Raw genomic sequence first — 108,216 nt, forward strand, 5'->3', positions numbered from 1 at the left:
CTTAGCTTTCTCAATTTTTCCAATTCTTTCCTGGACTCTCTATCTACAGCAGACCGGTTCGTCTGTTGATTACGCAGCAAATTCCAGAAATACAACCCAATCACAACCGCAAAGAAAACTTGAATTACCATAAGAATAATACTTAAACTCATTTGTCATACCTCCTAAGAGCTTTGCTTTAGCAAACTGTCATCGTAAGCATATGCTTAGATTTCGTAAGAAAACTGCTTCGTAAGCTGTCATGCTAACTTCGTCAAACAGCTCAGTTTTTTGTCATAGCTTCCATTATTCCCGTGAAAAAGAAGGTTAATCCAATTCATGCAAACTTTTGCGTGACGTATGATAGCCCCCTTACAGAAGAAGGATAAGAGTAGATATTCATGCAAAAGGAAGTGGTTCGCTTGAAGAAAAACTTGATGATTCTACTTGTTTTCCTCTGTCTTTGTAAAACGTCAGATGCATCCGCTTTGGCTAATGATCCCCTACTGCCTAATGCAGATATTATTATCGACGTAGGGCACGGGGGCATAGATAGCGGTGCTTTACACGGTAAATACCAAGAAAAAGATATGAATTTAGCCATATCCAAAAAAACATACAAGTTACTTAAGAAAAGGGGCTATCGCGTTATCATCAACAGGACTGAGGACTACGCTTTAAGTGAAGATAACAAGTGGTCCTTCGGTGGAAGACACCGCAAGGATTTAGCTCAACGTTCCGGACTCGCCAACACAATTAAGCCCAAAATGATGCTAAGCATGCATATCAATTGGTCAGGTAAATCCGATCGTAGAGGACCACTTGTAATTTATCAAAATCAATCAGACAGCATTTTGCTTGCTCAACTTTTGCAAGAATCTCTGAATCGTCTTTATGGCACGGAAGAACTGCCTGTTCTCGGTAAAAAGTATTATGTGCTCAAGCACACGAAAAGCCCTGCTGTTATCGTCGAACTAGGATTTATTTCCAACAAATCAGACCGCAAGCTGTTGAATGATTCTCATCATCAAGCCAAGTTAGCAAAAGCCATTTCTCAAGCGGTAGATCAATACTTTGCTATGATTCATCCTAATTAGCATTTAGCTTCATAGTTTGCGAAATCGGAACAAAGGTAGCTTCCTTTTGAATGATCGGAATGGCCTCTTTGATCACTTGGGCTGTTTTTTTCCCTGGTGGACCCACATGTCCGATCGCGATGACCATATCCCGTTGATGGATTAATTTTTTAAACTTCACCATTTGCTTGCTGATGTGACTGTACGTGTAAAGATCATCGAAGAAGAGTTGATTCTCTGAAAATGGAACTCCATTTTGCCCCGCTAGCTTGCCGATTAGGCTTTTTGGAGAAGTACGGCTATCTAATAAAATGAGATTTTTCTCTTTGCAGAGTTCAACGAGAATTTTCATTACTCTCTCATCCGCAGTAGCCTTGGATCCCATATGATTATTAATTCCTATTACATAGGGAATATCTTCGATTGCCGCTACGATCCGTTTGTGAATCTCATCATTCGATAAGTCCGTAGTAATGGCTCCTGGACCCAACCAGCTCTTCTTGCCCCGCACAGGCTCCATAGGTAGGTGTAGAATGACTTCATGCCCCCTATCGTGTGCTAATTGAGCATCTTGTTTGGAGGAGGGCAGGAAAGGCATGACAGCGACAGTGAAAGGGATAGGTAGATCCAACATCTCTTTAGTGCCGTCCATATTATTGCCAAAGTCATCAATGACAATGGCCACCTTCTTCGACTTGATCTCGGCTGCTTGCTGTGAAGGCATTCCCACATCTGAAGCACCCGTATGCCAAGGTAAAAGAAGCAAAAAGATCCCTACGATTACTGTAAGGGTAATGTGACGAGCAGTCCTATACTTGCTTAGCAAATTCATATCATTCTCCTTGTTTGCATGTAATCGTTAGAAAAACTTACTTCAAATGAACAAGCTTTCCAGTTTTACTCATTATGCTTCTCTTGCGCTACAAATATGCGTACAAGGAATTAAATGGCATTAGGGGAGCTGGTTCAGAAGTAAGTGCTGGTGGGAGTGGGATTGCAAGGGCGGGTGCGGCTGTGGGCGGGGATTTAGAGTGTGGGGCGGGCGGGAGTGCAAGGGCGGCTGTGGGCGTGGATTTAGAGTGTGGGACGGGTGGGAGTGCAAGGGCGGGTCCCGGGCGCGGCTACAGGCGTGGAATTAGAGTGTGGGACGGGTAGGAGTACAAGGGCAGGTTCCGGGTCGGATGGGAGAGCTGATGCAGGTGGTTGCGAAACGAGGGAATAAGTGAGAGAGAACAATGCCGATAAAAAAGTTCTCAAAGGGAACTACGATTCGTTATTTGAGCCAAAAACGTTCAAATACATGAGTATGAGGAACTACAGTTCGCTATTTCGTTGTTTTCCTTAGAAAACCTCTCTTTTTTTAGAAATAAAGCATCCATGTTCCGCTAATTCAAATTTCTAGTGCATTTTCCCAAAATAGAGCACTGTAGTTCCCTTTAAAAAAGGATTTATGGTTATATACCTGCTTATCCGTCCATAACTGGGGATCTGTAACAATTCCTTACAATCACGAGCTCATTGTCTCCGAGACACAAAGAAAGCCGTTAAAAGCACCTCATCCTAGGCACATTTAACGGCTATCTTTTTTAAATATATGCTATTAGTGCTTACGTCCTGGGATAACACCAGTTTTTTCATAAGAATCTACGATGATATCAATTTCTTTCTTTAATTCATCGAGCAGTTCAGCTTCAGGAACCTTGCGAATCATTTCTCCATAACGGAACAGCATTCCCTCGCCACGAGCTCCTGCAATCCCAATATCAGCTTCACGCGCTTCTCCTGGACCATTTACTGCACAGCCAAGTACAGATACCTTAATTGGCACTTTGATCTTTGCAATATAATCCTCAACCTCGTTAGCGATCGAGAACAAATCGATATCCAAGCGGCCACAGGTAGGACAGGAAACAAGAGTTGCAGCGTTAGTAATCAATCCGAACGTTTTGAGCAGCTCACGAGCTACTTTAATCTCTTCAACAGGATCCGCGCTAAGTGAAATACGGAGTGTGTTACCGAGTCCCATATTGAGCAGCGTTCCGATACCTGCCGCACTCTTTACAGCACCTGTAAAGAGCGTTCCAGCCTCAGTAATCCCAAGGTGAAGTGGGTAGTTGAATGCTTTAGCCGCTTGAGAATAAGCTGCAATCGCCATAGGAACATCGGAAGCTTTGAGTGAAACGATAATATCATGGAAATCAAGCTCTTCCAGAATGTTAATGTGGAATAAGGCACTTTCTACCATAGCCTCAGGCGTTGGGTATCCATACTTTTCGAGAAGATGATTCTCAAGTGAGCCGGCATTGACCCCAATACGAATTGGAATGCCACGTTCCTTACAAGCTTTAACAACCGCTTCTACCTTCTCGCGGCGGCCGATATTACCTGGATTGATACGCACTTTATCGATGCCATTCTCAATAGCAGCAAGCGCTAAGCGATGGTCAAAATGAATATCTGCCACAAGTGGAATATGAATTTGCTTCTTGATTTCTTTGATGGCCTCTGCAGCTTCCTTGTTGTTCACGGTGACACGAACGATTTGGCAGCCTGCTTCTTCCAAACGAAGGATTTCTGCTACTGTCGCCTTCACATCCGCTGTCTTCGTTGTACACATACTTTGCATGATGACTTCATTACTGCCACCGATCGTCAAATCGCCTACACGAACGGCCCGCGTATCTTTTCTATGGAACATTATGGTTTCTCTCCCCATGACACCAAACATCCTCCGCTCCAATCCCATTAACAGGGGATCGGATTGGAGGCTGTGTGTAATTTGTGAAATTATGGGTTACGCGCTTTCTTCTTTCTTCTTACCAGTCGCCTGCGCGCCATCTTTGGTCGTCAAAACAGGAGTGATCTTGTTTTGAACCGTTTCCTTAGATACCACACATGTTGTAACGTCTGTTCTCGAAGGGACTTCGAACATCACATCAAGCATTATGCTTTCAATGATGGCTCTCAGACCGCGCGCGCCAGTATTACGTTTGATTGCTTCTTTAGCAATGGCATCAAGCGCCTCTGCATCAAATTCGAGTGAGACGTTATCCATCTCGAGCATCTTCTGGTATTGTTTCACGAGTGCATTCTTAGGCTCCGAAAGAATACGCACAAGAGCTGGTTCATCCAGCGGCTCTAGTGTAGAGATGACCGGTAAACGACCAACGAATTCCGGGATTAAACCGAATCGCAAGAGATCTTCCGGAAGCACCATGGATAAGTACTCGCCTGGTTTCAAATCAACTTTAGCTCCATCTGTGCTAAAGCCAATTACTTTTTTACCGATTCTGCGTTTGATAATTTGCTCAAGGCCATCAAAAGCTCCGCCGCAAATAAACAGAATGTTGGTTGTATCAATTTGAATGAATTCTTGATGCGGATGCTTACGTCCACCTTGTGGAGGAACAGAGGCAACCGTACCTTCAAGAATTTTGAGCAAAGCTTGTTGAACACCTTCTCCGGAAACGTCTCTTGTAATGGATGGGTTCTCGGATTTACGTGCCACTTTATCGATCTCATCAATATAGATAATGCCGCGTTCGGCTTTTTCTACATCATAATCTGCAGCTTGAATCAGTTTGAGCAAAATATTCTCAACGTCTTCGCCCACATAACCAGCTTCTGTTAATGAAGTGGCGTCCGCGATTGCAAAAGGAACATTCAGAATTTTGGCAAGTGTTTGCGCTAGCAACGTTTTACCACTTCCTGTAGGTCCTAGAAGCACGATGTTACTTTTTTGAAGCTCAACATCTTCCAATTTGTTTTGCGAATTAATACGCTTATAGTGGTTATAAACCGCTACAGCCAGCGATTTTTTCGCTTGATCCTGCCCGATCACGTACTGATCCAAAATATTGCGAATTTCTTTTGGTTTCGGAACATCTTTCAGATCAAGCTCTTCTTCATGCCCTAATTCTTCTTCCACAATCTCCGTGCAAAGCTCTATACATTCATCACAAATGTAAACTCCCGGACCTGCAACAAGTTTGCGAACTTGGTCTTGGGATTTTCCACAAAAGGAACATTTGAGTTGGCCTTTTTCATCGTTAAATTTAAACATGGGATCACTCCTTTATTTCAAGTCGTTTCGAGTGATAACCTCGTCGATTAACCCGTATGCCTTCGCTTCATCAGCGCTCATAAAGTTATCCCGGTCGGTGTCTCTTTCGATCTTTTCAAGCGGCTGTCCCGTACGGTCCACATAGATCTGGTTGAGTTTTTGTTTCGTTTTGATAATCCAATCCGCGTGGATTTTGATATCGGTTGCTTGACCTCTTACACCGCCGAGCGGTTGGTGTATCATTACTTCTGCATTCGGCAGCGCGTATCGCTTACCTTTGGCACCTGCTGTTAATAACAGAGAGCCCATACTTGCAGCCATACCTACACAAATCGTAGATACATCTGGTTTAATAAACTGCATGGTATCGAAGATACCCATTCCAGCTGTTACAGATCCACCTGGTGAATTGATATATAAGTGGATATCCTTATCGGGATCCTGTGCTGATAAAAAGAGCAGCTGGGCAATGACCAAATTAGCCACATCGTCATCAATAGCGCTCCCAATGAAGATAATGCGGTCCTTTAATAAACGCGAGTAGATATCGTAAGAACGTTCCCCACGAGCCTCTTGTTCAACAACCATAGGAATAAGACTCATTGTACCAACTCCTTTTGCGGCAATAGCCAAGTTCTCTCAATTGAGATTCAGATACAGTTTAACACGTTTGAACAGCAAAGTCATTTTTTCAGAGAACTGCTATGTATGAGGGTATTTCTTATAGTCTTGGGCAGTTTGGAGGCTAAAATAGGGTAAAAGAAAGGCACGTTGCTTACGTACGTGCCTTTACTAACCTTATTTATACTGCTGCGGAAACATGCTTGCTATTTTCAAGCAAGAAGTCAACCGTTTTTCTCATCACAAGATCGTTGCTCAGACCTTCTAAGCTGCCGTTAGAAGCAAACAGTTCACGAAGTTCTGCCGTTGTTTTTTGGTAGGATTGTGCATATTTCTCAAGTTCCGTGTCAACTTCTTCATCGGAAACTGTGATTTTTTCTGCAGCTGCGATGGCTTCAAGAACAAGGTTGTTACGAACACGCTTGTCAGCATCTTCTCTCATTTGTTCTTTCAGCACGCTCTCGTTTTGACCGGAGAACTGGAAGTAGATCTCAAGCGTCATGCCTTGGGAGCGAAGACGTCTTTCGAATTCCTTCACCATAACGTCTAGCTCTGCTTCTACCATAGAAGCTGGAATTTCAACTTCAGCATTAGCTGCAGCTTTTTCAACAACAGCTGTTTCCAGAGCAGCCTCTGAATCTTTTTCTTTGCGCTCTTGAAGACGTTTTTTCAGTTCTTCTTTGTACTCTACAAGTGTATCGTACTCGCTCACATCTTTAGCAAACTCATCATCAAGCTCTGGCAAGTTTTTGCGTTTAATGTCGTGAATTTTCACTTTAAACACAGCTGCTTTGCCTTTCAAATCTTCGGAATGGTAGTTTTCAGGGAAGCTAACGTTAACTTCTTTCTCTTCGCCTTTACCAAGACCTACGAGTTGCTCTTCGAAACCTGGAATGAAAGAGTTGGAACCAAGCTCAAGGGAGTATTTCTCCGCTTTACCGCCTTCGAACGCTTCTCCATCAACAAATCCTTCGAAATCGAGGACAACGACGTCACCATTTGCTGCTTGTCCTTCTTCAAGAACAACCAATTCAGCATGACGTTGTTGCAAACGTGTAAGCTCTTCAGTCAATTCTTCATCCGTAACTTCTGCGCTTACCGCTTCAACTTCGATACCTTTGTATTCGCCAAGAGTTACTTCAGGCTTAACAGTTACTTTAGCTTTGAACTTCAGTACTTGTCCTTTGCCGAATTGCTCAACGTCTACTTCAGGACGATCAACAGGCTCGATTTTAACTTCTTCAATCGCTTCCACATAAACTTCTGGCAAAATGATATCTAAAGCATCTTGATACAAGCTTTCTACACCAAATTTAGCTTCAAAGATAGAACGAGGTACTTTCCCTTTACGGAATCCTGGAACATTCACTTTCGCGGATACCTTTTTAAATGCTTTATCCAAAGCATCTGCTACGCGCTCTGCGCCAACTTCCACTTCAAGAACGCCTACGTTCTTCTCTATTTTTTCCCAACTTGCTTTCATTTTATGCTTTCCCCTCCAAAAATGTACGATGACATATTTTCACGTTACGCTCTTTACAACCATTCTATTATACCATATAAGATTTTCATTTCAAGGCAGCCTTTCTTGCCTTATGATGGGTCCGGATTAAACTGCTTCACAAACGCTTGCAGCACAAGGTTAGCTCGTTTCCACTGAAGCTTCATGGAATCAACAATCCCGTAATTATCTAGTAATTCTTCACGATTCACCGAGCCAAACAATTTCTCTTGAAGAATCGCATGAAGTGCAGATGCCCACACATCAACAGCACCTTCTTCCGCTTTCTGCAGATCGGTATAGATCGATGTCCCATACGCATAGGCTAGAAATTCCTGCCAGGTCTGCTTGGCAAAATAGACAAAATCAGGTTGGCTTATTTCACTAATGTCCCCGACTCTGCGAATCATATCACGAATGCGTGATGGAAAATCCTCCGGGCACAGCGGTGTCTCTTCGATCTCGACAAGGATCTTTTCCCCATTCTTAGGAAACTCAATAAATCCTCGCTCACCCATCTGTTTAAGCGCCTGCAAAGCTTTAAACTGAATGTGAGGGTGCCGCGGCTTCTCACATAGCCACTCCTTTACACGGTCGCTCACGTCAGATTGATCAATGAACGCTAATTGTTCAAGGGCATTGACTTGCTGCTCCAACGTACCTTCTCTTAGCATATTCAGAAGTTTAAGCGCAAAGGCGCCATCATCGGCTGTCTTATCTTGTATGTACTGCCGTAATAGATCCGTTTCTTCTTCTGGATCATCTTCCAATGGAGACGTCATAGGGAACATGGTTTCTGGATACATGGTATACAGCCAATTCCTCAAAGCTTCCCATTGTTCAGTTTTGTGTTGGTCTACTGTCGGAAATTGCAGTAGAAAGGTAAGCAATTGGAGCGCATCACTATACTGCTCTGTTTTTAGGAACCGAGTAAGCTCCTCTTCGTAATATTGCTCTGTTTTCGGAAAAAGAATTAAGTTATTGATGGATGGGTCCGTTATGATGATCACCTCAGAAATCTTCTCGCTGGTGACAGTTTACTTGATTGTCCAAGTGATTGCAAAATAAATATATAAAATAGGGTTGACTTCACTTTAAACTATATGATAATATAACTCTTGCTTCGCTAAACGGATCAAATCCGCAAGGTAAGAAGAGGTTTATGTCTCAGTAGCTCAGCTGGATAGAGCACACGCCTTCTAAGCGTGCGGTCGGGGGTTCGAATCCCTCCTGGGACGTTCATGCACGGCAAAGGATCGCGAGAAATCGCGATCTTTTTTTGTTTATCTACATTTGCTAAAAAATAAAATTTCACTATGCTACGAATCTTTCATATTGTGTTATACTCTTTTCAATTACATATTTTTTCGAATAAATGAGGTGCCTTTGCGTAGCAAGCAAGGGGTAACAGGGAATCGGGTGCAAATCCCGAGCGGTCCCGCCACTGTATTCGGGGAGTTTCTTTCTATCATGTCACTTGATGAAAATTCAGGGAAGGCTGAAAGAATACGATGATCCGAGAGCCAGGAGACCTACCTTCATTTATGCACCCAGAAACCTTCGCGGAAAGGAGCGGTGTACGTCAAGTCTTTCGACATCTAGCTTATATTTGTCGTTTATTCGTACGTACCCACGGCCAATCCATCAGGATTGGTCTTTTTTGTTCGTTACACAAACTTTAATTAGGAGGAATTAAAAAACATGCAAACTAAGGCACAAAAGAACAAGGTCACTAGCTTCTTACTAGTGGTTATAGGGTTAGCCCTCTATCTATTCATTAATGAACCGCAAACCGTTTACGGCATGCACATTATGGAAGGATTTCTCCCTGTAGGTTGGGCTATATTTTGGTGGGCAGCCTTCCTTCCGTTCTTCTTTCTAGGTGTCCGAGCACTTATCAAAATTACGAAAGAACATCCAGAGCTCAAAATTATGCTTGGCCTTGCTGGCGCATTCACCTTCGTACTGTCGGCATTGAAGATCCCTTCTGTAACCGGAAGCAGTTCTCACCCAACAGGTACAGGCTTAGGAGCCGTAATGTTCGGACCGCTCCCTATGAGCGTCCTAGGATCGATTGTTTTGTTATTTCAAGCGGTTTTACTTGCTCATGGAGGACTTACGACACTCGGGGCAAATGCTTTCTCCATGGCCCTCTCCGGTCCAGTAGTTGGTTACTTCATATATAAGTCCATGATGAAAACAACCGGCAAACAAAAATGGTCGATATTTTTGGCGGCTGCTCTTGCCGACTTATCCACATACATTGTTACTTCTGTCCAATTAGCTCTTGCATTCCCAGCTGAACAAGGTGGATTTATAGCATCCTTTTTGAAATTCGGCGGTATTTTTGCCATTACACAAATTCCTCTTGCTATTAGTGAAGGTATTTTAACCGTATTAATATGGAATTGGTTACAATCTTACAGCCCAAAAGAGCTATCCATTCTACAACATAAAATGAAAGGAGCTTCTGAGCTATGAAAACTCGTACTGTGAATACCTTGATGTTAATTGCCGTTGTATTATTGGCAGTCTTACCCCTTATTTTCGCAACAGGCGAATTTGGTGGATCTGATGATGCCGCTGAACAATTAATCCAAAGTATTGAGCCCTCCTATACGCCATGGTTCTCTTCATTATTTGAGCTCCCAGCTGAGACGGAAAGTATGCTGTTCGCCTTACAAGCTGCCATCGGGGCTGGCTTCATCGGGTATGCCTTTGGCTATTTCAAAGGGAAAGTATCTAAGTCCAAAAACCAATGATGAAATTAATCGACTCGCTCTCCTATAAAAATGCCTTACGCCCTCTATCACCGATGTGGAAGTGCGGTTTTGCAGTTACCATGCTGATGTTTTCTTATCTAACGCATCCAGCGGTCCAGGTAATTATAGCGATTTGGATGGCCGTATGGACGGTAGTCTATGCTCGTATTCCAATCAAATATTATGTAACTATCATCGGTGCTGCATGCCTATTTTTTGTAGGTAGTGTACCCGCAATAGTGGTAGAGGTCCGTCCTTTGCAAGAAGCCTTGCCTGATATCCATGAGGTGGCGGCCTTTACATTCATGGACTGGAAGTTGTCCGTTACTTCAACAGCTCTTTTGCTAATTGGCAAATTATTCGTTCGTATTATAGCAAGTCTAAGTTGCGTGTCCTTTATTATGTTCAGCACTCCTTTTTCCGAAATGATGCAAGTCTTACAAAAAGTTCGTGTTCCCAAGCTAGTTCTGGAAATTATGCTTATTATGTATCGATTTCTGTTCATCCTATTTGAAATTGCCAATAACATGTATGTGGCTCAGCAATCTAGAGGCGGTCAGACTGGTTTCCATAATAGACTAAAGGATACAGCCATTATTATTGTTCAAATGTTTATTAAAACGATGCAGCGGTATAAATCATTGTCAAATGGCCTTGTCTCCCGAGGTTTTACGGATGACATTCACATGGCCCCCTACCGAGCTAACCCTGTACCTTTTCGATATAAATTGGAAAGTTATGTAGGACTCACGCTCTTACTGCTGCTCGAAATTTGGCTGCGTTGGAATTGGAGGAGTATCCGATGAGCACGATTCTAGAAACCTTAGAAGTTAGTTTTAGCTATCCCGCTTCTCAGAACATGGCTTTAAACAAATTAAAGCTCCGCATCCCCGAGGGAAAAAAAACAGCTATTTGCGGTCATAACGGTTCTGGCAAATCAACTTTATTTCTTCAAGCTATTGGCATTCATTCACCTTCATCAGGCCAAGTTGTATGGAAGAACGAAGCTTTAACTTATACCCGCAAAGAACTCAAGCAATTACGTCAAGACGTTGGACTTGTCTTTCAAGATCCGGAACAGCAGCTCATTCTGAATACTCCTTATGAGGATGTCACCTACGGTCTGCGGAATGCTGCCATTCCTGAGCCTGAGATTAACCGCCGAGCAGAAGCTATATTAAGAACGATGGGGCTCGAGCACTTAGCACACACACCCATTCACCACTTGAGCCTCGGCCAAAAGAAACGTGTAGCCTTAGCCGGTGTGCTTGTGCTTGAACCGAAGCTGCTGCTTCTAGATGAACCAACGGCCTATCTGGATCGCATATCGGAACAACAGCTTGTCGAGGAACTTGATCGTATACATAATCGCGGCATCACCTTAGTCATGGCTACCCATGATATGAACCTAGCCTACTCATGGGCTGATTGGATTCTCGTGATGGATCAAGGACAGTGCGTCATGGAAGGCACGCCAGATGACATATTCAAAGATAGCAAGGCTATTATTGGTCTTGGTCTTGATAGGCCCATGCTGCTAGATTTGTGGGAAGCATTGCCCGAAGCTAGTCGTCAGGGAGTCTCGGCACCTAAGAATGTGAGTGATTTTAAAACATTATTACAAAAGGTCTATTTATAATTATCATTAACGAAAATAAATAGAGTTAAGAAGAGGCTGTCCCAACTGTGATTAGAGGGATAGCCTCTTTTGTATACATGCATGCAGCTCGCCGAGTCGATAGAGTCTGAGAAGTCGAAAATCGACTTCTCAGTAGGTCATCCTGCGCGTCCGTGCTGAATAAGCGAGGAAAACGCGCTTATCCTGGAGCACCCGAACGAATAAGCGCGAAAAACGCGCTTTCTGTGAGAGCTCGCCGAGCCGACAGAGTCTGAGAAGTCGAAAATCAACTTCCCGGTAGGCTATCCTGCGCGTCAGCGCTGAATAAGCAAGGAAATGTGCTTATTCTGGAGCACCCGAATAGGTAAGGGGTAGGCTTTGCTTTCCCCTTACCTAAAACATATTAATTCTGACCAAAAAGGACCTCCACCTATTGGCGGAAGTCCTTATGGATACGAACTAAAAGGTAGATATCCCAAAAGGTTATAAACCTTTTGGGATAAGCCCCTTTAAACTTTCATTATCCGGTTATTTATTTTGAACGCGACTAATGCCCTTATTTCCTTTTCCGGTTGGCACAAAGCGTTCCTCAAAGCTATAAATCATATGTTCTTGGAGTGGTTTACCCTCTAGTAAATGCTCTCGAACAAGCCTTCTCCCAGTCTCTGGTGTCATTTCCTTGTACCAAATCCCTTGCGGATACACCGTAACAACACCTGCATCCTGACAGCGGCCATTACATCTAGTCCGAGTTGTATGTATAAGATGCTCGGCTCCGTGCTTCGAAATTTCATCTCGGATGGCTAGCGTTGTTTCATCTCCTGAATTTTTCAGGCAAGATCCCCCGTTACAGATAAGCACATGATGTTGGACTGTTGATAGATCCCACGTACTCATAAGAACACCTCCCTATCTCCCGTAGGTATATAACTGTGCTGCTGAAATAGGCAGGTCTCCTGGCTTCAGGATCTACATCAAACGTCAGCCTTCCCAATCGGTCGATCAGTGGCATAGAGACGTTGACTCCTCTGTTACAGTGGCGGGACCGCGTCGGCTTCTAACCGATCTTCCCTTTTAAGCTTACTCTGCGCTTGGAAAGCGGATGGTAAGCACCTATTTCGAATATGAAATTGTTCGAGCTTATTCAAATCTTTTAAACTCAATCATCATACCTCATAAGTCTATCTATGTACAAGGAAAAAGCCCCAACCAAATGGTAGGGACTTCATCGAAGCTGTATTTACGATTTCAAATCACTCGTTTAAACGGAAGGACGATTCGGTTGGTGATGACCAGGCTCTGTTGAGTCCAGATTGGACTGTATGCGAGAAGATTGCTTCGAATGATCGATTGTGCTCTGTATCCTCTGATCCATACTTTTACTTTTCTTTTTGCTCATGATGGGAATCCTCCTATGAGTTGAAATAATGATCACTTGATTAGTATGGTGTGATACAACCTCAAATATGCTGTATAAAATACCCATAAAGGACGAAGGCAAATGGATAATAAAAGCAAAAGCCTGTAAGGAAATCTCCCTACAGGCTCTTGATGGTGCCATTAGACTTTAGTGCTTCTTGTGCGGCAAATTACTGCCTGGCTGACCGTCACCTTGGGTCCTGAAATTCTTCGCGGCTTTCCTCTGCTTGTCGTGCAGCTTGCTAATGAAATGACTATCCATGAGCATTCGCCTCCTGAAGAAAGAATGGCACTACCTCTTTAGAATGTCACACAAGCTCTAAATTTAAACGCATGGCAAGATTAAGAATCGCGCCTCTTGCTTCTGCATCTGTTTTGACTTTTTCGTACAATTCCTCAAAATTAGTGCGGTTTTGAATAAATTCCGGCTCTGTTTTAATAGCTGTTTGTGTCCAATTAATCAAAACATTCTCTGCTTGGGTAAGTTCGTTGTAAGCACGATGCAACCCGACACGCTCAATAATTTCTTCCATTTCTGCTTGCCCTACTTCTTTACCTTCTTCTTTTAATTCCGCAATTCGTTTATCCGCTTGGTTACTGATTTGCAAAAAATGTTCTCTTGAAGCCAGATAATCAATTTGTGCTTTAGAGTGTTTCTTTTTCATTGTCATCACCTTTGTCCTTTAGTAAGTAAGAATTGGGTTTATTGTATCAGGCCTGTCAACAAAACACAAAATCCGTCCGGTTGACTGCGCCCATCCACTTCTGGACAGACATTATCTACCTTCTGTTTGCATACCTTTTATCATCATGCTCTCTTTATAAAGAAAGGAAGGAACGTCTATGTGCGGAATAACGGGTTGGATAGATTGGCGGAAAGACTTGACCGGGTACCCGTCCATTCTAGAAAATATGACGGAAACGCTCCATTTGCGTGGACCTGATGCTTCTGGTACATGGATTTCACAGCATTGTGCCCTCGGCCATCGACGTCTTAGTGTAATGGATCCGGAAAACGGCGCTCAGCCCATGGTACGGAAACAAGGAGACTACACGTATACGATCGTATATAATGGCGAACTCTATAACGCCCCTGAACTCAAAAAGGAGCTCGAACTTCGTGGACATCATTTCCGCACGACCTGTGATACAGAGGTGCTGCTCGTTGCCTTTATTGAGTGGGGGAGAGCTTGTGTAGATCGACTGAATGGCATTTTCGCTTTCGCGGCCTGGAATGATCAAGAACAATCCCTCTATTTGGTCAGAGATCGGCTTGGCGTAAAGCCGCTTTTTTATTCTCATCAAAATAGTGTGCTTCTATTCGGCTCTGAGCCGAAAGCCATACTCGCGCACCCCGACTTTCAAGCAGAGGTTGGTGCTGAAGGCTTGGCCGAAATTTTCGCAGTAGGTCCAGCTCGCACACCTGGTCATGGCATTTATCGCAACATGTCAGAGCTTAAACCAGGACAATGCGCAGTATTTGACCGCAATGGCTTATCCATCCGTACGTACTGGAAGCTCGAAAGCCACCAGCATTCGGACGATATTGCTGCTACGGCATTGCAAGTTCAACAACTGCTTAGAGACACATCCCAACGTCAACTTGTGTCTGATGTACCCATTTGTACCCTTCTATCTGGTGGACTGGATTCTAGTGCACTTACTGCACTTGCCTCTGCTCATTACAAAGAAAGCGGGCAAGGCGCTCTGCATACCTTTTCCGTTGATTACAAAGATAATGACAAGCATTTTAAAGCCAACATATTTCAGCCAAATTCAGATGCACCTTGGATTAAACGGATGACAGAGCACCTAGGAACCGAGCATCACTATATTGAATTCGACACACCCGAGCTTGTGGAATCTCTGAAAACAGCAGTATTTGCCCGTGATACACCAGGGATGGCTGATGTTGATGGGTCTCTTTATTTATTTTGCCGTGAGATCAAAAAAGAAGCGACGGTTGCCATTTCCGGCGAAGCAGCTGACGAAATATTCGGTGGATACCCTTGGTTCCACAACGAAGAAGCTTTGGCAGCAAATACGTTCCCTTGGTCTTTAAAACTTAACAATCGCGTCGACCTGCTGGCTCCAGATCTTGTGGATTGGATCAAACCAGTCGAGTATGTCAATAATCGATACCAGCAAGCGCTCAGCGAAGTGCCGCGGTTAGCTGGGGAAACGCAGCAGCAAAACCGTATGCGAGAAATGTCTTACTTAAATATTACCCGGTTCATGCCGACACTTCTAGATCGAAAAGACCGTATGAGTATGGCCGTCGGACTTGAAGTCCGCGTCCCTTTTTGCGATCACCGTCTTGTTGAGTATGTCTGGAATATTCCCTGGGAAATCAAAACATCGGGTGATCGGGAGAAAGGCATTTTGCGTAAAGCGCTCAAAGGTGTTCTTCCTGAGGATGTACTAACTCGCAAGAAAAGTCCGTATCCCAAAACACACAATCCTAACTACTTAGCAGCAGTAAGAAAATGGGTTCTGGAAATTCTGGATGACCCCAGCTCACCGTTACTCCCCTTCATTGATGTTAAGAAAATCCGCGCACTTGCCAGCTCAGAGACGAATGATTTCGATCTCCCATGGTTTGGTCAATTGATGACAGGTCCTCAACTATTCGCCTATTTGGCTCAAGTAGATACTTGGTTACGTTCCTATAAAATATCCATCCGATAAATGAAAAACCTGCTACCCACCTATAAAGTGGAAGCAGGTTTTCTTCATGAAATTACCCGTTCTGATCAGGGAGTCTATCCAAGAACATACGCAAAGCTTTGGCTCGATGGCTTATCTCATTCTTCTCTTCCACCGTTAATTCAGCCATTGTTCTCCCAAGAGCAGGGATATAAAACAACGGATCATAGCCGAAGCCGCTTTCGCCACGTTCTTCCCCAATGATGTAACCGCGGCAAGAGTCCTCCGCTTCAATCACTTCATTCGCTACAGGATCGATGAGTGTAAGCGCACAAACATAGGATGCTTCGCTAAGAAGCTTTGGGTGCTCTGCACCATCAGGCAATCCTTCTACCGAGTCTGCCTCGCGTAATGCTTGCAGCAACTTAGCATTATTGTCCGCATCCGTAGCATCCTCTCCAGCATACCTGGCAGAATAAACACCCGGTTCGCCATTCAAAGCCGCTACACATAAGCCTGAATCATCGGCAAGAACCGGCACATGGAGATGTGCCGAAATAATCTGCGCTTTTATCCGTGCATTTTCTACAAACGTCGTTCCGCTCTCCACGATTTCCGGAAGATCCGTATAGTCCGTTAAGCTGCGAACTTTATAGCCTTTTGCTCCAAAAAGCTTCGCAAACTCTTTGACTTTGCCCTCGTTACGTGTCGCAATAACGACGAAATTACTTTGTAGCAGCATGATGTACACCTCGAATGCGATCAGCGATCGGGCCTAATACTTTAGATTGCTCTTCAATCATCGTATGGATGCCTGTTTCAGCAAGAGCGAGCAATTCATCCAGTTCCTTACGGGAAAAAGGAGCATCCTCGCCTGTTCCTTGGATTTCTACGAATTGACCCTGCCCCGTCATCACGACGTTCATATCTACTTTAGCATGTGAATCTTCTTCATAATTCAGATCCAGCCGCGGTGTTTGGCCGATAACACCAACACTCACAGAAGCCAGAAAGTCGTTAATCGGGAATTTGGCTAATTTTTTGTCTGTCGCCAACTTGTCCATGGCAAATGCCATAGCAACAAAAGCACCGGTAATTGACGTTGTACGAGTACCGCCGTCCGCTTGAATAACATCGCAATCCAGAGTTATGGATCTTTCGCCTAATGCTTCCAAATTCACCACGGAACGAAGCGCACGGCCGATAAGACGCTGAATCTCCATCGTACGTCCACCCAGCTTACCTTTGGCAGCTTCACGCTGATTTCTAACCTGCGTAGCCCGAGGCAGCATCGAATATTCGGCTGTTACCCAACCTTTCCCTTGACCTTTCATAAAAGGAGGTACGCGTTCTTCAATCGTCGCTGTACAAATCACTTTGGTATCCCCGACCTCAATAAGCACCGAGCCTTCCGCGTGTTTTATATAATGAGGGGTTATTTTCATAGGTCGCAGTTCTTGATTCGTTCTTCCGCCAATTCTCATAAATGTTGTTCTCCTCCTGTTGCTTCCATCAGAAGCTTTGTTCCTACGCCCCATTGTAGCAAAGTAGCCAGCGAAAAGCACCCCAAGCCATAAACAATGATGTCGAACATGATTATAATGCTGAGAAAACCCCTATGCAAGCGCTTTGTCAAAGTCAGCGCTTTTGCATAGAGGTCGTTAGAACCGGGCAACCTTCTTAAAGCTTAGCCGGATTAATATGAGCAGTTTTAGTTACAGGTTTCACTGCGCCATCCACTTTAATTTGGACTTGTTTAAAGCTTGTGTTCTCCGTCAATGAAAGAATAACAGACTGCATTGCCTCTGCGGATGCTTTCTGATCGGCGCCAAGGAATTTGTTGGAGAAGTCAACCGTTATAACGCCATCTGCCGGCTTAATGCTCTTCACTTCCGTTGTAGCATTCAGAACAGCAGCCAGACCTTTCTTCTGGTCAGGCCCTTTGATCAATTGTTCAACGACCGCTTTCGCGACATCATCTGTCCTTTTGACGAGCCTTGTAACAGGTACATAATATTTGTAATTTTGATCATTTTGATTCAAGAAATAGAGTGTAACCGGTGTGGACTGACCAAATTCAGCGTCCTCAGCCTTCTCAATGTTGATCCCCATAGAGCGTGCAAGAGGTGTATCCAGCGGTGTCTTCCCTTTCGGCATCTCCTTGAGATCTTTCCCATCTACACGCAGCTGTACTTTCTCTACGGTTGGGAAGCTCGTCAGGTTCCAAGTGATGGCCTCCAAAATCTTTCTCTCATTCGGCCCATCGTAATTGAGGAACTCCTTAGAGAAATCAACAATGGCACGCTTGTCTGATGTAACATTCAAACTAACAACCTTCGTACCTTTAGGCAGCAGTGCTTGGAAACCCGATGGAAGCAAACTTGCTACCGGTCCTCCGTCCACCATATACTCGAGAGTCGTTTTGGCGACAGAAACCGTTTTTGGTAATCCAAGACTAAGTGGAGCAACGAATCCTTTAGCATCTTTCACATAAACCGTCATCTGTGATGAATTGTCCTCGATCATATCGATCGTAACGGCCGCTGATGTCGTCTTCGCGTCAGCTTCCGCACCCGTTGTCGGAGGTGCATCGATGTCACTTTTCTTTCCAGTGCCCAGAACCGAACATCCCGTGGTCAGCAAGGCAATTACCCCCGCGATAGCGGCTGAACGAATCCAATGTTGATGTTTCATTAGCTTATTTCCTCCTCCAAGTTTTCGCAGAAGCTTTCTGAAGCATCTGCCCTGTATTTTCTTTGCATGGCCTGTACATTGCTTTTTCGTATTATTATTTATACGGGGCTTTGTCCGATTTATAACTACTTTTTGTCCTCAATTGAAAAAAAGTCATGCACTAGGATTTAACCCCTGCGCCTGTATAACAAAGCAACAAGTAAAATTCTGGGGGTCACCTTCCTTCGGCATTTTTTAAAGATATGCTATACTCAAAAATAAAGAATTAACCTAATTCGGAGGCGCTTCAATGAGAACATTCCTTAAAGAAAAAGCAAACATTTTCAACGAATTCCGTGAAGAGGTTTTCAGTCACTATTCCCAAGCTGACATCGAAGAAGCTGTTGCTCGCTTACTCGTCGAAATCAAAGGAATTAAGAAAATTCCCTATGAAACGATCACAACAACCTTGCTAGGTGTATTAAGCAAAACAGAAACCTATAACGTTATGTCCACGCTCATGGAGCTCCAAAAGAAGGTCAAACATGATTCCGAGCTCCTAGCTAGTATGAAGGACCCCTCATATAATGTTCATCGCACCATTGCTATGTCTATCTGTGGCCTATATGGCAGCGGCGCGATTTCTCTTTTTGGATTTATGGATTGTAAATTCCGATTCTTTTTTCCGACCAAACGTCCTAAATCTTTCATTTCCAAAGGGATCTGCGCCATTGTTGCCTCAACGGCCAGTTCAATCATTTCTGAAAATGTGAAAGAGGACTATACCGAACGTAACCTGGCTTTGTTCGCATCGAGAGGAGTGGCTTTGGAGGATATGGTGGACATTCTGGATCAGCTTCAACGTCCTTACAATCCGGATATGGAGCGCAGCCTTTGTGAAGAGCATGTTCTTGGCGTATTACGAAAACAGCAAACTTTCCACGCCCTCCAATTGGCGATCAAAATTGATACAGCCGTCGAAGCCGAAGAATTTAATCCCCAGTACAATCATATTGTTGGAGAAGACGAAGGGCTTTTCGGGGTTGATGAAAGCATCGCAACAGCCGTCCCACTCATGTATGGAACCATTGCGCTCACGAATTTCGGATACCTCGACAAAGAGAAAATCGGGATTATTAAAGACCTCGATAGCGATCATTCCGAAGGTAAATGCAATACGTTTATCGATGATATGGTATGCGGCATCGTAGCTGCCGCCTGTGGACGATTGGCGCATAATAATATTCCTACTTATAGTAAGCCTTTGAAGTAGTTAAGTTGAAGATGTTGGTTATTGAAGAATTGCCATAGAGTGGTGAGTTGTAGGGTGAATTGAGTAAAGTGTTGTAGGTAATCGAGTGATTGCTTGAGGAATAGCCCTAAAATGTAGGGGAATGGACAATGCACTTCCCTTGAAAATAATAAAGCCTCCAAACCCACATAACGGGTCTTGGAGGCTTCTGTATTTATTTCGATATCGCTACATATTGAATAAGCTCAGCGGCGGGGTCTACCTGTTGGATGCGGCCTTCTGATTCCAGCAGAATGAGGTGAGCGATCGTCTCTGACAGCGCGAACCTCATCTGGTGTATGCTCAGCCGGTCGCCGAATGTCGCGCGGCACACCTCATAAGCGCTAAGCGGCGCGCTTAGCTGTCCCTCCATGAGCGCAAGCCGCTCATGATGATGGCGCACAAGCTCCTCTGCGCGTGCGCCAAAGCCGGACCATGGCTCCCGGTGCCCCGGGTAAGCCATCTTTACAGGCAGCCTGCCGATCTCCTGCAGGCTGCTGAGGTACGCGCCGAGCGGGTTTTCTTCCACCTGCGGGAGGAAGGAAACGTTCGGCGATATTTGCGGCAGGACATGGTCGCCGCAAAAGATCACCTCCGCCGCGGCGTCGTAGAAGATCAGATGACCCGCGGCATGGCCGGGGGTCTCGATGGCTTCGTACACGCGGTCCCCGAGGCGCACAGGCCCTTCAGGCAGCACCGTCACCTGTGGCTGCGGCGACACCAGCGAGACGAAGCTCGCCATGTGCTTCGTCATCTCGATCAGCCCGGCTTCCGGGAAGCCGTGCCGGGCAAAGAGCGTCAGGAGCAGCGCCGACATTGGCTGCTCCGGGCCCCACAGGAGCTGCACCTGCGCTAAGCCGGTCTCCGAGAGGAGAACCGGCGCGCCCGTGCGCTCCTGGAACCAACCCGCCATCCCGTAATGATCGGGATGGTGGTGGGTGAGCACGATTTGCTCCACGTGCTCGAAACCGATCCCGCGCTCCTGCAGCACCTGCTGCCAGAGCGCTTCCGCATCCGGGGTGTGGAGCCCCGGATCAATCACGGTATATCCGTTGCTACCTCGTACGAGGTAAGCATTCACCCATCGCAGAGGAAAAGGCAGCGGAACTTTCACTTGCGTGATCTCATCCGTATGTTCAGTCACGATGTTCATTTCCAAGTACTCATCCTTCCTTATGCCCTACAAAAATCAACCGGCTAGATGCTTCAGCATTATAAGCCTGTCCATCATATTCACCGTAAACATGATCAATATGTAAACCCGCTTTTAACAGCATAGCTTCAAACGCCGTTCGATCATACAACTTAACCTGCTCCAGATAATGCCGATCCGCAGTACCCTTTTGCGAAATCACGATCCGTTTACGCACACAGCCATCTTCAATGGTTCTTACTTCACGAATTAATAAATCTTTTTCCGATCGCTCCGATTGAAGAACGAGATTCGACTGAACATAAACCGGATTCAAGAAATCGATGATGAAACGGCCGCCCTCTTTTAGTAGCCGACGAATTTCATGAAGCACCTTCTCATTCTGTTCATCCTCATCAAAATAGCCAAACGAAGTAAACAAATTCACTACAGCATCGTACTGCCGATCGAGCGGTACTTCACGCATATCTCCGCGCAGCCATGTTACTTGCTTACCATCGTCTAACTTAACCGCCTCATTCAAAAGCACCTCGGATAAATCCACGCCTGTTACATCGTAACCAAAATCAGCCAGCGCCATAGAATGACGGCCCATGCCGCAGCATAAATCAAGCACTTCGGCCCCTTGCTTTAGCCCCAGCCAATCGATCATCTTCTTCACTTCATGATAAGCACCTTGCAAATCTCTGTGTTTATAAACAATTAAATAATCATTTCCAAAACTTTCCCGATACCAAGCCATTTCTTTACACCTTCAATTTCTACGATTTATAAATGTTAGGAAGTTCAAATGATTGCAATTTCTGCTTCACAATACGCAAACCATCAAACGCTTCTTCTTTGCTAAAATTGCCTGCTTGCAGGAGTTCTTCTTCCATATCCATTAATTTTTCGTAAAAGCTTACCCCTTGTTCGAGTATGACCGATCGATCCGGATGATCTTCCATATAATGAAATAAAACATCCTCTACTTTGGCATAATTGCCCTGTTTCTCATAATGCGCGAAAAGCAGCCTCTTGATCTCCTCCGGGATGATCCATCCTTGAAGACGTTCCAAGCTCTGGTTCAATCGGGACGTGATCTCATCGTTCACTTCATCCCTAGGTTCAACTTCCGGTGAGAGTGACAGGTGAAGCAGCAAATCAACGGATTTCAGATAAGCGTGATAAGCCTCATCAGTCTGTTCATGCCGCTGAAGCAGGTCGCCTTGTCCTACAAACATATCGCTAAGCACCAGGGCTTTGGCGGTATCCACGCTGCCATGATAGGACAATAAATCAAGGATATCCTTACTCGATAATGCCTGCAAAGAGCGAATATTCAGCCCCAATAGATGGCGACTTGCCTCATCCAGCTGCTGCTGGGCATCTTCAAATGGGATATGTTCCTTATTAAAAAGTATGCGATGCAGCACCACGGTCATTTGCTCAATCTGCCGCATAAAATAATCACGCTTGAACATCATTTGAGCCTCCTTTGTTCAAAAGAAATGCTTCATTTTAGCTTACCACGCCTCGGTAGGAAACTCAAAAGGGGATATCGCCTATTTTTATGCATATACCGCACCATTGACAACAGCCCTTCATAAACTAATTTTGACTGTATCCCTAAACCTTGTATTTCCCAATACCCGAGCAAGGAGGGGTGACACACATCCATGGGCAGCGACCACAAAAACAAATTTCTACTTACTAACCGCGAAAGAGAAGTATTCGAACTCTTAGTACAAGACAAAACCACGAAAGATATCGCGCAGCAGCTTTTCATAAGCGAAAAGACTGTGAGGAATCACATTTCTAACGTCATGCAAAAGCTGAACGTAAAGGGTCGTTCACAAGCGGTTGTAGAACTGATCAAGCTTGGGGAATTAAAGATCTGATTCCGTCAACAGACGGATCCATGTAAGCCTTTGAGCCTCCCTGTGGAGGATTCAAGGGCTTTTATGTTTGGCAGGATGATTAGAAATCATCCAAATATTGAAAGTTTTGTTAACCCGATGTTTCGACAACAAGTGACTTGGGGCATGTACTATGATACATATATAATTCAATATTAGGAGGTTATTATGTTAAATGGTTGAAGCAACCAATGATCAAAAAAACATTTTTTCACTTTCAACGCTTCTGAATATAGAACCCAAAATTCTGCTTAAACTCTGCCATTATATTGAATCTAGAGGATATTTCTTTACGAAATCAGAAGAGGGTACCCTTCAATTTAATGATAGAGATATTGCTGTTATCCTGGCCCATTACTGAAGGGCTTTTTTCTTTGTGCTTCCATTTAAAAAAATTATCGTAATCTAATTGGTCCTTCATGAGGGCTGATTAGATTAGCAATATATAGAATGATCATTCAATCTAACAGAGCTTGTAGTACGAGCTTAAGCACTCGTCGACAGAGTCTGAGAATTCAGAAAACAGCTTCTCAGCAGATCGTCACGCGTACGTTTTGAATAAGCGCCGAAAACGCGCTTATTCAGGAGCGACCGAACAAATAAGCGCGAAAACCGCGCTTACAACGAGAGCTCTGCGAGCCGAAGCTCGTTGACAGAGTCTGAGAAGCCGGAAATCGACTTCTCAGCAGATCGTCATGCGCGTCTGCGCTGAATGAGCGCCGAAAACGCGCTTAATCTGGAGCGCCCGAACAAATAAGCGCGAAAACGCGCTTATTCTGGAGCACACGAATAAAAAAGTAGCTGTCCAAAAAGCCGCCAAAGATGCCTGTGAGATAAACAGTGCACGCAGAGTTTGCCGACCTGTGACGCAATGATGAAAAGTATCGTTACAGCATTAAAGTGATGATTGTGCTCCCTTGTAACAATGTAAAACATCGTTCCATCAACCTTTTATGAACAGTTATTAGCACAATCTCCCTCCTAACGATGTAAAACATCGTTGCAGCAATCGCAATGCTGCCTCAACTCGAATCTAACGATGAAATACATCCTTGCAGCAAAAGTGACCGTGCAAAAAGTCACCGAAGACGACTGTGAGTTAAGCTTTACGGCAAAACAAAACCAAAAAAAGAAGCCCCCCATAAATCTGAGTGGGCTTCTTTTCGCATATTATTTGATTGTGATGGAGGTTACGAGCCTATTAACACCTTTAAGCTGTATAAGATTTCCTTCTTTGAATAAGGCTAGGTTGCCAGAAAGCGTGACACCAGAGGATACCTGATAGATCGTTGTTTGTTCCACACCATTAATGGTTTGAGTGATGGAAATCGTTGCAAGTTCACCTTGGGCATTGAGGGTAGTTCCTTTTAACTTTCCTAAAAGATCGAATGGTAAATTCGCATCAATCATTTTGGTGACTTCAATGTAAATGACTTTATTATCAGAGGTACGAATATCGACTTCATCGCCTACTTTTAAATCAACAGCTCTGACCTTCACGCCATTTCGATAGACAACGACGTTCGGATGAAGTGTGAATACAGTTGTAACTCCCGACTTCATGAGCTTCAATTCATTGTTGCTTACCACAGCGATTACTGTACCGTTGTTTGTAATGGGTTGAACCATTTTGGTTACTTCAATATAAATGACTTTATTTTCGGAAGTGCGAATATTGACTTCATCTCCAACTTTCAGATCTGATGCATTGGCTTTCAACCCATTGCGATAGACGATAACATCCGCGTGAAGTGTTAACTCAAAAGTAACACCTGACTTCTGAAGCTTAAGTACGTTATTGCTAACGACTGCGCTAACTGTCCCGCTATTCGTAATGGCTTGTGCCGTTTGAGTTACTTCAATGAAAATGACTTTGTTGTCGGATGTGCGAACATTCACTTCATCGCCAACCAGCAAGGAGGCAGCAGTGACTTTCACGCCATTCCGATAAATGACCACATCTGGATGCAGAGTGTATGAAGTTGTAACTCCTGCTTTCGTAAGCTTAAGCACATTGTTACTAACGGTCGCGCTAACTGTCCCGCTGCTTGAAATAGGTACAATCGATTTGGTGACTTCGATGTAGATGATCTTATTATCCGAAGTGCGAATGTTAACTTCATCACCAACTTTTAGGTCAGATGCACTCACTTTTATGCCGTTGCGATAAACGACAACATCCGGATGAAGCGGTAATGTAGAGGTAGCTCCTGCCTTCGTTAGCGTCAATGTATTATTCGTAACTGCCGCACTGACGGTACCGCTGTAGATAATCGATTGTACGGCATTGGTCACTTCGATGAAGACAATTTGACCATTAAATGTGCGTACTTTCACTACGTCCCCTACCTGTAAAGCAGATGCGTTTACTTTGGCCCCGTTCCGATAAATGAAAACGTCTGGATGCAAAGGATAGGTTGATGTTGTGCCTGAACTCGTAATACTAAGCGTATTGTTGGTCACAACACTACTTACAGTTCCATTTATCGTGTTATTCCCTTGGTCTGGCAATTGACCGCCCGTACGATCGAGTAAAGCTGCGAGCTGAGCCCGAGTTACCGGTTGATTAGGCCTAAACGTATTATCTTCGAAACCATCGATCAAACCTTTCTCGATGGCAACAGCTACATAACCCACAGCGCCTGCAGGAATTTGTTTCGCATCTTTAAATGGCAGCGTTGTGTTCATTTTCGCTTTCGCTTGAGCATCCAGCTTCAAAGCTTTAACTAAAAGTGTCGTCGCCCAAAGCCGGTCGCCTTCTTTTTGAGGCTGAACCATATCGTCATTTTCCGAGAACAAATCATTTTCTAATGCTACGGCTACATAACCGACAGCCCAAGAAGGAACTTTATCCGCATCTTTAAAATTCAAATGAGTGCTCATTTCTGCTGCTGATTCTGCTTGGCTGCGAAGTCCCATCAAACGAACGGCAGCCGTAATCGCTTCGATTCGGGAAACCGTATTATGAGGCTTAAAGGTACCATCTTCATACCCTTCAAACACACGTTTCGATGCTAAGCTCGCGATATAGCGTATCGCCCATTCTGCCGATTGCAAATCGTCAAAGGTGAGATGTATCTCAACCTTACTGTCATCTTTTTTATTTCCATTGTCTTTGGCTAATACTGCTGTGCCGCTTCCCATGATCATAACGAAAGCAAGTCCTGTCGCGATTACTTTTTTGAACGTCACGCTTTACACACTCTCCTTCTTTATTTGAATACTACATGTATCAGAAGAATTCGTTTGATTGGTTATTTTTAGGAGGGTAACCTTTTATTTTCCATTGAAAATTATTCCTTCATCCATCCAACAAAGTTATCAAGTACATCTTTAACCACTTTAGCATACGAGATATAAATAAACTGTCATATTCTGTCCCGCTGGCGATGACCCTCACAATATGCTATGTTGGAAGAAATTGTGAGCAAGGGAGCGAAGGCAATGACGGAAATAGCGCTGGATCTATCTCATTTTCATCCCGTTCTGAGGGCTTGGTTTGCTTCTCGTTTCGGTGAACCTACAGATGTTCAGAAGCAGGCATGGAAACAAATACGTTCTGGCACGCACACTCTCATCTCTTCCCCCACAGGCTCAGGTAAAACATTGGCAGCCTTACTGCCTTGTTTGGACGGAGTTCTTAAAAAGAAACAGGAACTTGAGGACATTTACACAGCCGGTGTTCGCGTGCTTGTCGTGACACCACTTAAAGCGCTGAATAACGATATTCATGATCATTTGATTCATTTTATGGCAGAAATTGAGGAGACCGCTTCCTCTTTCGAAAAGGAAAAGAAAACCGCCTGGCGGGGACTCACGATTGGGGTTCGTACCGGCGATACCAAACAAAGTACTCGGGCATCGATGCTGAAGCAGCCGCCAGATCTGCTGGTGACCACGCCAGAATCGTTGTATTTGCTGCTGACTTCTCCGCGCGCGAGAGAAATGCTAAAGAGCGTGGAACAAATCGTCGTCGACGAAATCCACGATCTGGCGGCGGACAAGCGCGGTATGCACTTGTCGCTCACGCTGGAACGGCTCAATGCGTGGTGCGGGCGATCCGTCCAGCGGATCGGCGTGTCAGCCACACAAAAGCCTATCGAGCGGGTCGCTCGTTATCTTGGCGGCTGGGAAGCTGACCAGCCTCGCAATGTTGCTATTATCGAGAGCAAAGCCGAGAAGCAGTATGCTCTTCAGGTGACGATGCCAGAACCTGCGCGGGCTGGGGCTGATAAAGAGGCGATATGGACGCCTCTTGTCGAACGTCTGCTGCAGCTCATGGAAGGCTGCAGTACAGTGCTGATCTTCGCAAATAGCCGCAGGCTTTGCGAACGATTGACCTTGCGACTCAATGACCATTTCGGTCATGAGATCGCGAGTAGCCACCACGGCAGCGTCGCCCGCGAGAAGCGGCTCGAAGTCGAGCGCTTGCTCAAGGCCGGCGAGCTTCGCTGCCTGGTTGCCACGTCGTCGCTGGAGCTCGGCATCGACGTCGGCCATGTCGATCTGGTGATCCAGATCGACTCGCCTTTCACCGCTGCCGCAGGCATCCAGCGGATCGGCCGCGCCGGCCACGCCGTCGGCAGTGTAAGCCGCGGCGTGCTGCTTGCACGCAGTCGCAGCCTGCTGCCGGAGCTGGCCGTGCTCAGCCGGCGGATCGCGGCGCGCGACATCGAGGCCATCCGCATCCCGCGAGGCAGTCTGGATGTCCTCGCGCAGCAGCTCGTCGCCATGGCAGCCATGGGCGACGAGCTGGATGTGCCGCGCCTAGAGCGCCTGCTCTCGCAGAGCGACTCCTTCCGCGAGCTGCCGCGTGAACGCTGGCTCGCGATGCTCGAGGTGCTCGCAGGGCTGTACCCCTTCGTGCGTCCGCTTATCGCATGGGATCGTGAAACCGACCGCTTAGAGCGGTTGGCAGCCACGCAGATGGCCGCGCTCACCGGCGCGGGCACAATCCCTCAGAGCACGGCATACCCCGTGCATCACAATGAAACCGGGCTTCACCTCGGTGAGCTGGATGAAGAGTTCATCCACGAATCGTCTGTTGGGGACGTATTTCAATTGGGTACGGCATCCTGGCGTATCGTCCGCAAACGCCCAGAGCGCATTTATGTCCAGGAAGCCGACAACCGTTACAGCGAAGTCCCCTTCTGGCGCGGGGAAACCGGCGGAAAGTCGTATGAGCTCGGCGTTCAAACGGGTCAATTATGGCGAGAACTGCGAGATCGTTTGCAGCCGCTTCCTCACACTCAAGCCGATCTCGACGTCCAAGACTGGCTGTTGGAGCATTTTCACTTTGATTCGGATGCTAGCCATGCGCTCATCAGTCTCGTTCGCAATCAGATTGCTGTAAATACGGTGCCGACAGATACAACCGTTGTCATCGAAACTTTCACTGATGAAAATAATCAAACCCATTATATTTTGCACAGCCTATTTGGTCGCACGCTCAACCGAACTTGGTTAATGGCTATCGAAAGGCATCTCAAACAAATAGGGCATACCGCCCTCTATACCAATGCGAAAGACAATGGCATCGAGTTCATTTTCCCTAGCTTCCATGAGTCGATTCTACATGCCATTATGTCCATCTCTTCTATAGAAGCAGAACAGTTCGTCATTGAGGCTGTGGCTGAATCCGGTATGTTCGGAGCCGCTTTCCAGCGACTCGCAGAAACGTCCTTGCTTCTTTCCCGCAGCTTCACACGTATGCCTGCTTGGATTAAGCGGCTGCGCGGACAAGAGCTCATGAAAGAGGCTCTGCCCTTTAAAGAACGTTTTCCTTTGTTTCAGGAAGCCATGCGAGAATGCCTGGAAGAGCATGTTGATATTCAGCATCTTCAGCGCATTTTGGAAGCCATTCATTCAGGAAATATCCAATTTGCCGTTCATCGCAACCATTTCCCATCGCCGCTCGCTGCGCAATTTAAATTCGACTACGTGTCGCAGAAATTATATGAATCCGATGCGTTAACGCAGGATTTGCAGGTTGAATTACTTGGCTTTAGCCGTCAAATGGCAGCCGACATTTTCGGGTCTGAGGCGATCCACAGCGCCGTTAGCCCTCAGGTCATCGAGGCAGAGGAACATAAACTCGCCCTTACGGATGAACCTTTAGCCTCTGCACGAGAGGTGTTTCGTTATTTGAAAGAACGAGGCGATTCCTCTTTGGCTGAACTCGTCCTAGCTAGTTCAGCATCCGAAGTAACTGTCACAGCATGGATCAATGATCTCCTTGGGCAAGGTAAGGCAGCAACAGCCTTTTTTTCGAAAGAGACCCGCTATATCTGTAGTGATGAATTAGAGTTCTATTCTTCACTTTCGGATTCTATGGTTGCCAGATCGTTTGTGTTTCAAAGATTTGCCGACGGGAAGCTCTCTTTCACTACGGCAGAATTGGCAGCCCGTTTTGAGGTAGATTCTGCCATTGCAGCTGATTGGGTTCAGAGCGCCGTTCAAGATGGTATGTTATCTGTTGCACCTTTTGCCGATCCGGAAATCGAGGAGCTGTGGACAAGCAGCAAGGTTGCTTCACGATTAATTCGTCTGTCCCTTCAGTCCTATCGACGTGGTGGCGAGGCCGTATCCCCGCTGACCTATATGACGCATATGCCGCTAAGGCGAAAACTCGCAGATAGAATTGACGTGCCTGGAATGGACCATCTCCGCGAGATTATTGAAGATTTGCAAGGCTTCTTCCTGCCTGTCTCACTTTGGGAGACTGTCTTATTTCCTACGCGTCAGCTATCGTACCGCAAACAGGACCTAGACACCTTGTGCTCGTCAGGTCAAATTGTCTGGATAGGCCGCAAAGAGCCCGACGAAAAGGAAGGCCTCATCGCCTTCTTTCTTGCAGAAAGCAGTTCGCTATATGAGCCCTGCCTCACTTTAGCCAACCAAAGACCAGCCTCACACCCTGAGCTCCTTAGCCTTTTGCAGAAAAAAGGGGCCATCTTTCTTAGCAAGCTGAGTATTGAAACAGGGCGAGCTCCTTCTTCCTTGTTAGAGGAGCTGCTGCAATTAGTGTGGGATGGACAGGCTGCTAACGACCAATTCGCTCCGCTTCGATTACATGCCGCAGCAGCTTCTAAGAAACCGGATAAATTCCAGTCAGGTCTTGGTCGATGGTATCCTCTCGATTCCTTGCTTAGCCCTGCTTTCGATAAGCAATCGTCAGCCATGCAGTGGACGCATCATCTGCTGGAGCGTTTTGGCATCATCACCAAAGATCTCATCTCTGCTCACTGCCCGTTTCCATGGGAAGCCATTCAGACAGCGCTTCGTCAGTTGGAAGAATGGGGTCTTGTCGTCAGAGGGCTATTCATTTCCGATTTACATGCTCTGCAGTTCGCATCCAAAGAATTCATCACTCGCCTGTACCAACATGCAGGTAACACTTCCGAGAGTCAACAAAAATTCACGCTTTTAAGTGCTATTGATCCGGCTAATCCCTTTGGACTGATTGTCCCATGGCCCGAGGTTTCAAACATTTCATTTTCACGTAAAAGTGGAAATTACTTAGCCCTCAAAGGCAGTAAGTGGTTGTATTGGATCGAGAATAATGGCAAGCGGATTTATCAAATTGCACCAGAAACGAACCAAAACGATGATCAGATGACCATCGTCCTTGAGCTAAAAAGTATGTTTCGGCAGTTTCTTAAACAACATCAATTACGTAAAATCGTTATCGAAGCTTGGAACGGCGTTCGTATCGCAGAAGCACCCGAACAGGAATATTTAAAACTTCTAGGCGCAGAAAAAGACCGCACCAGTCTAGTTCTTTGGCCAAGCCAGCTAAGCTGAGTGCGGCCTGCTCTTACCTTCTGCTTTAACCGCGGATGTAGAAGCACATGGATATCGGTTACCTTCCGGTCAGCTGGACATGACACGATAATTGAAAATATGATCAAAAGTCAATTCTCGGTTGACCATTCACATGGTATTATATGAAGTAACCTTCTATCGCTGAAGGGTTACAACGGCAAATTATCCATATGCATATAAGTTTAAAAGAAGATGTCAGGGGGAATAAATCGTGTTCAGAAGTAAGCGCTTCCGAGACAATTGGATTTTAATTCTGATCATCTCCAGTATTCCCGGACTTATCTTCGGCGGCGTGATTTATTGGCTTGCCGGCGAGCGTCTTGAGAACGAGCTGCTTCAGATGCACAACAAGCAGATTCAACTTAGAGCTGCCAATATTGACGAGCAGTTCTCTTACTTGGAGACGTCGGTTATGCATTGGGCATTCGATCCAAGCTTCAGTTACTCATTAGCGAGTTTAAAACTATCGCGTGATTTCGAGATTGCTCGCAACATGACACAGACACTAGCCAATATGAAAGGCGCCAATCCACTGGCTACGGAAACAGAATTGTTCTTGGAAGGGGCTGCGCCCGTGCGGTTTCATCCCCAATACGAGGCATTAACTAGCGCTGTACAGATCGAAGGATACAGGAATTTGCTCGCGAATGATAAGAAGGTTTTCTGGTCCCAGCATACTTCGGAGTCCGGACTTCCGCGTGATCATTCATTGTCTTTAATGGTAAAAATACCTGAAACTAACGAGAACCCGTATGGGGTCATTGCGGTTCGGATCGACACCGCGAAGGTTGCCAAACTGCTGCAAACGTTAGCCCCTTATAACGATGGGAGTACGTTTCTGCTGGAGGAAAATGGCGATCAATTACTGTCTAGCTCAGGGAAAGAACCAGCATCGCAGCTAGATGAAGCTATTAAGAGAGAGGTACTTACCAATAAGGCGAAATCAGGCTCATTCCTGTTTGATTGGAACCAAACGACGTACACTGTAGCCTTCGGCACCATGTCGCGTGTCGGTGCCGATTGGACTTATGTCACTGCGTCGCCGATTAGCACAATTACCAAGCCTGTCGTTTTTATTTCTCAATTGGTCTTGACGCTAAGCATCGCGATGCTGCTGCTCGCGTTCGTTTTATCTTGGCTGGCTTCACGGCGCATCTATTCACCTATCGCACAGTTAGTTAACTTGTTAACTGGAAAGACAGGTTTAGCAGCGCTCCGGAAAGAACAAAATGATGATTTTAAAATCATTGAGAAAGAATGGCTGCATTTGACTAGAGAAAGTATAACGCTTCAGAATAAGCTGGAGGAGCAGCTCCCTCATCTCAAGGAAGGCTTCCTGCTTCAACTTGTCCAAGGGTATTTATACTCATACTCCGAGCAATCTCTTCTGGAGAGAATGCGCAATTTCGGCTGGTCAGTGGACCATAAGCAATATGCTATGCTGTATATTCAATTAAGCGGATTTGAAAACTTGGAGGGGCGCTTCTCGTCAGGTGATGAGGGACTTGTCACTTTCGCTGCTGCCAATATTACGAAAGAGCTTGCATCGAGTCGTTTCGATCAAGCGGAAGTGTTGAACTTTCACGATTTGTCGATCGGTATTCTCATCATCCTTTCGGAAGAAATTGAAAAGCCGGAGATAATCAAAACGTTCAGTCAAGAACTGGCTCAAGGGATTCATCATACGCTGAAAATGTACGTATCGGTCACGATCGGCAATCTTGCTATGTCTATCGTACATGTGCCCTCTCGCTTCGAGGAAGCGATGCAGGCATCAAGCAGGCGCCGCTTCGAAAGCCGGAACCAAATTATCGACCTGGAATCTCTGGATGAACTCGAGAAAGAGAACCACGAAATTCATTATCCTTTCGCACTCGAAAGAGCGATTATTCAGGCTATTCGAATGGGCCAGAATGAAGAAGCGAAGCAGCTTATTCAGGCTTTCATGGAAGAACTGCTCGAACGCGGAGCCAAGGTGATCGACATTCAGCAAGGTAATCTTCAATTACTCGGCAGTATCTTGCATGCTATTCGACTTGCGAATTTGGATCCAAACCGAATATTTAAATCGGCTAATTTATATGAACAACTTATGCAAATCGGGGACCCGCAGAAAATGATCGCTTGGTTCCATGATAAAGTAGTGAGTCCATGCATGGTGGAGCTGGAATCGCGATCCGATGCCGAAGTGAAAAAGACTGTGGAAACTGCGATGATTTATCTTCAGAACAATTACATGAAGGAAATATCTCTGGATAGCTGCGCCGACTACGCAGGCACGAATACGGTTGCGTTAAGCAAAGCGTTCAAACAGGTCAGCGGTAAAAATTTTATTGACTATTTAACCGAGCTGCGTATTGAAAAAGCGAAGGAGCTTTTGCGCGACACGGATATGAAAATCAACGATATTGCCGAAAAGGCTGGTTATCAGCCAAGCTATTTTAATCGAATCTTTAAGAAACAAGAAGATATAACACCAAGCCGATATCGGGAGTTAAACAGAAATGAATAGCTTCAACCCGTAAACCGCCTGCAATGGCGGTTTGTTTTTTTGGTTTGGAAAAAAAGTCTTAATCCCGCAAAAAAGTGAAATGTCCCGTCATGTAGGGAGTTAGAAAGTGTAGTTGATGGAAATTCCCCCAGATACTAATCTTGAACCAAGGCACGAAACAAATTCGGAGAGGGGTAAAGATAACATGGGAGAAAAAAAGCAACTCCGCGTGCATTGGTTGGAGGAAGAACTTCCAAACTCTTGCGGTGTTACATGGGGAGTACCTTGGCATATAGGTGAATTAAATCGGTCGAAAGCTGGCACTTTCACCCTTAATGATCCGTCAGGAAATCCGCTCGCGCTTCAAAGCTGGCCAACTGCTTATTGGCCTGACGGCAGCGTAAAATGGACCGCCCACGCCGCATCGTTCGATAAACCTGTTAGTGAAGGCTATACACTACAAGTCGCCGATGAACAGTCTATTGCGATCCATGTAAGATCCCGTATGAAGGTTACTCAATCGGCTGATGAAGTGACCGTCGATACCGGAGTCATCCGGTGTATCGTTGGAAAACAAGGAAAGTCATTCATCCGCGCTTTATATCACGGGGAGAAGCTAATCAGCTCGAATGGTTCACTTGTCAGTATTCGCGAAGAACGACGAACGACTTCGAGCGGGCGTCTTTATCAGGAAGAATCGTTTCGTGGCGAGATCACATCCGTAACCATCGAACAGGAGGGTCCCTTACGGGTCGTACTTATGGTAGAGGGCGAGCATATCTCCAAGAAAGCCGATCGTTCTTGGCTCCCCTTCCGGCTGCGTCTCTATTTCTATGCCAACCAAGCATCGATTCGGATTGTCCACACCTCATTGTTCAAAGGAGATCCACAGGAGGACTTCGTGAAAGGGCTTGGCATCTCTTTTGCTTTGCCGCTGAAAGCCCCCCTTTATAATAGGTATGTTCGTTTTGCGGGCGATACAGGCTTTTTCAGTGAATCGCCCAGACATTTGTCGACATGGCGGACGAAAGGCGTCTACATGGACATGTTCTGGCGTCAGCAAGCTGGAGAAGCCATTGCATTTGATCATGAGAAAGATGCGAAATTCAAAGCGCTGCTTGATGATTCCGCTGCCTGGGACAGCTTTAAGTTGACGCAGCTTTCCGCCGACTCCTATTCTGTCGTCAAGCAAACATACGAAGAATGCAGCCCAGTGAAGGCTGTCAGCGGTAACCGTGCGAAAGGGCTCGTATATGCCGGAGACACTCACGGCGGGCTTGCAGCAGGGCTTCGCAATTTTTGGCAGAAGCATCCATCATCTTTGGAAGTAACCGGTATGACGACAGATGAAGCCAAGCTAACACTCTGGTTCTGGTCGCCGGATGCAGCAGCTATGGATATGCGTCATTACGATACGAAAACGTATGTAGAATCCGCCTATGAGGGATCGGAAGAGCTGCGCAGTACACCATATGGAATCGGAAATACGAACGAGCTTATGCTGTGGTGCTGCGATGGGACACCCGCTGCGACCGACCTTGCAAACATGACTAGCCATATTCAATCCCCGCCTCAGCTCTTATGTGAGCCAGCACGTTATCATGATACAAACGTATTCGGTATCTGGAGCCTGCCTGATCGCAGTACGCCTGCTAAAGCTTGGATTGAAGAGCAACTCGACGCTTGTTTGAGCTTCTATAAGCAAGAGATCGAGGGGCGGCGGTGGTACGGTTTCTGGGATTATGGAGATTTCATGCATACGTACGATCCCGTACGGCACGAATGGCGATACGACGTAGGCGGGTTTGCCTGGCAGAATACCGAGCTTGTGCCGAACATCTGGCTTTGGCTCTCGTTCTTGCGCTCGGGACGTGCAGATTTGTTCCGCATGGCGGAGGCCATGACACGTCATACGAGTGAAGTGGATGTCTATCATTCCGGAGAATATGCAGGACTCGGGTCTCGGCATAATGTCGTTCACTGGGGTTGCGGATGCAAGGAAGCGCGCATAGCAATGGCGGGTTTGCATCGTTACTATTACTTCTTGACTGCAGATGAACGAATTGGAGATATTTTGGCGGAAGTGGCCGATGCAGATTTCGCCACCGTCGGAATCGATCCGATGAGAGCTTATTTCCCGAAGGACGAGCATCCTACCCATGTGAGGAGCGGTCCGGACTGGGCAGCCTTTAGCTCAAATTGGATGTCGCAATGGGAACGCTTTGAGAATCCGAAATACAGAGATAAGATCCTGCAAGGGATTAAGAATTTGAAGGCCGCACCGTTCCGGCTCTTATCAGGCACGACATTCGGATACGATCCGAATACCGGTATTCTTACCCATATCGGCGACGGCAACTACGGATATCATATGGTCATTTCCTTCGGCGCGCCGCAAGTGTGGATAGAGCTTTCGCAACTGCTCTCCGATCCTGAATGGGATGACATGCTCGTAGAATTTGGGGAATTTTATTACCTAGAACCTGAGGAAAAGTTAGCCCGAACGAATGGAGTCATCGATCATAATAAATTCAGCTGGCCGATGTTTGCGGCATCGATGGCGGCTTACGCAGCCAACCGACGCAGTAATACTGCTCTGGCTGCGTTAACATGGCGGATCATGCTGGAGAATCGTCTGCCGGGGGGCAGCGAGGACGCGACGCGAACCTATCAAGTGCCGGAGCACGCGTATGTTCGACCTATTCAAGAACTGCCGAGCATCACGACAAATGTAACGTCGCAATGGTCCTTAAATGCGATCATGTGCCTGGAGCTAATCGGGAACGAACTGCCGACGGAGTTGAATGCTGAATATCTAAGCGCTTCCTATGCCGTGGATCAGAAGAATTAATCGATGCAGTCTAAGATTGTAAATTTCAATGTTCGAGGAGGAACTGTTTTGAAATACGTAACGGTCAATGAAACGGATATTAAACAAGCCATCGACAGGCTCGTAAGCAGAACGTTTCAGATGGATATGACATGGGACTGGCCTGCCGGAGTTGCTTTCTACGGCGTAGGCCAAGCTTATCTGGCTACTGGTGAATCAACGTATTTGGATCAATTGCAAGCGTGGATCGATGAGCAGTTGGAGGACGGCCTTCCTAAGTTAACGGTCAACGCTGTATCCATTGGTCATACATTGCTTACACTGTACGATCAAACCAAATCGGAACGTTATCTGGATATTGCGGTCCAAATGGCGGAGTTCTTAAGAACGGATGCAGTACGATTCGCGGATGGCGTGTTTCAGCACACCGTATCGCAAAATTACGATTTCCCGCAACAGGCTTGGGTCGATACGATGTTTATGGCAGGATATTTTCTCATCCGTATTGGCACTTTACTTAAAAGAAACGATTGGCTCGAGGATGGCTTACTTCAGTACCACACACACGAGCGCTTCTTGCAGGATCGCGAAACAAATCTTTATGTTCACGGTTGGGATCATATCGCCCACAACAACATGTCCGCTGTCTATTGGGCGCGTGGCAATTCATGGGCAGCTTATACGATGTCGGAAGCGCTGCATATCGTAGAAGTCACACATCCGTCCTATATGAAAATATACGATTCGCTGCGTGATCAACTTAGCAGCATCGTCCGGCTCCAATCTGATCATGGGCTCTGGCACACCGTGCTGAATGATCCGACCTCTTATGAGGAAACATCGGGTTCTGCGGGTCTTGCCGCCGGATTGATTCGATATAACGAAGCCATCGGCGCTCCTATGTACAATAAGTATATTCAGAAGGCCGTGCCTGCCGTATTATCGAAAATTTCGAATAACGGTACAGTATTGGATGTTTCGGCTGGAACGGCTGTTATGAAAGACGCCGACGGCTACAAAGGCGTCGCCCATGAACGGATTCAAGGCTGGGGACAGGGGTTGACCTTAGTATTCCTCTCTTCGCTTCTAACGTACAAATGGTTGAAAGACAATTCACAAACCGAGTAAAAGAATGTTCAAGCCATTCATACTTCTAATGAAACCGGCTGCCGTGGCATCCGGTTTTCTACTTCCTCCATCCCCCTCATGATGATAATACTTTTTTTCTAACTTCATACTTTTTTGAGAAAACGGTTTCAAAATAGTGTTGTTGTCAGAAATATTTGAATCTTATAGTGTTTAACTTACAAAGCCACAAGCTAAAGTTTCAATTCAATTTGCGAAGGAGTGAGAACATGATCAAAGCATCGGGTGCTGAAGAGCACATAGCGCCTGTCACATCCGCAAGAAATTCCAAGCGCAATACGCTAATTGGCAAAGTTCTAAGAGATAAATATCTATTGCTGCTGTTGCTGCCGGGATTGGCCTACTTTATTGTTTTTAAATATGTTCCGATGTGGGGGGTCCTCCTTGCCTTCAAGAACTATCAGCCTTACGTCGGTTTTTTTAAAAGCGAGTGGGTTGGACTAGATAATTTTAAGCAATTTTTTCAAGATCCCGTATTTTTTAGATTGATACGCAATACGCTTTTGCTTGGTTTGTACGATATGGTGTTTTTCTTCCCGGCGCCAATCATACTGGCGGTATTGTTAAACGAAGTCCGCAAATCTTTTTACAAACGCTTTATCCAATCACTAATTTATATCCCGCATTTTATTTCGATGGTTATTGTTGCAAGTATTTCCTATCTTCTTTTGACGACAGAAGGTGGAGTCATCAATGAACTGATGCTTAAGCTATTCGGGTATAAAATGGACTTTCTGACAAGTGAAAACTGGTTTCGTCCCATGATTATCACACAGAGTATTTGGAAAGAGATGGGTTGGGGAACGATCATCTTCCTCGCAGCGCTTGCGGGGGTGGATCAAGAGCAGTATGAAGCGGCCATCGTCGATGGAGCAAACCGTTTCCGCCAACTGTGGCACATTACGCTGCCAGCCATTCAAGGAACGATCATTATCGTGCTGATTCTGCGAATGGGTCACTTTATGGATCGTGGATTTGAACAAGTCTTATTAATGATCAACCCGCTAAACCGGCCTGTGGCCGAAGTATTTGACACTTATGTTTATACGGCGGGGATCGTACAGGGCGCTTTCAGCTACAGTGCGGCAGTAGGGTTATTTAAAGCCATTATCGGCGTCATTCTCGTCTTTTCAACGAATTATTTAGCCAAAAGGGCTGGACATTCCGGTATATTCTGATGCTTACGAAGAAAGTTTTGCTATCGCAAAACTCAGCACATGCTTACGAAGAAAGTTTTGCTATCGCAAAACTCTTAGGAGGAGAGCACTATGAACACGTGTCATTCGTCAGTAGGCGAAAAATTGTTTGATATCGCCAATTATCTCTTTCTTGCTCTCGTTGCCCTTACTATGATCCTTCCGGTTATGTATATCGTGGCGGGGTCGTTCGCAAGCGATCTTGAGATTGGAAGCAGATCCTTTTTTCTAATTCCCAAAGAAATTACATTTGATGCTTACAAGTTCGTTTTTAAAGATAATACGTTGCCGCGAAGTTTATTCGTATCCGTATTTATAACCGTAGGAGGAACTCTTGTAAACCTATTGTTTACCTTTACGATGGCCTATGCTTTATCACGGCGGCACATGATTGGCCGAAATGTCGTCTTGAACCTAATCATCTTCACGATGGTGTTTAGCGGCGGGATTATTCCTACTTATCTGGTTGTCAAAGGCTTAGGACTATTGAACACCTACTGGGCGGTCATGCTGCCTGTCGCTATCAACGCCTTTAACTTGATTGTCGTGAAATCATTTTTCCAGGAAATTCCGGGCGAATTAATTGAATCGGCCCGAATAGACGGATGTAATGATATAGGTGTACTTTGGCGAATTGTTTTACCGCTCTCCAAACCGGTTATCGCAACATTCGCTCTTTTCTACGCCGTTGCCCATTGGAATGATTTCTTTAATGCTTTGATCTATCTATCTGACGCTAAAAAGTGGCCGATGCAGGTTCTATTGCGGCAAATTGTCCTTTTGGCAACTGGTTCGCTAGACATGGGGACATACGATCCCACCTATGTGAAACCGCCGGATCAATCAATTAAAATGGCAATCATCGTTGTGGGTACATTACCGATATTGATGGTTTATCCGTTTATTCAAAAGTATTTTGCCAAAGGGGTTTTAATTGGCGCGGTAAAAGGGTGAATGTTTTATAGCGGCAGGTGACTATTTTAGGATTGTCGCAGCATCGGTCCAAGTCCAGTAAAGTATTGACGACAGGTGCATGCTTCATCATAAACAAGTATATTTTTGATAAGAAAAAGGGAGGAACATGAATATGAATTGGGAAAAAAAGAAAAAACCATTGCTTGCCACTACTAGCATCATAGTAGCAGTCACAGTTATAGCGGGGTGCAGCTCGAGTACCAATGAGTCTAAAGCGACAGACACATCCAAAGCAACGGCAGGAGCGACGACCGCAGCCAAAGAAAAGCCATTCCCCGTCAGTATCATGTTAAAGAGCTACTACAATGATACAGCTACCCCGGAAAGTAAAGTATGGAAAAAAGTTGAAGAATATACGAACACGAAGCTGGATTTCCAATTTGTTCCTGATGCAAGCTATAACGACAAACTGAACATTACGCTTGCTTCCGGCTCTATTCCTTCTCTTCTATTTGTTAATAATGCGAAATTGCCTGCTGTTGCCAACGCCATCAAAGGAGGCGCATTCTGGGAAATAGGCCCTTATCTCAAAGATTATCCGAATCTTAAACAAGCGAACCCCACTGTTCTTAACAATACGTCGGTAAACGGTAAATTCTATGGCCTTTATGTATCCCGCCCGATCGGACGAATGGGAATCAGCTACCGTAAGGACTGGCTTGATAATTTAGGCATGAAGGAACCGAAGACGATCGATGAATTTTACGCGATGTTAAAGGCATTCGCCACCAATGATCCTGATAAAAACGGCAAAAATGATACGTATGGCATGGTCATAACCAAATATGCGGGACCCTTTGATATCATGCAAACTTGGTTCGGTGCTCCGAATAAATGGGCTGAGAAAGACGGTAAGCTGGTTCCTGCTCATTTGACTTCGGAATACATGGATGCGCTCAAATTTTTCAAAAAACTTTATGATGAGAAGTTAATCAACCAAGATTTTGCGGTGTATGATTCGGCCAAATGGAATGATCCGATTATTAACGGACAAGCGGGTGTAGCGGTTGACGTCACAGAACGTTCCTATCAGATTGAAGAGAAAATGAAACAAGTCAATCCGAAGGGCAGTATAGATTTAATTGGCGCTGTAAGCGGCCCTACCGGTCTTCATAATCAACCGACAGCTGGACACAACGGCATGTTCCTCATCTCCAAATCTAGCGTTAAAACAGAAGCCGACCTGAAGAAAGTGCTTACTTTCTTGGATAAAACCAACGATAAAGATATGCAAGCGTTACTCAACTTTGGTATTGAAGGTGTTCATTATAAAGTTGAAGACGGCAAACAAGTTATTCTTATTGTTCCAACTGATCCGATGGCCCCTGATATTAATAACAAGAATATGAACCAGATCTTATCTTCGATCCCGTACATTATAAATGACATGTTCAAACCGTCTACACCGCTTCGCACGAAGTCAATTGAAGTACAAAAAGCAAATGAAAAAATTATTGTTACAAATCCCGGAGAACCATTTACAACGGCAACCTATACGCAAAAAGGCGCGCAGTTGGATCAAATGGTGGAAGACGCACGAATTAAATTTATTGTCGGCAAAATTGATGAAGCCGGCTTTAAAGCCGACATGGATTTGTGGAAAAAGAGTGGCGGTGACGACTATACAAAAGAAATCACCGAAGCCTACGCTGCAAGTAAGGCTAAGTAAGTTAAGCGAATAGAAGTACTCTTTGATGATAAGGTCCAGTCGCTCAGTAGGACTGGACTTTATTTCGAAAGGGTTCCGGGTGGAACGAATAACGTTATAACCAAAGGAGCAGAAACGATGACAATGACAAGAGCTAGAAGCGGAAAAGGATCCGTTTGGCCTTCGGAAAGGCGTTGTTTTACAGATCTGATAACAGGCGTAACCGTAACTCAGTTAACGAATCACTGCTCTCACAGTCACCATATTTATTTTACGAATAACGGCTTCTATGGAGATGGGAAGTTGATCTTTGGATCGGATCGCGAGAATGTTACCAATCTATACAGCATCGATATGCACGATGGCGTGATTACCCAATTAACGGATTTGGAACGCGGCCGTGAATCACGGATTCAAGGGACCTTTCTTCATCCTGATGGACATGAGGCCTATTTCTACTATGACAACTCGATTATGGCAATTGACCTGGGAACGATGGAAGAACGTATTCTCTATTCGATTCCCGAAACATATAAATTCGGCAGCTTGAGCTGCACCCCAGACGGGCAGTGGTTATGCTTCGGTCTGAATGAGGATTTAACGGACCGTATCGCGATGGATACCAAGAACGGTTACTTGGGTTTTGAGGAGTATTTCCGTGCGAAGCCGCACAGTATGATTATGGCGGTTTCCCCTGTCAACGGGAAAGTGATTAAGCTTCATGAGGACCAGCTTTGGATCGGCCACGTCAATACGTCACCAACGCAAGCACATCTGCTGACATTTTGCCATGAAGGGCCTTGGGAGCAGATCGATCATCGGATCTGGGTGTTGGATATCGCAACCGGCCAATATTGGAAGGTAAAGGATAAGCAGCCTAATGAATATGTCGGCCACGAATATTGGCTGGCAGACGGCATTCATATCGGCTACCACGGTTTTACCAATTCTCTTGAGGATCACACCGGGAAAATAATTGGGGCTGTCCTTTTTGATAACAGTCAGGCCCAGCAGTACGAATTTCCTTTTCAAAATATGCATGTACATTCAAATGATCTATCACTTGTTATCGGTGACGGTCAGCAAACGAGCGCTTATCATGGACAGCAATTCCAGGATACGCTGCAGGTATGGCGGAATGACGGATCCGGGTTTAATGGTCCACGTATTCTATGTAAGCATCGTGGAAGTTTCCATTCGCAAATTCTTCACGTTCATCCGAGGCTAAGCCCGGACGGTAAGCATGTGCTATTTACGAGTGATATGTCGGGATATGGAAACTTGTACATGGTCGACATGCCGGAATTCGAATCTTTACCCAAGATGCCAGTTACATGAAGACACAACCGAATCTGCTTCTCATCTTTACGGACCAGCAGCGATGGGATACGTTGGGGGTTTACGGAAATACAACGATTCAGACGCCGCATTTGGATCGGTTGGCGCGCGAAGGTGCAGTATTCGAAAATGCGATTACCCCGTACCCTCTCTGTGCTCCTGCCAGAGCCTGCACGATGACGGGGTTTGCTGCGGGAAAGACGCATGTGTTCAATAACGAATCAGCCTCTGCTATTGCCACCGATGAGTCGATAGCGGCTTATTTGTCCAAAGCAGGATATCACAATCAGGCGATCGGAAAGATGCATTTTACACCAGATGAGCAAACGTATGGCATGGATCATCTCATTTTATCGGAAGAAATGAGGGGCGTACGTACAGCTGAACGGATACAGGATATCCGCTTTGATGATTATGACCGATACCTGATGGAGCATGATGCCTGGGGGTGGGAGAAACCTCCAGAGATCGGTTATAACGAACTAAAGCCGCTTGTGAACGGCCTACCCAAAGAGCTTCATATCACACAATGGTGCGGGGATCGAACGGTAGAGTGGCTAAAAACGGAAAGACCCTCAGACAAACCTTTTTTCTTATGGACGTCGTTCGTCAAGCCTCATGCTCCTTTCGATTGTCCTTCACACTTGACGGATCTATATGCTCCGGAAGAAATGCCGAGGCCTTGGGTTTCCGATAAGGATGGAACTTCGAAAAATCCTTATTTGAAATCGCATCGTCAAGCCATGGAAGCCGATTTGTACTCGGAGTACGCTAATCTCACAAACAGGGCATATTATTATGCCAACATTACGTTTATCGATGAACAAATAGGTCGGATCATGCAAACGCTAGAGGAAGAGGGGCTGGCGGATCATACACTCGTTATTTTCACATCGGATCATGGAGAATTGCTCGGCGACCACCGATTATGGTTTAAAAACTTAGGGCACGAGGGCAGTTTGCACATCCCGATGTTAGCATGGTGGCCTGGCGTTATTCATCCGGGTACCCGCTGTGATGAATTGACTACCCTCCTCGATATTTTCCCTACTCTGGTTAATCGGACCAGTGAAAATTGCAATTACGACGGAAGGTCGGGTTTGGATCTATTGGAACTGCTCACGGAACCTTCCTCGGTACGCCGAGATGTCGTCTGTTCTGAATTCTATGTGGCACCCAACTATATGCTCCATGTCCGCAGCAAAGAGTGGAAATACCTCTTTTATCAGAATGGCGGTTACGAAGAGCTGTACAATCTTCTTAGTGATCCGCATGAGCTTATTGATTTAGCGGAAGATCCAGACTTTCAGCATGTAAAAAAAGAGCATCAGACGGCAGCCGTTGGTTGGGTCAAAAACTATGGAAATCCTGAAATTGCTCTCGATGAAACAGGCTATAAGTTGAAAGTAATTCCTTTTCAGCCTCAAGAAGCCAAAATGAACCCAAGGCCGTTCTCGCGAATGCCTTGGGATTCCAGAGTTCCGCCTTCGATGCTTCCTGAACAGCAGCGCTCCTGGTTTTGGAAGGCGTTGGGCGGAGATTGGAGCAGCCTTATAACCTTGTTTGGATCAAAAGATAAGTAGTACACCAATCGTTGAGTGAGGATGACGTACAACATGGATTGGAACGAAATATTTATGCTAGATGAGCTTTTATATCAAAATCCTTTAGCCATGGAAAGTGATGTGTTTGATTTCAAATTGGAAGGGCAGGCCGCTGCCAGTTTTCCACTGAATCGAATGCGGCTGGAAAATAAGCTTGACCCAAAGCTTGAGCAAAAATCGAATTTTGTTTATTGGTGTCCGATTGAATTTCCAGACAACATCGCGATCACTTGGGATTTTTGGCCGATTCATGAGCCGGGGCTTTGCATTTTGTTTTTTGCCGTAAAAGGGATCCGTGGTGAGGATTTGTTTGACAGCCGGCTTTCGGTAAGATCAGGTGCGTACGACCAATATCACCATGGAGATATCGATGCTTTCCATGTATCCTACTTCAGACGCAAGGAAGAAGAGGAGCGGAGTTTTCATACGTGCAATCTGCGTAAAAGCTATGGCTTTCATCTGGTTTCGCAGGGCGGAGATCCGATCCCGTCTGTAACCGATGCCAAAGGTCCATACCGAATGAAATTGTTTAAATGGGGAAGTGAAATTTTATTCGCCATCAATGATCTGACTGTCATTCATTGGACCGATGACGGAAAAACATTTGGGAAACCCCTTACCGGAGGGAAAATCGGCTTTCGCCAGATGGCTCCTCTTATCGCCGAATATGCCAATCTTACTGTATATTCGATTTCAAAAAAGCATGCTTTGTAAGCTCATACCTCTCTATACCCACAGAAAAAGACCGCATCAACTTAGTTTTTTGGCCAAGCCAACTAAGCTGAGTGCGGTCTACTCGACACGCTCCACTTTTACTGCGCATATTTTAAACTCGGGCATCCGACTCGTGGGATCCAGCGCATCATTCGTTAATTGATTAATCGAATGCTCATCGCCCCAATGAAAGGGCACAAAAACCGTACGAGGCTGAATACCTTCCGTCACTTTGACTTCGAAAACCAAGGATCCACGGCGGCTTGTAATGCGGATCTTGTTATCCATACTCAGTCCGATTCTCTTAGCAAGCCACGGATGAATCTCGGCAACGGGAACGGGAGCCTTCTTATTAAGAGCTTCCGTTCGACGTGTTTGTGCGCCGCTTAAATAATGATTCGCCAGCCTCCCCGTTGTTAACACAATGGGGTAATCTGAATCGATTGGTTCTGCCGGCATTTTCGGCTTAATACCGAACAATCTGGCTTTGCCGTCGGAATGATTAAAATGATTCTCGAATAATAGCGGTGTTCCCGGGTGGTCTGGAGCTGGGCACGGCCAGAATATGCCTTTCTCCTCCTGAAGCCGCCCATACGTAATGCCACTGTAATCCGCTTTCCCTCCAGCCGTAGCAGCTGCTAACTCGCGAAACACATCTTCAATACCCGCATATTGAAAATAGGCTCCCCTACCCAACGCTTCCGCTAGCTGACAAATAATATGGAAATCAAGTCTGCTGTTTCCTGGAAGCTCCATCGCTTTCTGGCGGTGAAACACACGTCCTTCCAGATTGGTCATCGTACCTTCTGCTTCCGCAAAGGATGACCCTGGTAATAAATAATGAGCGTAACGCGCCGTTTCCGTTTCGAACATGTCAACGACAACAAGCAACTCCAGCTTCTGCAGAGCCCGCTCCACCATCCGATTATTAGGGCTGGATACCAGCGGATTCGATCCGAGAACGATCAAGGCTTTGATTTCACCTTCATCTATCTTTTGCAGCAGCTCGTAAGCAGAAACCCCTTTGCCAGGCAGCTCACTCGGATCGATTCCCCATACCTTGGCAACATGCTCACGTGCAGCTGGGTCCTCAATCAAACGATAGCCCGGCAGTTGGTCCGCCTTTTGCCCATGCTCGCGTCCGCCTTGCCCGTTCGCTTGACCTGTTACGGCGCCATAGCCGCAGCCTTTGCGCCCTATTTTACCGGTGATCAAGGCTAAATTAATGTAATTCAGCGTGTTCTCTACACCATTTACTTGCTGTTCCAAACCGCGTGCTGTAAGCACAATCCCCGTCTCCGCCTTGGCGAATCCACGAGCAATCGTACGAATTACAGCTTCTAGAACGCCGGTTAGCTCCTCCACTCTCGCTGGAGTGAAAGGCTTAACAGCCTCCTTCAATTGCTCAAACCCAACCGTACGTTCTTCTATGAATCGATGATGAACGAGCTTCTCTTCTATCATGACATGCAGGAGTCCGTTTATAAAAACAGAATCGAATCCCGGTTGTAGTCGAACATGGATATCCGCTACCTTCGAAGTCATGGTATTACGCGGATCAATCGTAACGATCACTGCGCCTTTTTTCTTTGCTTCAAGCAAATAAGGCATCATCGTCGGCTGGCATTCCGCAATATTCGTTCCTGCAAGAATGATATATTTGGCATTTGGAATTTCGGTTAGAGGCATTGTCATCCCGCGATCAAGACCGAAAGCCTGATTGCTGGCTGCGGCCGCCGAGGACATACAGTATCTTCCGTTATAATCAATGTATTTGGACCTGAGTGCTACTCGGGTGAACTTACCAAGTAAGTAACTAACTTCATTAGTAAGCGAGCCTCCGCCATAAACGCCAATGGCATCTCGGCCATGCGCTGCTTGAATTCCTTGAATCTGTTCAGCAATGTCTGCAAACGCATGGTCCCAAGAGACCGTTCGCCACCGCCGTGGCTCACCATTCTCCCTCGTCAATGGCTCAAGAATCCGATCGGCATGAAGCACATGATCCAGTGCATTCAATCCTTTCTGACAAAGACGGCTAGTCGCCACAGGAAAGTTAGGGCTTGGTTTAATCGTGAGACCTGACGTCTTTTCACTCGGCGTAATCTCCAATCCGCACTGCATGCTGCAAAAGCAGCAATGGGAGGAGGGTTGTTCTTTAGGTAATGTCAATAGTGCTGATTTCAACGCACTCCACCCCCGATGATAAAGCTCTCTATGAAATCTCAATGTATTTAAATGGGCTACGCGGTCAACAAAGTATTAGCAGGCTAATTCTTTGTTTATCGGAAATCCAATAAATACCGTACCATCATGAACTTTCGTTGAATACGTTTGTACACAACCCGTATCCGGCGCTTGAACGAGACCGGAAGGAAGATGAATCTTGCGATCATGCATCGGGCAGAAGACGTGGTCATCACATACAATTCCTTCTGCAAGGACGCCCTCTTTATGCGGACAACGGTTCTGGATGGCTTGAAGCTTACCGCTTTTCAGTTTGAAAAGTGCTACCTCTTCTCCTTGATACCGAATCGTTTTTCCTGTGTTAACAGCTAACTCATCATAAGAAACGGCCTGCACCCAAATCATTTGCTCTTCTTGTGTTTTCATAGTCTGCTCCTCCCGACTTCCTCTTTTTCTAGTTAAGCTCTACGACTTCATAAAGGTCACGTTGAATTTTTTTGCTATCAATTGCTTGTTTCCAAGGGTCATTCGTCACAGAAAGCGCTAGATCCATTCGAGCACACAATTGTTTACGCTCTTCCTCATTCTCCACCACATCACGAATATGCTCGATACCAAGTCGGTGTACCCACTCACTTGTTCGCTCACCATATTTACCCGTTTCGCGATAGTACTGCAGATAAGCTTCTGTATATTCGATAATCTCTTGCTCCGTCTTGACTGTAGTTAATAGGTCACCAACACGTACTTTCACACCGCCATTTCCTCCGGCATAAAGCTCCCAACCGCCATCAACCGAAACGACGCCTAAATCTTTGATTCCTGATTCCGCACAATTTCGAGGACATCCAGATACAGCCAGCTTCACTTTGGCAGGTGTGTTCAAGCGTTCAAAACGTTTCTCCAGCTCGATACCTACCCCCATCGCGTCTCCCGTGCCGAATCGGCAGAAGGTTTCACCTACGCACGTTTTTACAGTTCTTAAGGCTTTACCGTAAGCATAACCGGAAGGCATATCCAAGGCTTCCCACATTGCGGTTAGATCTTCTTTCTTCACACCAAGCAAATCAAGACGCTGTCCACCTGTAAACTTCACAGTAGGGACTTTGAACTGCTCAGCTACTTCTGCAATACGCTTCAATTCCGTTGGATTAGTTACTCCGCCATATATCCGTGGAACTACGGAATACGTTCCATCTTTTTGAATGTTAGCGTGCATACGCTCATTTACGAAACGTGAAGTACTGTCGTCTTTATACGTATCTGGACTTACCATACCCAGGTAATAATTAAGTGCAGGACGGCATTTCGAGCAGCCTTCTTCATTTTTCCAGCCAAGGACGTTCATCACTTCCCGCACATGGGATAACCCTTTATCACGAATCGCTGCAACGACTTCATCCCGTGTATGGTCTGTACAAGAGCAAATCGTCTCTTTCGCAGCGTTCTTATCATAGGAAGCACCTAGTGTAAATGCCAACAAATCACTAACCAGTGGTTTACAACCGCCGCAAGAACGAGAAGCTGTCGTGCAATTTTTCACTTCATCAACTGTCGTTAACCCTTGATCCTTGATCGCTGAACAAATTGTTCCTTTTGTAACGCCGTTACAACCGCATATGATGGCATCGTCTTTCATGTCAGCAACACCTGATGCCGCTCCGCCCCCGGATGAATCCGTCAAAATGGCCGTTTTTTCCAAGCCGCTAACATCTGTTTCTTCCCGAATCATTTGCATAAGTCGCGTACCATCCGCCGTATCTCCGAAGAGAACCGCGCCGATGATTTTATTGTCTTTAATCACAACTTTCTTATAAACACCGGTGAACTCATCATGAATACGAATGGCTTTCGTGTCTTCCGCATCGCCGAACTGTCCGCCAGAGAATACATCAACACCAGAAACTTTAAGCTTCGTATAAAGGAGAGATCCTTCATAAGGACCAGTTTCCACGCCGGCCAAATGTTTAGCAAGCACAGCACCTTGCTCGTAGAGCGGCGCTACCAATCCATAAGCAATCCCGCGATGCATCGCGCATTCCCCAACCGCATAGACGTTTGGAACACTCGTTTGCAAATAGTCATTCACAATGATGCCAGGATTGCACTCAACGCCAGCCTTTTTCGCAAGTTCAACATTGGGACGAATCCCTACAGCCATAACGATAAGATCGGCTTCAGCAACGGTACCATCCTTGAATTTCAAGCCGGTTACCCGCTTATCGCCTACGATTTCCGCGGACTGCTTCTCGAGCAGGAAGTTGATGCCTTGCTCTTCAAGCGCTGCTTGCAGCATTTTGGACGCCGTTCGATCAAGCTGACGCTCCATAATTGTATCTACAATATGAACAACATCAACCTTCATACCTAAGTTTAGGAAACCTCTCGCCGCTTCTAATCCTAATAAGCCGCCACCGATCACGATCGCTTTTTTATACTTTTTAGCGGACTCGATCATAATTTCACAATCACGAATGGTTCTGTACGCCATAACCCCTTCTTTATCAGCGCCAGGCATTGGAATCATAAAGGGGTTAGACCCTGTAGCCAAAATCAATTTATCATAAGAAACCGTCAGTCCCTTATCACTCGTTACGGTTTGAGCTGCTGTATCAATGTCTGTTATCGTTTGGTTGGTATGCAAGGTGATGTGGTTATTCGCATACCATTCATAGGGATGAATGACGATATCCTCTACTTTGGAATCTCCGGCAAGTACATAGGACAACAAGATTCTGTTATAGTTCGGATGCGGTTCACTTCCGAAAATCGTAACTTCATATTTGTCAGGTGTAAGTTTAAGCAAATGTTCAACAGCGTTAACACCCGCCATTCCATTTCCTACTAATACCAATTTTTCTTTTTGAGTCATTGCCATCTTCCTCTCTAATATATCTATCTCTATATCCCATTTTTCTTTTCCACATCCGATTAAAAAGGGCCATTCGGGAGCTCACGCTCCCAAATGGCAAAATTGGGATATGGAGCTTGAGAAGTTCGATTTGAACTTCCAAAGACGGTAAGTCGTAAACGTCTTTGCGCATGCAGCCTGAACACTCAAGCTGCATGCGCAAAAACATTTAATTATATGCCGCTGGCCATACGACCAGCGGCTTGAACCTATTACTTATGCATGCACACTATCCATAGAAGCAGGAGCTGCCTTCACTTTGCCGCCTTCGCCGATCCAAGATTTTTTCCATTTGCCTTGTACAACAACAATAATCAGGATACAGGCAATAGCAATGGCACTTAGAATTAGGAAACCAGGGGTAAAGGATCCTGTTGAAAGCTTCAAGTTACCAAGAATTTTCGGCAAGAAGTATCCGCCTAGACCTCCGGCTGCTCCAACGATCCCTGTAATCATACCAACCTCATTCGAGAAGCGTTGCGGAACAAGCTGGAACACTGCTCCATTTCCCATCCCCATACACATCATACCGATGAAGAGAAGGGTCGTCGTTATCCATAAGCTTGGAAGTGACGATACAATGGCAAGCATGATTCCAATCACACCGTACAGAGTCATTAGCATGCGTATACCGCCCATTTTATCTGACAGCCATCCGCCTACTGGTCTGAAAAAACTGCCGGCAATAATACAAATCGTTGCAAAGTCAGCAGCCATTACCGGACTAAGCTTATATTGGGTATTGAAGAAAATCGTTAAATAGTTGGCCATACCGGAAAAACCGCCGAATGTGACCATATATAGGAGACAGAACACCCAGGTATCTTTTTGTTTGAGAACACGCCCATAGTCGGCAAGTTTAGCTGGCGCCGGCTGAGTGGGACTGTCTTTAGCTGTAAAAATAAAGATAAGGAATACCAGAATAAGTGGTAATAATGCTAATCCGAAGACCACGTGCCAGTTCCCAAAGTGCTGTGCCAGTCGGTTTGCGAATAATGTTGCAAAGATCGTTCCACTATTCCCTGCACCGGCGATGCCAAGCGCTAATCCTTGATACTCAGGTGGATACCAGCGACTTGCCAATGGTAATGCGGCAGCGAAGCTGGCCCCTGCAATACCCAGCATTAGTGCTACAAAATACATGTCACTAAGTGAATCTGCAACTTTCCAAGCGAATACCAGAGGAACTACCGTTAATATCATACCGATAATAGCTGTTTTTTTGGGACCAATTCGATCTGTAAGATAGCCAAGTACGAGTCTTAGAACAGCGCCCCCAAGTGCTGGCAGAGCCACCAGATTCGCCTTTTGAGCAGCATCTAGAGAGAAATCCTTCGCAATAAGCACCGACAGCGGTCCAAGCATAACCCAAATCATAAAGCTCATGTCAAAATACAAGAAAGCACTAAATAATGAACCTTTGTGACCGCTTTGCAAAAAACTCTTCCGATCGACCATGATACCCTCTCCTTTGTATGAGGCTTTGAGCGCCTTCTTCTGTTTCTTACTTCCCATCCTTTAATTGCTGATGACTGTTCTTGACAGAAAAAGCCGACAAACATACCCCAGCATGCGCGGGATGTTTATCGGCTTCTTTGCCACTGCTGCCACTTCATCGTGAACAGCATGTTAGATGATTTGCAATTAAAAGAACATAAATAGCCTATCCGGTTACGTATTTGTAAGGGGATAGGCGCCATTGCCTTCGTTAGTGGCACATCATTGTGCCGATTTCTAATTTGATTATAGTATGACATTCCCTTCGTGTCAATAAACATAACACAAAAAAATTTTATGTGAGATTTCTAATACATATCGACAAATTTTAGATACTTATGCTATAGTAATGCCGTATAATAAATCATTTTACCCATAAAACCTAACATGAAGTTGCCATCTGAACAGAAGCTATCCACGATAGGAGGTATTCAAATGTTACAATCATTTATTCTGATCGACGAGTTTAAACAAACTCGCTCAGCTACCTCCTTTTCGTCGTCGACTACCAATATGAATGTTACGGATAATGAAAAGGAATCCTTGCCTGAAGCGATGCTGAAGGATTTGGGATTTCGTATATATGTAGCATCTAATGAAAAAGAAATTTCATTTATGATTCCCAAGGTCGATGCCGTATTATTATCAGTAGGCCCTGATCAAGTAGAGCCATGGCGCTCCCGCGTGTTGGCTCATCGCAGCCTTCCCCTTTTCTGGTGGTGTGATGCCCGCACTTTTCCTTCTAATGAATGTAGAATGGACGCAGGTATTGATGGTTTGATCGGTTCTGCGATGAGTCCTCTAGAAATTCACTGTGCACTGCTCCTTGGTATGAACCATTACTTCCAACGAACCGAATGGCAGCAAGAGCGCGAACAGCTTCTCTCCAAACTGGAGGAGCGCAAATGGGTCGATCAGGCTAAGCGAATCTTATGTGAAATCAAGGGTATCTCCGAAGCAGAAGCTTATGATTTTTTACGCAAACAAGCCATGAATGAACGTAAACGCATGGTAGACGTTGCTACCTCCATCGTCAAGGTGTATCAAATACTAAAGGATCAGAAACAAGGAGGCCGCAAACGATGATATCCTTATTAAAAGAAGTAGGCCGCGGAAAGCGCGGAGCCAGAGACCTTTCCTATGAAGAGGCTTCCCATGCAGCAGAGCTCATTCTAACCGGAGCCGCTACACAGGCTCAAATGGGCGCATTTCTCGTTGCAGAACGCATCAAAATGGAATCTCCCGAAGAGTTAAAGGCCTTCATCGATGCCTTGCGCCAGCGTATCCATACCTATCCAATAGCCGGCAGCATGGATTGCGCCGGACCTTATGATGGACGCTCACGCACGTTCATTGCGACTTTACCGACCGCGTTCGTTCTCGCGGCCTGCGGACTTCCCACTACGCTGCACGGCAGTCCAAGCATGCCGCCCAAATGGGGCATCACGCTGTCCGATGTGCTAGCGGCACTTGATGTACCCGCGCTTGACGCATCACGTGAAGCGCTCATATCAGCTGCAGCGCGAACAGGCTTCTTGTTCGCACCAACAGAGAGCTGGTGTGCACCGCTCGGCGAGCTGCGCGAACTGCGCAAGGAACTCGGTCTTCGGACCGTGTTCAACACAGCAGAGAAACTGCTGCGCTTTACGGAAGCACCCTTCATGGCTATCGGTGTATTTCACGGCACTGTGTTCGAGAAAATTACCAATTTATTAATCGAACTGGGCGTCTCCCGCGGTATTGTTGTGCAAGGTATGGAAGGCTCCGAAGACCTTTCCGTTGACAAACGCACACGGACATACCTTATTCAAGAAGGCGCCAGTGAATTATTCATTGTTGATCCTGAGATTTACGAATTAATGGTCGAGGTGCCGGAGGTTGAATGGACTGCTCAACTGCAAGGAGAAACGGCTCTATCCGTTCTTCGCGGAGATGCCGAGCTCCCCTACTTGAATATGGTTTTACTGAACAGCGCTGTGCGTCTGTGGGTTTCCCAAAAGGCTGGATCCATTGAAGAAGGTATTTATTTGGCCCGACATGCGATTGAGCAAGGGGCTGCCCTACAAAAATTCACCGAGTGGACGGAAGCGATTAAGCCGGTATCTGCCACTTAATTTTTATACTTATGAAAAAAGAGCCCCAAAGGGCTCTTTTTTCATTTTCATTTTCCGATAAACTGCTGGGTAAACATTTTACCACACGGACCGCCGTTTACGATGCCGATCCCAATATGGGTGTAATCTTTGCTGAGTATATTTGCTTTGTGTCCTGGAGAATTCATCAGCGCCTCATGAGCTGCTTGTACACCTTGATTGCAAGCAATATTCTCTCCTGCCGCGTTATACGTAATACCGAATTTCTCCATCATATCGAATGGCGAGCCATACGTCGGTGAGTCGTGGGAGAAGTATTTGTTATCGACCATATCTTGGCTTTTTAGTCTAGCCGTTTTGGTAAGCGCCGGATCGACCGCTAGCGGGGAAAGCCCCACAGCAGCACGCTCCTTGTTAACCAAGTCCAGCATTTGCTGCTCCTCCACCGTTAATTCCGTAGTCGATGGGACTTGCGGTTTAGGTGTAGGCATAGGTGCAGCTGGTGGAGGGGCTGGTGTTGGTGTCTGCTTCTTGGCAATTTTTAAATTACCGTAAGCCCACAGGATGGATTGCAGTGTTTGATCATCTACATTCCCAGTCGCAGGAAGGCCATATCTGCTTTGAAACGCTTTAACACCCGATTGAGTTTGATTACCATAGTAGCCCGTAATAGGTCCGCTATAGTAACCAAGTGACTTCAGCATCCCTTGCACCGCATAGACATCAGGTCCCTTAGCCCCTTTACCATAGGCAAAAGCGGTGGTTGTGGATGAGCAGAACAATGCGATACAGATTAGAATAATCCAGACATGCTTTTTTTTACCCTGTAACATGCGTTTACGTTCACTCCCCGTCGTCTTCAGTATCATTCGTCGCACAGTGGGCGATAGCATTAGAATGACCAAATTCACGACTATTATCCATAATAATGAAATACGGGTTGGCTACCGTATCGAGGTAATAGGAGAGCTGGTGCTAAACTAAACCTCTTACGTAGTACAACTTTCGGCCAAGCTAATCCGCGTCTTCCTCAGAAGCCCCCTAATAAGATTGGAGTCATCAATATGCAATAAGGTACAATATTGGTGAGGGGGGAATGAGACGTAGCAAAACATTGTTATTTAGCGAATGATTATGCATATCCATAATATCACTTAGCCCAGCAATCTCTATATTTGCAGGCATTGGGTGCAAGCATTGGCATAGGAAGAAGAGCCGACTGATCAGCACACCGGTAATAGCAATTTCACTTTAGCCCTTTTGGACAAGATTTTTTTATCCCGCTCATTGACTTTACCCTGAGTATCCGATAAAGTATATTTATGCTTATTTTTAGTACCTAGTACTAATATCTGATACTAATAAAGGAGTGAATCATTGATGTCCATCTCTCCCCCATTACAAGCTCGAATCACTGCAATCGGCAGCTACGTACCCCATCACATACTAAGCAACGCGGATCTTCAGGGAATGGTCGATACGAATGATGAATGGATCGTTCAGCGCACAGGAATTCGGGAACGTAGAATTGCAGCAGCGAATGAATTCACAAGTCATTTATGTATAGCAGCCGTACAAAATATGCTCACTAGATATCCGACATCACTGAGCGATGTTGATTTAATAATCGTCGCTACCCATACACCGGATCTGCCTTCCACCCCTGTCGCTTGCCTGATTCAAGCTCATTTCGGCATCCCTGAAACGGGTGCCTACGACCTCAATGCCACCTGCTCCGGGTTCGCTTATGCCCTGCATACAGCAAGCAGCCTTGTTGCTGCTGGGGTACACCGCAAGGTTCTCGTCGTCGGTGGGGATTCCTTATCCAAAATTACAGACTACACGGACCGTTCCACCTGCATTCTTTTCGGTGATGGTGCCGGAGCCGTGATGGTTGAAAGAGAAGAAGAGAATCCTGCTTTCCTTGCTCACCATCTTGGATCGGACGGTACAGGCGGCAAGCATGTATACCGAACCGGACTTGCCTCAGAATTGAACGGAACGCCACTAACAGGTGAAGGCAAGCTCGTCCAGAACGGCCGCGAGGTGTACAAATATGCCGTAACGACTGTCCCGCAAGGAATCGAGAAGCTGCTCGCAAAAGGCCGTTTACCTCATACTGCAATTGATTGGTTCATTCCTCATAGCGCTAACCTTCGGATTATTGAATCCATCTGTGAAAAGAGCGGTATTCCATTCGAAAAAGCGCTGTACAGCCTTGAATACTATGGCAATACATCCGCGGCTTCCATTCCTCTTGCTTTGGACCTAGGCATACAAGAGGGTAAGGTCACGGCCGGTGATACGCTGCTTCTTTTTGGTTTTGGCGGGGGTCTTACTCATGCGGGATTAATCATGCGCTGGGGATGACCCGCGAGCGACATCCTTGCTAATCCAAGGCTTGCCGGGCGTTCCTAACTGGCGTTGACGTGGACTTTGTTTCGTTAATTTCTGAATCATCGAACGCTGGTATTCACTTATCGTCTTGAGATTCTCAGCCATATAGACAGCAAGCTGCTCGGAGACCGCTACTTGATCCGCGATCGTCTCTATGATTCGGCATAAGGCTCGCTGGCTTCTAGCCAGCGAGGTTAGCATATGCAATTCAATTCTCTCACGATTCGATGCTTTCATTATTTCCCATCCTCACCAAACGAAAATAAGTTCCCCATTCCGTTCGAACCGTCTCCCTCCGCTCCTGCTCCCGATTCATTTTGTCTAAGAAGAGCCTGCATATGTCGGTTTAAGGAGTTCTCCATCTTCGTCAAGCCATCGATGAGCTCAATCACATACTCATGAATCTCTCCGGATTGTTTCATCTGATGTTCATGCCCCTCTAAATTCGTTGAGTTAATATGATGGCAAATCCAGTTGCGCGATTTCTCTGCTTCTACAACTCTAGCTTCCAACATCAAAGCTATTTCTTGCTGCAGCTTTGCTGTAGCATCCAACATTTTCAAATACAGATCATTTCTATTCAAGGCATATCCCTCTATTCTTCATCTTCAGGATCTTTCATTTCTTTCATGACAATTTCCGTTTGCTGCGCGATTGCCTCTTCCAAATTAGCTAAGCTATTTAAATAAGCCGTTATATTCTTAGTTAGTTGTAATGCTTGCTCCTGCAGCATGCCTATGCCATCGAAATTAGGATGCGAGTCAGGTATATCGTTGGCAATGGTGGCCATTTGTGTCGAAACACTTCGGTGTGTCGCCAAGATTCTAGACATCTCACGATGCGATGCTGCAATGTGGGAAATAATCTTTGTCACTCGCTGTTCCAATCTCTTTCGCCTCCAACTCCACTTTTTCACTCTAAGTTATGCAGCAATGCAGAGAACGGTTACTCCAGCAGCTTCACGCCCGGCCTTATATGAAGCTGTGGGGGTCAACGCCCCATTTATCAATAAACTTCTGGCGATTTTGCTGCAGCAGCCCTTGCACAGCCTCTTGACCCGTTTTGCTAAAGCTTGCACTGCCATGATGGAAGATGAAGCAATCCCCTGTTATCAGCAATCGATATCCAGCAAGCCGAGCCCGATAGCATAAATCATCGTCTTCGAAGTGCCCCGGGGAGAATCTTTCGTCCATAAAGCCGACTTTATCTAACAATTCCCTTTTGAAAAGTAAGCAAATCCCGACCAAGCGTTCTGTTTCCTGCCATAAAGAAGTATTCATATTGTTATATTTCGCTGCCATGTCGGCTATGTTCGTAAATGGTTCCTGAATCTGCTGTTTACCGCTCGCATAGTTCGTCACAGGACCTACCATACCTATGTCCTCACTACTGTATAAACAGCTCAGCAAGTTATCCAACCAATTCGGAGTCACGATGGTATCGTTATTGAGCAGCATCAAAGCATTTCCAGTCGCAATGTGAAGGCCATAATTACAAGCAGCGGGGAAACCGCGATTCGTAGGAATTGAAACCAGCTTCAACCTCTCTCTATAGCAGTACTCCAGGGTTCCATCCTTTGATCCATTATCCACCACAATAATTTCAAATGGGACTGAAGTATGGCTGCGAATTGAAGCTACACACTCTTTCAGTAAAGTAAGGCCATTGAAAGTAGGAATAACGATACTGGTTACCTGCATGGTCCCTCACCTCTCCAGAAACTCCCTTTTTCTAATGATATCAGGAAACACGATTCGCTCACCTTTCATCTTCATCGCAAGCTCCAGCGCCTCTACATGATCGCCAATAATCATGCGGGCGACCGGGTTGTCTTCCCCTTTATTGTGACTTCGGATTTTGTTCATAGATATGACGTTAACACTTGTTGGAGCTGTAATTCGTAACCCAGTCAGAATCGCGTTTACCTGTGCTTTGGGCGGAACCATTAACTCGGAACATCCGATATGCTCCAGCGCCTTCCTCGATAGAGCATGCGGAATGGCCGTGAGCGAGTTCGCATTCAATTCCGGTCTTTTCAACGTTATGTTAAGAAACCGTTTCATCACGGTTACGGAATCCCAGAGTGAAAATGTAGGTAAATACGGTGTTATGTTGTTTAGAGCAATATCGGAGCCGCGTTCAACCTCATAGATAAAAGGAATAAGTTTCTCGGCCTCCACGACAAAATCTCCATCCAAAAAGAGCAAAATATCCGATTGCGACAGTTTGGCACCTATCGATCTCCCGACATCATGGCCCAACGGATCGGGGTAATGAATAATGAGAGCATGCGAGTGCGCTCTTACCTTCTCTAAGGTGCGATCACTTGACCCATTCACTATAATGATGATTTCATCCAAAGGTAGTCGATTCAACTGCTCCATTACTTTTACAATGGTATGCTCTTCATTCATCACACTCACTATCGCGCCAACGGAACGCGCTGTAGGGATAAGCATCCAATCGGGGACATTCAATTTAGCAGCTTTACAGTAACCTTTCACATACCCTTTCGACGCTGCTTCATAGCTTAACGAGTTGGTAGCAAGTAACCGGGAATTAGCCCAGTGTACCCAAAGGTTATTGAGTGCTTTCTTTTGGTAAGGCTCCTTCGTAATATTGTGCGCGAGCGCATCTTGTTGACCCGCTCGTTTCCCCCAATTTCTCCAATATAACTGGGTTCTTGTTAGGGAAGGAGTGTGCATAGCGGGGGAACGAAGCACGGATTTCTTAAGCCGGATTCGTTTTTTTTTTACTACCGCAGACAGGGGTTGAGGGTTTCGTTTCTTGATGCTCAGCTTCATGTGATCACCTCATCATTTCTCTAATACGCAATTGGTCATGTAAACTCGCTCTTTCATCAGAGGATTGGATCAGCCACCAAATGGCTTCCAAATGATCACCGATAATCAGATCACCTACAGGATCTACATCTTTGGCCCTTCTTCGGATGCGATTTCTGATTCCGACTTGGATAAGCTGCGCTGCCTTGACTTGAAGTCCGCGTTGTACAGCTATTACTTGAGCCAAAGGTGGAACTGCTAGGTTCTCAGCTCCTATGGTGTCGAGCGCTTTGCGACTAATTGCGTGTGGGATCGTCGTCATGGAGGCGCCTTGTAAGTCTGGTCGGCCCAGTATCGCATTAAGCGCGTGTTTGGCTAGAACGACCTTATGAACATTCGCTTTCGTTATGATTCCGTTATATTTATTTAATGCTACATCCACGCCTTGCTGCACTGCTCGGATCAGTGGGATCGTTTCCTTGGCAGATACAACAAAATCGGCATCAAGGAATAGTAGGATATCCCCTTTAGCTTCCATAGCACCTATGCTTCTCCCAACATCATGTCCTAGCCGTTGACTAAACGAGATAACCCTCGCCCCTAATTTCGTCGCTACACGTTTACTACCATCCGTAGAACCATTATCAACAACAATAACTTCTGTTTGTGGATGCACGCGGAAAGCTTCCCGAATGACTTTGGCCAAGGTACGAACTTCGTTGCAAACCGGAATGATGACCGATACTTTAGGCTGATGCTGAGACAAGGTGACGCAGGAGATTGGCTGCTTCCGTTTCCGCTGAATACGCTGGTTTCTCAATTCGTTCTCAACTCCTGTCCATGGCGGAATACCTGCTTTATATATTCTATGATTGCAAAAGAAAGGAGACAGGGCAGAAGCCGTACAAGTAGAAAACAGGCATTTGTACAGCCTATCCTGTCACATTAAACATGGATCTGGACATATGTCTTGTACCGCTTTCTCCTCCTCCACGTAAGATAACGAAGATCCATGCAGAAGAGAGGAAACCAGGATGAAAGCTGTCGTTACCGGAGGTGCAGGCTTTATCGGCTCGCACCTTGTGGAAGAGCTCCTTGCCGAGCAATTTGAGGTCCATATCATCGATAATCTGATTTCAGGTAAACAGAAACATGTAAATCCCCAAGCCATCTTCCATTTGGCAGACATCAGCAGCGAACAAATAAAACCCCTCATCGTAGATATCCGTCCTGATGTTGTTTTCCACCTTGCGGCTCAAGCAGATGTCCAGCGCTCCATTCAAAATCCTGGGTACGATGCCATTGTGAATCTAGTGGCAACGATCTATCTACTTGAGGCATGCCGTGACGCAGCTGTTAGCAAATTCATCTTCGCCTCCACTTCCGCCGTATACGGAAACTTGCAGAAAGAGCAGATCGTCGAAACAGACCCGACCTGTCCTATTTCCTACTACGGCATTTCGAAATATTCCGCCGAATCCTACATTCGTGTGTTCCACCATCTATACGGTCTGCCCTACACCATTCTTCGTTATGGAAATGTATATGGGCCCAGACAAACGCCCAAAGGAGAAGGCGGCGTCGTTGCCGTTTTTATGGAACGCATTCAAAAAGGAACACCGCTGACGATTCATGGCGACGGTGAGCAAACCCGCGATTTCGTCTATGTCAAGGACGTAGTACGTGCAAACGTAGCTGCTATGAAACGCGGCGAACAGGAGATCATTCATGTCAGCACTGCGAATCGAACATCCATCAATGATTTGGCGCGGCTGCTGACGGAATTTCACGGGACAGATCTACCCATTATTCATTCCTTGGCTAGAGAAGGGGATATTAAACACAGTTGTCTTGACTCTCGAAAGGGGCTTGAATACCTGGAGTGGCAGGCAAGGTATGAGATTCGCGAAGGCTTAGAAGAAACTTACCGATTTTATATGAACGATGTATGAAAAAGAAAAAAAAAGAAATGGGCTTAAAAAAACCGATAGTCCTAATAAAAGGGATTATCGGTTTTTTTCGTTATATAAGCAAACCTTTAACGTTTTTAGCACAATTTAGAATCAAAGAGAAGTCGCGATATTTAATGCAACGCTATTGAAAAATAATGAATTCGGAAAACCTATACTTAAAGAAACTTGTGAACTTATTCAGGAAGAAAGAATTCGTCATGGTTTAGGTCTGGACCCCATGTTACCTAATCTTTAATCCGCCTTTAGGGCTTACCACTGAGAAATTCTTGCACTATTTCTGTGGGGCAGCTGTTCGAAACATAGTTGACCCTTTGTGTATTGTTAAATGAAAGGCGCTATATGTCCGACGCTATTTTTTGAGATCATAACTTCATGATGTCAAAGATCGAGTTGCTTATTTTATGACAAGCGTTAGTGCGCGACGACGGACGAAAAACGCAGCGAACTCTATAGTTGGATAGGAGTGAAAAAACATATGCCGATTTAACCCGCTGTCTATTTTTCAATCGTTGGGACATCTATAAGTTTCGGCCGCGTTAATAGAGTCATATAGTATATGCAGAAGCTAATCTAACATTGAAATACGGCAGGCGGTGATCATTATGGATGATGAAACCAAAAAACAGGAAAGTATGTACGCTACTTCGAAGCAGTATGCGCTCATCGATCATCACAACCGTTATGAGTTTGCCTTAAGCTTCGTTGCGAAGGACAATGTTGTTCTGGATGCAGCTTGCGGGTGCGGTTATGGTATCGGTTTCATGGCTGCAAACTCACCTGCAAGTAAGATTGTCGGAGTGGATCGTTCCGATCATGCGCTGCAGTAGGCACATAAATACTTTCCCCATCATAAGGCGGTCTACATCAAAGCAGATATGGTGTTGGAATTCCAAAGCGCTCTACCAATCAAGCAATATGACGTCATCACTTGTTTCGAGACGGTGGAGCATATACAAAAAGACGGCCTATTTATATCCAGGCTGTTTGCGCTTTTGAAGCCGGCTGGCGTCCTGTTCATTTCCGCTCCAACGAAAACGTTTATCCGCATTTAAATAATCCTATTTTCCCAGGGCGTGTGAATCCCCTTCACTATTGTCATTACCGCCCGTTTGAATTGGAGCAGTTAATGACGAAACAAGGGTTTCAAGTGCATGGACGATATACGCAGCGTCTTCAAGGGCAACAGGTTGTAACAGGCAATGACGGCTTCGTCAAAGTACTGGTCTATCGAAAGAAGCAGAACTAGGGAGGGATTAGGTTGCAAAAAGGCGTTACTGTATGGTTCACCGGTCTATCGGGGGCTGGCAAAACAACGATTTGCCGGCAGTTGGAAAACCAGTTGCAGGATTCCGATTTGAAGCTTGAGCTTCTGGACGGAGATGAAATTCGGCGCCATTTTTCATCTAATGTAGGCTTTTCCAAAGAGGACCGGATGACTCATATTCAAAGAATGGCTTATATATCCAAATTGCTAACCCGCAATGGTGTGCTTGTGCTTGCTTCGTTTATAACGCCTTATAAGGAAATGCGCGATTACTTAAGAACCGAGATCGGGTCATTTCTCGAGGTTTATGTGAAATGCCCGCTGGATGAATGCATACAAAGGGACGTGAAGGGTTTGTATGCGAAGGCATTGAATGGTGATATCAAGCAGTTCACAGGAATTTCCGACCCGTATGAGGAGCCCGAGAGTCCGGATCTTATTATCGAGACGGATAAAGAAACGGTGAAAGAGAGCGCCATGAGAGTCATAGCTTTCTTAAAGAATCTCGGTTATATCAGCAATTAAGTGCGCGACCCTATGTAACGAAACCTGCTCAGCCTATCGAACAGGTTTCTTATGTTCGTTTCCGTACTGGAGAAGGAACCTGCAGCCACGGGGAAGCCGGAGTCTTGGACTTCACCTTTGCGGCAGGCATGATCCCGGTAATCTTCTTGGTTAGCGATTCGGATGGAGTTTCCAGCGCGGTCATTCATAATCAAGCAGGTAAAATATTACTATTCATGAAATATTAAACATACAGTAAGTGAAGCCCGGGATTTAATGTACAACACTCAGCTTCACGAGCATATCCGTCACGACTCATTTCAACCCATTTTATTACGCCGTCCGCTTTATTCGAATAATTAAAGACGGCTAAATCTTCGCTCAAGAAAGAACCTCTATTCCCAACATTAGGAGAAGGAGGTTCTTTTGGCATGAGAAAACCGGTATCGGGAAACATTCCGGCTCTCTCATGTTATTGGTATCAGACGCTAAGATAACAAACTCTGCTCCTGTTTGTACTTTTGCAATTCCATTTTCTCCTTGGCCGTAAGGGAACTTAGCTTTTGAGCAAGGAGCTGTTTAGCATAATCATACAGTTCTAAATCCAATTCGTTATATTTTTTAATTAAATTAATGACAGGAGCCGGGACTTCTTCTTTGGAAAGGCGCTTCTTTGTAATATTTTGTTTCGTATAGTGGATATTTTCCCAACCGTACTCCTTTTTCAGCAAAAAGAGCGTTTCGTTAAACATTTCCGTGGTTCCGACAACAGTAAATGTTTTTAAGATTTCCTTCGCTTTCTTAAGGTCTGGATGATGAGGTATACCGGATGTCATGACTGTCTGAAAGTTGTAAGCTTCGGCTTCCTTCATCACAAATTCTTCAAGCATCATGGATCTCACTCTCTCGAATCCCGGGTACGTCTGTAAAAAGTAGTATAAGGAAATGACTCGGTCTACCGGATCACGCAGCATGGTAAAGTATTGAAAGTGTTTCGGAAAATACTGATGTATACCGTAAAGGTAGTGACCTGCAACTGCCTTGATTTGTTTTTGCACCTCTTGATTTAATTGACCACACTTCATAATCTTGCCTTGATAAGTGTCATGATCAAATATTTCATTAATATTGAATTGTTCTCCAAAAATCTTATTCAAAGTTGTCCCGCCGGTTTTGGGTATATGCATAAAAATTGTTATTTTATCATGAAGCATGAAAATTCCTCCATTCCTGCTATTTGAACAAGTTCATGCTAAAGCCCATCATAACTTTTTCATGTATTCCATAAGCTATGGGTGATAATAGTTTTCAAGAATAGAAATCTCCCTGTTCATTTCTTCTTGACATTTTCTTGTGCCCTTCTTATCATGTCTCCTAAATTTGGTGAGTACTTCGTCTAAATAATACATTTTGCATCCGTTTACCAGTAATCGAAGCCAAATCTCATAATCGTGTGTAAACCAAAAATACGCATTGAAGTAACCTATTTGGTCAAATAAATTTTTATTTACAACCACTGTGCTGTCATTAACAGCGTTATAAATTCAACTATTCACCGGAAGCTGCGCGAATCCCATGATTTAATGCTGTAGCAGTCCTCCGTTCACTTTCCTTAAATAACGGATTTTACTGTGATATGGCGTTACCTTTTCGTTAAAAGCCGTTGAACCGTCATCTACAAGTATAACCTCTATATTCTTGTAGGTTTGATTTAACGCACTTTGAATGGACTGATTAACATATGGGCAATTGTAATACGGAATAATGATGGAGACTTTCGGTCCATTGCTTTCCCTCCCGAGAATGCACTATTTTGTATTCCAAATTAATGTATTGTAGATTAAGTGGAATCCATATTATCCTCAACCATTAAGGCCTGTAGTGATTCCATTCTCGATCCGGTTAATGGCAACAGTGTTGCGGTGAATTGAATGCGAAGATTCGGGCCTGCACCTGCCGTGACGATTCCTAATGTTCCGAATAGTGAAGTAGAGAAACAGGAATGGAGATTGCACCACTGAAACCAATATTCTGTGATGTTTGTGCATCCAAAAATATACCCATAATGTCCACCTCTTTTCTAGGATGTACTCTATCATATGAATACGATTCTATTTATGTATAGACTCTAACGAAGGGAGATTGGCAGATGAGAATACTGCTCGCCACTTATTGGGTGGTCCCGCATATGGGTGGTGTATGGAACTATATGCTGCAAATAAAGCTGGAGTCGCTTGGACACGAGGTAGATTTATTAGGTTACGGTGGTGATGAGAGAAATCGGATTCATATCGTAAATGAAAACCGGAAAATAGAGTAAAAAAACTGCTTCCTTTACTTAGCGCAAAACAAAACCAACTAAACCAATCGTCTCATTATATAGATCCAGTGGTCAAATATTACGAGCTTGGTCGATATTTTTATGAGCTAGAAGCTGCTCGTTTAGGATTGAATAAATATGATTAAATCATACTAGGATTGCACCCTTATCCATTATTTGATGGAGTACGAATCGTATAGGAAAAGTCTGGATTCCAGTGCTTAAAAATAGGGCCTGAAGCAATGGTCCCTTGATCATGCGGTTAACGATGTGGTGAATGTATACCAAAGCGCGATAGCTAAAAAGCGTGCTCTTACTGAATAATGAAACATGGATAAGTCAACTAATCGAGTAGGCCCATGCGCAAATGCAAAGGCCTCTCACAGATCCGGAAGTGCGGGTCATCGCATCCGGCTCTCCAGTCACTTTCCCCGTTGGGGATGGAGTTCTTTGTAAATTGCAAGTAACTATTTAGTCCGATTTCTTCAAACCATTTATTCGGCATCGCATACTGGGCGTAGGTCGAGTGGGAACTTCTCCATGCTGTCATTCTTGGCTACTTCTTCCTCCATATCTCCCCCTTCAACGATGCTTAAATTGATCTAAGAACTGAATCATTATAGGATCAGGCATTGTATAAGTTTCCGGCAAATTATTTTTAATTTGGTTCCATAGTTTATACTCTACTAGAAAATCCGGATTTGATACCTGAACCGAGAATAAGGAATTATACAAATCTCCGATAACATAAAATGAATCCATATTTATCTCCCCTTCTGAGCCAAAGCTTCTTGATATACGTTTAAAAACTGCGAGATCATTTTGTCTAACGCCCAGTGTTTCCGCGCCCACAGCTGTGCATTTCGGCCCATTTGCTTTCGAAAAGCTTCATTTTCCAGAAGTAGATTCAAATGGTTGCTTATCGCTTGAATATCACCTACTGGTAAAATAAAACCCGTTTCTCCGTCACGAACCATTTCAGGCACTCCGGTAGCGTCGGAAACAATTGACGGCACTCCCGCAAGCTGCGCTTCGATCAAAGAAAACGGTTGATTATCAAGCATGCTGGGATGAACGTAAATATCGGCATTTGCCAGAAGGAACGGCACGTCATCACGCCGCCCATAAAAGTGAACATGCTGCTGCAAACCTAAGTCGAAGCTTAAACGGCGAAATTCATCTTCCTGATCCCCATCTCCTACCATCCAACAAACCCAATCGCTTCTTACCCCCTTTAGTTTTGTTAAAGCATTAAGAAGAATTCGAGGTCCTTTCAGCTCCACCATGCGAGACGTATAAATAATTACCTTTTCACCTTTGGTGGGGCGAGGCAAAGGACTCCATAAAGCGGCTTGCCGCTCAAAGGCCTCAATATCGTAACCATACGGAAATACCTTAATGTGTCTGCTTGGGACAGAGAATTCATTTACCATACAGTTCTTCATCCACTGTGAAGAAGCAATCGTCACATCGCTGGAGACGGCGCCGAGATGCTCCCTCATAATAAGATATTTCCATAGATAGGAATCAGGACTCTGTATTAGGAACTTATGCTTAATTTCATAGGCTGCGGATCCGTGAATGCTAGCGATAAGAACCGTTTTGGGAGATTTTGCTCTACTGAAAGCTCTAGTTGAAAAAATATCGTGCGTATGGATAACATCGTACTTGTCTAACCCGAAATATGCGGCTGCTAATTCCATGCACAAGCATTCCATCTCGTAGTAATTAATCAAAGTGTCAAAATGGAGCGTCGGAAAGAGGGTCGCTGGCATTTTAACATCCAGCAGCTGCCTAAGCTTTCTTTTATCAACACGATTATGCGTATTCGGCATATGGATCATGAGATTGCCCTCGCTATTCCCGAATAGATCAACTCGGTGCCCCATCAGTTCCAAGCGTTCCTTGATTTGATTCATCAAGGTCCAGATGCCGCCAAGATGAGGAATTTGCCAGTAAGTCGCCAGTAAAATGTTCAAGCTCGCCCTCCCCCAAACAAATCTTATCGCTTTCTCGACAACATTTGATTATATACGTGAAATAACCGCTGGAGCATCGTATCCGGGGACCAATGCTCTAATGCCCAAACTTCTGCATTTCGACCCAATTTGTGTCGATAATTTTCATTATCCAGCAAGGTGCACAGATGCTTAAATAGCATATCGATATCTCCGACAGGGTAAACAAGCCCAGTATGGCCATGGACTACCATCTCTGGTACGCCTCCGGCATCTGATACGACGGACGGCTTGCCTGCGAGCTGTGCTTCTATAAGTGACAGCGGCTGATTATCAATCAAGCTCGGCAGCACATAAATATCAGACATTCGGAGTAAAGCCGGAACATCATTCCTCCTTCCGAAAAACTGGACGTGCTCCTGCAGCCCATGGTTTATCGCTTGTTGTTGCAACTCCGCCTGATCTTCTCCTTCTCCAATTATCCAACAAACCCAATCCTTTCGAGCTAACTTCAAATGATATAGAACCGTTACAAGATCGTGGATTCCTTTCAAATAAGTAAGACGAGACGCACAGATGATCACTTTTTTGTCTTGAGGACGCTGCAGCGGCGTAGATTCCTGCATTCTCCTTTGAAACGATTCGATATCATAACCGTAGGGGAACTCCGTAAAATGATGGTCAGGTACGTCAAACTCCTTAACCAGCAGATTTCTCAGCCAGTGAGAGTGAGTAATGGTTATATCAGCGATGCTGGCACCTACTTTTTCAATAAAAGAATAATAGTTCATTACCATAGAGTCCGGCCCTTCCACTTGGTGTCTGTAAGGCCAGGTTAAATAAACCTCTTTGGTTACCGAGCCGTGAAGCGAGACAAGTAACGGTGTTGATTTCGGCTTTACACGATTTAGCGCTACGGCCGAAATGACATCTTGAGCGTAGATGAAATCGTATTGCTGCAAGCCGAAATAAGCTGCACCCAGTTCCATGCAATATCGGTCCATTTCGATGTTAAAGAACCATTCGTGTTGATTTAGAACTGCAGGAAACACGTTTCCCACACTCATTTTCGTACAAAGAAGCGGTAGTAATTGTTCTTTTCGTATTACAATCCCCTTGTTCATCATGTGAAAGGTTTCATTAGCTCCTTTACCAAAAATATCGACTTCATGCCCCCATCGTTCTAATCTAACTTTTAACTGTTCCATAAACGTGCAAACTCCTCCCAGATGAGGAAGTAGCCAGGAGGTCGCCAGTAAAATTTTCATTTTTGTTCCTCATTTCAATAACTAAGATAGACGCTGCTATACAATATATGGTGACTGCTTCAGGATTGTATAGGTTGCTTCCTAATATCCAAAAAATATGTAGTTGTCCAAACCATTTTTCTCTTAATTTCATATACTAGATGTATTCCCACTCACTGGTAAGGAAGGTGTAGCCTTGTCTATATTCCGATTGGAATCGTTCGAATACGGCCCTATCGATTCCCGATATATTCAATCCGTCGATGTTATTATGCAAAATCTCGGTCCCAAAACGTTTGATGCACTAATCCAAGGATTTCATGCGTCGGGTTTGTTTCATTTATCTCTATATGCTCTGCAAAAGTTTCCGGAGCCAGGGTCCACGATAACGATTAACAACATTCTCACGCATAACATCCCCTTTAGTCTGCAAATTGTGACGAATACCAACACTACCGCTTATACAGCCATAACCGTTTATGCCAAAAATAATGGAGTCCTTGTTGCTATGTTCTCACAAAACGAATTCTTACTATTTGACCCGAATTAAAAGCAGAGGGGGAACACATTACAGTGAAATTTTTGTTCGTATTTTATGTGCCAACCGGGGGGATGGATGCCGTAAATCGCCACCGCTGCCGGGCTTTAAAGCAATTCGGCCATGAACCCCATTGTCTATACCTATATCCCGGTTCAGGCCAGCAAAACGTTACCGACATACCGACTTTTGTCACTAATGACGACAGGGATATCAAAACCATTCTAACAACTTACAAATACGATGCTATTGTAGTTACGACGATGTATGAAACATTTCCTAGATTTCGCGGACTCGGTTATAAAGGAATACTGATTTGGGAAATCCAAGGCTACGGTCCGATTACAATGGCACGAGCTGAGATCATCAACTCAGTGCCATACGTTAAAAAATACTGCTCGGCGATCCTATATCCAGACACCCCCCATATCGGAACTCTGTTGAACGAGATATACATGAACATGAATGTCCCCTTTTTCAGCTTCAACAATGCTTTCGATGTAAGTTCATTTTGTTACAAACCCCTGCCCCAGTGGGGAGTCCCGATCATCGCGTGGGTAGGCCGATTCGAGGACAATAAGAATTGGCGAGAATTATTGCTGATCGCTCACCAACTGATGGCCTATTATCCGCACCTTCATCTGTGGATGTTTGAAGACCCTAATTTGGCAGTACCGCAGGAACGGGCGGAATTTGATTTGCTAGTTCAACAGCTCGGCTTGCTCCATTGCCTCACAATTCATAGCAATATTCCGCATGCCCTGATGCAGGAGTATTATTCGATCATTGGCGATTCGGGCGGGTTCTTATGTTCCACATCGAAAATGGAAGGTGCGCCCCATTCCGTCGTAGAAGCGATGAGTTGCCTCTGCCCGGTACTGACCAGCGATAAAGACGGTGTTTGGAGCGCGATTATTCCAAATCAAACGGGTAAGATGTATCCGCTTGGTAACATCACTGCCGCCGTCATAGAGGGGCAGCAGTTGATTAGCAATCCGTATGCCAGGGAATATATCCGAACTAATGCCAAAATCCACGTCAGCATGGCATTCAGCCTGGAGAGATATGCTTGTCATTTCATGCAAATGATGAATGTGCTGTATGGAAAATAAGACACTTCGAACAATAGTCCTCTTTGCCCTTTATTAAAAGAGCAAAGAGGACTTTTTTACATGTTTCACTATTTCAGTTGCTGTTCCAATTGAACAATGTAACCGGCTAACCGTTGGATATACATTTCTCGAATGCAGGCAATCTCCCTGTGCATTTCCGGTTGAAATCGCTGGCTCCCCATTTGTTCGTGAATTCTGTATTTCAGCAGCGGCTCATCGAGATAGAAAAAATCGAACCCCGATAAAATGACCCGCAGCCACATCTCCAAATCTTGCGTATATCTGAAAGATTCATTAAATAATCCGACATACGAAAATAACTCTTTTCTCATTACCACCGTACAACCGTTCACGGGATAATCGTTTAGAAACATCCTGTACAAGTCAAGTTTATTGGTGAGACGAGGCCCGAGGAACGAGATGATCGTGTGATTGTACTCATTGATATAATCAAAGTTTGCACAGCTGATCCAGGCGCCATTCTGTATCATAAACGGAATTTGCTTGGACAGTTTCTCCGGAATAAACATATCGTCAGAGCTGAGCCAAGCGATATAGTCCCCGGATGCCATCGTAATCCCGTGGTTCAGAGCGCTGGCGGTTCCGCCGTTCGCCTTGCCCAAATAGTGAACGCGGTCTAAATAGGGCCGGATTCTATCAGAATGTACCGTAGATCCGTCATCGACCACGATGATTTCCACATTCGGATACGTCTGCGAGAGCGCGCTGGCAATTGCGTTTTCGACATATGCACAGTTATAGAACGGGATGATTATACTAACCTTCGGAAGCATGGTGACCTCTCCTTTATCTACTTGATTCGACGATCAACTGTTGCAGTGCCGGACGATATTTTTGCTGGATGAATTCCACTTCCAGTTCGATGGCGGGACGGTGCTTCATCGTTCCCATCTGTCCGTGCCACCGATACATGAGAAGAGGTTCATATAAATAGTGAAAGTAGATTCTCCCCAATATTACCCGTATCCACAATTCATAATCGTGGGTATAGGGAAGGCTCTCGTCGAAAAATCCAATGTAGTTCAAAATCTCCTTTTTCATCATCACCGTACAGCCGTTAACCGGATCGCAGGTCAAGAACGAATGATAAAAATCAATCACATTAGCGAACTGCGGTCCTAACATTCGACCCGTGATATTATTATAGGCATCGATTTGGTTGAATGCCGTAAAGCTGATGGAAGAATGATGAGCCATCATGAACCGTAGTTGTCTTTCAATTTTATCAGGATAGAACAGGTCATCCGAACTCAGCCATGCAATATACTGGCCAGATGCTATACGAATTCCGTGGTTCAACGCACTGGCCGTGCCTCCGTTGGCTTTGCCTAAATAATGAATACGGGTGAGAAACGGTTGAATTTTGTCCGCATACATCGTGGAGCCGTCGTCCACGACAATGATCTCAATGTTGGGATATGTTTGCCCGAGAGCGCTCACGATCGCTTGATCGATATAGGGGCAGTTATAAAACGGGATTATGATCGAAACTTTGGGATACATGTATTTCACCTCCTACTGGCTTGACCCATGGCGAGTTTTAAAATAATGGAAGGCATCAAGTAACGATTGTTGAAGAGGAATTAAAGGTTTCCATCCCAATTCCGTTATAGACCTTATATCGACGGGCTGAGGTGGAATGTAATGCTGAATTTGCCCGACATCCAAAGGCAAATCGCGGTCGATCATCGATTGATAAGCATTCGCGATATCGCCCAACGAATGATTACGGCCGGAGCCTAATGAATAAACAGTCCCTATCTTGCCGTGCAACAGGATAGTTTCATAAGCCCGAACGGCATCACGTACATCCAAATAGTCCCTTTGTTCAATCAAAGATGATAACCGAAACGGGGTGGAGTCGTTCTCTATTTCTATTTCCACAACTTTTTTGGCCAAAAGTCCACATATGCCGTTCGAGTTGCCGGGGCCGATTAAATTGGTCGGCCGAGCCATCATGACTTTTAAACCGAATAAATGCCACCAGCACTGTGCTGCTACAACCTGCAACGTTTTGCTTAAGCTGTATGGATTTTGCGGTTCAGGGTCATCCTTCATCTCAAAATGCATGACGGAGCCCACAATCACCGTCCGGCAGTGCGGCAAATTTCTCAGAGCGTGCAGCAGGTAAAATGTAGACATCACATTCGATTCGATATAAGCTACGGGTTCTTTCCACGATTCCGATACGGAATTACGACCTGCTAAATGAAGAACGTAATCCGGCTGGACCTCTTCAATCAATTTCTCAACTTGCGCACAATCTGTAAGATCGCAACATAGGACGTGATCGCTTGAATCCTTTTTGAGACGCATAACCTTAATCACTTCCATACCCAATTGGGCAAAATGTTCGCAGGCATGCCTTCCAGAAAATCCATTTGCTCCTGTAATCAATATTTTGGCGGTCATCAAGATCACATCCAGTTGCGTAATTCTTTAAGCATGGCCTCATATCCCGGAACTTTGTAATTGAAATTCCTTCTCGTATTGAGTAAAGTTCGATTCAACTTGACCTTATCATCAGCGCGTATAAGGACATTTGTTTTCATAAACGTTTGTTGAAATAACATAAGCAGATCGTATTTACTTATGTCCTCAGGTGCTCTTACATGCAGAAGCCCCTCCAAAGGCTCTTCTTCCAAGATATATTGTATACATTTAGCCAGCTCTAATGTGGTGATTCCATTCCAAATCGCTTGACGGTACCCGGCCACTTCCCCTTCTTGTTTCATAAACCACTGCAATAGCCCAATGCCATTTTCACGTATTTCTGGACCGATAATCGAAGTTCGAATTGTTAGATGGGGACTATCCGTTACCTCTCCAAGCGCTTTCGATCTCGCGTACACGGAAGTGCCGTCCGGCACATCATCTTCTTTGTGATTGCCGTTATTACCGGTGAAGACGCAATCGCTGCTGATATGAATCAGCTTATAACCTAAACCATTCGCAGCTTCCTTCAACCGATGGGGTAAGATCCCGTTGAGCCAATAAGCTTCGACGGGATTTTTTTCGGCAGCCTCATTTAACAGACCAATACAGTTAATAACTACATCAGGAGACACGGCTTTCAAAACCTTTTCTGTCAGATCCCAGTCGCGGACATCCACATAAAGTCCATATGGGTCCTTCGATTGCCTGACGGTATAATATACGGAATGATCGCTGCATCGGCGGAAATATTGCACCAGCATATGACCTGCCATTCCGTGACCGCCCATAATTAACAGCTTCATGACAGAAAGCCTCCTTTAACGAGCATATCTTTGATTTTCTCCTTATTCATAAGCGACTGACTGGAGCAAAAGGAGCTGATTTCTACCTTTGGATAATGAGAATAATGTGCTTTCAATCCAGGAATGTCTTGAGAAGGTAAAATGACCAAATATTTATCGTCATACATCACCGTGCTTTTGCTTTCATATTCCGTAAGCAAAATTTCGTGAATTTTTTCTCCAGGCCGAATTCCCAGCTCAACAATTTCCACCTTCTTATTACCCAGTGACTCGATTAGCACTTCAGCTAAATCCAAAATTTTGCAGGTTGGCATAGTCATAACAAAAATTTCTCCACCTTGGCCTACTTCAGTAGCTCTTAACAAAAGCCCTATTGCTTCCCGTTGTGTTAAGAAAAAGCGAGTCATTTCTCTGTCGGTTATGCCGATTTGCTCCTTTTCCTTGATTTGTTTCATAAATAAATGAATGACACTTCCGTTCGTTCCGAGCACATTGCCTCCCCGGACACATACAAATTTGGTACCCGAATTCAGAAGGTTTGCATTAACAATTAACTTTTCTCCGATCGATTTGGTCATCCCGTAAAAGTTGGACGGATTCGCCGCTTTATCAGTGGAAATATTTATAACCTTCTTCACTTTGTTTTCGATGGCGGCTTCAATCACGTTCTGTGTTCCGTTAACATTTGTTTTTAATGCTTCATAGGGTTGATCTTCGCAGACGGGAACATGCTTGAGTGCCGCCAAATGGAACAAATAATCAACTTTTTCACAAGCTTTCATCAGCGCATCTCTATCTCTCACATCTCCGATACAGAAGCTGAGTCTGGGATCATCAAACGCTCGCTTCATCGCAACCTGTGTGGATTCATTGCGGGAGAATACAATGATTTTCTTTGGATTTTCCGGAAGCAGTTGTTCGATGAGCTCGTAGCCCCAGGATCCCGTTCCACCTGTGACTAAAATTGTCGTGTTAGTAAACATGCTCTTTACCTCCTAATAAATATTGAACGACTTTTTGGGAAACATTCGTATCCAAATAGCCATCCGGACAACGCCACTCAGCTGGGAAATTGACCATAACCCGAACCGCATTCAATATTTGCTCGGCGCGAAGGCCAGATACGACATTACTGCCGCAGTCTACGGTCTCAGGCCGTTCGGTGGTCGTTCGTATCGTCACCGTTGGCACATGGAAAATGCAGCATTCCTCTTGAACGGTGCCGCTGTCAGTCAAGACACAGAAAGCATGCTTCTCCAGATGCACAAAATCAAAAAAACCAAATGGCTCATGAAATTGAACCAGTGGATGCATCGTGACCATGCCATCCTTCTCGAGTCGTGATTTGGTACGGGGATGAATGCTGCAAATGACTTTATGTCCAAAGGTTTCAGCAACCAGATTAAGTCCTTTGAGAATTTGCTGGAGTCGTTCAGGATGATCCACATTTTCAGCACGATGCGTCGTAACCAGAAAGTAGGGCTCGCCTTTTAAATCTAACTTTTCCAGAATGCCGCTTTGCTCAATGCGTGTCTCATAATGAGTCAGCACTTCATAAATGGGATTCCCTGTGACGATAATGCGATGACTTGGTACGCCCTCCCTGAGCAGATTATCTCGGCTGTAACGGGTGTATGGCATATTAATGCTAGAAATCGCATCGATCACTTTCCGGTTCTTCTCTTCCGGTACAGCGAGATCGAAACAGCGGTTACCCGCTTCCATGTGAATCACGGGAATACCCATGCGCTCAGCAAGGATGCTGCTGAGTGCACTGTTCGTATCACCCAGAACAAGCACTTTATCCGGGCGTTCAAGGGTAAATATGCGTTCTAGCTCTGCGAAAAGGACCGAGAGCTGCCCTCCTAATGTACGCTGCTGATTCTGCAGCATATAATCGGGTTGGCGCAGCCCCAGCTCCTCGAAAAACACGTCGCTAAGCGTAGAAGTGAAATTCTGTCCTGTGTGAATGAGCACGTGTTGGTCAGCCAGCTCATCCAGCTTCTGAATAATGAGACTCAGCCGGATAATCTCAGGGCGAGTCCCCAAAACAGTCGCGATTTTCATCTTTTTCCTCCTACTTTCACGATGCCTTTATGCCCTAGTTTCCGTTTTGTATTTGCCCTTTTCGCACGAAGGCTCTTCCGCCTGCGCACCCTCGTCGGCTTTTTCTTCGCGCTCGCCTTCCGAGCAGCTGCTTTTCGTTTGCGCGCTTTGATTCCGCCCTTGGCAAACCTGTTTGTACCTTTTCTAAGCTTTGTTCCTTGTTTTAGCTTTTTTCGACTTTTCAGCTTTTTCCTTATGATCAGCTTAGCTTTACGCTTGCTTCTTAGCTCCTTTTTCGCCTTCTCCTCCCCGCCAACAATAGGCAGACCAAGCGTATAAGTCGCTATAACGCTCTCTGGCAGTAAGACAACTTGTGATGGGCTGTACCCATGACCCCTAAGCGCTCCTTCTGTGGCAAAGGGATACCTCCCCCCATGCTGCATGAGGTAGACTGTTGGTCCCTGTCCTTTCGCTACATAGATGGCTGGGGCATATTCCAAAAAAGGCTCTTTGGCCCGAATCGGAATGCCTGTCGGAATCATCGCGAGCTGTTGATCGCCTACGATCCCAACTCGGTGCCAATCATATTTATAGAAATGGAAATCCTCACCCGTATAAATATGGCGCTTCATCCCTTGCTCAATGAGAAATACAGTATGTGAGGATTCGCCTTTTAGCAGCAAATAATCGGGAAATCTAGGTGCACGCTGCTTCTCTAACGATCTTGCTTCCAAGTGAGGCGAAAGAAGAGAAAGAAATTGTCCCAATCGGGAACGGTAAGCATCAATTCCAAATACTTGATGAATCGTTTGACTATTCCGACTGCCTATTTCCTGACGGATTCGGTGATCCGATAGTAGATACTGAACCTTGTTTGTGAGATCCTGAACATCTCCTTTTTGTGCCAGAAGGTGTTCATTTCCCGTAGAAGTCAATATTTCGATCAATCCGCCAGAGCGATAGGCAACAACGGGTTTACCAAAGATTAGACCTTCCAGTGCAGTTAATCCAAAACCCTCATTTAATAGACTAGGGACAACAACGACATCCATTGCAGGGTAAACCGATTGAATATCAGGCTCAAAAGAGAGGAGGGAGAATTGAGATGAATAGCCGGAATGCAAGATCATTTTTAAACAGGAATCCATATAAACGGGGTCAGTTGGTTTACCTGTAATCATAAAATGGGCCATAGGATTCGTTTTGCAAATGCATATTCCCATCTGAATAAAATGGTCCAGCCCTTTATTCGCATAGATGTCCGAAGAAATGTAACCAATGACAGGACGTTCATCATGGATGCCGATTTCTGCACGTTTGTTTTGTCTTTTAATCGGCCATTGGCCAGGGTCATAATGCTCTGTATGCCATGAAGGAGGAAGTACGAACATTTTATGATCACTCACAAATCCTTGAAGCGGCTGCAGCGTTGCATCGGATATGCCCACGATCCAGTCCGCATATTGATCCATAAGTCTTGCACTGAGAGGCGTGAATTCATTCATTTGAATGGTCTCCGCCACAATCCATGTGACAGGAATCCCTAATTTTTTAGCAGCAGCTGCCGGTGCAAGGTTGACGCAAGTATTCGTGATAACAAGGTCCGGTTCGTGGATGAGAAGAAGGTCAAGTAAACTGGGCATTCCTGAATGGACAAGCAGGTCCTGTAACAGTTGAGGTATTGCGGCTGTTGGATGATACATGTCATATAAAAGAGGGAACGATTGAACGACAGTTTCAATGCCATGGCGTCTAGCCTCTGCAGCTAATAGTCCTTCTTTCGGTACCACCAATGTACAGGCATAATGACGTCCCAGCTCCAAAGTCACAAAGAGCAGCATTTTTTCCGCCCCGGTAATATGATCTGGACTACAAAAATGGGAAAATAATAGGACTTTTGGTTTTTGTGGAGTCGACATGTGTAACATACCCGTTACGACAACCAGGTATGGAATTCACCTCCTTTTTTGAATACACTGGCGATAGCTCACGACTAAACCACCGGATGCTCTTGCTCCAAAGCATATCCTTGCGCAAAGCCAAATTTGTAGCCCTCATTGTAGGCTTTATCGAAGGCCTTATTGTATGCACGGACCTCATGCTTTTTCCTGCGTTTCTTGATTAATCTACGTCTTAGTTTATGTCTGGTCGATTTTGTCAGTCGACTGGGGCGAGGTTTTTTTTTGATAATCAGCTTCTTCTTTAATCGAGATTTGGTCTGCGTAGCGGGTTTCTTTTTTTGAATATTTATCTTAGACCCAAGCTTTCGAAGCTTTATCTTTTTGACCAATGCCATGCACCTCAGCTTCCTTACCGGTAGGACTATCGGTCTTAACCTTTTGTCCAAAAATAATCGCGAGCATGTTAGACAGCCTATTCGCATAGGTGTGATCTCGCATCGTACGATACAATCCTCGCATAGCTATTTGTTTACGTTCCTCTTCATGCGTCAAGTAATAGTTCATTTTCTCTATCAGTTCTTCTGGTGAGGCATAGGTCACAATATCGTAATCCGGTGTATAGAAGTTAACCAGGTCATCGCGTATATCTGTTATTTGAAGCGTGCCGCAGCCAGAAATCTCAAAAGTTCGCGGATTGGGTGAGGCCCCTATTATGCGTCGGCTATTATAGTTAAAAACCTGGTCATCGAACGCTCTATGCATATTAATGACTAGTTTGGCTCCGTTATAGGCATTCGCTGTATGCTCCGGATGCATCCAATTAGGGTGAATTTGTCGCGCCAGCAGCTTAAAGTGCTTCAGACGCTCCCACCATATGCCAGAAATGAAGATTCGCTTGTTTGCTAAATAGGGAGCAAGCTTATCGAACATCGCCACCCGGTTCCAATAAGCCGACCCGATGAAACAAATATCTCGCTGCAATCCGATTGGAGCAGGTTTTGGCCGAAACATTTCCGGATTAAATCCAAGGGGTAGGTAGTGAACCTGAGCACAACCCATTTCCTGATAGAAAGAAACGCAATTCACTTCCAACGTGAACATGAAATCGTAGTGGGGCGCGTAAGAGGCAGTATGGTCCGTGTAATAGGGATCATCGGCAAGCCATATGGCTGTGCGGATGCCCCTACTACGAATGCGATCTACCACATCTAGAGATAAATTCATTCCATATAGAACGATCATCAGGTTAGGTTTATAGACAGCAGCAAGCGTTTCAAGGTTTGCCTCCGGTCTCCCGATGCGGATCGGATCATCATCGCAGTTTCCTATAATCAATTCGCGAACCAATGGACGCAAACTGCCAATAATTGCATGATCCAAGGGCTCGTAAGGATAGCCTTTACCCGACGTAACGTACAACACGCGCACATCCCATACGGGATTTGGTACCCGATCCTGAATCGCTTTTTGAATAACGGCTTCACATTGACCCAACCGGACTCCGTTGGTATAGCCCACTTCATAACCGTTCTTATATCCCCGTTTCCTGGCACGGCGCTTATCGACTGAAGCCATCTATTCGACTCCTTTCTAGGCAAATACAATTTCCAACAGCTTTACTAATCGATTAGCGAATGTATGTTCGTTAATCGTTCTTCTCAAGCCTCTTATCGCAATTCGCAGCCTATCCTCTTCATGACTCAAGTAATGCTTCATCTTCTGGATAAGCTCAGCCGAATTAAGAAAGGTCTCGATATCTTGACCTGGTGTGTAATATAGATCCAAGTCGTGACGGTAGTCCGTTATTTGCAGCGTTCCGCATGCAGCAATCTCATACGTTCTAGGATTAATCGAATGACCAGGAATGTTCCTGCTATTTTTGTTGTACGTTTTGTGATAGGTTAGGCGATGTACGTTAATGACAATTTTAGCGCCGCTATAATATTTAACAGACTCCTCGATAGGAATCCAATGCAGCTTAATCCCTTGCTTTAAGAGTTCATACTGACTTAACTGGTTCCATAAAGCACCGGCCAGCAGCACCTTTTTATTCACTAAGAAGGGCGTTAACTGGTTGAATAAGTCGATTCGGTTGGGGAAGCCGTTTCCAATGAAGCAAATATCGCTGCAATACGCGGGATCAACCTGTAAGGGTTTAAATACCTTCGTATTGACCGCTAAGGGTAAGTAATGGACCTGAGTGCAACCAACTTCCCGATATAACGCTACACAGCTCATTTCATGGGTAAACACGTAATCATAGTGAGGAGCAAGAGAGGCCGTAAGATCGGTAAAATAGGGATCATCTGCAAACCAAATCGCTGTTCGTATGCCCATTTGTCTCACTTGATCGACATGGTCCGTATGATCAGCCGGAAAGACATGTAGACCATTCATGACTAGAACGAGGTTCGGTTGAAGCTCTCTCGCCAAACGAAGCAGATCCGCAGCAGATCCGACAATCACTTCTTGAACCGTCTCATTTAGCCCTTGAATAATCCCTTGATCGATCGCATCGAAGCCTTGAACAATAAATAACACTCTTGCTTCTCTGAGCGGTATAAGGGCAGGTGTTACCGTATCAAGAACAGACTTGCACCTCCCCATCCGGAGTCCTTGCTCAAGCCCTGCTCGGAATCCTCGTTTTCTTCCCATTTCCGAACTGGCAGCATTCCTCTTACTCATATCACACCTTCTTATCTACTACGGCTGGATAATCATGGTCAACTTGCAGAAAAAAGTTCAAAGCCGATTTCCAATCTCTCATAGGGGTAAACCCATTGTCTGAAATCGCTTTGTGATGAAAGGCCGAATACATCGGTCTTACAGCGGGCATTGGAAATAGATCCGAAGGAACAGGAATTAATGGAACATGCTCCATTTGCATGACTTTCAAAATGTGTGTGGCGAATTCATATCTAGAGCAAACCCCTTGATTCGAAGCGTGATAGATCCCGTACCTGTCCGTTTCAATGAGTTCTCTAAGAAAGATCGCCAGATCCAAGCAATAAGTAGGGGAACCGAATTGATCATCCACGATAGAAAGCGGCTCTCCTGATCTAGCCTTTTCTAATACCTTCGTAACAAAGTTAGCTCCCTTGGTTCCGTATAACCAGGAAGTTCGCACGACAAAATGCTTCGAGCAGGTCATTCTGACGAATTTCTCTCCAAGAAGCTTGGAATGGCCATACACATTGTTTGGATTGGTGATATCCCGTTCATCGTAAGGTGTTCCCTTCGTACCATCGAACACATAGTCTGTACTGACGTAGACAAGCTTAGCTCCTATTTGTTCGCAAGCCTTGGCTATATGCAGGGGACCGAGTGCATTCACTTGATAAGCAAGCTCCGTCTCCACTTCCGCCTTATCTACGTTCGTGTAAGCAGCCGCATGAATCACAACATCAGGGTGCTCCTGAAGAAGAATATCCATGACTCTCTTCTCATCACTGACATCTAATTGGTCTCTTCGCCAAGCTGTTATATCATGAACAGGTCGAAAAACGCGGTTGAGATCATACCCTAGCTGTCCTCCGGCACCGGTAATTAATATTTTCATGTGAGACCAGCTTCTTTGATTTGACGATAAGATCCGTTTGCAATACTTGCGAACCACTCGTTTTCCTGCACGTACCAATCAATCGTTTTTTTGAGTCCCGTTTCAAATGAATAAGACGGTTCCCAACCTAGCTGGCAACGAATTTTAGTACTATCAATCGCATATCGCCGATCATGTCCAAGTCGATCCGCTACGAATTGGATCAAATCCTCTGATTTGTTTAGCTCTTTCAATATGCTCTTTACGACATTCAGATTGGAGCGTTCGTTTTGTCCGCCGATATTGTAAACCTCCCCAGGGACACCATCCATGATCACCCGCTCAATCGCGCTGCAATGATCATCCACATACAACCAATCTCGTATATTCCTGCCATCGCCGTAGATCGGAATAGACTCATTGCGAAGGGCACGGGTAATCGTCATCGGAATGAGCTTTTCAGGAAACTGCCTTGGACCATAGTTATTAGAACAGCGAGTAATCACAGCCGGAAAACCGTAGGTTTCATAGTAGGCTCTAACTAGCAGATCTGAACCAGCCTTACTTGCGGAATAAGGAGAATTAGGGGCTAGCGGCGTCGTTTCAGTGAAAGCACCTTCCTCACCTAGTGATCCGTAAACTTCATCCGTCGAAATATGAATAAATTTCTTGACTTGGTGCTTTCTTGCCGCCTCCAATAAGCACTGCGTTCCCACTACATTCGTAACCACGAAACCGCGAGGGCTATGGATGCTTCGATCTACATGGGATTCGGCTGCAAAATGTACAACCACATCGACCCCTCGCTTCATTAGCTCGTTTATGAAGGCTTCATTTCCAATATCGCCGTATACAAACTGATAACCAACTTGCCCTTCTAATGCAGCGACGTTGTCCTTATTTCCCGCATAAGTAAGTAAATCTACATTTATCATATGATCTTGCGGATGCTGCTTTTTCCAGTAATGAATAAAATTACTTCCAATAAATCCCATGCCGCCAGTAACTAAAATCACTGCCATTAGCTATCCCCCATTCTGATAAAAAGAGTGGCTTGAAAGAGAGATTCATGTGTCCCGGCATCAATCCACCATCCTGTAAAGAACCCATGAGTAAGCGTGCCAGCAGCTGCGTACACATTGTTCACATCGGTGATTTCTAACTCGCCTCTTTTGGAAGGCCTTTGTTTTTTTATAATGTTAAACACGGTAGAATCAAATAAATAAATACCCGTAACCGCATAAGATGAGCTCGGATGATCCGGCTTTTCTTCAATCTGTTCAATGATGCCATCCTTCATCTTTGCCACACCATATCTTCTAGGATCATCCACTTTCTTTAGAATGACCATCGCTCCCTCTTCCTGCTTCTCGAAGGTATTGATAATCGGAACTAATGAATCTTCAAACAGATTATCACCAAGCAGAACGACGAATTTCTCTCCTTCCAGCACGAACTCCTCCGCAAGCGCCAATGCCTGAGCGATCCCGCCGGCTTTCTCTTGAAGCTTGTAAGTAAGACGGACACCAAACGTTTCACCGCTGCCCAAGTACTCTACATACAAACCTGCGGATTGTTTCCCCGTTATTAATAAAATATCTTGAATGCCAGCTTTGCTTAATTTCTCAATGGCATATTGAATCATGGGCAATTCACCAACTGGAAGTAAATGTTTATTGATGATGTTCGTTAGAGGACGCAAGCGGCTTCCTGTTCCTCCCGCCAGTACAACACCCTTCACAAGACATACCCCCTTCCAAGCGTTATAATATGCGTAGTCACATCCACTTCTTTAATCATATGCTTTCGTGATATATGGAAATTGGACGAATACCCCTGAATCAAAAATTGGTCATTCAACCACACGAAAAGTGGTGCCGCTAAACAACAAAAAACGGCTAGCTCGCAGAATCTGCGACACAAGCCGTTTTTTTATCGACTGAACCCTCATCATTTACAACTTCTTGCCGATAGCAATCCAATTTACGATACCCTCTTGATCCGGTGAAAACTTGGCACGTATAACCGATATTACCGCGTTTTCCATCGATTTAAATTTCACTGATACATAGCAGGCCTGATGATTCGTCATCGCTGTCAACACATAATTCTCATCCGCAAACTTCTCATCGAAGTGTACGTCCACTTCAATTATTTCATCCTGAATTTTCATTTCGAAAGGAACGAGCCCGAACTGCTGCGTAATATTTTTTTGCGTGCTTGGCGTCTGCAGAACATTTTCCGTTAACTTCGTTACGGAAAGCGTTCCATCTGCAATGTGCTCACTGCTTACAGCATTTGGTTTCAGCTTTGATCCGTCAATGCTGCCGCTCTTAATGTGAAAGTTGCTAATAGCTGCATAAGCCAGTTTGCTGCCATCAATACTGCCAACCGTAAGCTTCGAACCGTCCAACGCACCGTCTGCCAGATGGCTGCTATTCACTGCGCCAGCAACCAACTTGCTGCCATCAACGCTGCCAGCTGTCAGCTTCGATCCGTCTACGGAACCGGGGGCCAGATGACTGCTGTCCACGGCTCCAAACGCCAACTTACTGCTATCTACACTTCCTACTGCAAGCTTCGCTGCATCCACAGCGCCATCCATCAGGTGCTCATTCCTTACCGCACCCTCTACCAATTTACTGCTATCCACACTGCCTGCCGTCAGCTTGTGACCATCTACCGCGGCGTCAGCCAGATGCTCCTTAGTTACTGCGCCAACCATAATCTTACTGCCATCTACACTTCCTGGGGCCAACTTCGAACCTGATACAGCTTTATCGACAAGGTGTTCACCACTCACCGAGCCGCTGGCCAATTTACTACCGTTCACACTGCCGCCAGCCAGCTTCGCCTCATCCACTGCACCATCCGCCAGATGTCCATTCGTAATAGCGCCTGCGATGATCTTACTTCCATCCACGCTGCCAATGGTCAAATGATAGTTGCTAATGATGCCAGAGGCCAACTTGCTGCCATCAATACTTCCCGCAGCTAGCTTCGCGCCATACAATGCGCCATCAGCGAGATGATCGCCGCTAACAGCACCTGCGGTCAACTTACTGCCATCAACACTTCCTGCTGCCAGCTTAGCCCCATCAACAGCACCGTCGATAAGGTGAGCGTTGTTGACAGATGCAGCTGTCAGCTTGCTGCCATCTACACTTCCTGCGGCTAGCTTCGTATTATCCACTGCACCTTCTGCGATATGAAAACCACTAACTGCGCCAGATACCAGCCTGCTGCCATCCACACTGAACGGTGCCAACTTGCCGCTTGTGATGATTCCGTCTCCCAAATGCTCATTCGTAATCGCACCTGCCACTAGCTTGCTGCTGTCCACACTGTTTGGAGCCAACTTTGATGCATTAATGGATCCAGTAGCAATGTGATCGCTGTTCACGGCCCCAGTGACTAACTTACTGCTGTCAACCGTACCTGCTGCCAGCTTCGCACTCGTAACGGAGCCATCAATGAGGTGACCGCTGCCAACCGTTCCTTGAGCTAATTTACTACTTCCTACACTGCTGTCAGCGAGCTTTGACCCATCCACGATGCCATTCGCTAAGTGCTCATTATTTACAGCGCCTGCCGCCAGCTTCGATCCATCTACAACGCTATCAATGAGATGTTCCCGATGAACCGAACCCGCCATTAACTTCGTCGCATCCACACAACCTGCTGCCAACTTCACAGCATCTACAACACCATCTGACAGATGCTCATTCCTTATCAAGCCCGTTGTCAACTTACTGCCGTCAACGCTGCCTGTCGCCAGCTTCGCTCCATACACCGCGTTATCCGCTAGATGATAGTTACTAACAGCGCCAAGTATTAATTTGCTTCCGTCTACCGAATTCGCAGCAAGCTTATCATTATCAACAGCACCGATAGCCAGATGTTCGGTGTCAACAACCCCAAATCCTAGCTTTGTACCATCCACAGCGCCATCAGACAGATGTTTGCTCGTAACTGATCCTAGAGACAGCTTTGTACCGTCTACGCTGCCCATTGCCAGCTTCGAACTGCTTACAACACCATCCACTAAGTGCTCACTATTTACAGCAAGCGCTGAAATTTTGGAACTCGTGACAGCACCGTCTGCCAAATGTCTTCCGCTTAGTGCCCCGCTCACTAACTTGCTGCCATGAATACTTTCATTAGCCAGTTTAGCTGCTGTAATTGCCCCGTCAGCGATATGTTCACTATTAACAGCTTTCACAGTGATTTTGCGACTTGTCACACTCGCATCAGCTAAATTGGCTTCCATCACCGCTTGATCATCCAGTTTCCTTGTTGTGACTGCTCGATCCTGGAGTATTTTGGACGATACGGATTCAGCTTGCAGATGCTGCGTTCCAACCGCTCCGTTTGCCAGCTTCTCTTCTGTAACAGCTCCTTGAGCAAGTGTTTCAGACGTGATCGATCGTTCGACAAGTTTGGTTCCTTCCAGACTTCGGTCAGCGAAAATACCAATATTAATTGAACCTTGGGCTAAATGTTCGGACGTTATTGCACCTGGTTTAATGTGCATCCCTTTAATAATTTTCTCTTGCAAATGGCGGGTTTCAACAGACATTGAGGCCATTTTGCTGCTCGTTACAGCTTCTTCCGCGATTTTACTCGTTGTAATTGTTTCATCTTGCATATGAAGGGTTGTAATGGCCTCTTCAGCTATGTGTTCGCGCTGAACCGCTAACCACGCAATTTGTTTCCCGCCGATGGCTTGCTCGGCGACATGCTCCGAACGAATCACATTTAACCCGATCTTATCCCCGGTAACAATCCCATTCTGAAGGTGCTCTTTCCCAATTGCCTGATGGGTAATGTGTTGACCGAGTACGGCTACATCCTTCAAATGGATACTACTAATGATGCCTTCTTGCAAATGTCCTGTTTTGATGGAACTCGGAGAGATTTTATCTGAAGTTACACTTTCTTCCTTCAACTTCGAAGTATCTACACTGCCCTCTGATAATTTCTCATTCGTCACAGAACCCGCTTCAAGCTTAGCAGTAGAAATGATATGATCAGCCAAATGTGTATTCTGTATGGATTGTGTTTTAATATGTCTTCCTTCAACCGAGCCTTCGGCTAATTTAGAAGAGGTGATCGTTCCATCTTGAAGCTTTGAAGGCGTTATTTCACCATCAATCAAATGCCTATTACCAATCGTTTGACTGCGAATGTGCTTTCCTTCAACAAGGTCTTCTACCAATTTAGCTGATGTAATGGACCCATCTTTCAGTTTCGAGTTCGAAATGATAGCATCCGCAAGATGCTGGCTTTGAATGGCATTAGGATGAATGTGATTATCCATAATGAGGTTTTCTGCCAACTTATCCGATGTAATGCTTCCATCTGAAAGCAAGCTTCCATATAAAGCACCACTCGCAATATGCTCCGCATGAATCGAGCTTGCAGCAATATGACGACTGGTGATTGCTTCTTCGGTTATATGTTCACCATAGATGGAGGATTCCTGCAAATGTTTCGTCTCAATCGCAAGTGGAGCAATCTTCACGCTCGATACAGCCATATCCGCAATCTGATCGTGATTTACGGCATCCCACGCCAGCTTCTCTGTTGTGATCGACTCATTTTTCAAATGAAAGTTCTCAATCGCAAGATCAGCAATATGCGTTGTTTCGATTTGACGCGGAGCAATATTATGACTTAGAACACTGCCATTAGCCAAGTGCTCTCCATAAATGCTTTGTGGTTGAAAATGAACGGAGGTAATGCTCGCATTGGCGATTTTCTCTTCGGTCACAGCCTGATCTCTTAACTTATCCGTTGTAACGGAAGCATCCGTCAGCTTGGCGGTATCAATAATATAATTGGACAAATGCTTTGCTTGCACGGCGCCACTATGAATTTTCTCTCCAGTTATCGCTTGATTATCAATGAGTTCGCTCGTAATGATCAGCTCAGATAAATGTTGTGGAAGAATGGAACCGTGAGCTATTTTTAAGGAATCAATGGTTTGATCGGCAAGTTTATCGGCTGTGATACTATTGTCCAACAGTTTACTGCCTGGAATGGATTCATCCTGAATTTTATCACCCAAGATACTATGCGGGGCAATATGTTCATCGTTGATCGCTTGATGAGCGATCTTATCTCTTGTTACACTTCCCGGAGCAAGCTTCGAGTTTTCGATAGCAAAATCCTTCAGAGCCTTAGTACCGATACTGAGTGGTTTGATTTTACTCTCATCAACAGAGCGATTTGCAATTTTCTCCCAAGTAATCGCTTCTTCCACAATATCATCTGTATAGACGACAGGGTTTGCAAATTTCCCCGTTTTCCTTTCAGAGAGCAATAACAGCGGTGGTGCGGGAGCGGTAGAAGTAGTGGAAACCTTCATAAGATTGGTTTGCTTGTTAATTTTGGACGTTTCTACTGGGGATTTCACATTTCCTTTGACTGGCGGAAGTGGATCACTCGGTACCGTCTTCTGAACGGGTTCGACTTTCTCTATTTTCTCTGCTTTCTCTGCTTTTTCTTGCTTCACTGGAGCTGATACTGGTTCAATCTCATCTATCCAATCCAGTTCGTTCACCCTGCTGGAGTTCACTTTTTGCACAAATGGTCTTACTCTGCTGCTCTTACGCTTAGTCATAGACTCCTCTCCATTCTCCAAGAATTAGTCACTTGTAACATATTCAGTCTCCGCCCGATAGGTACGCTAGCCCGAGAAAATGTGCGCTAACCTAGATAAATGGTCGAATTCACCAACTACTCTCTATACATATGCGGATTAAAAGGCGAAGCTTGGGCATTTGTTCTATTTCCTCTTGGAAAGTATAAGCATCCGTACAAACAAGCACCCCTGCTTTTCCATAAACTAAGGAGAGTCTCCATTTCATAAAAGCCCTCTGAAGAAGAAGGAGTGAAGTAGATGGCAAATCCCTATGTGGGTATTTTAGTCAACGATTCCTTATACGCAGGCATTCCCCTAGGGAACACGCAGTATGAAGCTATTCCATATTATGATGAAGCTGGCAAGCATTACGGTGTAACTCCTTGTTATTTCCGCCTCCAGGATGTCCAAATCGATAAGATGAAAGTACACGCTTATGTACAAGAAGGTCGTTGCTTTGAGCTAAAATGGTTGGATCTTCCCAAGGTTATCCACAATCGAGCGATTTATTTGGACCATGCTTCTTATCAGAAACTGGAGGAATGGACCAAACGAGGCGTCATCTTGTTTAACAGATGGAATCGCTATAGCAAACTTCGAATTCACGATCTTTTGATGAAAAATGATAGTATTCGCCCCCATCTGCCAGGGACTTATCCAGCTACCTTGAAAAATATGAAAATCATGATGTCAACCTACGACTCTCTCATTATTAAACCAACCAATTCTAGCATCGGACGTGGTGTGATGAAAATGGATCGCCGTGTCAGGAGCTGGACGCTCATTTACCCGGCAAGCATGAAGATCAGCAACCGAATCTGGCGGACAGTAAGCTTCCGTCATTACCTTCCCTTGACCTTACGTCGCAAAATCCAAAGCAAAACCTACATGATTCAGCAGCGTCTGCCCCTGGCTACATTTGATGGCCGCCCCTTCGATCTTCGCATATCTGTTCAACGCGGGGCATCAGGAGAATGGGGGATAACAGGTATGGTTGCGAAAGTCGCGTCACGCGAACTCTTTCTCACCAACGTAGCGCAGGGTGGAGAATTGCAAACTTTACCCCATATTCTAACCACCGAATACCCTCACCTTAATCAAGAAGACGTATTACACCAAATTACCGACTTCTCCCTGCGTATAGCCCGGCATCTCAGTACAGAACTGCCCTACTTAGCTGATATCGGGCTTGATGTAGGGATCACATGCTACGGATTTCCATTATTTATTGAATGTAATGGAAAAGATCAACGCTACAGCTTCCTTAATGCCAACATGCAGGAGATATGGAAAGCTACTTATTTTAACCCTATCGCCTATGCCAAATTCTTGTTAGATGGCGGCATCCCCCCACTATAAACCAAGGATAAACGACTCCGTCGTCCTTCTGGGACGAGCGCGTTTGTATCAAGACTGATGACGCGAAGTGTAATAAAACTTATACTTTCTTATCTACGCGCAAAAAAAAAAACACCGTGCTGCGAATAAATCCGCAGGAACGGTGTTATTTGTTTGCATTTGTTCCTAATACGCTTTGAACCTCAGCGTTCAGTTTCTTCGTATCAGGGACTTTAATCGGACGATCATTTAGTTGGTATTTTTGTTTCACCTTCGTGACTTGACGAACACTTTGGTTGATTGTTTCCATCGGTATTCGCCCGGATTGAACGGCTTTTCGCAGTGCCTCTATGACCGTTACGACCCTCTCATACTCATGTCCGACCATAATGACATTTGCCCCCGCAAGAACAGACTTTACGGCGGCCTCACCCTGATCATAGTTCTTGATGATGGCCCCCATCGTCATATCATCGGTCATGATGAGTCCCTCAAACCCCATTTCCTTGCGCAAAAGATCTGTCATAATCTTTTTCGACATCGAAGCAGGATTCTGAGCATCCACTTTAGGCAGCAGAATATGAGCGACCATGACCGCATCAGCCTGATGCTTGAAAGCTTCTGCGAACGGAACCAGCTCAAGCTTACGTAAGCGTGCGAGGTCATTTTGGACGATCGGCAGTCCCACATGCGAATCTACCGAAGTATCACCATGCCCTGGAAAATGCTTTACAACAGGGACAACCTGCTGTTTCTGCAGTCCATTCATCATTTGAACACCAAAGCTGCTCACGATAGAAGCGTTAGATCCGAAGGAACGATCGCCAATGACCGGATTATTAGGGTTACTATTGACATCCAAATCGGGTGCGAAATCCATATTTAAGCCATAAGCATTTAGTTCTTTTCCAAGAAGTTGGCCGATATTATATGCCAGCGCAGGACGGCCCGTCTTACCGATGTCTTTGCTGGTCGGTGTTTTCGTAATCTCATCCGGCAACCTTGTCACTCTGCCGCCTTCTTCATCTACACCCAACCAAAGCGGAAGCTTATTCACGGCATTCGTCAGTTTCAATTCATTAACTAGATCTACCAACTGAGTCGTATTTTTCACATTAGGCTTGTATAATATAATCCCGCCAACGTGATAAGTTTCAATCAGTGCACGTGCATGTACATTCATACTGTACTCATCGATTCCCGCTATAATCATTTGTCCTATCTTTTCTTCCAGCGTCATCGCCACAGCATCGCTTGTTGCGACTGGTGTTGGTATTGGAGTCGGTGTTGGTGTAGTTTCCACTCTCGGCGGTGTCGCGGCGGGTGCTGAGGAAGATGGACTGACTCCCGGTCCCGGGTGAGACGACGAACAGCCTGTTAAGAGCAGTGAGAACGCAGCTGCGAACCAAGCACCCCTGATCAATAATGGTAAATCTCGTTTCATCTTCATCTACCTTCCCTTTTGAACCTAATCTTCTTAACGATCCTCAACCTGAAATTGTTGCATGACCGATTATTCACTTCTAAGCTCTTTCAGCGTCCATCTCAGTAACGTGTAAATCCCATAACACCCCAAGTAAGCTCCGCTTAACAGGAATAGCTCATTTTGAAAAATGCCGTGAATATTCGTCATAAATACCGTCTCATCTCTTAAAATCTCATATATAGCGAGCACGCTGATGATACCAAACACATAGGCACACCCCACTGCCAGCACATGATATACAATTCGGCACATTGTGAACAGCCAAGCACTGATTAACATGCAAATCGGAATCAGAATACTAAGTACCACGATTATTATGGGCATGTTGTTATTTCACCTCATCAACAGCATTGACGGTTTCCTTTCCGGAAATACCAAAGGCATATTAATCCATTTTGTGATATGATTGATAGTGATAGTAAAGCGTTTACATGAAGGCTTCTCCTGCTAGGATCCGGCTCGTATCCATCACAAGGAAAAGAGGTCTATTAATGAAAAAGAATATCGTCTTACAGTATTCGCTGCCCTTAGATGCTTCCTTTGAGCTAATCGCAAGCTGCAAGTCCTGTACGAGTATTTCTGATCATTCATCTCGAACCCCTGTCCAATGTATCAAGTTCGCCGGCTCCTCGGTTCCCATCTCCGTTAACCTCGCTACCTGCTATACCTGCGGGGATTATAAGCAAAGCTAGCATATTCCACCTCAAACAGCCATTAGGCTGTTTTTTTCTTGCACTTACCTTGCATTCCTTCCTCATTCGACAATTGATTCTTTTACCTTTCTGTGGCAAGATTAGCGAAGAACAATATATAGGGATCTTTGATCTTGATCAAAGTCTCTCCGCACGAAGGAAGCATTGATCCGTGATCGATCAAAGTCTCTCCTAAACACGAATGAACAGGAGTTTTTCAATCTATGTCTAAACCATTTTTTCGATTGCTAACGGAGCTGTCTTCACGCAAATGGGTGTCCCAAGTGACAGGTGCTTTTGCCAGATCCAAAGCAAGCCGGATCTTCATTCCTCGCTTTGCCCAAACCTACGGAATACGCATCGAAGATGCTGAGAAGCATTTACAGGATTATAAATCTTTGAATGATTTCTTCACACGCAGATTAAAGCCAGGGTTACGCCCTATTCACGAAGACCTAACTCGCGTTGTGAGTCCTGTTGATGCCATGATTACGGGTATCGGCGACATTAAAAAAGGCTTGATTGTGAATGTCAAAGGTCAAGACTACACCATCGAAGAGCTGCTTAATCGTTCCCCTCGTACGGTCAACTATAAGAATGGCTTTTATTTTGTTCTGTACCTAAGTCCTACCGACTACCACCGCATTCATTCGCCGATTTCAGGTGATGTGCTTGAGAGCGAGCATGTCCTTGGGAAAGTATATCCTGTGAATGAGTTTGGCCTTCGTCATATGAAGAGAGTACTAAGTCGTAACGAACGGTTAATCACATTTATCCAGCACAATGCCGGTGAAGTTGCTGTGGTAAAGGTTGGGGCCCTTAACGTAAGTTCTATTCAATATGTGAAGCCTCTTCCCAAAACGCTTGAGCGAGGTCAAGAACTAGCCTACTTCGAGTTTGGTTCAACGGTCGTTCTCCTTTTTGAAGATGATATGTTTGAGCCTCGCCCAGATCTGCAGCTCGGTTCTAAAGTTAAAATGGGAGAAGACCTCGGCCGTTTCCTAGAAAAATAAAGGGAATATGTGATTGGAGAGGAGAGAACCATGGCGTCCATTACAGCATCATCTCCCGAACAAAGCTCCAAGAGCTTACATGGTACCGGAGACGTCAAACCTACCGTATATCGTATTTTATTCGCAATTGGTCTTGTCCATTTACTCAACGATTCGATTCAATCTGTCATTCCTGCTATCTTTCCCATTCTAAAAAGCGAGATGGGACTTAGCTATGCACAGATTGGTTGGGTGCAGTTCGCCATTAACTTCACGGCTTCCATCATGCAGCCAGTTGTCGGCTTATACACAGATCGCAAACCTTCACCCTATATGCTGCCGATTGGCATGGCCTCCACCCTAACGGGTATGCTGCTGCTCGCATTCGCACATTCGTATTGGGTCGTGTTATTGTCTGTTTGCTTTGTAGGACTTGGTTCAGCCGCCTTCCACCCGGAAGGGTCTCGTGTCTCACACATGGCCGCGGGAGGTCGCAAAGGACTGGCTCAGTCCATTTTCCAAGTTGGCGGTAACGCCGGTCAATCTTTGGCCCCCATGATGACCAAATGGATTTTCATTCCACTTGGATTATTCGGTTCCATATGGTTCACAGGTGTAGCAGCTGTAGCTATCGCCGTGCAATTATATATCGCTCGCTGGTATAAATCCGTGCTGCTTGCCACACCGGTTAAAGCTAAGACAATCGTACAACGCACCGTCAACCCACAGCGGCGCAAGCAAGTCACGTTTGCGATTTGCCTACTTGTTTTTCTTGTATTCGTCCGTTCTTGGTATGGAGCAGCCATGAGCGGCTACTTCGCCTTTTTCTTGCAGGATACATACGGCATGTCAATCGACCGCGCACAAGACTTTATCTTCTTATTCCTAGCGGCTGGAGCGGTTGGAACATTTTTTGGCGGTCCACTTGCTGACCGCTTCGGTAAGCGTAATCTCATTTTCTTTTCCATGCTTGGTTCAGCGCCTTTTGCTTTGCTGTTACCGCATGTGTCAATAACTTGGGCTTACATTTTACTTGTCATTATCGGTATCATCCTATTATCCAGCTTTTCCGTTACCGTTGTGTATGCTCAAATGCTATTCCCTGGGAAAGTCGGGACAGTTTCTGGCTTAATTACAGGCTTAGCCTTCGGAATGGGCGGTATCGGGAGTGTCGTCCTTGGCAATCTCTGCGACACCTTAGGCACGACGCGTGTTATGGAAATGTGTGCATTTCTACCGCTCCTTGGTATCCTGACCTTCCTTCTCCCTTCGGATCGCAAGTTAAGACAATGGACTGAAGAATCTAACTAGCAAAAAGACCTTGTTAGGCAAGCTGAAATGCATCAGCTGCTGAAACAAGGTTTTTTTCGGCCCTTTCTAGTTGCGAGTCGCGGCAACCAGGCACTTCCTTAGCGGAGCAGACCCCCTTCCTCCAGTCGTAGCCACCTCTTTCCTCCGGCACACTTACTCATCATTTTGATGCACAAACTGCAACTAGTGTGGTTTTGCGCATCACACTGCTAGCTACCTGCTTTGCCTCAAATATCATCTATTGGCAGAACAAAAAAACAGTTCGGATACCTCATTGAGGTGTACCGAACTGCTAATTCATCACGACTTATTCGTGGTGTGCATCATGTGTCTCACGCTGGTTGCGGCGGCGGGCCACACCGGATTCATAGGCGGCTTCCATGACTGCTTCCCTTACCTTTTCAACAACAGCCGTGTTGAACACGCTTGGAATAATGTAATATTCGTTCAATTCATCTTCATTTACTACCGATGCAATGGCTTTGGCTGCGGCCAGCTTCATTTCTTGCGTGATGCGTGAAGCACGGCAATCCAGCACACCGCGGAAAATCCCCGGGAAACAAAGAACATTATTAATTTGATTCGGGTAATCCGAACGACCTGTTGCCATCACACGAACATAAGGTTCAGCTTCCTCCGGCGTAATTTCCGGTGTTGGGTTTGCCATCGCGAACACAATCGGATCCGTGCCCATTCTCTTCACATCATCAGCCTTAAGTACACCTGGCCCCGATAATCCAATGAAAATATCAGCACCTGGTATCACATCAGACAGAGGTCCTTTTTGTAAAAACGGATTTGTATTGTTTGCATACCATTCCCAAGCCGAATTCGTATAGTTCTCTCCGCGTACAATTGCGCCTTGTCGATCTACACCGATAACATTTGTAACACCGGCAGCTAACAGCATCTTCGTACAGGCAATCCCCGCAGCTCCAATGCCCGTGATAACTACTTTACAATCTTCCAAATTCTTGCCCACGAGCTTAACTGCATTGAGCAGCCCTGCAAGAATAACTACTGCCGTTCCATGTTGATCATCGTGGAACACAGGAATATCGAGCTCATTGATTAATCTTTCCTCAATTTCAAAACAACGAGGAGATGAAATATCTTCTAAATTAATACCGCCGAATGCTGGTGCAATCGCTTTTACCGTACGAATAATTTCTTCGGTATCCTGCGTGTCCAAACAAATCGGGAACGCATCTACACCGGCCATCTGCTTGAACAGCATAGCCTTTCCTTCCATCACCGGCATCGCCGCTTCCGGACCGATATTTCCTAATCCTAGGACCGCTGTGCCATCCGATACAACAGCAACCGTATTCCGTTTTATCGTTAATGAGTGTGCTTTATTAGGGTCTTCATGAATAGCCATACAAACGCGAGCAACACCCGGTGTATATACACGAGATAGGTCGTCCCGGTTTTTAATAGGCATTTTCGGAGTCACTTCGATCTTGCCGCCCAAATGCATGAGAAACGTTTGGTCTGAAACGTTAATTAACCGGACGCCAGGAATATCCTTCAACACTTTGGTTATGGATTCCGTATGTTCAGGGTCGCTAACTTTTACTGTAATATCGCGCGTTGTTGTTGTTTTACTAGCTCTTGTTACGTCGATCGCGACAATATCGCCGCCTGCTTCACCTATTGCTGTAGCGATTTTTCCAAAAGTGACTAATTCTTTATGTATTTCCAAACGCACAATAACGCTTGTGCCTCCACCATTTAACCCCGCCATAATAAGGATCACTCCTAAGTAGATAATTAATTGACCATCAGATTAGATCATAGCATACAATGTCAACCTTGCCAAAAATCATATTGGTCATTTTGTGACAATTTCATAAACATGTCGTAGGAGAGCAACGCCGCGGCGAATCTCCTCTTTGGTGAGGTGAGAAAAATCCGTGCCGCAACGCAATTCCCTTTTAATAAACCCTTCAGGATCTACTCACTTACTAGACCGCCTTAATAGCTTGCACAACCATAATAATTATGTGTCGGGGATATAGCGATGATCGTATGTCTTTATCATAGACATTTGCCCAATCTGCCAATACACCAACTGCATATGGTAAGACAGGTGAAGCGCACGAGTCATCGCTAGCATGACTAATATGGGCACAGGAGATCGCCAAAAACAAGGTTACTATATGGTTTCATGAACGCTTATTGGGGGATTATTAAGGCGATTTCCAGGGAAATCGCCGATTTTTGTCGACTTGTCATTCATTTTGGAAAAACCCCTTGACTGAGAAAGTGCCTTGATAGGTGGAACGTGGAGACGATTATAAAAACTGCAGCGGATCCACTTTCCATTTTTCGAGAAATCTTTTGTAGTTTTTGTTGACCAATTTAGTCAGCTGTTCCTTATCCATCTTATTGAAACTTTTGCTGCCGTGATGGTGAATGATGACATCCCCTGCCAGCATAAGCTCAAATCCAGCTAACCTGGCGCGATAACAATAATCGTCGTCCTCGTAATGGCCGGGTGTAAATTGTTCATCTAATAAGCCAATCTTGTTCATCACTTCCCTTTTAAAAAGGAAGCATAAGCCTACCAATCGGTTAAGTGGCATCCGCAGCTCCGGGTTCTGCATATTGGCTGTGGCGGCAATTTCGTGAAACTGGGATAAATCCGTATAGCCGGAATCCTTCAGCTGCCGGCCGCTCGTGTAATTTGTATAGGGACCAACGATACCGATGCGTTTACTGCTGTAAAGGCAGTTTAGCATATTGGATAACCAGTTGTGGGTAACAACGATATCGTTATTCAGCAAGAGAAGCGCGTCTCCAGTCGCTATCTTAAGACCCAGATTACACGCTGCTGGAAACCCTTTGTTTTTAGGAAGCGAGATCAAGCGGATTTTTTCCTGTACACAGTATTTAGGAGTCCCGTCATCGGAGCCGTTGTCTACTACGATAATTTCATAATCTTCGTGTGTATAGCTACGGATGGCCTCTACACATTCTCTAAGCAGCTCCAGTCCGTTATAGCTAGGAATGATGATGCTTGTTTTAATTTTGTTCATTTACCTAGCCTCCCGCCAGATGCCTTTTTCGCATGTTATCTTTGAAACTAAGCCTCTTGCCACGGCGCGACATGACTTTATGCAAGGCTTCCAGGTGATCGCCTATAATCAATTGGGTCAAGGGATTATGCCGACCGTGGTTGAGACCTGATCTTCGATTGCTATTCAGGACGTTTATGCTGGCCGAAGCCTTTACTTTTAACTTCTTTTTCATGGCAATCACCTGAGCGAGAGGCGGTACGGATAGATTCGCCAAACCTATGGTCTCCACTGCTGATCTGGAGAGGGCATGAGGTATAGCTGTCATGGAGTTCGCCATTAAGTCGGCTCTTCCCATGGCCCGATTGACGAATTCTTTAACAACCGATACCGCGTCACGGGAACCCAATTTATGGATAAAAGGGCTTATGTCATTGAGTGCAACATCCGTTCCCTTATCAACTGCATGGATAAAAGGGATAAGCTTTTTATAGGAAATGCGAATATCCCCGTCAAGAAACAAAAGAATGTCCGACTGGGAGACATTGGCTCCTATCGATCTCCCGACATCGTGTCCGAGCGCTTCTTCATAGTGGAGCACGATTGGCGCGGCACGGTGTTCCCTAATGCGCTCGAAGCTTTTATCATTCGACCCGTTAACCACTACGATGACCTCGTGAAAAGGGAGGCACTCAAGCTCGTCAAGCACCTTGGAAATCGTGTCATCCTCGTTCTTGACGCTTATAATGGCAGCGACCTTCTTATCTGTGGGAAGCGGGACCAAGCGTGTGTACTTCTCCCCGATTTCCGAATAAAATCCTTTGAAAAACTTACGCGCTGCGGAATGATAGAGTGTTGTGCTTATTGCCCGGGGAAGACGGGAAGCCCATTTGTTCCACTCATGATTCATCGCGGATTTGGCGGGCTCAAAGCCTCCGGTTTCCTTCTCGAAGCGGGAGCCATAACGTGATCCCGCCTCATAGGCCTTCCTCTTCCATCTTTTTATCTCTTTGGTATTCATTTGAGATCGGGTGGATTGGGAGGTCCGTTTTGATTTTAATTTTGACTTCACAGCCCTTATCATTATTTCACCATCTTTCTATTCCGATCTAGATCGGTCATTCCTCCACGGTGATCGGTTTTGTCCAATAGATGTTGAATAGCTTCCAGGTGGTCCCCAATAATTAAGTTTTTCAACGGGTCATTTGGACCTCGCCGTTTTCGTGGATTCGTTTTGCCTACTTCAAAATAGTGGACACCTTTTAGCACCAAACCTTTATTAGCTGCGATGGCCTGCGCTTTGGGGGGAACCGTTAAATTCTCCGCTCCGATTTGCTCCAGTGCTTTACGGCTTAGGGCATGGGGAATAGCCGTTAAAGAAGCACCCTTCAGGTGAGGTAAAGACAACATGTTGTTTAACGCGTACTTGGAAAGAACAACACTGTGGACATTTTTTCTTGCCAACGTGCCGTTAAATTTGTTTAAGGCTACATCCACGCCGTTTTTTACCGCACGAACTAGTCGTTTCAATGCATTGGTTGGGAAGATGATATCTCCATCCAGAAACAAAAGCACATTTCCTTTGGCTGCTTTTGCCCCTATGCTTCTTCCTACGTCATGGCCCAGAGCCTTCTTATAGGTAATCATCCGAGCCCCCATTTGTTTAGCCACTTTGTCGGAGCCGTCCCGTGATCCGTTCGCCACAACGATAACCTCTGTCTTAGGATGAACTTTTCTAGCATTGGCGATGACCCGGGCGATCGTCCGTCTTTCATTCATAAGCGGTATAATGACAGAAACTTCTGGGTTTTTGGAATTAAGGATACGCTGCGGGGTAGTGGTTTTCTTCTCTACGACACTGCCTCTTTTTGGTAACGCCACAAAATACACCTCCAAGATTAGCATTCTTCCAGTCATACCCCATTGTATGTCCCTGAAAATTATATGTAACGGCATTAGTACAGGTCTAGGTACAGATGCATATAAACAGGAAAAACGTCAGCTTTATGCTGACGTTTTTCAGTAAATACTTATAATATCTTACGCAATGTTCTTTTATATCCCGAAAGTCTACTGGATGATGGAAGCTCAATATGACGAAGGTACTGATTTCCGAATTGTCTCATGGCACGGACAAGCGGATAGGGGAGCAGGAGAAGCATATATAACAAATGCAGATCTTCAGCTGAAAGGGGACGTTTCCGGTCGTACTCCTCGATTCCCTTCAGTACGCCTCTTCCATTCCAAGGATAGTTCCGGTATAAAATATGGGCTAAATCTATCATTCTTACGTTCAAAGACGCATTCTCCAGATCAATCAGATGAAGATGATTGGAACGGTCCAATACTAAGTTAGGATAATTGTAATCTCCGTGGGAGAAAGCCCCGGCGTTCCGTTCCATCTCTACAGCACTAGCAATAGCAGGCTTTTGGCTGAATGCTTCAGCTTTATAGCAGCAATCGATAAAACGGTCGAGACTGCCACCATGACGGCGAATCTCGGAACGGTAATCGCCTGGCCGCTGATACAATTCGTCATAGCGGATTCTGCCGTTTGGTATTCCTTCAGCAGTAAATCCTTCCGCTAGGCGATGAAACTTTGCCAAGGTTCGGAACCCCTTCATGAGCTCCGATTCCCGGGTAAAATTCGGTGACCGCCCCTTCACCCAATTGGTCAGCAGCCAATATTGCCCCCGGTGAAAGGACCAAAGTTTCTGGCCGGGGCCTTCAACAGGTTTAGGGGCATACCGATAGCCTTTATCGTCAAGATGTACAAAAAGCTTTCTTATAAAAGCAACCTCGTCTTCCCCGGTTGAATAAGGTTTATAACAAAGAGTACGTCCCGTTGTAGTGAAGACTTGGTAGACGTCTCGAATTTTCTTTCTCCTTTTAACCTGTAAGCCGAAATCCTTATTGAAATCAGTCCATAACGGCATGTTACCCCTCCCTCACTACTGCCTAGACCAGGTGTCGATCCACTTGATGGCTATTAGCCTACTATTCCATGTTTTATTTAAAACATTTAAAAGGGGACCATATTTACGTCCGTTCATAGCATATTGGCAGACATACCAGGCCTCTCTGGGGATGCGGTAAAGGGAGCTGATCAGCTCTTTCTCTCTACGGCGAAGCGGACGCACCTCTTCATACCCCTTTAGGAATGCTGCCATTTTTGAAGGTTCAAATCCCGCCGTATTGGTAAGTGCTACGACCAAATCGTAATAACTAGAGCCTCGTTTCATTAAATCCCAGTCGATCAAATAAATACGGTTTTTCGATTGCAGGATATTTGCTACGGTAACATCCCCATGCACGAGGGAGGGATGACGGCATTCCTCCCTCAACGTTGAGCGAATTTTTGATGTTCCAAGCGAATGTATAGCCTCTCGGCTTAATTCAATGCAGAGATCCCCATGATGCCTAAACCAAGTTCCTGCTTTGGTAGGCTTTCTCCGAAGATTCTTCAAACGTCTTAGGAATGCGTAATATTTTCTCCTATGACGCAGCGTAACAGAATCGGGTTGGCGGGGAAGCTTCAAATTACGCGAAACCGAATGCAGTCTGGCTAGCATTCTCCCTAACTTGACAAGATCCTCCTTGCTCCTGCTCATTTTTCTGCCCTGGATCCAATCGGTTAAGTAAAAAAACTTCCCCCCCTCCTGCTCCCAATATTTCCCCGATCGGGATCTTAACCATTTGGGCATGCCGTGAAAGCCTCTTTTGTGCAATTTGACCGCATAGGATGATAGCTGGATTAGACGGCTTTTCGATCCTATAAAAGGTTTAATCATATATGTTCCTTTGTTCGTCGTTACCCGGAATGCGGCAGTTTTTTTATACTGTGAGGAGTAGGAGCGGGTCTTTCTGATAGAAAACCCGTAGGAACGGGCAATTTTCTTGAAAATTAATCGATAGCCATGCGTTCTAGCCATGAAACGTCTCCTTCCTAAAAGCCTATAAAGCATTGCCTTTTACAATTTATTAATGTTGATACGGATTGGTGTTCATACCCCGGTGGAAAATCAAAATATTTGATAAATACCCCAAAGATATCACCACCTTTGTATCGTAAGACTGGTACATATAAATAAAACTAAATTGGGTCTTTCTATTACTCTACTTTTCAATTATGCTAACTAAAATCACATATACAAATAACCAAATAACAAGGAGAACATTCCCAATGAATCTACACACCGATATTCTAAAAGGAACACGTGTCGTTCTACTGCCCATGGAAGAATCCCATATAACCGGTCTTGCAGCAGCTGCCGCCGACCCAAACATATGGGCATATATGACGCCGCTTCTTAGTTTCGCAGATGTAGAGAAATTTGTTCACCAAGCACTAGAAGAACAAAAGGCAGGATTGGGCATCCCTTACAGCGTCTACGACAAGCATACCGATTCTTTCGTCGGCAGCACACGTCTCTTCGATATTTCAGCACAACATCGTAATCTGGAGATCGGTCATACCTGGTACAATTCTCAAGTGTGGCGTACGCGCGTTAATACTGAATGCAAATATTTACTGTTGAAGCACTGTTTCGAATCCTTAAATCTTCTTCGCGTCCAATTAAAAACGGACCTACGGAACGAACGCTCCCAAACAGCTATTGCTCGATTAGGCGCCCAAAAAGAAGGTATTCTCCGTCAACATCGTATACTTCACGATGGCTATATACGGGACACTGTCATGTTTAGTATCCTTGACACCGAATGGCCTGAAGTTAAACAGCGATTAGAAGGTTTTTTAAATAAAGTTGGCGTATAATTTCATATCCAAAACCAATCCGAAAATATTTGTTTCACGCAGTGACGTACACTTGTTAAAGTGGTATAATAACTGCAAAAAATGAATAGCTCATTGGAAGGAATGACCCACTCTTATGAATCCTCTGGCACGACAGTTAAACGAGACCCTGGAACGTGAAAATTCTCACGTGCATGACATGCTTTCTGCATTAGGTAGATCGATTTACTTCCCGAAAGAAGGCATTCTCAGCCAATCTGCTGAAGCAAAGGCCAAAGCCAAAAAATACAATGCTACTATCGGTATTGCTATCGAAAATGGTCAACCTATGCATCTGAAGGTCATTCAAGACACACTCTCCACCTACGCTCCAAAAGATATATATGAATACGCTCCACCTGCCGGTAAACCTGAACTTCGTACAGCGTGGCGCAAAAAAATGCTTGAGGAAAATCCCGAGATTGGCAGTAAACTGATTGGGAACCCGATTGTTACAAATGCCTTGACCCATGGTCTTAGCATTGCCGCTGACCTTTTCGCAGATGTTGGTGACGCAGTCATTATTCCAGATAAAAACTGGGAAAATTACGAGCTCACCTTCGAAATCCGCCGCGGTGCCCAAATCGTGAATTACCCGTTATACAACGAGCAGCAGAAATTTAATGCAGCTGGACTTCGTGAAGCTCTTTTTGCTCAAAAATCCAAGGGCAAAGCGATCGTTGTCTTGAACTTCCCGAACAATCCGACAGGCTATACACCTGGGGCCGAAGAGGGGAAAGAGATTACTGCTGCCATCAAAGATGCTGCTGAAGCAGGCATCAACGTCATCGTACTTACGGACGACGCATACTTCGGTCTTTTCTTCGAAGGTTCTATGCACGAGTCATTATTCGGTCAATTGGCTGACATCCACCCGCGTGTACTCGCAGTCAAAATCGATGGAGCCACCAAAGAAGAGTACGTCTGGGGCTTCCGTGTAGGCTTCATTACGTATGCAGGCCAAAGTGAAGCACTTCTCAGCGCCTTGGAGCAGAAAACAATGGGAATCATCCGTGCGACCATTTCCAGCGGTCCTCACCCGTCTCAAACATTCGTGCTTCATGCACTTAAGTCTCCAGAGTTTGGTCAACAGAAGCAAGAGAAATACGAGATCATGAAAGGCCGCGCTAACCGCACCAAGTCCATTCTGGACAGCGGAAAGTTTGACGATGCATGGGGCTACTACCCCTTCAACTCCGGTTACTTCATGTGCTTGAAGCTTAAAACCGTTGACGCCGAAGCCTTACGTGTACACTTGCTGAATCAGCATGGTGTAGGCACGATCGCCCTCGGATCTACTGATCTTCGCGTTGCTTTCTCCTGTATTGAAGAAGGTAACCTCGAAGAGCTATTCAACCTCATTTATCAAAGCGTTAAAGAAATAGAGACCGTCTCAGCTAGCAAATAATAAGAACAAAAAGAGCACTTCCTAACCTCAAGTTAGAGAGTGCTCTTTTTTGTTCTTCTCGTTTGTTCGTGGCTTTCACTACAATTAGTCACTTTACTAGATCACTCTTCCTTTTTTATTCATAGAATATTATGAAGTTGAAATTTGAAGGGGTGATAGATTTGCAATACTCAACATTTGGCAGGCATACGGTTGTTGACGTTTGGGGGGTAGATTCCAGTTTTCTAGATAATGTTGATTTTTTACAGCTAATTATGGTGAATGCGGCTGAGAAAAGCAGTGCTACAGTGCTGTCAGTCATCCATAAAAAATTCATTCCAAGTGGCTGTTCAATACTTGTTCTTTTATCTGAAAGTCATCTTTCCATTCACACATATCCGGAGGAAGATTTTGCGGCAATAGATTGTTACACCTGCGGAAAGAGAGTAGACCCTAAAATAGCGATCGATTATTTAGTTGATATATTAAAACCCCAGAAAATGTATACAAAAACATTAGTTCGCGGTTCTAATGAAATAGTGGTTTTAGATTAATATAAAAAGCCTCTTGCGAATGAAGAGGCTTTTAGTGTTGGGTTATATACATAAATGGTTCTTGATCATTCCCCTACTGGCCCTATTGCTGCTTCTTTTTTTAACAATTCCGCTTTATCTGTCTGTTCCCAAGGAAATTCAACATCCGTCCGGCCAAAATGTCCATATGCTGCCGTGTTCTGATAGATAGGTTGGCGTAGATTGAGCATTTTAATAATGCCTGCTGGACGTAGATCAAAGTGTTTGCGAACTAATTGAATAAGAGAGTCATCGTCAATGATTCCCGTACCAAATGTTTCGATAGCTATACTAACCGGATGTGCCACTCCAATCGCATAAGCAATCTGAATTTCACACTTTTGAGCGAGACCAGCTGCAACAATGTTTTTTGCTACATAACGCGCGGCATAAGCAGCCGAGCGGTCAACCTTGGTGGGATCTTTACCCGAAAATGCCCCCCCGCCATGACGAGCATAACCGCCATAAGTATCGGCAATAATTTTACGCCCCGTTAATCCTGCATCTCCTTCTGGACCTCCGATCACGAAACGGCCTGTTGGATTAATAAAATATTTTGTATTTTCATCTATCAAATCCGTTGGAATGACAGGTAAAATCACAAACTCATGCATATCTTTTTTAATTTGCTCTAGGGACTCTTCAGGATCATGTTGAGCTGAGATTACGATCGTATCGATTCGGATGGGGTAATCGCCTTCATATTCTACGCTAACCTGCACTTTCCCATCGGGACGCAAATAAGGTACCGTCCCGTTCTTACGTACTTGAGCCAATTGGTAGGCCAGCTTATGGGACAGAGATATCGGCAATGGCATCAATTCCTCGGTTTCATTACAAGCGAAACCAAAAATCAATCCTTGATCACCAGCACCAGTCTCTTCAGACTCTCCATCGTTCAGCTTGCCTTCGCGAATTTCTAAAGCTTTATTGACCCCCATTGCAATATCAGGAGATTGTTCATTAATGGCGATTAAGACTGCACATGAATTAGCATCGAAACCGAGCTCAGCTCGTGTATATCCAATGTTACTAATTGTTTTTCGAACAACTTTTTGATAATCAATAGACGCATTTGCCGTAATCTCGCCAGTTACAAGTACAAACCCCCGACCTACACAACATTCACAACCAACGCGTGCATTCGGATCTATCTCGTATATAGCATCTAAAATTCCATCAGAAATTTGGTCACATAGCTTATCAGGATGGCCTTCAGTCACCGATTCAGATGTAAAGAGATGGTTTCTTTTTTTAATAGTCATATACATGACCTCCCAAATAATAATCCCCTTTTATAACTCCCCCCACCCTGCTATCTGTCTTACACGGGATGTAATGTCGTTGATTCTTTGAACTTGCCGTCTTTCTAGTACCAGCTCTTGTCCGATCGAAAGCGCTAGCTTTTCAGATTTTGCCCGCAAACTTGGATCATTTATACTTTCCAGATCCCATACATGTGCTAGACCTATGATTCTACGAATCATTTTACAACCCGCATAGCCTGCAGTATCTTCAAGTACTTGGAGTAAGTAATGATCTACGTATCCTGGGATTACCGCCATTCTTTCTTTAGACTCTTTTCCCCATAAATCCCTAAACTCTTTTTCAAAGTAAGTCCATATTTGTTCGATCATCGTAAGCAGATAAGCTTGATAATCCATTCGCTCCCGCGAGTCCATAGTGTGTCCTTCATGGGAGGCAAAGCTAAGTAATAGGTTACCTATCACAGCGCCGATATCAAAACCAATAGGGCCATAAAAGGCGAATTCAGGATCAATCACCTTAGTATCCTCTTTCGTTACCATGATGCTCCCGGTATGAAGGTCCCCATGGATGAGTGCCTGGGCATGAGTGAGGAAACCTTCCTTTAATTTTGCGACCTCAAGTTTCAGTTGGTAATTCTCCCATATTTCAACCACCTTATCTGCTATCCATGGATTAAATTGATTGGTTTCTGAAGCGAAATAGGGATCCGTAAAAATAAGATTTTCGGATATCTTGCACATTTCCGGATTAGAGAATTGAACCACTTTTGCCTTTTTCACTTGAGCGGGCAATGCCAAATCAGACGTCAAATACAAAGTTCTCGCTAGGAAGGTCCCAATATGACGTGCAAAATAAGGATAGCGTTCTCGGGCAACCAATCCTTTACGCATATTTAGGTGGCTCGATAAATCTTCCATCACCGTCAATGCCATCGTACTATCATAATGATAGACAATAGGCACTAAACCTGGGCAAATAGAATGTTGAGCAATTAATCTCTGACTCTCAATTCGTGCCCGGTCAAGGGTCAATGGCCAAGATTCCCCAACCACTCGCGCATACGGAAGCGCCTGCTTCATTATGATGCTTTTTCCTGAACTTTTGTCTGTAATACGAAAGACGAGATTCAAATTTCCATCGCCAATTTCTTGGCAAACCAACTGTGCATTTGTCATAAACAAGTTTCTTAACTTTCGGGCATAATTCATAGCACGATACTCATTAAGGATTTGGTATTGAATCACACTTTCATTCCTCCTTCCTCCTCATGTAGAAAGTAATTCTATTCTATTAATAATCAAAGGAAGAAGTTTTGGTGTATGTAAAAAGCAAAAATAGTGAAACAGACTACATATTTAGGTCACAATAAGAGAATCTATCGATGGAAGCGAAATATTAATGTGTCTAGACCCTGTCTGTATATTGCGTATCATTCGTGATAACGCAAAAAAACCCTTAACTAGTAAGGGTTCTTGCTTAAAATAGGGATGCGGTCGGAGGGATTTGAACCCTCACGCCTTGTGAGCGCCACCCCCTCAAGATGGTGTGTCTGCCGTTCCACCACGACCGCGTATGAAATTAGAAAACTGGGGATCTAGGATTTGAACCTAGGCATGACGGAGTCAAAGTCCGTTGCCTTACCGCTTGGCTAATCCCCATTATGAAAGGGAAAAGGGCGACCGATGGGACTTGAACCCACGAATGCTGGATCCACAAACCAGTGCGTTAACCCCTTCGCCACGATCGCCACAGTAGGGATTTATTCCCTGAARACTAGATACGAAACTTGCGTAAAGTTAGATGTTCTTAGGTTTCAAGTAGAGAAACTTTAATCTACGATTAAAGATCCCAAAGCAGAGAGACTTTTGACTTCGTCAAAAGATCCCTATATTAGGTTAAGCCCTCGACCGATTAGTATTCGTCAGCTGCATGCATTGCTGCACTTCCACCTCGAACCTATCAACCTCGTCGTCTAAGGTTAAGCCCTCGACCGATTAGTATTCGTCAGCTGCATGCATTGCTGCACTTCCACCTCGAACCTATCAACCTCGTCGTCTACAAGGGGTCTTACATACTGGGAAATCTCATCTTGAGGGGGGCTTCGCGCTTAGATGCTTTCAGCGCTTATCCCCTCCGTACATAGCTACCCAGCGATGCCTCTGGCGAGACAACTGGTACACCAGCGGTACGTCCATCCCGGTCCTCTCGTACTAAGGACAGCTCCTCTCAAATTTCCTACGCCCGCGACAGATAGGGACCGAACTGTCTCACGACGTTCTGAACCCAGCTCGCGTACCGCTTTAATGGGCGAACAGCCCAACCCTTGGGACCTACTTCAGCCCCAGGATGCGATGAGCCGACATCGAGGTGCCAAACCTCCCCGTCGATGTGGACTCTTGGGGGAGATAAGCCTGTTATCCCCAGGGTAGCTTTTATCCGTTGAGCGATGGCCCTTCCATTCGGTACCACCGGATCACTAAGTCCGACTTTCGTCCCTGCTCGACTTGTAGGTCTCGCAGTCAAGCTCCCTTATGCCTTTGCACTCTGCGAATGATTTCCAACCATTCTGAGGGAACCTTTAAACGCCTCCGTTACATTTTAGGAGGCGACCGCCCCAGTCAAACTGCCCACCTGACACTGTCCCCATACCGGATCACGGTACCAGGTTAGAACTCCGATACGATCAGGGTGGTATCCCAACGATGCCTCCACCCAAGCTGGCGCTCAGGCTTCAAAGGCTCCCACCTATCCTGTACAGATCGTACCAAAGTCCAATATCAAGCTGCAGTAAAGCTCCATGGGGTCTTTCCGTCTTGTCGCGGGTAACCTGCATCTTCACAGGTATTAAAATTTCACCGGATCTCTCGTTGAGACAGCGCCCAAGTCGTTACGCCATTCGTGCGGGTCAGAATTTACCTGACAAGGAATTTCGCTACCTTAGGACCGTTATAGTTACGGCCGCCGTTTACTGGGGCTTCAATTCATAGCTTCGGGTTTGACCCCTAACCACTCCTCTTAACCTTCCAGCACCGGGCAGGCGTCAGCCCGTATACTTCGCCTTGCGGCTTCGCACAGACCTGTGTTTTTGCTAAACAGTCGCTTGGGCCTTTTCACTGCGGCCCCCTCGGGCTATTCACCCTACCGAGGCACCCCTTCTCCCGAAGTTACGGGGTCATTTTGCCGAGTTCCTTAACGAGAGTTCTTCCGCGCGCCTTAGAATTCTCTTCTCACCCACCTGTGTCGGTTTGCGGTACGGGCACCTTCGCCTGGCTAGAAGCTTTTCTTGGCAGTGTGAACTCATGACCTTCGGTACTTAAARTTTCCCTCCCCATCACAGCCCAGCCTTACGATGTGCGGATTTGCCTACACATCAGCCTCACTGCTTGGACGAGCATCCATCAGCTCGCGTCACTATCCTTCTGCGTCACTCCATYGCTCATAACGGCTACGGTGGTACAGGAATTTCCACCTGTTGTCCATCGACTACGCCTTTCGGCCTCGCCTTAGGTCCCGACTTACCCTGAGCGGACGAGCCTTCCTCAGGAACCCTTAGGTTTTCGGCGGATCAGATTCTCACTGATCTTTTCGTTACTTATACCGGCATTCTCACTTGTATGCGCTCCACCTGTCCTTACGGTCAGAATTCWACGTACATACAACGCTCCCCTACCCATGCACWWAMGTGCAAGCCATAGCTTCGGTGGCGTGTTTAGCCCCGTTACATTTTCGGCGCAGAGTCACTCGACCAGTGAGCTATTACGCACTCTTTCAATGGTGGCTGCTTCTAAGCCAACATCCTGGTTGTCTGTGCAACTCCACATCCTTTCCCACTTAACACACACTTGGGGACCTTAGCTGATGGTCTGGGCTGTTTCCCTTTTGACAATGGATCTTAGCACTCACTGTCTGACTCCCGGATTTAAGTTTGTGGCATTCAGAGTTTGACTGGACTTGGTAACCCTTGGCGGGCCCCGCACCCAATCAGTGCTTTACCTCCACAACTCAACATCCGAGGCTAGCCCTAAAGCTATTTCGGGGAGAACCAGCTATCTCCGAGTTCGATTGGAATTTCTCCGCTACCCCCACCTCATCCCCGCATTTTTCAACATGCGTGGGTTCGGGCCTCCAGTGAGTGTTACCTCACCTTCACCCTGGACAGGGGTAGATCACACGGTTTCGGGTCTACGTCCACGTACTAAAGCGCCCTATTCAGACTCGCTTTCGCTGCGGCTCCGYCTTTTCARCTTAACCTCGCACGGGAACGTAACTCGCCGGTTCATTCTACAAAAGGCACGCCATCACCCATATAGAGGGCTCTGACTTTTTGTAAGCACACGGTTTCAGGTTCTTTTTCACTCCGCTTCCGCGGTGCTTTTCACCTTTCCCTCACGGTACTGCTTCACTATCGGTCACTAGGGAGTATTTAGCCTTGGCAGATGGTCCTGCCGGATTCCGACGGGGTTTCACGTGACCCGCCGTACTCAGGATMCCTCTAGGGRTTTCGTTCGATTTTGGCTACAGGGCTTTTACCTTCTATGCCGGACCTTTCCAGATCACTTCGCCTACCGAACTAACCCCAYAACGAGGTCCTACAACCCCAAGGAGCAAGCTCCTTGGTTTGGGCTATTCCGCTTTCGCTCGCCGCTACTGACGGAATCACTTTTGTTTTCTTTTCCTCCAGGTACTTAGATGTTTCAGTTCCCTGGGTATGCCTTC

94 protein-coding genes, 4 tRNA genes, 1 rRNA gene and 2 riboswitches (2 of these 101 running past the window's edge) are annotated in these 108,216 nt (G+C 45.4%); of the genes, 37 read left to right on the top strand and 62 right to left on the bottom strand.

All coding sequences use genetic code 11. The features are described 5' to 3' along the window. Window positions 1-152 carry the beginning of an ATP-dependent protease LonB gene (lonB, locus tag ASD40_RS26940; RefSeq protein ID WP_057306179.1) on the bottom strand. Its footprint begins 1,567 nt before the window's first position, so only the first 152 of its 1,719 coding nucleotides appear in the window; it begins with the start codon at window positions 150-152; the stop codon falls past the left edge of the window. Between the two features lie 228 nt (window positions 153-380). On the opposite strand from lonB, the gene ASD40_RS26945 reads away from it, so the two are divergent. Further along, entirely contained in the window at window positions 381-1,076 is a 696-nt protein-coding gene (locus ASD40_RS26945) for an N-acetylmuramoyl-L-alanine amidase family protein (RefSeq protein ID WP_063860274.1), read from the top strand. On the opposite strand, the gene ASD40_RS26950 is transcribed toward ASD40_RS26945, so the two are convergent. The 6 genes from ASD40_RS26950 to ASD40_RS26980 form a co-directional block, all read right to left on the bottom strand. Next, entirely contained in the window at window positions 1,069-1,887 is an 819-nt protein-coding gene (locus ASD40_RS26950) for a divergent polysaccharide deacetylase family protein (RefSeq protein ID WP_057306180.1), read from the bottom strand. The genes ASD40_RS26945 and ASD40_RS26950 overlap by 8 nt on opposite strands. 768 nt (window positions 1,888-2,655) lie before the next feature. Beyond that, the gene (gene ispG, locus ASD40_RS26960) at window positions 2,656-3,753 is read right to left on the bottom strand and encodes a flavodoxin-dependent (E)-4-hydroxy-3-methylbut-2-enyl-diphosphate synthase (protein WP_057306182.1); all 1,098 of its coding nucleotides are present in this window, start codon (window positions 3,751-3,753) and stop codon (window positions 2,656-2,658) included. A gap of 96 nt (window positions 3,754-3,849) precedes the next feature. Continuing rightward, window positions 3,850-5,118, bottom strand: a complete 1,269-nt coding sequence (gene clpX, locus ASD40_RS26965) for an ATP-dependent protease ATP-binding subunit ClpX (RefSeq protein WP_057306183.1) — start codon at window positions 5,116-5,118, stop codon at window positions 3,850-3,852. Between the two features lie 12 nt (window positions 5,119-5,130). Then, the gene (clpP, locus tag ASD40_RS26970) at window positions 5,131-5,721 is read right to left on the bottom strand and encodes an ATP-dependent Clp endopeptidase proteolytic subunit ClpP (protein ID WP_057306184.1); all 591 of its coding nucleotides are present in this window, start codon (window positions 5,719-5,721) and stop codon (window positions 5,131-5,133) included. A 199-nt stretch (window positions 5,722-5,920) separates the two neighbouring features. Beyond that, entirely contained in the window at window positions 5,921-7,222 is a 1,302-nt protein-coding gene (gene tig / locus ASD40_RS26975) for a trigger factor (RefSeq protein WP_057306185.1), read from the bottom strand. A gap of 110 nt (window positions 7,223-7,332) precedes the next feature. Then, window positions 7,333-8,250 carry a hypothetical protein gene (locus ASD40_RS26980; RefSeq protein WP_057306186.1) on the bottom strand — a complete coding sequence of 306 codons (918 nt, stop codon included), beginning with the start codon at window positions 8,248-8,250 and terminating at the stop codon, window positions 7,333-7,335. 154 nt (window positions 8,251-8,404) lie between these two features. Between ASD40_RS26980 and ASD40_RS26985 the strand changes: the two genes are divergently transcribed. From ASD40_RS26985 to ASD40_RS27005, 5 genes are all read left to right on the top strand, one after another. Next, window positions 8,405-8,478: transfer RNA gene (locus tag ASD40_RS26985), tRNA-Arg, on the top strand. A gap of 123 nt (window positions 8,479-8,601) precedes the next feature. Beyond that, window positions 8,602-8,795, top strand: a riboswitch (cobalamin riboswitch). A gap of 146 nt (window positions 8,796-8,941) precedes the next feature. Next, on the top strand, window positions 8,942-9,721 hold the full coding sequence (locus ASD40_RS26990) for an energy-coupling factor ABC transporter permease (protein ID WP_057306187.1): 780 nt from the start codon (window positions 8,942-8,944) through the stop codon (window positions 9,719-9,721). Then, on the top strand, window positions 9,718-10,002 hold the full coding sequence (locus ASD40_RS26995) for an energy-coupling factor ABC transporter substrate-binding protein (RefSeq protein WP_057306188.1): 285 nt from the start codon (window positions 9,718-9,720) through the stop codon (window positions 10,000-10,002). Before ASD40_RS26990 ends, ASD40_RS26995 begins: the two co-directional genes overlap by 4 nt. Next, entirely contained in the window at window positions 9,999-10,808 is an 810-nt protein-coding gene (gene cbiQ, locus ASD40_RS27000; protein ID WP_057306189.1) for a cobalt ECF transporter T component CbiQ, read from the top strand. The genes ASD40_RS26995 and cbiQ overlap by 4 nt, the downstream gene beginning before the upstream one ends. Further along, window positions 10,805-11,641 carry an energy-coupling factor ABC transporter ATP-binding protein gene (locus tag ASD40_RS27005; protein ID WP_057306190.1) on the top strand — a complete coding sequence of 279 codons (837 nt, stop codon included), beginning with the start codon at window positions 10,805-10,807 and terminating at the stop codon, window positions 11,639-11,641. The genes cbiQ and ASD40_RS27005 overlap by 4 nt, the downstream gene beginning before the upstream one ends. A 507-nt stretch (window positions 11,642-12,148) precedes the next feature. On the opposite strand, the gene ASD40_RS27010 is transcribed toward ASD40_RS27005, so the two are convergent. The 4 genes from ASD40_RS27010 to ASD40_RS27015 form a co-directional block, all read right to left on the bottom strand. Beyond that, on the bottom strand, window positions 12,149-12,517 hold the full coding sequence (locus tag ASD40_RS27010; RefSeq protein WP_057306191.1) for a (2Fe-2S) ferredoxin domain-containing protein: 369 nt from the start codon (window positions 12,515-12,517) through the stop codon (window positions 12,149-12,151). A gap of 32 nt (window positions 12,518-12,549) precedes the next feature. Next, window positions 12,550-12,752: riboswitch (cobalamin riboswitch) on the bottom strand. A gap of 129 nt (window positions 12,753-12,881) precedes the next feature. After that, window positions 12,882-13,019, bottom strand: a complete 138-nt coding sequence (locus ASD40_RS37495) for a hypothetical protein (RefSeq protein WP_156390195.1) — start codon at window positions 13,017-13,019, stop codon at window positions 12,882-12,884. Window positions 13,020-13,187: 168 nt separating this feature from the next. After that, complete coding sequence (locus tag ASD40_RS36695; protein WP_082562468.1) at window positions 13,188-13,301, bottom strand: DUF4023 family protein; 114 nt, start codon at window positions 13,299-13,301, stop codon at window positions 13,188-13,190. 46 nt (window positions 13,302-13,347) lie between these two features. Next, complete coding sequence (locus ASD40_RS27015; RefSeq protein ID WP_056836396.1) at window positions 13,348-13,704, bottom strand: hypothetical protein; 357 nt, start codon at window positions 13,702-13,704, stop codon at window positions 13,348-13,350. A 178-nt stretch (window positions 13,705-13,882) separates the two neighbouring features. Here ASD40_RS27015 and asnB point away from each other — a divergent pair, with 178 nt between their 5' ends. Then, window positions 13,883-15,727 carry an asparagine synthase (glutamine-hydrolyzing) gene (asnB, locus tag ASD40_RS27020; RefSeq protein WP_057306192.1) on the top strand — a complete coding sequence of 615 codons (1,845 nt, stop codon included), beginning with the start codon at window positions 13,883-13,885 and terminating at the stop codon, window positions 15,725-15,727. Window positions 15,728-15,779: 52 nt separating this feature from the next. On the opposite strand, the gene ASD40_RS27025 is transcribed toward asnB, so the two are convergent. The 3 genes from ASD40_RS27025 to ASD40_RS27035 form a co-directional block, all read right to left on the bottom strand. Continuing rightward, window positions 15,780-16,427, bottom strand: coding sequence for an XTP/dITP diphosphatase (locus ASD40_RS27025; protein WP_057306193.1), 648 nt, complete (start codon window positions 16,425-16,427; stop codon window positions 15,780-15,782). Continuing rightward, the gene (gene rph / locus ASD40_RS27030; protein ID WP_057306194.1) at window positions 16,411-17,169 is read right to left on the bottom strand and encodes a ribonuclease PH; all 759 of its coding nucleotides are present in this window, start codon (window positions 17,167-17,169) and stop codon (window positions 16,411-16,413) included. Before rph ends, ASD40_RS27025 begins: the two co-directional genes overlap by 17 nt. Before the next feature lie 196 nt (window positions 17,170-17,365). Further along, window positions 17,366-18,379 (bottom strand): GerMN domain-containing protein, encoded by a 1,014-nt coding sequence (locus ASD40_RS27035; protein WP_057306195.1) that lies wholly within the window; start codon window positions 18,377-18,379, stop codon window positions 17,366-17,368. 289 nt (window positions 18,380-18,668) lie between these two features. Between ASD40_RS27035 and ASD40_RS36700 the strand changes: the two genes are divergently transcribed. Continuing rightward, the gene (locus ASD40_RS36700; RefSeq protein ID WP_057306196.1) at window positions 18,669-19,631 is read left to right on the top strand and encodes a phosphatidylglycerophosphatase A family protein; all 963 of its coding nucleotides are present in this window, start codon (window positions 18,669-18,671) and stop codon (window positions 19,629-19,631) included. A gap of 193 nt (window positions 19,632-19,824) precedes the next feature. Here the strand turns inward: ASD40_RS36700 and ASD40_RS27045 are convergent, their stop codons facing one another. Genes ASD40_RS27045 through ASD40_RS27055 form a run of 3 tightly spaced genes read right to left on the bottom strand, consistent with a single transcriptional unit; the run spans window position 19,825 to window position 22,268 of the window. Beyond that, a complete protein-coding gene (locus ASD40_RS27045; protein ID WP_057306339.1) occupies window positions 19,825-20,802 on the bottom strand; it encodes an MBL fold metallo-hydrolase in 978 nt (325 codons plus the stop codon). A gap of 10 nt (window positions 20,803-20,812) precedes the next feature. After that, window positions 20,813-21,544, bottom strand: coding sequence for a class I SAM-dependent methyltransferase (locus tag ASD40_RS27050; protein WP_057306197.1), 732 nt, complete (start codon window positions 21,542-21,544; stop codon window positions 20,813-20,815). A 19-nt stretch (window positions 21,545-21,563) separates the two neighbouring features. Then, on the bottom strand, window positions 21,564-22,268 hold the full coding sequence (locus ASD40_RS27055; RefSeq protein ID WP_156390196.1) for a DUF6483 family protein: 705 nt from the start codon (window positions 22,266-22,268) through the stop codon (window positions 21,564-21,566). A gap of 192 nt (window positions 22,269-22,460) precedes the next feature. Between ASD40_RS27055 and ASD40_RS27060 the strand changes: the two genes are divergently transcribed. Continuing rightward, window positions 22,461-22,682 (top strand): helix-turn-helix domain-containing protein, encoded by a 222-nt coding sequence (locus ASD40_RS27060; protein WP_028556998.1) that lies wholly within the window; start codon window positions 22,461-22,463, stop codon window positions 22,680-22,682. Between the two features lie 193 nt (window positions 22,683-22,875). Further along, complete coding sequence (locus tag ASD40_RS27065; protein WP_057306199.1) at window positions 22,876-23,061, top strand: hypothetical protein; 186 nt, start codon at window positions 22,876-22,878, stop codon at window positions 23,059-23,061. Window positions 23,062-23,870: 809 nt separating this feature from the next. On the opposite strand, the gene ASD40_RS36200 is transcribed toward ASD40_RS27065, so the two are convergent. Continuing rightward, window positions 23,871-25,892 carry an S-layer homology domain-containing protein gene (locus ASD40_RS36200; RefSeq protein WP_063870840.1) on the bottom strand — a complete coding sequence of 674 codons (2,022 nt, stop codon included), beginning with the start codon at window positions 25,890-25,892 and terminating at the stop codon, window positions 23,871-23,873. A gap of 231 nt (window positions 25,893-26,123) precedes the next feature. On the opposite strand from ASD40_RS36200, the gene ASD40_RS27075 reads away from it, so the two are divergent. From ASD40_RS27075 to ASD40_RS27120, 10 genes are all read left to right on the top strand, one after another. After that, window positions 26,124-30,503 (top strand): DEAD/DEAH box helicase, encoded by a 4,380-nt coding sequence (locus ASD40_RS27075; protein ID WP_235549392.1) that lies wholly within the window; start codon window positions 26,124-26,126, stop codon window positions 30,501-30,503. A gap of 232 nt (window positions 30,504-30,735) precedes the next feature. Beyond that, on the top strand, window positions 30,736-33,036 hold the full coding sequence (locus ASD40_RS27080; RefSeq protein ID WP_156390197.1) for an AraC family transcriptional regulator: 2,301 nt from the start codon (window positions 30,736-30,738) through the stop codon (window positions 33,034-33,036). 184 nt (window positions 33,037-33,220) lie between these two features. Further along, a complete protein-coding gene (locus ASD40_RS27085; protein ID WP_057306201.1) occupies window positions 33,221-35,866 on the top strand; it encodes an exo-rhamnogalacturonan lyase family protein in 2,646 nt (881 codons plus the stop codon). 48 nt (window positions 35,867-35,914) lie between these two features. Then, window positions 35,915-36,973 carry a glycoside hydrolase family 88/105 protein gene (locus ASD40_RS27090; protein ID WP_057306202.1) on the top strand — a complete coding sequence of 353 codons (1,059 nt, stop codon included), beginning with the start codon at window positions 35,915-35,917 and terminating at the stop codon, window positions 36,971-36,973. A gap of 227 nt (window positions 36,974-37,200) precedes the next feature. Then, window positions 37,201-38,169 (top strand): ABC transporter permease, encoded by a 969-nt coding sequence (locus ASD40_RS27095; RefSeq protein WP_057306203.1) that lies wholly within the window; start codon window positions 37,201-37,203, stop codon window positions 38,167-38,169. A gap of 90 nt (window positions 38,170-38,259) precedes the next feature. Continuing rightward, complete coding sequence (locus ASD40_RS27100) at window positions 38,260-39,141, top strand: carbohydrate ABC transporter permease (RefSeq protein ID WP_057306204.1); 882 nt, start codon at window positions 38,260-38,262, stop codon at window positions 39,139-39,141. Between the two features lie 133 nt (window positions 39,142-39,274). Next, complete coding sequence (locus ASD40_RS27105; RefSeq protein ID WP_321166585.1) at window positions 39,275-40,831, top strand: extracellular solute-binding protein; 1,557 nt, start codon at window positions 39,275-39,277, stop codon at window positions 40,829-40,831. Between the two features lie 117 nt (window positions 40,832-40,948). Further along, window positions 40,949-42,148, top strand: a complete 1,200-nt coding sequence (locus tag ASD40_RS27110) for an oligogalacturonate lyase family protein (RefSeq protein ID WP_057306206.1) — start codon at window positions 40,949-40,951, stop codon at window positions 42,146-42,148. Further along, window positions 42,145-43,731 carry a sulfatase family protein gene (locus ASD40_RS27115; protein WP_057306207.1) on the top strand — a complete coding sequence of 529 codons (1,587 nt, stop codon included), beginning with the start codon at window positions 42,145-42,147 and terminating at the stop codon, window positions 43,729-43,731. The genes ASD40_RS27110 and ASD40_RS27115 overlap by 4 nt, the downstream gene beginning before the upstream one ends. A 33-nt stretch (window positions 43,732-43,764) precedes the next feature. Then, window positions 43,765-44,466, top strand: coding sequence for a DUF1961 family protein (locus ASD40_RS27120; RefSeq protein ID WP_057306208.1), 702 nt, complete (start codon window positions 43,765-43,767; stop codon window positions 44,464-44,466). A gap of 78 nt (window positions 44,467-44,544) precedes the next feature. Here the strand turns inward: ASD40_RS27120 and ASD40_RS27125 are convergent, their stop codons facing one another. The 4 genes from ASD40_RS27125 to ASD40_RS27140 form a co-directional block, all read right to left on the bottom strand. Further along, a complete protein-coding gene (locus ASD40_RS27125; protein ID WP_057306209.1) occupies window positions 44,545-46,653 on the bottom strand; it encodes a molybdopterin oxidoreductase family protein in 2,109 nt (702 codons plus the stop codon). Window positions 46,654-46,728: 75 nt separating this feature from the next. After that, the gene (gene nirD, locus ASD40_RS27130) at window positions 46,729-47,079 is read right to left on the bottom strand and encodes a nitrite reductase small subunit NirD (RefSeq protein ID WP_063860271.1); all 351 of its coding nucleotides are present in this window, start codon (window positions 47,077-47,079) and stop codon (window positions 46,729-46,731) included. Between the two features lie 28 nt (window positions 47,080-47,107). After that, complete coding sequence (gene nirB, locus ASD40_RS27135) at window positions 47,108-49,525, bottom strand: nitrite reductase large subunit NirB (RefSeq protein ID WP_057306210.1); 2,418 nt, start codon at window positions 49,523-49,525, stop codon at window positions 47,108-47,110. A gap of 255 nt (window positions 49,526-49,780) precedes the next feature. Further along, the gene (locus ASD40_RS27140) at window positions 49,781-51,022 is read right to left on the bottom strand and encodes a nitrate/nitrite transporter (RefSeq protein WP_057306211.1); all 1,242 of its coding nucleotides are present in this window, start codon (window positions 51,020-51,022) and stop codon (window positions 49,781-49,783) included. 474 nt (window positions 51,023-51,496) lie between these two features. Here ASD40_RS27140 and ASD40_RS27145 point away from each other — a divergent pair, with 474 nt between their 5' ends. Both ASD40_RS27145 and ASD40_RS27150 read left to right on the top strand, forming a co-directional pair. Beyond that, window positions 51,497-52,147, top strand: a complete 651-nt coding sequence (locus ASD40_RS27145) for an ANTAR domain-containing response regulator (protein WP_057306212.1) — start codon at window positions 51,497-51,499, stop codon at window positions 52,145-52,147. Continuing rightward, a complete protein-coding gene (locus tag ASD40_RS27150; protein WP_057306213.1) occupies window positions 52,144-53,175 on the top strand; it encodes an anthranilate phosphoribosyltransferase in 1,032 nt (343 codons plus the stop codon). The genes ASD40_RS27145 and ASD40_RS27150 overlap by 4 nt, the downstream gene beginning before the upstream one ends. A gap of 47 nt (window positions 53,176-53,222) precedes the next feature. On the opposite strand, the gene ASD40_RS27155 is transcribed toward ASD40_RS27150, so the two are convergent. After that, complete coding sequence (locus ASD40_RS27155; RefSeq protein ID WP_057306214.1) at window positions 53,223-53,987, bottom strand: peptidoglycan-binding protein; 765 nt, start codon at window positions 53,985-53,987, stop codon at window positions 53,223-53,225. 547 nt (window positions 53,988-54,534) lie between these two features. Between ASD40_RS27155 and ASD40_RS27160 the strand changes: the two genes are divergently transcribed. Then, window positions 54,535-55,524, top strand: coding sequence for a ketoacyl-ACP synthase III (locus ASD40_RS27160; RefSeq protein WP_057306215.1), 990 nt, complete (start codon window positions 54,535-54,537; stop codon window positions 55,522-55,524). Here the strand turns inward: ASD40_RS27160 and ASD40_RS27165 are convergent. The 6 genes from ASD40_RS27165 to ASD40_RS27190 form a co-directional block, all read right to left on the bottom strand. Continuing rightward, window positions 55,504-55,788, bottom strand: a complete 285-nt coding sequence (locus tag ASD40_RS27165) for a hypothetical protein (RefSeq protein ID WP_057306216.1) — start codon at window positions 55,786-55,788, stop codon at window positions 55,504-55,506. The two genes, ASD40_RS27160 and ASD40_RS27165, sit on opposite strands and share 21 nt — an antisense overlap. Further along, on the bottom strand, window positions 55,788-56,135 hold the full coding sequence (locus ASD40_RS27170; protein ID WP_057306217.1) for a hypothetical protein: 348 nt from the start codon (window positions 56,133-56,135) through the stop codon (window positions 55,788-55,790). Before ASD40_RS27170 ends, ASD40_RS27165 begins: the two co-directional genes overlap by 1 nt. An 11-nt stretch (window positions 56,136-56,146) precedes the next feature. Then, window positions 56,147-56,437, bottom strand: a complete 291-nt coding sequence (locus ASD40_RS27175) for a hypothetical protein (RefSeq protein WP_057306218.1) — start codon at window positions 56,435-56,437, stop codon at window positions 56,147-56,149. An 85-nt stretch (window positions 56,438-56,522) separates the two neighbouring features. Then, window positions 56,523-57,251 (bottom strand): glycosyltransferase family 2 protein, encoded by a 729-nt coding sequence (locus ASD40_RS27180; RefSeq protein WP_057306219.1) that lies wholly within the window; start codon window positions 57,249-57,251, stop codon window positions 56,523-56,525. Window positions 57,252-57,257: 6 nt separating this feature from the next. Further along, window positions 57,258-58,355 carry a glycosyltransferase family 2 protein gene (locus tag ASD40_RS27185; protein ID WP_235549393.1) on the bottom strand — a complete coding sequence of 366 codons (1,098 nt, stop codon included), beginning with the start codon at window positions 58,353-58,355 and terminating at the stop codon, window positions 57,258-57,260. A 4-nt stretch (window positions 58,356-58,359) separates the two neighbouring features. Further along, a complete protein-coding gene (locus tag ASD40_RS27190) occupies window positions 58,360-59,154 on the bottom strand; it encodes a glycosyltransferase family 2 protein (protein WP_082562470.1) in 795 nt (264 codons plus the stop codon). A 214-nt stretch (window positions 59,155-59,368) separates the two neighbouring features. On the opposite strand from ASD40_RS27190, the gene ASD40_RS27195 reads away from it, so the two are divergent. The 5 genes from ASD40_RS27195 (at window position 59,369) to ASD40_RS39150 (ending at window position 62,323) form a co-directional block, all read left to right on the top strand. Further along, window positions 59,369-60,286 (top strand): NAD-dependent epimerase/dehydratase family protein, encoded by a 918-nt coding sequence (locus tag ASD40_RS27195; RefSeq protein WP_057306220.1) that lies wholly within the window; start codon window positions 59,369-59,371, stop codon window positions 60,284-60,286. A gap of 623 nt (window positions 60,287-60,909) precedes the next feature. Further along, entirely contained in the window at window positions 60,910-61,134 is a 225-nt protein-coding gene (locus ASD40_RS27200) for a class I SAM-dependent methyltransferase (RefSeq protein ID WP_057306221.1), read from the top strand. 48 nt (window positions 61,135-61,182) lie between these two features. Then, a complete protein-coding gene (locus ASD40_RS39515) occupies window positions 61,183-61,359 on the top strand; it encodes a class I SAM-dependent methyltransferase (RefSeq protein ID WP_442952719.1) in 177 nt (58 codons plus the stop codon). Between the two features lie 206 nt (window positions 61,360-61,565). Further along, entirely contained in the window at window positions 61,566-62,096 is a 531-nt protein-coding gene (cysC, locus tag ASD40_RS27205) for an adenylyl-sulfate kinase (protein ID WP_200957471.1), read from the top strand. A 104-nt stretch (window positions 62,097-62,200) separates the two neighbouring features. Beyond that, window positions 62,201-62,323, top strand: coding sequence for a hypothetical protein (locus ASD40_RS39150; protein ID WP_268795925.1), 123 nt, complete (start codon window positions 62,201-62,203; stop codon window positions 62,321-62,323). Window positions 62,324-62,563: 240 nt separating this feature from the next. On the opposite strand, the gene ASD40_RS27215 is transcribed toward ASD40_RS39150, so the two are convergent. Further along, window positions 62,564-63,289 carry a sulfotransferase family 2 domain-containing protein gene (locus tag ASD40_RS27215; RefSeq protein WP_063860270.1) on the bottom strand — a complete coding sequence of 242 codons (726 nt, stop codon included), beginning with the start codon at window positions 63,287-63,289 and terminating at the stop codon, window positions 62,564-62,566. Window positions 63,290-63,655: 366 nt separating this feature from the next. Next, window positions 63,656-63,880, bottom strand: coding sequence for a glycosyltransferase family 2 protein (locus ASD40_RS38865; protein ID WP_327205309.1), 225 nt, complete (start codon window positions 63,878-63,880; stop codon window positions 63,656-63,658). A 344-nt stretch (window positions 63,881-64,224) separates the two neighbouring features. Here ASD40_RS38865 and ASD40_RS37505 point away from each other — a divergent pair, with 344 nt between their 5' ends. Continuing rightward, the gene (locus ASD40_RS37505) at window positions 64,225-64,395 is read left to right on the top strand and encodes a hypothetical protein (RefSeq protein ID WP_156390199.1); all 171 of its coding nucleotides are present in this window, start codon (window positions 64,225-64,227) and stop codon (window positions 64,393-64,395) included. 343 nt (window positions 64,396-64,738) lie between these two features. Here ASD40_RS37505 and ASD40_RS37510 read toward each other — a convergent pair whose 3' ends face one another. The 3 genes from ASD40_RS37510 to ASD40_RS27230 form a co-directional block, all read right to left on the bottom strand. Beyond that, window positions 64,739-64,945 carry a hypothetical protein gene (locus tag ASD40_RS37510; RefSeq protein WP_156390200.1) on the bottom strand — a complete coding sequence of 69 codons (207 nt, stop codon included), beginning with the start codon at window positions 64,943-64,945 and terminating at the stop codon, window positions 64,739-64,741. A gap of 214 nt (window positions 64,946-65,159) precedes the next feature. After that, window positions 65,160-66,374, bottom strand: coding sequence for a glycosyltransferase family 4 protein (locus ASD40_RS27225; RefSeq protein ID WP_063860269.1), 1,215 nt, complete (start codon window positions 66,372-66,374; stop codon window positions 65,160-65,162). 23 nt (window positions 66,375-66,397) lie between these two features. Then, entirely contained in the window at window positions 66,398-67,621 is a 1,224-nt protein-coding gene (locus ASD40_RS27230) for a glycosyltransferase family 4 protein (RefSeq protein ID WP_057306225.1), read from the bottom strand. A gap of 175 nt (window positions 67,622-67,796) precedes the next feature. On the opposite strand from ASD40_RS27230, the gene ASD40_RS27235 reads away from it, so the two are divergent. Continuing rightward, window positions 67,797-68,150: a hypothetical protein gene (locus tag ASD40_RS27235; protein WP_057306226.1), complete on the top strand. Its 354-nt coding sequence runs from the start codon at window positions 67,797-67,799 to the stop codon at window positions 68,148-68,150. 23 nt (window positions 68,151-68,173) lie between these two features. Beyond that, complete coding sequence (locus ASD40_RS27240; protein WP_057306227.1) at window positions 68,174-69,250, top strand: glycosyltransferase family 4 protein; 1,077 nt, start codon at window positions 68,174-68,176, stop codon at window positions 69,248-69,250. 68 nt (window positions 69,251-69,318) lie between these two features. On the opposite strand, the gene ASD40_RS27245 is transcribed toward ASD40_RS27240, so the two are convergent. From ASD40_RS27245 to ASD40_RS27310, 14 genes are all read right to left on the bottom strand, one after another. After that, window positions 69,319-70,044 (bottom strand): glycosyltransferase, encoded by a 726-nt coding sequence (locus ASD40_RS27245; RefSeq protein ID WP_057306228.1) that lies wholly within the window; start codon window positions 70,042-70,044, stop codon window positions 69,319-69,321. A 13-nt stretch (window positions 70,045-70,057) separates the two neighbouring features. Continuing rightward, window positions 70,058-70,774: a glycosyltransferase gene (locus tag ASD40_RS27250; protein WP_057306229.1), complete on the bottom strand. Its 717-nt coding sequence runs from the start codon at window positions 70,772-70,774 to the stop codon at window positions 70,058-70,060. Window positions 70,775-70,786: 12 nt separating this feature from the next. Further along, entirely contained in the window at window positions 70,787-71,683 is an 897-nt protein-coding gene (locus ASD40_RS27255; protein WP_057306230.1) for an NAD-dependent epimerase/dehydratase family protein, read from the bottom strand. A gap of 5 nt (window positions 71,684-71,688) precedes the next feature. Next, window positions 71,689-72,510 (bottom strand): dTDP-4-dehydrorhamnose reductase family protein, encoded by an 822-nt coding sequence (locus ASD40_RS27260; RefSeq protein ID WP_057306231.1) that lies wholly within the window; start codon window positions 72,508-72,510, stop codon window positions 71,689-71,691. Next, complete coding sequence (locus ASD40_RS27265) at window positions 72,507-73,493, bottom strand: SDR family NAD(P)-dependent oxidoreductase (protein ID WP_057306232.1); 987 nt, start codon at window positions 73,491-73,493, stop codon at window positions 72,507-72,509. Before ASD40_RS27265 ends, ASD40_RS27260 begins: the two co-directional genes overlap by 4 nt. Then, complete coding sequence (gene wecB, locus ASD40_RS27270) at window positions 73,483-74,577, bottom strand: non-hydrolyzing UDP-N-acetylglucosamine 2-epimerase (RefSeq protein WP_057306233.1); 1,095 nt, start codon at window positions 74,575-74,577, stop codon at window positions 73,483-73,485. Before wecB ends, ASD40_RS27265 begins: the two co-directional genes overlap by 11 nt. Beyond that, entirely contained in the window at window positions 74,574-76,397 is a 1,824-nt protein-coding gene (locus tag ASD40_RS27275; RefSeq protein ID WP_235549395.1) for a glycosyltransferase family 4 protein, read from the bottom strand. Before ASD40_RS27275 ends, wecB begins: the two co-directional genes overlap by 4 nt. A 152-nt stretch (window positions 76,398-76,549) precedes the next feature. Beyond that, window positions 76,550-76,852, bottom strand: coding sequence for a hypothetical protein (locus ASD40_RS27280; protein ID WP_057306235.1), 303 nt, complete (start codon window positions 76,850-76,852; stop codon window positions 76,550-76,552). After that, window positions 76,809-78,032: a CgeB family protein gene (locus ASD40_RS27285; RefSeq protein ID WP_063860268.1), complete on the bottom strand. Its 1,224-nt coding sequence runs from the start codon at window positions 78,030-78,032 to the stop codon at window positions 76,809-76,811. Before ASD40_RS27285 ends, ASD40_RS27280 begins: the two co-directional genes overlap by 44 nt. Window positions 78,033-78,047: 15 nt before the next feature. After that, window positions 78,048-79,142 carry a CgeB family protein gene (locus tag ASD40_RS27290; RefSeq protein WP_057306236.1) on the bottom strand — a complete coding sequence of 365 codons (1,095 nt, stop codon included), beginning with the start codon at window positions 79,140-79,142 and terminating at the stop codon, window positions 78,048-78,050. A gap of 1 nt (window position 79,143) precedes the next feature. Further along, complete coding sequence (gene rfbD / locus ASD40_RS27295; RefSeq protein ID WP_057306237.1) at window positions 79,144-80,016, bottom strand: dTDP-4-dehydrorhamnose reductase; 873 nt, start codon at window positions 80,014-80,016, stop codon at window positions 79,144-79,146. Beyond that, window positions 80,013-81,017 (bottom strand): dTDP-glucose 4,6-dehydratase, encoded by a 1,005-nt coding sequence (rfbB, locus tag ASD40_RS27300; protein ID WP_057306238.1) that lies wholly within the window; start codon window positions 81,015-81,017, stop codon window positions 80,013-80,015. Before rfbB ends, rfbD begins: the two co-directional genes overlap by 4 nt. Further along, window positions 81,017-81,736, bottom strand: a complete 720-nt coding sequence (locus ASD40_RS27305) for a sugar phosphate nucleotidyltransferase (RefSeq protein ID WP_057306239.1) — start codon at window positions 81,734-81,736, stop codon at window positions 81,017-81,019. The genes rfbB and ASD40_RS27305 overlap by 1 nt, the downstream gene beginning before the upstream one ends. Before the next feature lie 213 nt (window positions 81,737-81,949). After that, a complete protein-coding gene (locus ASD40_RS27310) occupies window positions 81,950-86,620 on the bottom strand; it encodes a WIAG-tail domain (protein WP_057306240.1) in 4,671 nt (1,556 codons plus the stop codon). Between the two features lie 279 nt (window positions 86,621-86,899). Here ASD40_RS27310 and ASD40_RS27315 point away from each other — a divergent pair, with 279 nt between their 5' ends. After that, window positions 86,900-88,000: a YheC/YheD family endospore coat-associated protein gene (locus ASD40_RS27315; RefSeq protein ID WP_057306241.1), complete on the top strand. Its 1,101-nt coding sequence runs from the start codon at window positions 86,900-86,902 to the stop codon at window positions 87,998-88,000. Between the two features lie 145 nt (window positions 88,001-88,145). On the opposite strand, the gene nagZ is transcribed toward ASD40_RS27315, so the two are convergent. Continuing rightward, window positions 88,146-89,423 carry a beta-N-acetylhexosaminidase gene (gene nagZ, locus ASD40_RS27320; protein WP_057306242.1) on the bottom strand — a complete coding sequence of 426 codons (1,278 nt, stop codon included), beginning with the start codon at window positions 89,421-89,423 and terminating at the stop codon, window positions 88,146-88,148. Between the two features lie 69 nt (window positions 89,424-89,492). After that, window positions 89,493-89,789, bottom strand: a complete 297-nt coding sequence (locus ASD40_RS27325; protein ID WP_057306243.1) for a hypothetical protein — start codon at window positions 89,787-89,789, stop codon at window positions 89,493-89,495. A gap of 592 nt (window positions 89,790-90,381) precedes the next feature. Here ASD40_RS27325 and asd point away from each other — a divergent pair. Continuing rightward, entirely contained in the window at window positions 90,382-91,170 is a 789-nt protein-coding gene (gene asd, locus ASD40_RS27330; protein WP_057306244.1) for an archaetidylserine decarboxylase, read from the top strand. A gap of 30 nt (window positions 91,171-91,200) precedes the next feature. Beyond that, window positions 91,201-92,460 carry an MFS transporter gene (locus ASD40_RS27335; protein ID WP_057306245.1) on the top strand — a complete coding sequence of 420 codons (1,260 nt, stop codon included), beginning with the start codon at window positions 91,201-91,203 and terminating at the stop codon, window positions 92,458-92,460. Window positions 92,461-92,767: 307 nt separating this feature from the next. Here the strand turns inward: ASD40_RS27335 and ASD40_RS27340 are convergent, their stop codons facing one another. The 6 genes from ASD40_RS27340 to ASD40_RS27365 form a co-directional block, all read right to left on the bottom strand. Beyond that, complete coding sequence (locus ASD40_RS27340; protein WP_057306246.1) at window positions 92,768-94,207, bottom strand: NAD-dependent malic enzyme; 1,440 nt, start codon at window positions 94,205-94,207, stop codon at window positions 92,768-92,770. 550 nt (window positions 94,208-94,757) lie between these two features. Further along, entirely contained in the window at window positions 94,758-95,501 is a 744-nt protein-coding gene (locus ASD40_RS27345; protein ID WP_057306247.1) for a glycosyltransferase family 2 protein, read from the bottom strand. A gap of 4 nt (window positions 95,502-95,505) precedes the next feature. Further along, entirely contained in the window at window positions 95,506-96,552 is a 1,047-nt protein-coding gene (locus tag ASD40_RS27350) for a glycosyltransferase family 2 protein (RefSeq protein ID WP_235549396.1), read from the bottom strand. An 11-nt stretch (window positions 96,553-96,563) separates the two neighbouring features. Further along, window positions 96,564-97,361: a glycosyltransferase family 2 protein gene (locus ASD40_RS27355; protein ID WP_235549397.1), complete on the bottom strand. Its 798-nt coding sequence runs from the start codon at window positions 97,359-97,361 to the stop codon at window positions 96,564-96,566. Between the two features lie 149 nt (window positions 97,362-97,510). After that, window positions 97,511-98,416, bottom strand: coding sequence for an aminoglycoside phosphotransferase family protein (locus ASD40_RS27360; protein WP_057306248.1), 906 nt, complete (start codon window positions 98,414-98,416; stop codon window positions 97,511-97,513). 15 nt (window positions 98,417-98,431) lie between these two features. Beyond that, entirely contained in the window at window positions 98,432-99,412 is a 981-nt protein-coding gene (locus tag ASD40_RS27365; protein ID WP_057306249.1) for a phosphotransferase, read from the bottom strand. Between the two features lie 251 nt (window positions 99,413-99,663). Between ASD40_RS27365 and ASD40_RS27370 the strand changes: the two genes are divergently transcribed. The 3 genes from ASD40_RS27370 (at window position 99,664) to speD (ending at window position 102,213) form a co-directional block, all read left to right on the top strand. After that, entirely contained in the window at window positions 99,664-100,254 is a 591-nt protein-coding gene (locus ASD40_RS27370; protein ID WP_057306250.1) for a GNAT family N-acetyltransferase, read from the top strand. A gap of 115 nt (window positions 100,255-100,369) precedes the next feature. Next, window positions 100,370-101,680, top strand: a complete 1,311-nt coding sequence (locus ASD40_RS27375; RefSeq protein ID WP_057306251.1) for an aminotransferase class I/II-fold pyridoxal phosphate-dependent enzyme — start codon at window positions 100,370-100,372, stop codon at window positions 101,678-101,680. A 161-nt stretch (window positions 101,681-101,841) separates the two neighbouring features. Further along, window positions 101,842-102,213 carry an adenosylmethionine decarboxylase gene (gene speD, locus ASD40_RS27380; RefSeq protein ID WP_057306252.1) on the top strand — a complete coding sequence of 124 codons (372 nt, stop codon included), beginning with the start codon at window positions 101,842-101,844 and terminating at the stop codon, window positions 102,211-102,213. A 65-nt stretch (window positions 102,214-102,278) separates the two neighbouring features. Here speD and metK read toward each other — a convergent pair whose 3' ends face one another. The 6 genes from metK to ASD40_RS27410 all read right to left on the bottom strand — a co-directional run. Next, a complete protein-coding gene (gene metK / locus ASD40_RS27385; protein WP_057306253.1) occupies window positions 102,279-103,496 on the bottom strand; it encodes a methionine adenosyltransferase in 1,218 nt (405 codons plus the stop codon). Window positions 103,497-103,526: 30 nt separating this feature from the next. Then, window positions 103,527-104,741, bottom strand: coding sequence for an S-methyl-5-thioribose kinase (mtnK, locus tag ASD40_RS27390; RefSeq protein ID WP_082562507.1), 1,215 nt, complete (start codon window positions 104,739-104,741; stop codon window positions 103,527-103,529). Between the two features lie 247 nt (window positions 104,742-104,988). After that, window positions 104,989-105,070 (bottom strand) — tRNA-Leu (locus ASD40_RS27395). A gap of 16 nt (window positions 105,071-105,086) precedes the next feature. Continuing rightward, a tRNA-Gln gene (locus tag ASD40_RS27400) sits at window positions 105,087-105,158 on the bottom strand. Between the two features lie 16 nt (window positions 105,159-105,174). After that, window positions 105,175-105,247, bottom strand: a tRNA-His gene (locus ASD40_RS27405). Between the two features lie 227 nt (window positions 105,248-105,474). Further along, window positions 105,475-108,216 (bottom strand): 23S ribosomal RNA (locus ASD40_RS27410) (it continues 113 nt past the right edge of the window).

The sequence above is a fragment of the Paenibacillus sp. Root444D2 genome, assembly GCF_001426375.1.
Taxonomy (GTDB): domain Bacteria; phylum Bacillota; class Bacilli; order Paenibacillales; family NBRC-103111; genus Paenibacillus_E.

Excerpts from the sequence above, each read along its gene's own strand:
- ASD40_RS26945 (WP_063860274.1), top strand. The coding sequence starts at position 381 with ATGCAAAAGGAAGTGGTTCGCTTGAAGAAAAACTTGATGATTCTACTT.
- ASD40_RS26950 (WP_057306180.1), bottom strand. The coding sequence starts at position 1,887 with ATGAATTTGCTAAGCAAGTATAGGACTGCTCGTCACATTACCCTTACA.
- ispG (WP_057306182.1), bottom strand. The coding sequence starts at position 3,753 with ATGTTCCATAGAAAAGATACGCGGGCCGTTCGTGTAGGCGATTTGACG.
- clpX (WP_057306183.1), bottom strand. The coding sequence starts at position 5,118 with ATGTTTAAATTTAACGATGAAAAAGGCCAACTCAAATGTTCCTTTTGT.
- clpP (WP_057306184.1), bottom strand. The coding sequence starts at position 5,721 with ATGAGTCTTATTCCTATGGTTGTTGAACAAGAGGCTCGTGGGGAACGT.
- tig (WP_057306185.1), bottom strand. The coding sequence starts at position 7,222 with ATGAAAGCAAGTTGGGAAAAAATAGAGAAGAACGTAGGCGTTCTTGAA.
- ASD40_RS26990 (WP_057306187.1), top strand. The coding sequence starts at position 8,942 with ATGCAAACTAAGGCACAAAAGAACAAGGTCACTAGCTTCTTACTAGTG.
- ASD40_RS26995 (WP_057306188.1), top strand. The coding sequence starts at position 9,718 with ATGAAAACTCGTACTGTGAATACCTTGATGTTAATTGCCGTTGTATTA.
- cbiQ (WP_057306189.1), top strand. The coding sequence starts at position 9,999 with ATGATGAAATTAATCGACTCGCTCTCCTATAAAAATGCCTTACGCCCT.
- ASD40_RS27005 (WP_057306190.1), top strand. The coding sequence starts at position 10,805 with ATGAGCACGATTCTAGAAACCTTAGAAGTTAGTTTTAGCTATCCCGCT.
- ASD40_RS27010 (WP_057306191.1), bottom strand. The coding sequence starts at position 12,517 with ATGAGTACGTGGGATCTATCAACAGTCCAACATCATGTGCTTATCTGT.
- ASD40_RS37495 (WP_156390195.1), bottom strand. The coding sequence starts at position 13,019 with ATGAGCAAAAAGAAAAGTAAAAGTATGGATCAGAGGATACAGAGCACA.
- ASD40_RS36695 (WP_082562468.1), bottom strand. The coding sequence starts at position 13,301 with ATGGATAGTCATTTCATTAGCAAGCTGCACGACAAGCAGAGGAAAGCC.
- ASD40_RS27015 (WP_056836396.1), bottom strand. The coding sequence starts at position 13,704 with ATGAAAAAGAAACACTCTAAAGCACAAATTGATTATCTGGCTTCAAGA.
- asnB (WP_057306192.1), top strand. The coding sequence starts at position 13,883 with ATGTGCGGAATAACGGGTTGGATAGATTGGCGGAAAGACTTGACCGGG.
- ASD40_RS27025 (WP_057306193.1), bottom strand. The coding sequence starts at position 16,427 with ATGCTGCTACAAAGTAATTTCGTCGTTATTGCGACACGTAACGAGGGC.
- rph (WP_057306194.1), bottom strand. The coding sequence starts at position 17,169 with ATGAGAATTGGCGGAAGAACGAATCAAGAACTGCGACCTATGAAAATA.
- ASD40_RS27035 (WP_057306195.1), bottom strand. The coding sequence starts at position 18,379 with ATGAAACATCAACATTGGATTCGTTCAGCCGCTATCGCGGGGGTAATT.
- ASD40_RS36700 (WP_057306196.1), top strand. The coding sequence starts at position 18,669 with ATGAGAACATTCCTTAAAGAAAAAGCAAACATTTTCAACGAATTCCGT.
- ASD40_RS27045 (WP_057306339.1), bottom strand. The coding sequence starts at position 20,802 with ATGAACATCGTGACTGAACATACGGATGAGATCACGCAAGTGAAAGTT.
- ASD40_RS27050 (WP_057306197.1), bottom strand. The coding sequence starts at position 21,544 with ATGGCTTGGTATCGGGAAAGTTTTGGAAATGATTATTTAATTGTTTAT.
- ASD40_RS27055 (WP_156390196.1), bottom strand. The coding sequence starts at position 22,268 with ATGATGTTCAAGCGTGATTATTTTATGCGGCAGATTGAGCAAATGACC.
- ASD40_RS27060 (WP_028556998.1), top strand. The coding sequence starts at position 22,461 with ATGGGCAGCGACCACAAAAACAAATTTCTACTTACTAACCGCGAAAGA.
- ASD40_RS27065 (WP_057306199.1), top strand. The coding sequence starts at position 22,876 with ATGGTTGAAGCAACCAATGATCAAAAAAACATTTTTTCACTTTCAACG.
- ASD40_RS27085 (WP_057306201.1), top strand. The coding sequence starts at position 33,221 with ATGGGAGAAAAAAAGCAACTCCGCGTGCATTGGTTGGAGGAAGAACTT.
- ASD40_RS27095 (WP_057306203.1), top strand. The coding sequence starts at position 37,201 with ATGATCAAAGCATCGGGTGCTGAAGAGCACATAGCGCCTGTCACATCC.
- ASD40_RS27100 (WP_057306204.1), top strand. The coding sequence starts at position 38,260 with ATGAACACGTGTCATTCGTCAGTAGGCGAAAAATTGTTTGATATCGCC.
- ASD40_RS27105 (WP_321166585.1), top strand. The coding sequence starts at position 39,275 with ATGAATTGGGAAAAAAAGAAAAAACCATTGCTTGCCACTACTAGCATC.
- ASD40_RS27110 (WP_057306206.1), top strand. The coding sequence starts at position 40,949 with ATGACAATGACAAGAGCTAGAAGCGGAAAAGGATCCGTTTGGCCTTCG.
- ASD40_RS27115 (WP_057306207.1), top strand. The coding sequence starts at position 42,145 with ATGAAGACACAACCGAATCTGCTTCTCATCTTTACGGACCAGCAGCGA.
- ASD40_RS27120 (WP_057306208.1), top strand. The coding sequence starts at position 43,765 with ATGGATTGGAACGAAATATTTATGCTAGATGAGCTTTTATATCAAAAT.
- nirD (WP_063860271.1), bottom strand. The coding sequence starts at position 47,079 with ATGAAAACACAAGAAGAGCAAATGATTTGGGTGCAGGCCGTTTCTTAT.
- nirB (WP_057306210.1), bottom strand. The coding sequence starts at position 49,525 with ATGACTCAAAAAGAAAAATTGGTATTAGTAGGAAATGGAATGGCGGGT.
- ASD40_RS27140 (WP_057306211.1), bottom strand. The coding sequence starts at position 51,022 with ATGGTCGATCGGAAGAGTTTTTTGCAAAGCGGTCACAAAGGTTCATTA.
- ASD40_RS27145 (WP_057306212.1), top strand. The coding sequence starts at position 51,497 with ATGTTACAATCATTTATTCTGATCGACGAGTTTAAACAAACTCGCTCA.
- ASD40_RS27150 (WP_057306213.1), top strand. The coding sequence starts at position 52,144 with ATGATATCCTTATTAAAAGAAGTAGGCCGCGGAAAGCGCGGAGCCAGA.
- ASD40_RS27155 (WP_057306214.1), bottom strand. The coding sequence starts at position 53,987 with ATGTTACAGGGTAAAAAAAAGCATGTCTGGATTATTCTAATCTGTATC.
- ASD40_RS27160 (WP_057306215.1), top strand. The coding sequence starts at position 54,535 with ATGTCCATCTCTCCCCCATTACAAGCTCGAATCACTGCAATCGGCAGC.
- ASD40_RS27165 (WP_057306216.1), bottom strand. The coding sequence starts at position 55,788 with ATGAAAGCATCGAATCGTGAGAGAATTGAATTGCATATGCTAACCTCG.
- ASD40_RS27180 (WP_057306219.1), bottom strand. The coding sequence starts at position 57,251 with ATGCAGGTAACCAGTATCGTTATTCCTACTTTCAATGGCCTTACTTTA.
- ASD40_RS27185 (WP_235549393.1), bottom strand. The coding sequence starts at position 58,355 with ATGAAGCTGAGCATCAAGAAACGAAACCCTCAACCCCTGTCTGCGGTA.
- ASD40_RS27195 (WP_057306220.1), top strand. The coding sequence starts at position 59,369 with ATGAAAGCTGTCGTTACCGGAGGTGCAGGCTTTATCGGCTCGCACCTT.
- ASD40_RS27200 (WP_057306221.1), top strand. The coding sequence starts at position 60,910 with ATGGATGATGAAACCAAAAAACAGGAAAGTATGTACGCTACTTCGAAG.
- ASD40_RS39515 (WP_442952719.1), top strand. The coding sequence starts at position 61,183 with ATGGTGTTGGAATTCCAAAGCGCTCTACCAATCAAGCAATATGACGTC.
- ASD40_RS27215 (WP_063860270.1), bottom strand. The coding sequence starts at position 63,289 with ATGCTTCATGATAAAATAACAATTTTTATGCATATACCCAAAACCGGC.
- ASD40_RS37505 (WP_156390199.1), top strand. The coding sequence starts at position 64,225 with ATGAGAATACTGCTCGCCACTTATTGGGTGGTCCCGCATATGGGTGGT.
- ASD40_RS37510 (WP_156390200.1), bottom strand. The coding sequence starts at position 64,945 with ATGACAGCATGGAGAAGTTCCCACTCGACCTACGCCCAGTATGCGATG.
- ASD40_RS27230 (WP_057306225.1), bottom strand. The coding sequence starts at position 67,621 with ATGAAAATTTTACTGGCGACCTCCTGGCTACTTCCTCATCTGGGAGGA.
- ASD40_RS27245 (WP_057306228.1), bottom strand. The coding sequence starts at position 70,044 with ATGCTTCCGAAGGTTAGTATAATCATCCCGTTCTATAACTGTGCATAT.
- ASD40_RS27250 (WP_057306229.1), bottom strand. The coding sequence starts at position 70,774 with ATGTATCCCAAAGTTTCGATCATAATCCCGTTTTATAACTGCCCCTAT.
- ASD40_RS27255 (WP_057306230.1), bottom strand. The coding sequence starts at position 71,683 with ATGACCGCCAAAATATTGATTACAGGAGCAAATGGATTTTCTGGAAGG.
- ASD40_RS27260 (WP_057306231.1), bottom strand. The coding sequence starts at position 72,510 with ATGAAGCTGTTAATTATGGGCGGTCACGGAATGGCAGGTCATATGCTG.
- ASD40_RS27265 (WP_057306232.1), bottom strand. The coding sequence starts at position 73,493 with ATGTTTACTAACACGACAATTTTAGTCACAGGTGGAACGGGATCCTGG.
- wecB (WP_057306233.1), bottom strand. The coding sequence starts at position 74,577 with ATGAAAATCGCGACTGTTTTGGGGACTCGCCCTGAGATTATCCGGCTG.
- ASD40_RS27275 (WP_235549395.1), bottom strand. The coding sequence starts at position 76,397 with ATGCTGCTCTTTGTGACTTTGGAGCTGGGACGTCATTATGCCTGTACA.
- ASD40_RS27280 (WP_057306235.1), bottom strand. The coding sequence starts at position 76,852 with ATGGCATTGGTCAAAAAGATAAAGCTTCGAAAGCTTGGGTCTAAGATA.
- ASD40_RS27285 (WP_063860268.1), bottom strand. The coding sequence starts at position 78,032 with ATGGCTTCAGTCGATAAGCGCCGTGCCAGGAAACGGGGATATAAGAAC.
- ASD40_RS27290 (WP_057306236.1), bottom strand. The coding sequence starts at position 79,142 with ATGAGTAAGAGGAATGCTGCCAGTTCGGAAATGGGAAGAAAACGAGGA.
- rfbD (WP_057306237.1), bottom strand. The coding sequence starts at position 80,016 with ATGAAAATATTAATTACCGGTGCCGGAGGACAGCTAGGGTATGATCTC.
- rfbB (WP_057306238.1), bottom strand. The coding sequence starts at position 81,017 with ATGGCAGTGATTTTAGTTACTGGCGGCATGGGATTTATTGGAAGTAAT.
- ASD40_RS27310 (WP_057306240.1), bottom strand. The coding sequence starts at position 86,620 with ATGACTAAGCGTAAGAGCAGCAGAGTAAGACCATTTGTGCAAAAAGTG.
- ASD40_RS27315 (WP_057306241.1), top strand. The coding sequence starts at position 86,900 with ATGGCAAATCCCTATGTGGGTATTTTAGTCAACGATTCCTTATACGCA.
- nagZ (WP_057306242.1), bottom strand. The coding sequence starts at position 89,423 with ATGAAACGAGATTTACCATTATTGATCAGGGGTGCTTGGTTCGCAGCT.
- ASD40_RS27325 (WP_057306243.1), bottom strand. The coding sequence starts at position 89,789 with ATGCCCATAATAATCGTGGTACTTAGTATTCTGATTCCGATTTGCATG.
- asd (WP_057306244.1), top strand. The coding sequence starts at position 90,382 with ATGTCTAAACCATTTTTTCGATTGCTAACGGAGCTGTCTTCACGCAAA.
- ASD40_RS27335 (WP_057306245.1), top strand. The coding sequence starts at position 91,201 with ATGGCGTCCATTACAGCATCATCTCCCGAACAAAGCTCCAAGAGCTTA.
- ASD40_RS27340 (WP_057306246.1), bottom strand. The coding sequence starts at position 94,207 with ATGGCGGGGTTAAATGGTGGAGGCACAAGCGTTATTGTGCGTTTGGAA.
- ASD40_RS27345 (WP_057306247.1), bottom strand. The coding sequence starts at position 95,501 with ATGAACAAAATTAAAACAAGCATCATCATTCCTAGCTATAACGGACTG.
- ASD40_RS27360 (WP_057306248.1), bottom strand. The coding sequence starts at position 98,416 with ATGCCGTTATGGACTGATTTCAATAAGGATTTCGGCTTACAGGTTAAA.
- ASD40_RS27365 (WP_057306249.1), bottom strand. The coding sequence starts at position 99,412 with ATGGCTAGAACGCATGGCTATCGATTAATTTTCAAGAAAATTGCCCGT.
- ASD40_RS27370 (WP_057306250.1), top strand. The coding sequence starts at position 99,664 with ATGAATCTACACACCGATATTCTAAAAGGAACACGTGTCGTTCTACTG.
- ASD40_RS27375 (WP_057306251.1), top strand. The coding sequence starts at position 100,370 with ATGAATCCTCTGGCACGACAGTTAAACGAGACCCTGGAACGTGAAAAT.
- metK (WP_057306253.1), bottom strand. The coding sequence starts at position 103,496 with ATGACTATTAAAAAAAGAAACCATCTCTTTACATCTGAATCGGTGACT.